The 115,343-nt window shown below is 53.0% G+C and carries 101 protein-coding genes, 8 tRNA genes and 1 pseudogene (1 of these 110 running past the window's edge); 46 read left to right on the top strand and 64 right to left on the bottom strand.

The window, feature by feature from the left end:
• Positions 1–331 precede the first annotated feature (331 nt).
• The 9 genes from napF (at position 332) to plsB (ending at position 9,737) form a co-directional block, all read left to right on the top strand.
• Positions 332–865, top strand: a complete 534-nt coding sequence (gene napF, locus ACNRUY_RS01030; protein ID WP_488109780.1) for a ferredoxin-type protein NapF — start codon at positions 332–334, stop codon at positions 863–865.
• Positions 853–1,197, top strand: coding sequence for a chaperone NapD (locus ACNRUY_RS01035; RefSeq protein ID WP_488109781.1), 345 nt, complete (start codon positions 853–855; stop codon positions 1,195–1,197). The genes napF and ACNRUY_RS01035 overlap by 13 nt, the downstream gene beginning before the upstream one ends.
• Positions 1,190–3,694 (top strand): nitrate reductase catalytic subunit NapA, encoded by a 2,505-nt coding sequence (gene napA, locus ACNRUY_RS01040; RefSeq protein ID WP_488109782.1) that lies wholly within the window; start codon positions 1,190–1,192, stop codon positions 3,692–3,694. The genes ACNRUY_RS01035 and napA overlap by 8 nt, the downstream gene beginning before the upstream one ends.
• On the top strand, positions 3,691–4,221 hold the full coding sequence (locus tag ACNRUY_RS01045; RefSeq protein ID WP_488109783.1) for a nitrate reductase cytochrome c-type subunit: 531 nt from the start codon (positions 3,691–3,693) through the stop codon (positions 4,219–4,221). The genes napA and ACNRUY_RS01045 overlap by 4 nt, the downstream gene beginning before the upstream one ends.
• A complete protein-coding gene (locus ACNRUY_RS01050) occupies positions 4,218–4,808 on the top strand; it encodes a NapC/NirT family cytochrome c (RefSeq protein WP_488109784.1) in 591 nt (196 codons plus the stop codon). Before ACNRUY_RS01045 ends, ACNRUY_RS01050 begins: the two co-directional genes overlap by 4 nt.
• A 62-nt stretch (positions 4,809–4,870) precedes the next feature.
• Positions 4,871–5,017: a TIGR02808 family protein gene (locus ACNRUY_RS01055; RefSeq protein WP_488109785.1), complete on the top strand. Its 147-nt coding sequence runs from the start codon at positions 4,871–4,873 to the stop codon at positions 5,015–5,017.
• A gap of 239 nt (positions 5,018–5,256) precedes the next feature.
• On the top strand, positions 5,257–6,426 hold the full coding sequence (gene dapE / locus ACNRUY_RS01060) for a succinyl-diaminopimelate desuccinylase (protein WP_488109786.1): 1,170 nt from the start codon (positions 5,257–5,259) through the stop codon (positions 6,424–6,426).
• A 186-nt stretch (positions 6,427–6,612) separates the two neighbouring features.
• Positions 6,613–6,999, top strand: a complete 387-nt coding sequence (locus ACNRUY_RS01065) for a hypothetical protein (protein ID WP_488109787.1) — start codon at positions 6,613–6,615, stop codon at positions 6,997–6,999.
• Positions 7,000–7,214: 215 nt separating this feature from the next.
• Positions 7,215–9,737 (top strand): glycerol-3-phosphate 1-O-acyltransferase PlsB, encoded by a 2,523-nt coding sequence (gene plsB, locus ACNRUY_RS01070; RefSeq protein WP_488109788.1) that lies wholly within the window; start codon positions 7,215–7,217, stop codon positions 9,735–9,737.
• Between the two features lie 115 nt (positions 9,738–9,852).
• Here plsB and ACNRUY_RS01075 read toward each other — a convergent pair whose 3' ends face one another.
• Positions 9,853–10,638 carry a class I SAM-dependent methyltransferase gene (locus tag ACNRUY_RS01075; protein ID WP_488109789.1) on the bottom strand — a complete coding sequence of 262 codons (786 nt, stop codon included), beginning with the start codon at positions 10,636–10,638 and terminating at the stop codon, positions 9,853–9,855.
• A gap of 324 nt (positions 10,639–10,962) precedes the next feature.
• On the opposite strand from ACNRUY_RS01075, the gene ACNRUY_RS01080 reads away from it, so the two are divergent.
• Positions 10,963–12,297 carry a uracil-xanthine permease family protein gene (locus ACNRUY_RS01080; RefSeq protein ID WP_488109790.1) on the top strand — a complete coding sequence of 445 codons (1,335 nt, stop codon included), beginning with the start codon at positions 10,963–10,965 and terminating at the stop codon, positions 12,295–12,297.
• Positions 12,298–12,324: 27 nt separating this feature from the next.
• On the opposite strand, the gene ACNRUY_RS01085 is transcribed toward ACNRUY_RS01080, so the two are convergent.
• The 12 genes from ACNRUY_RS01085 to ppc form a co-directional block, all read right to left on the bottom strand.
• Positions 12,325–13,131 (bottom strand): undecaprenyl-diphosphate phosphatase, encoded by an 807-nt coding sequence (locus ACNRUY_RS01085; protein WP_488109791.1) that lies wholly within the window; start codon positions 13,129–13,131, stop codon positions 12,325–12,327.
• Positions 13,132–13,243: 112 nt separating this feature from the next.
• Positions 13,244–13,915 carry a tRNA (adenosine(37)-N6)-threonylcarbamoyltransferase complex dimerization subunit type 1 TsaB gene (gene tsaB, locus ACNRUY_RS01090; protein WP_488109792.1) on the bottom strand — a complete coding sequence of 224 codons (672 nt, stop codon included), beginning with the start codon at positions 13,913–13,915 and terminating at the stop codon, positions 13,244–13,246.
• Positions 13,916–13,994: 79 nt separating this feature from the next.
• On the bottom strand, positions 13,995–14,645 hold the full coding sequence (adk, locus tag ACNRUY_RS01095) for an adenylate kinase (protein WP_488109793.1): 651 nt from the start codon (positions 14,643–14,645) through the stop codon (positions 13,995–13,997).
• Between the two features lie 491 nt (positions 14,646–15,136).
• Positions 15,137–16,258 (bottom strand): beta-ketoacyl-ACP synthase III, encoded by a 1,122-nt coding sequence (locus ACNRUY_RS01100; RefSeq protein ID WP_488109794.1) that lies wholly within the window; start codon positions 16,256–16,258, stop codon positions 15,137–15,139.
• A 110-nt stretch (positions 16,259–16,368) separates the two neighbouring features.
• Positions 16,369–17,601 (bottom strand): ABC transporter permease, encoded by a 1,233-nt coding sequence (locus ACNRUY_RS01105; protein ID WP_488109795.1) that lies wholly within the window; start codon positions 17,599–17,601, stop codon positions 16,369–16,371.
• On the bottom strand, positions 17,598–18,305 hold the full coding sequence (locus ACNRUY_RS01110) for an ABC transporter ATP-binding protein (RefSeq protein ID WP_488109796.1): 708 nt from the start codon (positions 18,303–18,305) through the stop codon (positions 17,598–17,600). The genes ACNRUY_RS01105 and ACNRUY_RS01110 overlap by 4 nt, the downstream gene beginning before the upstream one ends.
• Positions 18,305–19,714 carry an efflux RND transporter periplasmic adaptor subunit gene (locus tag ACNRUY_RS01115; protein WP_488109797.1) on the bottom strand — a complete coding sequence of 470 codons (1,410 nt, stop codon included), beginning with the start codon at positions 19,712–19,714 and terminating at the stop codon, positions 18,305–18,307. Before ACNRUY_RS01115 ends, ACNRUY_RS01110 begins: the two co-directional genes overlap by 1 nt.
• Positions 19,715–19,841: 127 nt before the next feature.
• Positions 19,842–20,672 (bottom strand): substrate-binding periplasmic protein, encoded by an 831-nt coding sequence (locus ACNRUY_RS01120; protein ID WP_488109798.1) that lies wholly within the window; start codon positions 20,670–20,672, stop codon positions 19,842–19,844.
• Positions 20,673–20,852: 180 nt separating this feature from the next.
• On the bottom strand, positions 20,853–22,244 hold the full coding sequence (locus ACNRUY_RS01125; protein ID WP_488109799.1) for a protein kinase family protein: 1,392 nt from the start codon (positions 22,242–22,244) through the stop codon (positions 20,853–20,855).
• Positions 22,245–22,302: 58 nt separating this feature from the next.
• Entirely contained in the window at positions 22,303–22,527 is a 225-nt protein-coding gene (locus ACNRUY_RS01130) for a tautomerase family protein (protein WP_488109800.1), read from the bottom strand.
• Between the two features lie 117 nt (positions 22,528–22,644).
• A complete protein-coding gene (locus tag ACNRUY_RS01135) occupies positions 22,645–24,129 on the bottom strand; it encodes an oligopeptide:H+ symporter (protein WP_488109801.1) in 1,485 nt (494 codons plus the stop codon).
• A gap of 341 nt (positions 24,130–24,470) precedes the next feature.
• Entirely contained in the window at positions 24,471–27,110 is a 2,640-nt protein-coding gene (gene ppc / locus ACNRUY_RS01140) for a phosphoenolpyruvate carboxylase (RefSeq protein ID WP_488109802.1), read from the bottom strand.
• A 382-nt stretch (positions 27,111–27,492) separates the two neighbouring features.
• Between ppc and ACNRUY_RS01145 the strand changes: the two genes are divergently transcribed.
• The 5 genes from ACNRUY_RS01145 (at position 27,493) to ACNRUY_RS01165 (ending at position 31,359) form a co-directional block, all read left to right on the top strand.
• Entirely contained in the window at positions 27,493–28,197 is a 705-nt protein-coding gene (locus ACNRUY_RS01145) for a nucleoside recognition domain-containing protein (RefSeq protein ID WP_488109803.1), read from the top strand.
• Positions 28,198–28,199: 2 nt separating this feature from the next.
• Positions 28,200–28,673, top strand: a complete 474-nt coding sequence (locus ACNRUY_RS01150; protein WP_488109804.1) for a YjiG family protein — start codon at positions 28,200–28,202, stop codon at positions 28,671–28,673.
• Positions 28,674–28,771: 98 nt separating this feature from the next.
• Entirely contained in the window at positions 28,772–29,047 is a 276-nt protein-coding gene (locus ACNRUY_RS01155; protein WP_488109805.1) for a DUF406 family protein, read from the top strand.
• 165 nt (positions 29,048–29,212) lie between these two features.
• A complete protein-coding gene (locus tag ACNRUY_RS01160; RefSeq protein WP_488109806.1) occupies positions 29,213–29,827 on the top strand; it encodes a tRNA-uridine aminocarboxypropyltransferase in 615 nt (204 codons plus the stop codon).
• Positions 29,828–29,868: 41 nt separating this feature from the next.
• Positions 29,869–31,359 (top strand): ArnT family glycosyltransferase, encoded by a 1,491-nt coding sequence (locus ACNRUY_RS01165; RefSeq protein WP_488109807.1) that lies wholly within the window; start codon positions 29,869–29,871, stop codon positions 31,357–31,359.
• Here ACNRUY_RS01165 and ACNRUY_RS01170 read toward each other — a convergent pair.
• Positions 31,356–31,898 (bottom strand): thioredoxin family protein, encoded by a 543-nt coding sequence (locus ACNRUY_RS01170; protein ID WP_488109808.1) that lies wholly within the window; start codon positions 31,896–31,898, stop codon positions 31,356–31,358. The two genes, ACNRUY_RS01165 and ACNRUY_RS01170, sit on opposite strands and share 4 nt — an antisense overlap.
• A gap of 176 nt (positions 31,899–32,074) precedes the next feature.
• On the opposite strand from ACNRUY_RS01170, the gene ACNRUY_RS01175 reads away from it, so the two are divergent.
• The 4 genes from ACNRUY_RS01175 to ACNRUY_RS01190 all read left to right on the top strand — a co-directional run bounded on the left by ACNRUY_RS01175 (position 32,075) and on the right by ACNRUY_RS01190 (position 35,749).
• Positions 32,075–32,716, top strand: a complete 642-nt coding sequence (locus ACNRUY_RS01175) for a TetR/AcrR family transcriptional regulator (protein WP_488109809.1) — start codon at positions 32,075–32,077, stop codon at positions 32,714–32,716.
• Positions 32,691–33,614 carry a phosphatase PAP2 family protein gene (locus tag ACNRUY_RS01180; protein ID WP_488109810.1) on the top strand — a complete coding sequence of 308 codons (924 nt, stop codon included), beginning with the start codon at positions 32,691–32,693 and terminating at the stop codon, positions 33,612–33,614. Before ACNRUY_RS01175 ends, ACNRUY_RS01180 begins: the two co-directional genes overlap by 26 nt.
• A gap of 78 nt (positions 33,615–33,692) precedes the next feature.
• The gene (locus ACNRUY_RS01185; protein ID WP_488109811.1) at positions 33,693–34,703 is read left to right on the top strand and encodes a nucleoid-associated protein; all 1,011 of its coding nucleotides are present in this window, start codon (positions 33,693–33,695) and stop codon (positions 34,701–34,703) included.
• A gap of 263 nt (positions 34,704–34,966) precedes the next feature.
• The gene (locus ACNRUY_RS01190; RefSeq protein WP_488109812.1) at positions 34,967–35,749 is read left to right on the top strand and encodes a hypothetical protein; all 783 of its coding nucleotides are present in this window, start codon (positions 34,967–34,969) and stop codon (positions 35,747–35,749) included.
• A gap of 93 nt (positions 35,750–35,842) precedes the next feature.
• Here the strand turns inward: ACNRUY_RS01190 and ACNRUY_RS01195 are convergent, their stop codons facing one another.
• Both ACNRUY_RS01195 and ACNRUY_RS01200 read right to left on the bottom strand, forming a co-directional pair.
• Positions 35,843–36,085 carry a type II toxin-antitoxin system Phd/YefM family antitoxin gene (locus ACNRUY_RS01195; RefSeq protein WP_488109813.1) on the bottom strand — a complete coding sequence of 81 codons (243 nt, stop codon included), beginning with the start codon at positions 36,083–36,085 and terminating at the stop codon, positions 35,843–35,845.
• A 39-nt stretch (positions 36,086–36,124) separates the two neighbouring features.
• A complete protein-coding gene (locus tag ACNRUY_RS01200) occupies positions 36,125–36,850 on the bottom strand; it encodes an rRNA adenine N-6-methyltransferase family protein (protein WP_488109814.1) in 726 nt (241 codons plus the stop codon).
• Positions 36,851–36,923: 73 nt separating this feature from the next.
• Between ACNRUY_RS01200 and ACNRUY_RS01205 the strand changes: the two genes are divergently transcribed.
• The 3 genes from ACNRUY_RS01205 to ACNRUY_RS01215 all read left to right on the top strand — a co-directional run bounded on the left by ACNRUY_RS01205 (position 36,924) and on the right by ACNRUY_RS01215 (position 39,590).
• Positions 36,924–37,841: an aspartyl/asparaginyl beta-hydroxylase domain-containing protein gene (locus tag ACNRUY_RS01205; protein WP_488109815.1), complete on the top strand. Its 918-nt coding sequence runs from the start codon at positions 36,924–36,926 to the stop codon at positions 37,839–37,841.
• A gap of 105 nt (positions 37,842–37,946) precedes the next feature.
• Entirely contained in the window at positions 37,947–38,189 is a 243-nt protein-coding gene (locus ACNRUY_RS01210) for a DUF3094 family protein (RefSeq protein ID WP_488109816.1), read from the top strand.
• A gap of 66 nt (positions 38,190–38,255) precedes the next feature.
• A complete protein-coding gene (locus ACNRUY_RS01215; protein WP_488109817.1) occupies positions 38,256–39,590 on the top strand; it encodes an NAD(P)/FAD-dependent oxidoreductase in 1,335 nt (444 codons plus the stop codon).
• A 49-nt stretch (positions 39,591–39,639) separates the two neighbouring features.
• On the opposite strand, the gene ACNRUY_RS01220 is transcribed toward ACNRUY_RS01215, so the two are convergent.
• The 8 genes from ACNRUY_RS01220 to ACNRUY_RS01255 all read right to left on the bottom strand — a co-directional run bounded on the left by ACNRUY_RS01220 (position 39,640) and on the right by ACNRUY_RS01255 (position 41,225).
• A tRNA-Lys gene (locus ACNRUY_RS01220) sits at positions 39,640–39,715 on the bottom strand.
• A gap of 34 nt (positions 39,716–39,749) precedes the next feature.
• Positions 39,750–39,825: transfer RNA gene (locus ACNRUY_RS01225), tRNA-Asn, on the bottom strand.
• 37 nt (positions 39,826–39,862) lie between these two features.
• Positions 39,863–39,938 (bottom strand) — tRNA-Lys (locus tag ACNRUY_RS01230).
• A gap of 34 nt (positions 39,939–39,972) precedes the next feature.
• Positions 39,973–40,048 (bottom strand) — tRNA-Asn (locus ACNRUY_RS01235).
• A gap of 37 nt (positions 40,049–40,085) precedes the next feature.
• Positions 40,086–40,161: transfer RNA gene (locus ACNRUY_RS01240), tRNA-Lys, on the bottom strand.
• Positions 40,162–40,260: 99 nt separating this feature from the next.
• Positions 40,261–40,336, bottom strand: a tRNA-Lys gene (locus tag ACNRUY_RS01245).
• Between the two features lie 36 nt (positions 40,337–40,372).
• Positions 40,373–40,448 (bottom strand) — tRNA-Asn (locus tag ACNRUY_RS01250).
• 174 nt (positions 40,449–40,622) lie between these two features.
• Entirely contained in the window at positions 40,623–41,225 is a 603-nt protein-coding gene (locus ACNRUY_RS01255; RefSeq protein ID WP_488109818.1) for a peroxiredoxin, read from the bottom strand.
• 399 nt (positions 41,226–41,624) lie between these two features.
• On the opposite strand from ACNRUY_RS01255, the pseudogene bfr reads away from it, so the two are divergent.
• Positions 41,625–42,097 (top strand): annotated as a pseudogene (gene bfr / locus ACNRUY_RS01260) (bacterioferritin).
• Positions 42,098–42,113: 16 nt separating this feature from the next.
• Here the strand turns inward: bfr and grxD are convergent.
• Positions 42,114–42,452, bottom strand: coding sequence for a Grx4 family monothiol glutaredoxin (gene grxD, locus ACNRUY_RS01265; RefSeq protein WP_488109819.1), 339 nt, complete (start codon positions 42,450–42,452; stop codon positions 42,114–42,116).
• Between the two features lie 272 nt (positions 42,453–42,724).
• Between grxD and ACNRUY_RS01270 the strand changes: the two genes are divergently transcribed.
• The 7 genes from ACNRUY_RS01270 to ACNRUY_RS01300 all read left to right on the top strand — a co-directional run bounded on the left by ACNRUY_RS01270 (position 42,725) and on the right by ACNRUY_RS01300 (position 50,061).
• Entirely contained in the window at positions 42,725–44,620 is a 1,896-nt protein-coding gene (locus ACNRUY_RS01270; RefSeq protein ID WP_488109820.1) for a hypothetical protein, read from the top strand.
• Between the two features lie 264 nt (positions 44,621–44,884).
• Positions 44,885–45,466 (top strand): carboxymuconolactone decarboxylase family protein, encoded by a 582-nt coding sequence (locus ACNRUY_RS01275; protein WP_488109821.1) that lies wholly within the window; start codon positions 44,885–44,887, stop codon positions 45,464–45,466.
• Positions 45,463–46,170, top strand: coding sequence for a TVP38/TMEM64 family protein (locus ACNRUY_RS01280; protein ID WP_488109822.1), 708 nt, complete (start codon positions 45,463–45,465; stop codon positions 46,168–46,170). Before ACNRUY_RS01275 ends, ACNRUY_RS01280 begins: the two co-directional genes overlap by 4 nt.
• Before the next feature lie 11 nt (positions 46,171–46,181).
• Positions 46,182–47,078 carry a sulfurtransferase gene (locus ACNRUY_RS01285; protein WP_488109823.1) on the top strand — a complete coding sequence of 299 codons (897 nt, stop codon included), beginning with the start codon at positions 46,182–46,184 and terminating at the stop codon, positions 47,076–47,078.
• A gap of 428 nt (positions 47,079–47,506) precedes the next feature.
• Positions 47,507–48,856: a rhodanese-like domain-containing protein gene (locus ACNRUY_RS01290; RefSeq protein ID WP_488109824.1), complete on the top strand. Its 1,350-nt coding sequence runs from the start codon at positions 47,507–47,509 to the stop codon at positions 48,854–48,856.
• Positions 48,857–48,989: 133 nt separating this feature from the next.
• Positions 48,990–49,436 carry a MauE/DoxX family redox-associated membrane protein gene (locus ACNRUY_RS01295; protein ID WP_488109825.1) on the top strand — a complete coding sequence of 149 codons (447 nt, stop codon included), beginning with the start codon at positions 48,990–48,992 and terminating at the stop codon, positions 49,434–49,436.
• A 61-nt stretch (positions 49,437–49,497) separates the two neighbouring features.
• Positions 49,498–50,061, top strand: a complete 564-nt coding sequence (locus ACNRUY_RS01300) for a rhodanese-like domain-containing protein (RefSeq protein WP_488109826.1) — start codon at positions 49,498–49,500, stop codon at positions 50,059–50,061.
• Between the two features lie 127 nt (positions 50,062–50,188).
• Here the strand turns inward: ACNRUY_RS01300 and ACNRUY_RS01305 are convergent, their stop codons facing one another.
• Complete coding sequence (locus ACNRUY_RS01305) at positions 50,189–51,160, bottom strand: hypothetical protein (protein ID WP_488109827.1); 972 nt, start codon at positions 51,158–51,160, stop codon at positions 50,189–50,191.
• 405 nt (positions 51,161–51,565) lie between these two features.
• On the opposite strand from ACNRUY_RS01305, the gene ACNRUY_RS01310 reads away from it, so the two are divergent.
• From ACNRUY_RS01310 to ACNRUY_RS01345, 8 genes are all read left to right on the top strand, one after another.
• Positions 51,566–54,601, top strand: a complete 3,036-nt coding sequence (locus tag ACNRUY_RS01310; RefSeq protein ID WP_488109828.1) for a beta-galactosidase — start codon at positions 51,566–51,568, stop codon at positions 54,599–54,601.
• 344 nt (positions 54,602–54,945) lie between these two features.
• On the top strand, positions 54,946–56,343 hold the full coding sequence (gene melB / locus ACNRUY_RS01315) for a melibiose:sodium transporter MelB (RefSeq protein ID WP_488109829.1): 1,398 nt from the start codon (positions 54,946–54,948) through the stop codon (positions 56,341–56,343).
• Positions 56,344–56,375: 32 nt separating this feature from the next.
• Positions 56,376–57,770, top strand: a complete 1,395-nt coding sequence (locus ACNRUY_RS01320; protein WP_488109830.1) for an alkaline phosphatase — start codon at positions 56,376–56,378, stop codon at positions 57,768–57,770.
• Between the two features lie 210 nt (positions 57,771–57,980).
• Complete coding sequence (locus ACNRUY_RS01325; RefSeq protein WP_488109831.1) at positions 57,981–59,105, top strand: YibE/F family protein; 1,125 nt, start codon at positions 57,981–57,983, stop codon at positions 59,103–59,105.
• A 201-nt stretch (positions 59,106–59,306) separates the two neighbouring features.
• Positions 59,307–60,134 (top strand): transcriptional repressor AgaR, encoded by an 828-nt coding sequence (agaR, locus tag ACNRUY_RS01330; protein ID WP_488109832.1) that lies wholly within the window; start codon positions 59,307–59,309, stop codon positions 60,132–60,134.
• A gap of 85 nt (positions 60,135–60,219) precedes the next feature.
• Entirely contained in the window at positions 60,220–61,335 is a 1,116-nt protein-coding gene (locus ACNRUY_RS01335; RefSeq protein ID WP_488109833.1) for an SIS domain-containing protein, read from the top strand.
• A 289-nt stretch (positions 61,336–61,624) separates the two neighbouring features.
• Positions 61,625–61,750, top strand: a complete 126-nt coding sequence (locus ACNRUY_RS01340; RefSeq protein ID WP_488109834.1) for a hypothetical protein — start codon at positions 61,625–61,627, stop codon at positions 61,748–61,750.
• Positions 61,751–61,771: 21 nt separating this feature from the next.
• A complete protein-coding gene (locus tag ACNRUY_RS01345; protein ID WP_488109901.1) occupies positions 61,772–61,990 on the top strand; it encodes an ROK family protein in 219 nt (72 codons plus the stop codon).
• 111 nt (positions 61,991–62,101) lie between these two features.
• On the opposite strand, the gene ACNRUY_RS01350 is transcribed toward ACNRUY_RS01345, so the two are convergent.
• The 19 genes from ACNRUY_RS01350 to ACNRUY_RS01440 all read right to left on the bottom strand — a co-directional run bounded on the left by ACNRUY_RS01350 (position 62,102) and on the right by ACNRUY_RS01440 (position 84,171).
• Entirely contained in the window at positions 62,102–62,992 is an 891-nt protein-coding gene (locus tag ACNRUY_RS01350; protein ID WP_488109835.1) for a PTS system mannose/fructose/sorbose family transporter subunit IID, read from the bottom strand.
• Complete coding sequence (gene agaW, locus ACNRUY_RS01355; RefSeq protein WP_488109836.1) at positions 62,982–63,752, bottom strand: PTS N-acetylgalactosamine transporter subunit IIC; 771 nt, start codon at positions 63,750–63,752, stop codon at positions 62,982–62,984. Before agaW ends, ACNRUY_RS01350 begins: the two co-directional genes overlap by 11 nt.
• Before the next feature lie 91 nt (positions 63,753–63,843).
• Positions 63,844–64,698, bottom strand: coding sequence for a tagatose bisphosphate family class II aldolase (locus ACNRUY_RS01360; RefSeq protein WP_488109837.1), 855 nt, complete (start codon positions 64,696–64,698; stop codon positions 63,844–63,846).
• 289 nt (positions 64,699–64,987) lie between these two features.
• Positions 64,988–66,184, bottom strand: a complete 1,197-nt coding sequence (gene nagA, locus ACNRUY_RS01365) for an N-acetylglucosamine-6-phosphate deacetylase (protein WP_488109838.1) — start codon at positions 66,182–66,184, stop codon at positions 64,988–64,990.
• 2 nt (positions 66,185–66,186) lie between these two features.
• On the bottom strand, positions 66,187–66,630 hold the full coding sequence (gene agaF, locus ACNRUY_RS01370) for a PTS galactosamine/N-acetylgalactosamine transporter subunit IIA (protein WP_488109839.1): 444 nt from the start codon (positions 66,628–66,630) through the stop codon (positions 66,187–66,189).
• Between the two features lie 98 nt (positions 66,631–66,728).
• A complete protein-coding gene (gene agaV / locus ACNRUY_RS01375; protein ID WP_488109840.1) occupies positions 66,729–67,208 on the bottom strand; it encodes a PTS N-acetylgalactosamine transporter subunit IIB in 480 nt (159 codons plus the stop codon).
• Positions 67,209–67,481: 273 nt separating this feature from the next.
• Entirely contained in the window at positions 67,482–67,694 is a 213-nt protein-coding gene (locus tag ACNRUY_RS01380; protein ID WP_488109841.1) for a hypothetical protein, read from the bottom strand.
• Between the two features lie 202 nt (positions 67,695–67,896).
• Entirely contained in the window at positions 67,897–68,895 is a 999-nt protein-coding gene (locus ACNRUY_RS01385) for an SEL1-like repeat protein (RefSeq protein WP_488109842.1), read from the bottom strand.
• Positions 68,896–69,027: 132 nt separating this feature from the next.
• Positions 69,028–70,026 carry a tetratricopeptide repeat protein gene (locus ACNRUY_RS01390; RefSeq protein WP_488109843.1) on the bottom strand — a complete coding sequence of 333 codons (999 nt, stop codon included), beginning with the start codon at positions 70,024–70,026 and terminating at the stop codon, positions 69,028–69,030.
• Between the two features lie 77 nt (positions 70,027–70,103).
• A complete protein-coding gene (locus ACNRUY_RS01395) occupies positions 70,104–71,141 on the bottom strand; it encodes a hypothetical protein (RefSeq protein ID WP_488109844.1) in 1,038 nt (345 codons plus the stop codon).
• Positions 71,138–74,671: a LysM peptidoglycan-binding domain-containing protein gene (locus tag ACNRUY_RS01400; protein ID WP_488109845.1), complete on the bottom strand. Its 3,534-nt coding sequence runs from the start codon at positions 74,669–74,671 to the stop codon at positions 71,138–71,140. Before ACNRUY_RS01400 ends, ACNRUY_RS01395 begins: the two co-directional genes overlap by 4 nt.
• Positions 74,668–75,285, bottom strand: a complete 618-nt coding sequence (locus ACNRUY_RS01405) for a DUF4123 domain-containing protein (RefSeq protein ID WP_488109846.1) — start codon at positions 75,283–75,285, stop codon at positions 74,668–74,670. The genes ACNRUY_RS01400 and ACNRUY_RS01405 overlap by 4 nt, the downstream gene beginning before the upstream one ends.
• On the bottom strand, positions 75,282–77,435 hold the full coding sequence (locus ACNRUY_RS01410) for a type VI secretion system Vgr family protein (protein ID WP_488109847.1): 2,154 nt from the start codon (positions 77,433–77,435) through the stop codon (positions 75,282–75,284). The genes ACNRUY_RS01405 and ACNRUY_RS01410 overlap by 4 nt, the downstream gene beginning before the upstream one ends.
• 614 nt (positions 77,436–78,049) lie before the next feature.
• A complete protein-coding gene (gene selD / locus ACNRUY_RS01415) occupies positions 78,050–79,138 on the bottom strand; it encodes a selenide, water dikinase SelD (RefSeq protein ID WP_488109848.1) in 1,089 nt (362 codons plus the stop codon).
• Positions 79,128–79,538, bottom strand: a complete 411-nt coding sequence (locus ACNRUY_RS01420; RefSeq protein WP_488109849.1) for a GrdX family protein — start codon at positions 79,536–79,538, stop codon at positions 79,128–79,130. The genes selD and ACNRUY_RS01420 overlap by 11 nt, the downstream gene beginning before the upstream one ends.
• Before the next feature lie 63 nt (positions 79,539–79,601).
• A complete protein-coding gene (gene selB, locus ACNRUY_RS01425; protein WP_488109850.1) occupies positions 79,602–81,449 on the bottom strand; it encodes a selenocysteine-specific translation elongation factor in 1,848 nt (615 codons plus the stop codon).
• The gene (gene selA, locus ACNRUY_RS01430; protein ID WP_488109851.1) at positions 81,446–82,933 is read right to left on the bottom strand and encodes an L-seryl-tRNA(Sec) selenium transferase; all 1,488 of its coding nucleotides are present in this window, start codon (positions 82,931–82,933) and stop codon (positions 81,446–81,448) included. The genes selB and selA overlap by 4 nt, the downstream gene beginning before the upstream one ends.
• Positions 82,934–83,055: 122 nt before the next feature.
• Positions 83,056–83,147 (bottom strand) — tRNA-Sec (locus ACNRUY_RS01435).
• A 127-nt stretch (positions 83,148–83,274) separates the two neighbouring features.
• On the bottom strand, positions 83,275–84,171 hold the full coding sequence (locus ACNRUY_RS01440) for a LysR family transcriptional regulator ArgP (protein ID WP_488109852.1): 897 nt from the start codon (positions 84,169–84,171) through the stop codon (positions 83,275–83,277).
• 407 nt (positions 84,172–84,578) lie between these two features.
• Here ACNRUY_RS01440 and ACNRUY_RS01445 point away from each other — a divergent pair, with 407 nt between their 5' ends.
• The 5 genes from ACNRUY_RS01445 (at position 84,579) to ACNRUY_RS01465 (ending at position 90,655) form a co-directional block, all read left to right on the top strand.
• Positions 84,579–85,214, top strand: coding sequence for a LysE/ArgO family amino acid transporter (locus ACNRUY_RS01445; RefSeq protein ID WP_488109853.1), 636 nt, complete (start codon positions 84,579–84,581; stop codon positions 85,212–85,214).
• Positions 85,215–85,917: 703 nt separating this feature from the next.
• On the top strand, positions 85,918–87,252 hold the full coding sequence (locus tag ACNRUY_RS01450; RefSeq protein ID WP_488109854.1) for a glycine/sarcosine/betaine reductase component B subunit: 1,335 nt from the start codon (positions 85,918–85,920) through the stop codon (positions 87,250–87,252).
• A gap of 32 nt (positions 87,253–87,284) precedes the next feature.
• Entirely contained in the window at positions 87,285–88,598 is a 1,314-nt protein-coding gene (locus ACNRUY_RS01455; protein ID WP_488109855.1) for a glycine/betaine/sarcosine/D-proline family reductase selenoprotein B, read from the top strand.
• Positions 88,599–88,703: 105 nt separating this feature from the next.
• Positions 88,704–90,302, top strand: coding sequence for a BCCT family transporter (locus tag ACNRUY_RS01460; RefSeq protein WP_488109856.1), 1,599 nt, complete (start codon positions 88,704–88,706; stop codon positions 90,300–90,302).
• Between the two features lie 122 nt (positions 90,303–90,424).
• Entirely contained in the window at positions 90,425–90,655 is a 231-nt protein-coding gene (locus ACNRUY_RS01465; RefSeq protein WP_488109857.1) for a hypothetical protein, read from the top strand.
• A gap of 96 nt (positions 90,656–90,751) precedes the next feature.
• Here ACNRUY_RS01465 and ACNRUY_RS01470 read toward each other — a convergent pair whose 3' ends face one another.
• From ACNRUY_RS01470 to ACNRUY_RS01495, 6 genes are all read right to left on the bottom strand, one after another.
• The gene (locus tag ACNRUY_RS01470) at positions 90,752–92,122 is read right to left on the bottom strand and encodes an alanine/glycine:cation symporter family protein (protein ID WP_488109858.1); all 1,371 of its coding nucleotides are present in this window, start codon (positions 92,120–92,122) and stop codon (positions 90,752–90,754) included.
• A 215-nt stretch (positions 92,123–92,337) separates the two neighbouring features.
• The gene (locus ACNRUY_RS01475) at positions 92,338–93,054 is read right to left on the bottom strand and encodes a hypothetical protein (RefSeq protein ID WP_488109859.1); all 717 of its coding nucleotides are present in this window, start codon (positions 93,052–93,054) and stop codon (positions 92,338–92,340) included.
• 184 nt (positions 93,055–93,238) lie between these two features.
• Positions 93,239–93,754, bottom strand: a complete 516-nt coding sequence (locus tag ACNRUY_RS01480; protein WP_488109860.1) for a hypothetical protein — start codon at positions 93,752–93,754, stop codon at positions 93,239–93,241.
• Between the two features lie 692 nt (positions 93,755–94,446).
• Positions 94,447–95,934 (bottom strand): MBL fold metallo-hydrolase, encoded by a 1,488-nt coding sequence (locus ACNRUY_RS01485; RefSeq protein WP_488109861.1) that lies wholly within the window; start codon positions 95,932–95,934, stop codon positions 94,447–94,449.
• A gap of 21 nt (positions 95,935–95,955) precedes the next feature.
• Complete coding sequence (locus ACNRUY_RS01490) at positions 95,956–97,026, bottom strand: NAD-dependent epimerase/dehydratase family protein (protein ID WP_488109862.1); 1,071 nt, start codon at positions 97,024–97,026, stop codon at positions 95,956–95,958.
• A complete protein-coding gene (locus tag ACNRUY_RS01495; protein WP_488109863.1) occupies positions 97,023–97,613 on the bottom strand; it encodes a nuclear transport factor 2 family protein in 591 nt (196 codons plus the stop codon). Before ACNRUY_RS01495 ends, ACNRUY_RS01490 begins: the two co-directional genes overlap by 4 nt.
• Before the next feature lie 229 nt (positions 97,614–97,842).
• Here ACNRUY_RS01495 and ACNRUY_RS01500 point away from each other — a divergent pair, with 229 nt between their 5' ends.
• Positions 97,843–98,364: a MarR family winged helix-turn-helix transcriptional regulator gene (locus ACNRUY_RS01500; RefSeq protein WP_488109864.1), complete on the top strand. Its 522-nt coding sequence runs from the start codon at positions 97,843–97,845 to the stop codon at positions 98,362–98,364.
• A gap of 203 nt (positions 98,365–98,567) precedes the next feature.
• Here ACNRUY_RS01500 and ACNRUY_RS01505 read toward each other — a convergent pair whose 3' ends face one another.
• Entirely contained in the window at positions 98,568–99,479 is a 912-nt protein-coding gene (locus ACNRUY_RS01505) for a DMT family transporter (protein WP_488109902.1), read from the bottom strand.
• 106 nt (positions 99,480–99,585) lie between these two features.
• On the opposite strand from ACNRUY_RS01505, the gene ACNRUY_RS01510 reads away from it, so the two are divergent.
• Entirely contained in the window at positions 99,586–100,506 is a 921-nt protein-coding gene (locus tag ACNRUY_RS01510) for a LysR family transcriptional regulator (RefSeq protein ID WP_488109865.1), read from the top strand.
• A gap of 69 nt (positions 100,507–100,575) precedes the next feature.
• Here the strand turns inward: ACNRUY_RS01510 and grdB are convergent, their stop codons facing one another.
• From grdB to ACNRUY_RS01545, 7 genes are all read right to left on the bottom strand, one after another.
• On the bottom strand, positions 100,576–101,874 hold the full coding sequence (grdB, locus tag ACNRUY_RS01515) for a glycine reductase complex selenoprotein B (protein ID WP_488109866.1): 1,299 nt from the start codon (positions 101,872–101,874) through the stop codon (positions 100,576–100,578).
• Positions 101,875–101,926: 52 nt separating this feature from the next.
• Entirely contained in the window at positions 101,927–103,219 is a 1,293-nt protein-coding gene (locus tag ACNRUY_RS01520; protein WP_488109867.1) for a glycine/sarcosine/betaine reductase component B subunit, read from the bottom strand.
• Between the two features lie 33 nt (positions 103,220–103,252).
• A complete protein-coding gene (gene grdD / locus ACNRUY_RS01525) occupies positions 103,253–104,422 on the bottom strand; it encodes a glycine/sarcosine/betaine reductase complex component C subunit alpha (protein WP_488109868.1) in 1,170 nt (389 codons plus the stop codon).
• A gap of 5 nt (positions 104,423–104,427) precedes the next feature.
• Positions 104,428–105,963 carry a glycine/sarcosine/betaine reductase complex component C subunit beta gene (gene grdC, locus ACNRUY_RS01530; protein WP_488109869.1) on the bottom strand — a complete coding sequence of 512 codons (1,536 nt, stop codon included), beginning with the start codon at positions 105,961–105,963 and terminating at the stop codon, positions 104,428–104,430.
• 232 nt (positions 105,964–106,195) lie between these two features.
• Positions 106,196–106,666 carry a glycine/sarcosine/betaine reductase complex selenoprotein A gene (gene grdA / locus ACNRUY_RS01535; RefSeq protein ID WP_488109870.1) on the bottom strand — a complete coding sequence of 157 codons (471 nt, stop codon included), beginning with the start codon at positions 106,664–106,666 and terminating at the stop codon, positions 106,196–106,198.
• 188 nt (positions 106,667–106,854) lie between these two features.
• On the bottom strand, positions 106,855–107,172 hold the full coding sequence (gene trxA / locus ACNRUY_RS01540) for a thioredoxin TrxA (RefSeq protein ID WP_488109871.1): 318 nt from the start codon (positions 107,170–107,172) through the stop codon (positions 106,855–106,857).
• Between the two features lie 43 nt (positions 107,173–107,215).
• Complete coding sequence (locus tag ACNRUY_RS01545) at positions 107,216–108,421, bottom strand: FAD-dependent oxidoreductase (protein ID WP_488109872.1); 1,206 nt, start codon at positions 108,419–108,421, stop codon at positions 107,216–107,218.
• A 366-nt stretch (positions 108,422–108,787) separates the two neighbouring features.
• Here ACNRUY_RS01545 and ACNRUY_RS01550 point away from each other — a divergent pair, with 366 nt between their 5' ends.
• The gene (locus tag ACNRUY_RS01550; protein ID WP_488109873.1) at positions 108,788–109,045 is read left to right on the top strand and encodes a hypothetical protein; all 258 of its coding nucleotides are present in this window, start codon (positions 108,788–108,790) and stop codon (positions 109,043–109,045) included.
• A gap of 9 nt (positions 109,046–109,054) precedes the next feature.
• Here ACNRUY_RS01550 and ACNRUY_RS01555 read toward each other — a convergent pair whose 3' ends face one another.
• The 5 genes from ACNRUY_RS01555 to metE all read right to left on the bottom strand — a co-directional run.
• Positions 109,055–109,345, bottom strand: coding sequence for an antibiotic biosynthesis monooxygenase family protein (locus tag ACNRUY_RS01555; RefSeq protein WP_488109874.1), 291 nt, complete (start codon positions 109,343–109,345; stop codon positions 109,055–109,057).
• A 121-nt stretch (positions 109,346–109,466) separates the two neighbouring features.
• The gene (locus ACNRUY_RS01560) at positions 109,467–110,222 is read right to left on the bottom strand and encodes a M48 family metallopeptidase (RefSeq protein WP_488109875.1); all 756 of its coding nucleotides are present in this window, start codon (positions 110,220–110,222) and stop codon (positions 109,467–109,469) included.
• Positions 110,223–110,359: 137 nt separating this feature from the next.
• Positions 110,360–111,631 carry a pyridoxal phosphate-dependent aminotransferase gene (locus tag ACNRUY_RS01565; protein ID WP_488109876.1) on the bottom strand — a complete coding sequence of 424 codons (1,272 nt, stop codon included), beginning with the start codon at positions 111,629–111,631 and terminating at the stop codon, positions 110,360–110,362.
• Positions 111,632–111,775: 144 nt separating this feature from the next.
• Positions 111,776–113,818 carry a PhoX family protein gene (locus ACNRUY_RS01570; RefSeq protein WP_488109877.1) on the bottom strand — a complete coding sequence of 681 codons (2,043 nt, stop codon included), beginning with the start codon at positions 113,816–113,818 and terminating at the stop codon, positions 111,776–111,778.
• Between the two features lie 239 nt (positions 113,819–114,057).
• Positions 114,058–115,343, bottom strand: the 3' portion of a protein-coding gene (gene metE, locus ACNRUY_RS01575) for a 5-methyltetrahydropteroyltriglutamate--homocysteine S-methyltransferase (protein WP_488109878.1). The gene runs 1,072 nt beyond the window's last position; only the last 1,286 of its 2,358 coding nucleotides appear in the window; the start codon falls outside the window, past its right edge; its stop codon occupies positions 114,058–114,060.

The following is a 115,343-nucleotide window of genomic DNA, read 5'->3' on the forward strand; positions in this document are numbered from 1 at the left end:
AAGAACGCCAATGGAAACTCTGATAGATGGCAAAGAGATCTGGAAGGAAAAATTTGTAGCCTGAATTTGACCTGACAGACACCCTCTGAAAAATCGGTGACTGTCAGATCAGGTCTGAACTACTACAGATTATGAAATCTAAGTCATAGCATTCAACCAGGCCACGGAAGGCTTCCCCCCTTACAAGCGGCCACTTGTGCTCAACAAAGACGCTCAAAGCCAGCCTTCCCCCACCAGCAAATAGCACTGATCAAAAAGCAATATATCCAACACAACCGCCAAACCTATCTATACTGTCAGGCAATCAACCTTCAGCCAGTCAAATGGCACCATGAACACCAACGCCATTAACCATAGCCGTAGAGACCTTTTCACAGGAAAGGTGGGGGCTCCTCCACCTCTTCGTCCCCCCTGGTCTTTGTCCGAAGAGCGATTTATCTCTCTTTGTTCCCGCTGCTCGAAGTGCATTAACGTCTGTCCCCAGAGTGTTCTGGTGAAAGGGGAAGGAGGCTTTCCTTCGGTCAGTTTCAAAGAGGGAGAGTGCACATTTTGTTCTGACTGCGCTGAAGCCTGCCCGACGGGAGCCATTCACTTTCCAGCAGGTAAACAGCCATGGTCTATTAAAGCAGCCATTGATCCCCAGAAGTGCCTGACGGCACATAACACCAGCTGCTTCAGTTGCGGGGATGAGTGCGCTTCCAGAGCCATCCTTTTCCACCATGGTAAAGAGGCCGTTCCTCACCCTGAAATAGACCTGTCCAAATGCACCGGCTGTGGCGGCTGCTTCAGAGTATGCCCCGTAACGGCCATTTACTTTCCTGATGCTTCAGCGATTGCTGATAACCCTACTTTATGCCCCCAATGAACAGTGACGATCATAACCCTATTGCCTGCTATGAAGTGTGCAGCCTCGTGGTACTCGCACGGCCGGAACACTATCAAGAGGTAGCAGAGCACCTATTGAAGATTCCCGGCGTCGATATTCATGGTCAAGACCCTTCCGGAAGATTTGCTCTGACGGTCGAAACTGTCACCCCTTCCTGCTCCATTATTGAGACTGTCGAAGCCATCCGAAGCATCCCCGGTGTTATTGATACAGCACTCACTTTTTGTCAAAGCGACCTTCTGGATTCTGAAAACCTGGCCCAATCAGCATTAACCTCTTCCGCGACCGCCTCTGGAACACTCCATGAATGAGAACAGGCGACAGTTTATCAAGCTATCAGCAGCTACTGCAGCACTCAGCGCTGCGGGCCTGGGCACCACGGCGCAAGCTGCCAACATTATTGCATCCAGCAAAAAAAACCGGATTCGCTGGGATAAAGCTCCCTGCCGGTTTTGTGGTACTGGCTGCAGTGTTCTTGTTGGCGTCAAAGACAAACAGGTCGTTGCCACTCAAGCGGATCCCGATGCCCCCGTCAACCGGGGACTGAATTGCATTAAAGGGTACTTTCTCTCCAAAGTGTTATACGGCTCTGACCGTCTGACAACACCGCTGCTCAGAATGCGCAATGGCCAGTACGCAAAAGACGGACAGTTTACCCCCATCAGCTGGGACCGGGCCTTTCAGGAAATGGCCAGGCAATTCACCGGCACTATCAAGAAAAAAGGGCCTGAAGCGGTGGGCATGTTTGGTTCCGGACAATGGACCGTGTGGGAAGGGTATGCGGCATCAAAATTAATGAAAGGGGGCTTCAGATCCAACAACATTGATCCCAATGCCCGGCATTGCATGGCTTCTGCCGTGGTTGGCTTTATCCGGACCTTTGGCATTGATGAGCCCATGGGCTGCTACGACGATTTTGAAAATGCCGATCTCTTTGTGCTCTGGGGCTCCAATATGGCTGAAAACCACCCCGTGCTCTGGAGCCGGATTGCCGCCCGGGTTCTGGCCTACGACCATGTTCGGGTGGCTGTATTATCCACCTTCCGTCACCGCTCCTGCGACCTGGCTCACCATCCCATCATTTTCAAACCCCAGACCGACCTGGCCATCGGTAATTTTATCTGCCACTACATTATTTCCACAGGCCGGGTGAACAAGGCGTTTATCAAGAAACACACCCGTTTTCGACAAGGAGTGACGGATATTGGTTACGGGCTCAGGCCTGAGTCTCCACTGCAGAAACAAGCCAGGAATCCCGACAGTGGCGATTCCTCCGAAATTGACTTTGATACCTTCGCCCGGTTTGTCAGTGACTACACCCTTGAGAAAACCATGGAGCTCTCTGGTGTTCCCGAACGCGCCCTGAAAGAGCTGGCTGAGGGCTATGCCAACCCGGAGACCCGCGTGATGTCTCTCTGGACCATGGGTGTTAACCAGCACACCCGGGGCGTCTGGATGAATAATATTATTTATAACATCCACCTGCTGACCGGAAAAATAGCCCAGCCCGGCAACAGCCCCTTCTCTCTGACCGGACAACCCTCTGCCTGTGGCACTGCCCGGGAGGTGGGTACCTTCGCCCACCGGTTGCCCGCAGATATGCTGGTGGCCAATCCAGAGCATCGAAAAAAAGCGGAAAAGATCTGGAAACTGCCAGCAGGCACTATCCCTTCCAAAGTCGGCTATCACGCCGTGCTTCAGGACAGAATGCTGAAAGACGGAAAACTCAACGCCTACTGGGTGATGTGCAACAACAACCTTCAGACAGCCCCGAACCTGGACCAGGAAACCTTTCCCGGCTATCGCAACCCGGACAACTTTATTGTGGTATCTGATGCCTACCCCACTGTCACCACCCAGGGGGCCGACCTTATTCTCCCCACGGCCATGTGGGTGGAAAAAGAAGGGGCCTATGGCAATGCCGAAAGGCGTACCCAGTTCTGGTACCAGCAGGTAACAGCCCCCGGCGATGCCAAGAGCGATTTATGGCAACTGATGGAGTTTTCCAAATATTTAAAAGTCGATGACATCTGGCCTGAACCTTTGCTGGCCAAAGCCCCTCGATTTCGGGGAAAGAGACTCTATGACGTGCTCTACGCCAATGGCCAGGTCAACCGTTTTCCTCTGTCGCAGACGAACCCTGACCGCGAAAATGATGAGTCCCGGCATTTTGGCTTTTATGTCCAGAAGGGATTGTTTGAAGAGTACGCTCACTTCGGCCGGGGGAAAGCCCATGATCTGGCCCCATTCGAGATGTATCACAAAGCACGGGGACTTCGCTGGCCAGTAGTCAATGGTGAAGAAACCCGCTGGCGCTTTAATGAAGAGTATGACCCTTATGTGAAGGAGGGCAAAGACTTTGAGTTCTATGGCAAACCGGACGGCAAGGCCTGGATCTTTGCCCTGCCCTATGAACCGCCTCCGGAGCAACCGGACCAGGAATACGATCTCTGGCTGGCCACCGGGCGCGTTCTCGAACACTGGCATTCCGGAAGCATGACCCAGAGAGTGCCTGAGCTTTACAAGGCTTTCCCCGACGCCGTCCTGTTTATGAACCCGGACGATGCCGCGGAAAGAGGCCTGAGGCGGGGAACGGAGGTTCGAGTCATTTCCAGGCGGGGCGATATTCGAACCCGGGTTGAAACCCGGGGAAGAGATGCCATGCCCCGGGGCTATACCTTTATTCCCTTTTTTGATGCCAGTGAACTGGCCAACAAACTGATTCTTGACGCCACAGACCCTCTCTCCAAGCAAACCGATTTCAAAAAATGCGCCGTCCGGGTCGAAAAAATTCAGGCATCGTCATGAAGCAATCCACGGAAAGACCGGGTTCCGGCCGGTCACACTATCTCCGGTCACACCGTTTTCTACCTCTCACCTCCTTACTGATCGCGCTGACCACCATGATCACCAGTGTCAACGTGCTTTATGGCACCGAGAAAGAAAAAAAGGAGCAGAAACCGGTCAAGGTTCAGTCGCTGCGTGGCCCAACTCCGATTCCTGAGGATCCCACTCCACCCTCACTGACTAAGTACCCAAAAGAGAGAGTCCGGCCTGTTCTGCAATACATTGGCCAGCCACCCCTGATCCCCCACTCGATTCGTGGTTATGAGATCAACATCAACGGCAACAAATGTCTCATGTGCCACAGCTGGGAGAATGCCGTGAAAATGAAGGCCACCCGCATCAGCCCTACTCACTTTATCGATCGAAACGGCAACGTTCTGGCCGATGTGGCTCCGGGCCGATATTTCTGTAATCAGTGTCATGTGCCCCAGGCCAATGCCAAACCCCTGATCCAGAATATTTTCGAGCCCGTTGAGAGCCTGAAATGAAACTGCCTGCCTTTATCCGCCGTTACTGGCAGATACTCACCCGGCCTGCCGCCATCGCTTTATGGGTCATTCTCGCATTTGGCTTCACGGCCGGCATTGTCTTCTGGGGCGGCTTCAATACCTTTATGGAAGTCAGCAATACAGAAGCCTTCTGCACCAGCTGCCACGAAATGCACGACAATGTCTTCCAGGAGCTGAAAACCACCATTCACTACAGCAATCGCTCCGGCGTTCGCGCCAGCTGTCCCGACTGCCATGTCCCCCATGAATGGACCCATAAAATCGTAAGAAAAGTGCAGGCCAGCAAAGAACTCTGGGGCAAAATCACCGGCAAGATCAACACCCCCTACAAGTTTGAACAACACCGGCTGGAAATGGCGACCCGTGAGTGGCAGCGTTTAAAGGAAAACGACTCAAGAGAGTGTCGCAACTGCCACCACTTCCAGTATATGGATTTTTCCGTTCAAGCCCGAAGGGCGGCTGCGCTGCACAGCACGGCCCTGGCTTCCGGAGAAAACACCTGCATAGACTGCCATAAGGGCATTGCCCACAAACTGCCCGATATGTCAGGCGTTGAAGGATGGTAACTGCATCAACGGTTCAGGCAGTCTCACTGTTATACCCTCAACATGCCTGGAGGCGACACCCCATGAGCACCCTGGAATACGTGATATGGCATATCCTTGGCTACTCCGTCATGCCCATGATCTTTCTGGGAGGGTTCCTGGCCACAGCCCTGGTTGCCTGCTTTATTATTGACCGTTTTGTGTCACCGGAAAGCAGTACCCCAGAGTGAAGGACTCCCGCTGTTCCACCTAAAGAGGGCTACCTTCTTCCCCCTCTCCCCCTGGGAGAGGGCCGGGGTGAGGGGTATACCCACAACCAGACAACTGCCAGACTGCAAAAATAATCCGGCCATTGACCAGCAAATCAATCTGAACAATTGAAAAACAACATCCCTGTTTGAATGATACAATGATGTACAGAACCTCCCTCAAACAAAACAATCGCCTGTCGCAAAGGAAAATAAAATAAATGCCTGTAGCGAAGGACAACCGACAAAAAAAGCCTATGACATCAAACACCCTTGACCTGGCCATTGAATTGATTCGCCGCCCCTCCGTCACCCCCGCCGATGAGGGCTGCCAGGAATTAATGATCAGCCGCCTGGAACCTCTGGGCTTCAAAGTAGAGCGGCTCCGCTTTGGTGAGGTTGAGAATATCTGGTTGAGAAAAGGCGACACCGGGCCTGTACTTGCCTTTGCCGGCCATACCGATGTGGTCCCTTCCGGACCGGAAGAGCAATGGCAGAACCCTCCCTTCCAGCCAGCCATCATTGATGGCATGCTCCACGGCAGAGGCTCAGCGGATATGAAAGGCAGCCTTGCCGCCATGGTTACGGCCTGTGAAGGGTTTCTCAGTGAACACCCGAACCACAAGGGTTCTATCGCCTTTCTGATCACCAGTGATGAAGAAGGCCCCGCCCGAAATGGCACTGTAAAAGTCATCGAACATCTGGAAGCCCGTAACGAAAAAATAGACTGGTGCCTGATAGGGGAACCGTCCAGCACCCGAACCGTAGGCGATGTTGTGAAAAATGGTCGCCGGGGTTCCTTGCACGGGCACCTGACCATTAAAGGGATTCAGGGGCATGTTGCTTATCCTCAGCTGGCACGAAACCCGGTCCATCAGGCGGGTCCGGTCATTGCCGACCTGACCCGGGAAATATGGGATGAAGGCAATGAATTCTTCCCCCCCACCAGCTTCCAGATCTGGCAAATCCAGGCTGGCGATGGTGCCAGTAATGTCATTCCCGGAGAGTGCCGGATCAACTTCAACTTCCGCTTTTCTTCTGAAGTGACCGATGAAGACCTCAAGCGCCGGGTTCTGGAAATACTCGACAGCAATAAGCTCGAATACGACATTGACTGGCACCTGAGTGGCCAGCCTTTTCTGACCCGACCTGGGGAGCTGGTGGAGGCAGCCCAGAAAGCCATCCTTGAAGTCACGGGGCAGACCACAGAGCTGTCCACCTCTGGCGGCACATCCGATGGGCGTTTCATCGCCCCGACAGGCGCCCAGGTGGTGGAACTGGGGCCGGTCAATGCCACGATTCATAAAGTCAATGAGTGTGTTAACGCCAGAGATCTTGATACACTGCAGGGCATTTACCAGAGCGTTCTGACCCACCTGCTGACTGAATAAGCTCTTGGGAGCCTGTCGGACTTACGACAATTTCGGCCTAAAATGCAGAAAGAGCGGCCAAATTAGTCGATAAGTTCGATTAAATAGGTCAGCTATTTGCACGAACTTATCGACTAATTTGTCTCGCTCTACTGAATTTTATGCTCGAAAGCATAAGCCCAGCAGGCTCCTGACACTGAAAATGTAATGAACACCATTGATGACATTGAGATCTACGCCAAAAACCTTTCCCTTGAAGCCATTACCCAATGGCTTCAAGACTGCTTTGAACAGGTCAACACCATTAACCGGGGCAAGGCCGTCCATGATCTGGAGGTGATGGTCAGCCAGAAGCCCATCCCGGTCATGATCATGGAAGGAGCCGTAGGCAAAGCCTGGACCAGTATCTGGTTCAAAACCTCAGGCACTCCCTGGAAGGATGACACGGAATGTGCCCGAAGCCTTCATGCCCATAGCCCCTGCCAGGTTCGATGCAACTCAGGACCATGGCAGGAAGGTGCCGATATGGATGAATGGTGGCAGCTCAATGAACAGGGAGAGGAAAGCCTGATCAAATGGCCTAATGCTGGCTAAGACTTACTCAACCATTCTTAGTTGGGAAATCCTCTTTGCGCCGCCAGTGCCAAACAGGCTAAAATGCCTTCCGTTTCAACGGGTACCGTTACGGGGCGCAACACTACCCCAAGCCATTCGCCAGAAGGCTACCCTGGAAGGCCTCCCGGAAGGACAGGCCTCTGATCCGCCTTTCTCTATTCAATCAATACGGATGCAGGCCAAGAGCCAGTTCCATGCTAAAGCCCATTACCCTTAATCGCTATACGTTTCACAGCCTGAGAAAACTGCTTTCAACCTGGGTTCGTACCACTGTACACAATAACAGCGCTGAAGCCCTGAACCTGCAACCGGACAAACCCGTCTGCTATGTATTGAATCACCGCTCACTGACTGACCTGATGGTGCTGGAGCGGGAGTGCATCAAAGCCGGACTGCCCCGCCCCTACCACCCCATAGAGATCCCTTCTATTGAAGAGGGTAAAGGGTCCAGCAACAAAGCCCATTTTTTTCTGAGCCAGTACGATGGCCTGATCCTTCAGCGGGAACGACCGGAGCCTCCGGAGCTCCTTGAACAACTGGTGGCCGGGTTTCAAAAAAACAATCAGGATGTCCAACTGGTTCCGGTCACCATTCTCTGGGGAAGATCACCGGACAAAGAACATTCAGCCTTCAAGCTGCTGTTTGACTGGAACTTCAGCCTGGGTGGGCGTTTCCGGAAATTTCTTGCAACCCTGCTCCACGGCCGGCAAACCATGGTTCATTTCAGCCCGGCCATGTCCCTCAAAGAGATGATAGGAACCAGCGAGGATCACTCCCGCAGTGTCCGCAAAGTCAACCGGATCCTCCGGGTTCACCTGCGCCGTCACAAAGCTTCGGTGATTGGCCCAGATCTTTCTCACCGCCGGACCCTGGTCAATGGGCTGATCCATACCCAGCGTATTCAGAAAGCCATTGCCGCAGAAGCGTCTGCCCAGGAAATCACCCTGGTGGAAGCCGAAGCCAAGGCCCGCAAGTACGCCAATGAAATCGCCTCGGACTACTCCATGCCCGTCCTGCGTTTTCTGGATATTGTCCTGACCTGGTTCTGGAACAAGCTCTACAGCGGTGTCAAAATCAACCATATTGAGCCTCTGAAGGAGCTGGCCCAGAGCCATACTCTGGTCTATGTCCCCTGCCACAGAAGCCATATAGACTATCTTTTACTGTCGTATGTCCTGTATTACGAAGGCCTTGCTCCTCCCCACATTGCCGCGGGCATCAATCTGAATATGCCCGTTGTGGGTACCATTCTGCGCAAGGGCGGCGCTTTTTTCATGCGCCGGACCTTCCGGGGTAACCCCCTGTACAGTTCTGTGTTCCACGAATACATGTACACCCTTACCAGCAAAGGTTTTGCCACGGAGTACTTCATTGAAGGGGGGCGCTCAAGAACCGGACGCACCCTGTCGCCTAAAACCGGTATGCTGTCCATCACCCTGAGAAGCTTCCTGAGGGACAACCGCAAGCCACTGGCCTTTGTTCCGGTTTATATTGGTTATGAAAAACTGCTGGAAATGAACAGCTACCTGGGCGAGCTTCGGGGCAAGACCAAGAAAAAAGAGTCTCCCCTGGACATTGTCCGAACGCTTTCAGCCCTTCGGAAAGAGTTTGGTAAAGCCTGGATTACCTTCGGGGAACCCGTGGATCTTGATCAGTTTCTGGACACCCACGTCCCCCAGTGGAAAGAAGATACCGGAGAAGCCAGCAAACCCGAGTGGCTGAAAAAAACCACCAACCAGCTGGCGGGCGCCATTACCGGAAACATCAACTCTGCTGCGGTGATCAACCCGGTCAACCTGGTAGCCATCTCCCTGCTCTCCTCACCGCGGCATGCCCTTGGGGAAGAAGAGCTGATCCGCCAGCTTGAAGGCTATACCCGGTTGTTGTCTGCTGTCCCCTACAGCAGCAAAACGGTTATGACCGAGCTGGATGCCAGGAGCATCATTCACTATGTGGAAAACCTCCAGCTGATTCAGAGGCAGAGTGATGCCCTGGGCGATATCATCACCATGGATGAGAAAACCGCCATCACCATGACCTACTATCGCAACAATGTGCTACACATCTTTGCGATCCCTTCTTTGATCAGCTGTTTCTTTGTCAACAATGCCCGCATATCACGCCGGGAAATTCTGCGTATCTGCGCCATTCTCTACCCTTATCTGAAGGCGGAACTGTTTCTTCAGTGGGACAAACACGAAGCCCTTGAAATAGCCCAGAAATGGCTGGATGGACTGGTGAAAGAAGGATTGATCACCCAGGGTAAGGATGACAACGAAGAGACCTTCTATTGCCAGCCGGAACCTTCGTCGTCCGAATACATCATGCTGAGCGTGCTGTCCCGTTCGATCATTCAGACACTGGAACGCTTTTATATGGTGGTCAGCCTGTTGCTGCGTAATGAAAGCGGCAATATTGAGCAGGAGGCCCTGGAGCACCAGAGCCAGGTTCTGGCTCAGCGCCTCTCCATCATACATGGCCTGAATGCACCGGAGTTCTTCGATAAATCCCTGTTCAGGAAATTTATTGAAGAAATGCGTGCCAACGGCGTTCTGGAAATCACCCTGACCAATAAGCTGGTCTTTGGTGAGGATATCCAGAAAGTAGCTGACCAGGCGCACTTGCTGTTAACCACAGAGATTCGTCACAGCATTCACCAGACCAGCCGTTACGGTATTGCTGGAGAAAAGGTCAGCGAAACGCCGGTTACGGCATAATCGCTCCCCCCTCTGTCTGAAGAGGGGGAACTAAACCAAAAGCCGTTTGAACACCGGATATTTGTATCCTGTGCATTCAGATTTTCTGTTGCGCTTCACTTCGTTCAGCAGCAACCTACGAAAAGCGCTTGAGGGCGTGAATATCATAGCGGCACGCTTTCCCTTCCAACCGATAGGTGGGCTCCTGCTGATTCAGGTCTGGAGCCAGCCTTGGCCGCTTGACCACCACCCGGTATTCCGCCAGTTTTAATGCCGGTTCCAGCAGTCCATCGGCATCCTGATCCTCTCCCAGCAGATCCTGAAAAAGCCGCATTTCCTTTTTCACCAGGGCTGATTTTTCCCGGTGGGGAAACATCGGATCCAAATAAACGACATCCGTTATCTGGCTGTCCTGCACCATGGAATCCATGACGTCAACGGCATCCCCTTTAATCAGGGACATCCTCTGAACCACCCCAGCCACTTCAGCATTAAGGCTGGCCCGGTAAAGGCCATCTTCAAGCAAAGCGGCAATCACCGGTGAACGCTCAATCAGCGTCACCTGGCACCCAAGACTGGCCAGCACAAAGGCATCCTGACCAAGCCCTCCGGTGGCATCCACCACAGAAGGTTTTACCCCCTTATTCAGCCCAACGGCCTTGGCAATATCCTGCCCTTTCCCTCCACCAAACTTACGACGATGACCTGCTTTTCCGCCGACAAAATCCACCAGCACCGGCTTTTCCTTTGACCCGGCCCGTTGCAGGCACAGACCGTCATAAGAGTAGCGGATAACCAATGAGCCCGGTTCCAGGGACTGATGATCAGAACAAAGGGTAAACCCGGTATCCGCTGCTAACGTTTCCAGACAAATCGGATGATGACCACCTGACGAATGAACAATAAAGAAACCGGGAGACATAAAGTGAGCTCTGTAAAAAATGGAGATCGGTATCAGAAACCCCCTCTTCCATGAAAAACATTCCTGGCCAAAACCTAACCAAAATAAAGTGGCCAGAAAAAAGACAATCCTTCATCCGCCTCTGAACGCTGAATCTTCAATATTATAAACAGTTGATTTGTATCAAGAAACAATAACGACAAGGGTTTATAAATAGCCCAAAGCACATCTAATACATAATCGATACCGTTTTCCGCAACGCAAGACGTTTGACCTTTTTCAAACCCGATAATCATAACCGCGCAATTTAAAGACGCCCTGTCCGGCGCTTTAAAGGAGGAAACAATGGATCTTTATTACCAGCTGAATGACCGCCCTCCCCTGGCAAAATGCCTGGTCCTGGGGCTTCAGCATCTTCTGGCCGCCCTCCCCGGCATCATTGGCGCCCCGCTGGTGATTGCCTCGGTCCTTGGTTTTTCCATTCAGGAAACGGTGATTCTTGTTAATGCCTCACTGCTTATGTCAGGTATAGGGAGTATCGTTCAGGCATCAGGACTTGGGCCTTACCCTCTGGGAGCCAGGTTACCCGTTATTCAGGGAACCAGCTTTGCCTTTGTTGGGGTGGCCATATCCATTGGCTTTCAATATGGCTATGCCGCGGTGATTGGCGCAACCATTGCCGGAGGCCTGGTTGAAATCCTTCTGAGCTTTATCATGCCCCAGGTCAGGAAGCTATTCCCTCCGGTGGTGACCGGTACCGTTGTCTGCCTGATCGGCATGACCATTTTCCCCGTCGCGGTCGACTGGCTGGGGGGCGGCCAGGGCGCAGAAGACTATGGCAGCCTGATCAACCTTGGTGTAGGCATGGCTGTCCTGGTGACCGTTGTCTTCCTGAACCAGTGGTTTAAAGGGTTTATTTCAGCTGCGGCCATCATAATCGGACTGCTGGTGGGCTATATCCTCTGGTTTCTGTTGGGAAGGCTGGAACTTTCCAGTTTCATGGAGGCCTCTCTCATCGCCATCCCCAACCCACTGCATTTTGGAGTGGAGTTCCACCTTGGTGCCATCATCGCCATGAGCATTGCCTATATGGTCTCCATGGTTGAATCTACCGGCGACTATCTGGCCCTTGCCAATTACTGCGACACTGAGCTGGACAGCAAACGACTGAGTGCCGGCATTCGCTGGGAAGGGGTAAACAGTATTATTGCCGGGTTCTTTAACTGTACTGCTACGACGTCCTTCAGTCAGAACATCGGAGTGGTGGGTGTGACAAGGGTAGCCAGTCGCTTTGTGGTGATCGCTGCCGGAGGCATTCTGGTGGCAGCCGGGCTACTGCCAAAACTGGGGGCACTGATCGCCAGTGTTCCACAACCCGTCATTGGCGGCGCCGGGCTGATCATGTTCGGTATGATCCTTTCCGGGGGAATCGGGATTATCAAGTCCATTGAGTTCTCCCGGAGAAACAGCATGGTGTTGACCCTGGGAGTGGCTACCGGACTGGCCGTCACCTACCGGCCCGAGCTGGTTACCCAGTTGCCTTCCGCATTGCAGACCGTTGCAGGCAATGGCATTGCCATGGGAGCCATTGTCACGGTTCTGGCCAACCTTATCCTGCCCGAAGAGCTCAAGTCCGAGGAAAAAGAAGTGACACCTGAAGCGGTTGAAACCAGCCACTAACGCCAACGGGGAGCAGTAATGCTCCCCTTACTGAGCAAGCACAAACCCAAGAAGAACAACACCCAGCACCATCCGGTAAATCACAAAGGGCATCAAACCGATGCGGTTGATAAACGACAGGAAGCAATGAACACAGACCCAGGCGCTGATACCGGAAATCGCTGCACCCAGGGTCAATACACCCCAGTCAACAGGCACCGGGCTTTTCAGCAAGTCTACCGTAAGCAGGCTGCCCGCACCGACAATAACCGGTATCGATAAAAGAAAGGAAAAACGGGCGGCGGCATCACGGGTCATTCCCAGCATCAAACCTGCCGTCATGGTGATTCCGGACCTTGAGGTTCCGGGAATCAATGCCAGAGCCTGGGCAAAGCCAATTAAGAGTGCCTGGGGAAAAGTCATCTGTTCCAGGGGCTGAATGCGCTTTCCCCGGAGGTCGGCCCATCCCAGCAAAGCACCGAAAATCAGGGTGGTACCGCAGATAACGGCCATGGTTCTCATGGCTTCATCAAAACCTGTCTTTTTCAGCACCAGGCCCAGTACAACCGCTGGAAGAGTAGCGAAAATCAGATACCAGCCCAGGCGACTGTTAAAGGTAGCCCCTTTTCCAACCAGGGCTCCCAACCAGTCACGGGCGATGGCCATCAGGTCTTTCCAGAAATAGGCGACCACTGCAGCCAGGGTACCCATATGAACGGCTACATCAAAAGCCAGCCCTTGATCTTCCCAGCCAAACAATTGAGCAGGCAATATCAAATGACCTGAACTGGAGATGGGAAGAAACTCAGTGATGCCCTGAATCAAGGCCAGAATAATGAGCTGTAAAGTGTCCAATCAAAGCACTCCCTTAATCCTTTTATGAAATCCTTAACACTGTTCCAGAGGCCTTCAGGACTTACGACAGGCTCCTGAAGTGAACTGCAGGATGTAATCAATCTTAAATAGATTAACGCTCTGATTTTTTCAGTGCCACTTTATCGCGCAGATAAACCGGCATGGCCTGTTCGGCGGGTAGCAAGCGACCTTCTTTAAAGTCAGCCGCGGCCAGTACAGCGATATCCCAGGCATGGGGCCAGGCTTCGACAACACTGTCGATCACGTCGGCATTCAACTGATCCTTGAAGGTCCATCCAGTACCCATACCAAACCAGGATGCCTTTACAGGAGGCACAGAAACAAGCTCAGGCGCCACCACGATTTCATCCATCAAGGGCGACATCACCCCATCGGTTGCAGCAAACGCACCCCAGTAGACCTCCCCCATCCGGGCATCAATCGCCGAAAGCACATGAATGACCCCCTTTTCCCTGTACCCTTGCTGAGCCAGAGCGGCCAGGGTCGATACCGGAATAACGGGAAGATCCACCGCAAAAGCCAACCCCTGAACCATGGCGGTCGCCACCCGCAGCCCGGTAAAAGCCCCGGGCCCCCTGCCAAAGGCCAGGGCATCCAGTTCAGCCAGCCTGAGACCCGCCTCTGCCAGCAGACCATCCACCATGGGCAGCAGCTCACGGCTGTGACGACGAGGCATGATTTCAAAGCGCTCCAGCACTTCACCATCCACATTCAAGGCGACCGAGCAGGCTTCAGTGGCCGTATCCAGGGCAAGGAGTTTCATGGTTAATACTCAAACCGTTCATTAGAACGCAATTCGGGACGCCTGAGCGTCCCGATGGTTGATTGACTGAAAAAGTGGTTCAGGCAGTCACAGGTTTCAACGCTGTCAATACATGTGCCTTGATGCTATCAACAGAACCTACACCCTCAATCCGGCTATAGCGGGTGTCCCCATCCAGCTTCTGGTAAAAGTCCACCAGAGGGGCGGTCTGCTCATGATACACGCCCAGGCGCTTGCGAACGGTGGTTTCTTCGTCATCAGCACGCTGTACCAGAGGTTCACCGGTTACATCATCCTTGCCCTCTTCTGCCGGTGGGTTGAAGACCACATGGTAGGTACGACCACTTTCCGGATGAACCCGGCGACCGCTCATACGCTTGACGATCTCTTCGTCATCAACCGCAATTTCCACCACGTGGTCAATATCGACACCGGCTTCCCGCAGAGCTTCCGCCTGGGGAATGGTACGGGGGAAACCATCAAACAGAAAACCGTTGGCACAGTCATTCTCTGCGATACGCTCCTTAACCAGGGCAATAATGATGTCATCGGATACCAGGGCACCGGAGTCCATGACCGCCTTGACTTTTTTGCCCAGCTCAGTCCCGTTTTTAATGGCCGCACGCAGCATATCCCCGGTGGAGATCTGGGGTATACCGTATTCTTCCATGATGAATTGGGCCTGAGTCCCCTTTCCAGCACCCGGGGCGCCCAGCAGAATCACACGCATGAAAAGCTCCTGTTGTCAGCCTTGACCCCTTGGCAGCCCTGGCCCGGATCCAGATGATCGATCGGGCCATCCTGGCAGCTATGATTGAGGCGCCGCAAATAGGGCGTGGCTTATATTACGCTTTGGAAAAACCGACAAGGATATACAGGCGGAACGCTGGTGACAAGTTCGTACAAAGTTAACTGACCTCCGGCAAAACCGCAGGCTTATCAGGTGACGCCCTCAAAGGGCTTTTATTGCCCCCGGGGCGCGGACCAAAACCTTGGTTCCTGGAAAAAAGCGCTTGGGGGGAGTTGGCTGGCTTTTGCCCTCTCCCAAAGAGAGAGGGCCTAAAAAGTTTGCACCAGAAATCCCCCTCTTCCTCTGGGAGAGGGCTGGGGTGAGGGAAAGGATGCAGGGTTCATGGCAGAGATATTGAGATCAACTACCGAAGCCCTGGTATACCCTAGGGGAGTCCCCCCGGCATAGCCAGGGGCTTACCTGACGATTCACTAAAGTCTCTCAACCACTACACTGCCGATGGAGTAACCGGCACCAAAGGAACAAATCACCCCTTTCTGACCGGTGGAAAGGTCATGGGAATGTTTATGAAACGCAATAATGGAACCCGCAGAGCTGGTATTGGCGTATTCATTCAGGATCACCGGTGCTTCGCCTTCCCCGGGATCTCTCCCCAGAAGCTTTCTGGCCACCAGCTGATTCATGTTCAGGTTCGCCTGATGCAGCCACAGCCTGCTCAGATCCCCCGTGGTCAACTGCAATGAATCCAGATGTCCGGCGATGTGCCGCACCACTTGAGGGCAAACTTCCTTAAACACTTTTCGCCCGTTCTGAACAAACAGCTTGTCCAGTGAACCGATCCCTTTTTCATCCCCCCGGTTGAGAAAACCGAAGTTATTGCGGATATGGTTTGAGAAATGAGTCCAGAGCTGGCAGCCCAACACTTTATAGCCGTTTTTACGACGGGCCACAGCAGCGTCTTCCAGCAATACTGCCGTACAGGCATCCCCAAAAATAAAGTGGCTGTCCCGATCCCTGAAATTAAGGTGGCCTGAACAGATTTCAGGATTGACCATCAGTACCCTGCGGGCACTGCCGCTTCGAATGGCATCGGTTGCCGCCTTGATGCCAAAAGTGGCTGAGGAGCAGGCCACATTCATATCGTACCCATAGCCCTCACTACCAAGATACTGCTGTATTTCGATGGCCATGGCCGGATAGGGCCGCTGCATATTGGAACAGGCGACAATGATCATATCCACCTGGGCAGGATCTACCTGAGCCTGAGCCAGAGCCCCTCGGGCGGCATGTAGTGACATTTCACATTGAACCGAAAGATCTTCATTATCCCGTTCCGGAATCACCGGAACCATACGATCCGGGTCAAGCACCCCTTCACGGTTAATCACGTAACGGCTGTGAATGCCGGAGGCCTTTTCGATAAACTCACTGCTGCTTCTGGCTAAAGGCTCTTTTTCTCCAGCTGCGATTGCCTCTGCGTTTTTCTCATTTTCCCGGTCTACCCAGGTGTTGAATGCTTCGACCAGCTCATCGTTACTGATGGCGTCTGGAGGGGTGTACAACCCGGTACCACTGATGACTACGTCCGTCACAATCTCTCCATCGCATTTCTTGCTTTGTTGTTATCGGTATGTTACCGAATCTTATAGCAGTGTTAACGACAAAGAAACCATAAGTTGCCACCTGTCGTTTTTCCCGGAAATCAATCGTATCGAAGCGCATCCACCGGATTTAACCGGGACGCCTTGCGGGCCGGGTAAAAACCAAAGAACAGTCCGATCAGGGCCGAAAAGAGGGCACTGACCACAGACACCCAGGGCTGGATATAAACCGGTAATCCCGTCAGGTACTCAGCCCCGGTCAATCCCGCCAGAGCCAGCAAAATACCCAGAACACCACCAATGCCGCACAATACAACCGCTTCAATCAAAAACTGCAGCAGCACATCTTTTCTCCGTGCTCCCAGAGCCAGCCTGACACCAATCTCACGGGTTCTCTCTGTCACTGAAACCAGCATGATATTCATAATGCCGATCCCCCCCACCAGCAGCGAGACACAGGCAACCCCCGCCAGCAGGCTGTTGAAAATCTGGCTGGTCTCCGCCCTCATGGTCATTCTCTCGGTTAAATTGGTGACCCTGAAAGCACTTTCCTGGCCGGGTTTGAGTTTATGCCGCTGAGCCAGTAGCGAACGAATCTGCCCACTTACCGCCTCCATATCCTGAAGATCGGCTACCTGTACGGCAATCATATTCACCCGGTCCGGAGCAGACTTGTTCACCCCCAGAATCCGCTTTCGGGCAGTGGCCATGGGCACCAGCATAAAATCATCCTGATCATTTCCCATCATGTTCTCACCCTTGGGTTTAAGCACACCACTGACAATGAAAGGCACCTTATTGATGCGAATCGGCTGCCCAAGGGGATTTTCTGTGTCAAACAACTCTCTGGCCACGGTTGCTCCAAGCAGCACTTCTTTGCTGCTGCCACGCCAACTCCTGACATCCGGTTCATAGCCCTGGGCCAGCTGCCAGTTATGAACCTTCAGGTAGTCCGGTGTCACACCCTGCAGACTGGTGGACCAGTTGGTATTTCCCCGAACCACCTGAACCTTTCCAAACAGCTGGGGAGCAACATAGCGAACACCGGAAACCTCATCCGCTATGGCACGGGCATCGCTGTTTTGAAGGCGGGGCACCACACCGGCCCCCATGCTGATCCCACCCCCATGCCGGGCACCACTGCGGATCACCAGCATATTCGTGCCCATGGCATCAATCTGGGCTTCCACTTCTTTCTGGGCACCACCGCCCAGCCCCATCATCACCACCACCGAGGAGACCCCGATAATAATCCCCAGCATGGTGAGAAAACTGCGCAATTTGTGAGCCGCCAGCGCGGACAGGGCGGTCATCAATGTCTCAACCAGTTTCATAGAACATCCGACTCCCTGGCAGCCCGGGAAGCTGAATCGGACACCAGCTCCCCATCCCTGAACAACAACTGACGTTTGGCATAACGGGCAATTTCCGGTTCATGGGTCACGACGATCAGAGTGATGCCCTGGCGGTTAAGTTCAGTAAACAGGCTCATGATCTCTTCACCGGTCCGGGTATCCAGAGCCCCCGTGGGCTCATCGGCCAGAATCAACCGGGGCTGGTTAACGATCGCCCGGGCAATGGCAACCCGCTGCTGCTGACCTCCAGAAAGTTCAGAGGGCCGATGACTGGATCGCTCAGCCAGCCCCACCGCACTGAGACACTCCATGGCTCTTTCCCTGGCCTGGGCACGATGCTTCCCGGCGTAGAGCAGGGGCAGAGCCACATTATCCAGGGCCGTCAGCCGTGGCAGGAGGTTGAACTGCTGGAAAACAAAACCGATGGTGTCCCGGCGAATACAGGCAAAGTCATCGGCACTGCAATGAGACAGTTGCCGTCCATCCAGGACGATATCGCCACTGCTGGGCTGATCCAGGCAACCCAGCTGGTTCATCAGGGTGGATTTGCCAGACCCGGAAGGCCCCATCAAAGCCACAAACTCTCCCTGATGGATGGTCAACGATACATTTTTCAGCACATCCAGCCGCTGCCGACCAACCGGGTAAGAGCGACACACCCGGGAAAGGGTTATCAACGACATTACCCCTGCTCCTTCCTGGCCGACAGAATCAGGGTATCCCCCGGCTGAACCGGTCCTGACATCACCTCAGTAAACTGTTGATCCGCCAGGCCGGTTTTCAACCGGACCAGAGTGGGCTTACCTTCCCTGAGCAACCAGACTTTGGACACCCTGCCAGCACTGCCAGCGGGGTTGGCAGACTTTTCCCGCATATACTGCAGAATCAACCTGGCCCGCTCTTCTCCAACCAGAGCCACCAGTTCAGAGCGTGGGCTCTGTCTGGCCGGGTTGACCCCCTCACTCCCCTTCTCCCGGCTCTGCCTCAAGGAGAGAAACAACTGCTGAACGTCCTGTTTCTGCTTCTGTGAACTGAACAGATTGTCTGGCAATGGGTTCCTGGCAACAGGAGCCGTATCAAGCCAGGACTTGGGAGCTGAAAACCGGAGGGCACTGTTGGGGATCCGCAGGCTATTGGCTCTTTCCCCAGTGATAATATCTACGTTGCTGGTCATTCCGGGATACAGGCTGAGATCGGAGTTATCCACAGAGATGATCACGGTATAGGTCACCACGGACGACTCAATGGTTGCCGCAAGGCGAACCTGCTCAACAAGCCCCTGATAAACCCGGTCCGGGTAGGCATCGACAGTGAACCGGGCTGCCTGCCCCTCCTGAACCTGGCCTATGTCCGCTTCGTCCACATCGGTCTTGATCTGCATACGCTGAAGATCCTCGGCAAGGATAAACAGCTCCGGAGTGTTCTGGTTGGCGTTGACGGTCTGCCCCTGCTCAATCTTGCGCTCAAGGACAATGCCATCCACCGGGGAATAGATCCGCGTCCGTTCTACGTCCAGCCGCGCCTCTTCAAGGGCCGCCTGTTTCTTCTCAAGGTCTGCCTGAGTTCGGCTGATCTCCGCTTCAGCAATGGCAATCTGTGCCCTGGCCATTTTCTGTTCCGACAGCGCTTTTTCCAGTTCGCTTTCGGTGGCATGCCCCTTCCGAGTCAGATCCCTGATGCGGTGATACTCGCTGGTTTGAAAGGCAAAGCGGGCCTTGACCTCCTGAAGGGAAGCTTCACTTTTCAACAGGGCCGCTTCTGCCAGGGCCAGGTCAGCCCTTGCCTGCTGCTCTACGGAGCGGGGGGAGCGATCATCAATGCGGGTCAGTAGCTCTCCCTTCTGGACCCGGCTGTTATAGTCCGCATAGAGCGTTTCAATCCGTCCGGAAATCTCAGCCCCCACCGTCACCGTTGCCACCGCTTCCAGGGTGCCAGAGGTGGAAACCATCGCTTCAATACGCCCCTGGTCAACGACGGTGGTTTGATAAGACCAGTCCGGCTGGCTGTGCAGTGGTGAAAAAAGGAAGAAAGCACCGGCCAGGGCCAGGGCAAAAAACAGGGCAAAAAACAGGGCAAGAATCCACTTCTTCATGAGGGTGTGCACGTCCTGACAATACAATAGGAAACCGTTTCAGACTCCAGGGCGGGGCTGCCACAAGAGCCTGGAAAGCATACCCTCATTTTTTGTCAGAGTTAGCCCAAATTGTCTCAGAAGTGTATCAGCGGGGCTGGGCCGGACTCTTCTCAGCCAGTTGCGTCAGTGGCGCAGGAATATCCACTTCCCACTTCTCATAAAGCGCTGACAGTTTCCCTTTTCTGGCCAGTTCTTCAATCCGGGCGTCAAAAATATCGGCCAAGGGTTTACCTCTGAAGCCATCCCCATAGGTCATGTAGTAGTAGTCCCCCGTCTCAAACTCAGCAATTTCAAATTGCCCCAGGTCCACTCCCTCCCTATTAGCCACCGCTTCAATTTCAGCCAGTTCATCCACCAGAACATCAATGATACCGGCCTCCAGAAGTGCCATGCCCTTTTCCATGTTAATGAATTCTTTCAGCTTGAACTGCCCGTACCGCTCCCCTTCGGGAATCAGGTTATAGCCTTCACGCATTCCCACCACCTTGCCCGTCAAATCCGGGAATTGATCAAAGGGCTTTACGACACCTTTTTCATAGGCAATGGCAAGGTATTCTGGCTCCAGAGGGTATTTGCTGAACGTCAGGCTGTTATAGTCCGAGTCCAGGCCTTCACCGGGAACGCCATCAATGGTCCGGTATTCAGTCATCAGTTTCATGCTGCGGTTCCAGGGCATGTTTTTAAGCCGGACTTTAAATCCAAGAGGCGTATACACTTCCTTGAGAATCTCCCAGTAAAGACCTGAACCATCTTTATGGGTATAGCCTTCCCACATGGGAGCGGCAAAAATCAGCGTTTTTCGTTTGAGGGTTGCTGCCACCTCTTCCGCAGTCGCACCGGCAAAAACCGGCCCACTCCCCGGCAGAAATACAGCAGAAAGAAACAGGGTACAAAAGACAGATGTCCACCACTTCATGAGCATTTCCTGTTGTTTTTATTGATCACTCATCAGGAATAATGAAGCAGTGAGGCTGCCAATAGCAAGCAAAAAGGCCTGATCAGGCCTCCTGAACTGTAAAAAACAACACACAATAAGATGATTGACGGTTTAATAAACTATACGACAGAGTATTGATTAAACCCCGAACAGAACAAATTAGCCTTCTCCATCTGGAGAGTTTTTTTCTGAAGAGGAACCATATCCACTTTCCTGGCTGATATCCCTTGACTCTTCAAAGTGTTCGCCCACATTAATGCTCTCCAGAATACGTTGCAGGCCAGAACTGAGCTCATCAAGGCCCGGCCTCTTGTGCCAACCAATCTCAAGGCAGGGCTTAAGAAGCTCAATCAACTGATTCACAAAAGGTTTCTCCGAGTCAGGGAACCGCATCAGGATATTACCCTCAGCCTCTGGGTTCGCAGAAAAAAAATCCTCCATAATCCCTGTCTCAGCATTTTTTCTCCAGGCAGGTACCTTTGCCTCCCTCATCAGCAGAGCCAGGCCAATTTGGGCAAGACCAAAAATATCCGAGGCATTATTGGATACCCCGTTGGCAAAGTGCATAGACTCCGGGGCAAGGTAAGAAGTGGTCTGATCAGGAGGAACTTCCAGAGGAGGGGAGTGAATGGTTGAGTCATCGGTCACCTTTGGAAAGCCATTGACATCTACTTCTATCATCTGATTATTGTTTGAATCCTCATGGCTGACCCGATATACCAGTTTGGAACTCTCTGTGGCCACCCCAAAATCCGCCAGAACCGGCTGACCCTCCTCATCCAGCAAAACATTCCCCACATGAAGGTCATAATGGGTAATCCCACACAGATGAATATGACGGACAGCAGCCGCAATACCTGAAAGCAGGGAAATAATTTCCTTTATCGTACGTTGTTTTTGAATACTGTCTGCCAGGGAACCACCAGAACAACCTTTAAGGAACAACCGGACTTCCTGTCCCGTCTTTTTGATCCCAAGACATTTTACAATCCCTGGGTGCTCCTTTTTTTCTGTCAGTTTTTCAAGCACCTCCCATTCATTCATTAAAGTCGGTGTCTTGGCACCCCTGGCAACCTTCACATACACATTTTCAGGAAAGCCCTTATCCTGACGGTCACTTACTTCTGAAACCGGAGATGAGTCAATCAGAAAGCCTTCAGAACAACCTCCACTGGAATGGCCTACAGGCTCCCTTTTTTTATCAACCCATTCGAGCTTTTTGGCAGATACCCCAGGGGACACAAGAAATTGCTCATCACCAGCCACAGTGGAAGTTTTATCCGACAGTAGAGTGGATTTCAACTCACTCTTTTTTTGACTTTTTTCTTCCCGGAGGCCTTCAGGCTTCACCTCATTCCAAACAGCACTCCTTCTTTTACCTAAAGGCTGGTTAACCGTCAGATTAATAAATGAGGGTTTCTTCGGTAAACGCCTTTCAGGGGCTGCGGGTTTTGAGAAAGCGGGCTGATCGGCCTCTTTCTCATTCTCCGCTTTCTGATCCGGTTGCATCGTGCTGCCAGGCAACTGGGAATGTCCGATCCTTGAATCCATGTTGTTGTGCAGGTTGGCTGAGTGGTATCTATTACTATAGCCTTGCCTTCATTCCTGGTTAGCCAACCCGCTTCTGCCTGGAAGCATGCAATTCCGGGCTCTCCCCTCCCAGAAACCAGTTGCCTGGTTCCTGCTCTTCAATCACCACCCAGACAGCCTCTTGAAAACCTTGCTCCCCTCCAGCAGCCACCTTAACCAGTACCTCCGCTACCCCCTCCAGAACCTCCTGCTTCTGAATCTCATTCAGAAGCCCCTTGACCGTTTTCACCGTCACAAATGGCATACCCACTCCTCATCGACAAATCCTTCAGGCTCAAAAGATCAATAAAATTGATCGTACCGCTGAAGAATGTAGTCCAGTTTTCAAAGGGGAAACCGAAAAAGACTATGGTTTTATAAATCAGGCAGCCACTGCCACCCCTTCAGAACCGTCCTCAGAAGCCATCATCCGGTTCAGCAGAGGCGATGTAAGAAACATCAGGGCAGCCATCCCCACCGCAATCAACCCCATGGTTTCAAAAAAGTGGCTGTAAACCGGCAGCGTATCAAGAGCGCTTGCAGTGCTTCCTGCATCCACAGAAGTCAGGCCCGCCACATAACCCGCAATCACAGAAGCTGCGGAGGTGGTCAGGAACCAGGCGCCCATGATAAATCCATGGAGACGGGCCGGTACCAGCTGGGCCACCATTGATAACCCAAGGCCACTGATCAGCAGCTCCCCGATGGACTGGAAGAAGTAGCTCAGGACAATCCAGCCCGGAGAAACCAGTCCAAGACCACTGGCAAATTTAGCTGCCAGGGGCAGAACCATGAAGCTGGCCGATGTGCACAGCATCCCGAAAGCAAACTTGACCGGCATGCTCATCCCTTTCCCCTGGCTGCCTGAGCGGTTATAGAGATAGGCAAGCACCGGGCTGGCCAGCATAATCCAGAAGGGATTCAGGGACTGGAAGGTCACCGGATTGATGGTAAAACCAAGAACATCATGCTCAACATTATTGATGGCAAAGAAATTCAACGACGTGGGCATCTGCATGTACATCACAAAGAACACAATGGCTTCCAGCATCAGTACCAGGGCCACGACCATCCGACGCTGCTCACTGCCCCGGGCAGCGGCAATTTCTTTCAGGAAAAACAGCACCACACCGGCACCCACCAGACTCAGCAGGACATTGGCAACCACCAGATGGTTAAGAATCCAGGCACTGGCAAAACAGGAAGCAAGCACTCCGGCCAGAACAACCGCTACGGTTTTTACCGGCACTGGCTTGAAATCAGGCTCAGAGCCCACATCGGCGACCCAGTGCCGAATCACAAAATAGTTCACCAGGGCCAGTAGCAGGCCAATAGCGCTGCAGAGAAAACCCACACTCCAGCCGAAATGGTCCGCGATATAGGGCACCCCGATCATAGACAGGAAAGAGCCAATATTGATGGCCATGTAATACATGGTAAACGCACCGTCCAGACGGCTGTCACCTTCCTGATAACATTTAGCCAGCAGACTGGACGGATTTGCCTTGAACAGACCGTTACCCACAGCGATTGACCCAAGTGCCAGGTAAACCAGGGCCCTGTCACTGCCAGCCATGGCCATCATCAGGTAGCCGGCGGTCAACACCACAGCCCCAAGCACCATGGTTCTCTTGGTGCCCAGAATCTTATCCCCCAGAAAACCACCAATGGCCACCAGGCCGTAAACCAGAGCACTGAAGGCGCCAAAAGTCACAAAGGATTCCGAGTCACTCATGCCCAGTTCACGGACAAAATAGACTGCGAGAAGGGCCTGCAGCCCGTAGTAACCAAACCGCTCCCAGAGCTCTATAAAGAACACCAGATAAAACGGTCTCGGCTGATGAAGAACATTAAACGACTGCGACATATTGGCTCCATGTTCATGGCGATCAACCCCCATTAACGCTTAAAACCCTGGATAGCAACACTGTCAGATATCACAGCCGATCAAGTAATAATCACCACCCACCGCCAGAAACCCGCAAAAACCCACCTTTTCAAATCGAACTCACCGAGACAAACAACCGCTTTCCGAAACAAAAACAGGAAAACCTGAAAATCCAAAACCAACCTATCGAAAAAAAAGGCAAACCAAGCGCCTAATAATAGAGAAATAAACCAGAAAAAAGCAGCAAAAAAGAAAAAACCCGAACTCCAGAAATTTGAGGTTCGGGTTTACTATTGATCAGAAAGCCAGCCGGTAAAAGGCTACCCGGTATTACGCATTCCGGCTGCGATACCAGCAATAGTGATCATCAAAGCCTGTTCTAACTGCTGGCCTTCACAGGAATCACCTTGCTGGCGAACCCGTTGCAGCAGCTCCGCCTGAAGGAAGTTCAGTGGGTCCGTATAGGGATTTCGCAGTGAAATCGCCTCCTTGATCCTGGGGTGTGACGACATCAGCTCATCCCCCCCCTTCAAATCAATCAGCACCTGAACCGCTGAGGCCAGCATTGCTCTCAGGCGTTCACCCAAGTGCTTGAGCTCTTGAGGAACCAGCTGATCCTCGTAATACTTGGCCAGCTGGGGATCGGTTTTCATAAAGACCATCTCCAGCATCTCCAGCCGGGCCTTGAAAAAGGGCCACTGCTCAATCATTTCCTGCAGCACTTCCTGGTTCCCTGCCTCCACGGCCCGGGACAAAGCTTCACCACAACCCAGCCAGGTAGGCAGTACTAAACGGATTTGTGTCCAGGCAAAAATCCAGGGAATAGCTCGCAGGCTTTCTACTCCACCATCCGGTTTGCGCTTTGCCGGTCTGGAGCCAAGGGGCAGCTTGCCCAGCTCAAGCTCCGGCGTCACCGCCCGGAAATAGGGCACAAAGTCCGGTTCGTCACGGACAATGCCCCGATAGGTTTTGACAGAATCCGCCGCCAGTTGATCCATCACATCCCGCCACTTCTGCTCCGGAACCGGCGGCGGCAACAGTGTCGCCTCCAAAGTGGCGCTGGCATACAGCATCAAGCTTTGCACGGCCACCATGGGGAAACCAAACTTGAAACGGATCATTTCCCCCTGCTCCGTCACCCGCAGCTTATTGTTCACCGAACCCGGGGGCTGGGAAAGAATCGCCGCATGGGCTGGGCCACCGCCCCGGCCAATGGTGCCACCACGACCATGGAACAGGGTCAGCTTGACCTCTGCATTCTTACAAACCCGGGTCACCGCCTCCATGGCCCGGTATTGAGCCCAGGCCGCCGCCATCCAGCCTGCATCCTTGGCAGAGTCTGAATAACCGATCATGACCATCTGACCACCGTGACAATAACCCCGGTACCAGGGCAGAGTCAGCAGGTGCTGAATACAGTCCGCCGCATGATCAAGATCATCCAGCGTCTCAAACAGCGGCGCTATTGGCATATCAAAGTCAACACCACACTCCTTGAGCAACAAAGCAACGGCCAGTACATCCGATGGCTGAGTCGCCATGGAAATCACATAGCAGTTCAAAGCCCTTTCACCTTCCTGGGCAATGACACGACAGGTATCAATCACTTCCTGAACATCCGCAGAAGGCCACCACTTATGGGGCAGCAGCGGTCTCGGATTCTGCAGTTCCCTCAGTAGAAACGTCTGCCGCTCTGACTCCTCCCAGTGGCCATAATCTCCCAGGCCAAGGGCTTTCGTCAGCTCACTCAACACCTGGGTATGACGCTCTGACTCCTGCCGGATATCCAGCTTGATCAAGGTCAGACCAAAACAGTGAGCCCTTCTTAACATATCCAGCAGCGGGCCATCAGCAATCACCCCAAGACCACACTCATGGAGAGAGTCATAACAGAGGCGAAGAGGCTTCAGCAGTTCTTCATTGTCCATCAGAACATCGGAAGCATTCTGGTGTTCCGCCAGGGCATGCTCACACCAGTTCCGGGTCTGCCTCAGCCGCTCCCGGAGCTTTTTAAGAACGGCCCGGTATGGCTCCCGGCAATCCCCCACGGCCTTGCGCATTCCTTCACTGCACTCACTCATGGACAGTTCGCCAATCAGGGGCTTCAAATCTCTCAGGTAAAGGTCCGCCGCCATCCATCGGCTGAGCAGAAGCACTTCACGGGTAACACGGGCAGTAACAAAAGGATTGCCATCCCGGTCTCCCCCCATCCAGGAAGAAAAACGCACAGGCACGGCATCAATCGCCAGGCGCTCTCCGGTATGCTCCTGCAGTCGTTCATCCAGGGAGCGGACAAACTGGGGCACTGCATGCCAGAGGGAGTGCTCAATGGTGGCAAATCCACCCTTCGCCTCGTCTACCGGTGTTGGCCTCTGGCTGCGAAATTCATAGGTATGCCAGGCCTGGGTAATCAACTCACGAACCCGCTCCTGGAGCCGTTTTCTGTCCCTGTCCTTCAGCCCTTCATTTTCAAGGTCACTGAGGCACTTGAACACCTGCTCATACTTCTGGATCAGGGTTCGCCGGGTCACCTCGGTGGGGTGCGCTGTCAGCACCACTTCAATATCCAGTTCAGAAGCACTCTCTGCAATCTGCTGCGGGCTGAAACCACGACTTTTTAATGTTTTCAGCAGCTCGCCAAAATGATCAGGAACACAGTAATATTCCTCACAGTCCCGGGAGACCGTATTAAACTGCTCGGCAATATTGGACAGATTGAGAAAATGACTGAACGCCCTGACCACCGGTACCAGCTCATCGTCCTTCAGGCCATGGAGAAGGTTCAGCAATGACTGCCGGTCCTGACTGCCCTGATCCTCATTCCGGGCAGCCTTGGACAGCTGGCGGATGGTCTCAATTTTATTGAAAAACGCTTCACCCTTGTGATCGCGAATGGCATCACCCAGCAGGGTTCCCAGCATATTGACGTTACGACGCAGCGACGACGGATTCTCTGACATAATTGACTGCCTGTGGATGAACTTACGGCTCACTCTGCTTCTTTACACACCCTTGAAAAACTGCGGGCGGCTCAGGGAGCCTATACCAGAAACCACTAAGAAAAAAGGGAAAACACCTACCCACTCAGAAAACCAGAACCTCCCACAACCCAACAGATATTACCTTCCTGTACAGGGGCGATTCACCAAATGCTGACAGATTGTCCTGAGGCACACTGTAACTTGTCTATACAAGTACAAGAAAAGTGCGATTCGTAATTTGCACAAAAAACATGCGACTCCCACGAATTCCCCCCTCTCTCTCCGACCTATACCCTCCGTATTGAACGATAGTACTGATTTCGCTTACTCAATTGATTTGAAATGACTCTCAGGGGGCTCCATGACTGATAGCAGCCATGACCATGTCGGTGACCAAAACCGTGTCACAATAGGCAACTACCTGGCTCTGGCCTTTGCCGCTGTATTTTTCTCCGGCGCTCTAAAGTCCGCAGAGTGGTATGGCATTTTTGACTTCACTACCCTCAACGGCAGCTTCGGCACCCTGATCAAGGATGCGGCCGGGGGCGCAACCAATTACCGCGGTGCAGGCGGCAGCGGCGCACGGGATGGCTTTCTGTTTGCCCTGAGCCTGGTACCTACCGCCATGTTTGCCCTGGGCATGATCAGTGTTCTGGAGCATTTTGGCGCTCTGCGGGCAGCCCGGAAGCTGCTTACCCCTTTACTGCGTCCTCTGATGGGTATTCCCGGCACCACTGGCCTGGCCCTGATTGGCAGCCTCCAGTCCACAGACGCTGGTGCAGGCATGACCAAGGGACTGGTGGATGAAGGTGAACTGAATGAGACTGAAAAGGACATATTCACCACCTTCCAATTCTCCGGCGGTGCTGCCATTGTCAACTTCTTTGGCTCTGGCGCCATTCTCTTTACCCTGACCGATACCAGCGGAGCCTCTGTGCCCGGCTCTATCGGCATAGCACTGAGCGTCATCTTCCTGTTCAAGATCGTTGGCGCCAACCTGATGCGGCTTTACTTGAAAGTAGCGGCAAAAAAACAAGATTCAGCTAAAACTGCGGAGGCCATCTGATCATGTCCAGCAAAGCAACTGCACCCAGCAAAAAAATGATCACTGACGTCTTCGTTGAAGGCGCCCGCAAGGGTTGGAACATCGGGATCGGCAGCATTATCCCCAATGTCATGATGGCCTTCATCATCATCAAGGCCCTCAAGCTGACCGGATTCCTGGACATTCTCTCCATGGTGTTCGGACCATTGATGAGCCTGTTTGGCGTCCCCGGGGAAGCGGCCGCTGTCCTGATGAGTGCAATCATGTCCATGGGAGGCGCTGTGGGCGTCACCGCAGGTCTGGCTTCTGAAGGTATTCTTCAGGCCCGTGACATTGCCATTCTGGCACCTGCCATCTACCTGATGGGGTCCACCATTCAATATGCAGGCCGGATTCTTGGTGTTGTCGAAACCGATGGTCGCCGCTACCCGATCATGTTCGCTATCTGCATCATCAATGCGCTGCTCTCCATGTGGGTCATGAATATTCTGGTATGAATCCCATATCAGGGGTATGATCCCGCTTGCATAACAAAAAAAACCGAAGGTTCTCCTTCGGTTTTTTTATACCCCATAAGCTGTTTGAGGTCCCAGCCATGAATGAAAAAGACCAGTACGAGAGCCTTGCCTGCAACTGTGTTGAAGTGGGCACCATCATCCGTGAAGACGACACTCTGCTGACCCTGGATCTGACCGGACCTGATGCCCAGCCCCGCTTTGAACAGCTGAAGGCCGATGCCGCCAAAGTAGGAGCGGGCAACTGCAAAATCAGCTCCGAAGCGCTGTCCCAGGATGGCCAGGCTGTGATCCGGGCCAGTTTTGATTTTGACTGCACTGCGGAAAAACTGATTTTCCAGATGAAGCACGCCTGATCTCTCTCCTCACTATATTGATAAGCAGGGGAAAGAGAAAAGCTCTGCAAATGGCGCAATCGTGCCATTTGCTCTTGATTAAACCCGGAACAATAAAAAAAACGTTTTCCGACACCTTCCCCCAGAAAACCGGGAAGCGAAATGTTGTTCACCGAAAAAAGATAAATGCCGAGAGTTGAATGCCCGCGCTGCCGGCGCCCCGAAAATTATTGTTACTGTCACACTCTGCCAACGGAAACCGCCGGGGTGGATCTGGTGATTCTTCAGCACCCGAAAGAAGCCCATCACCCCATGAACACCGCGCGAATCGTCAAACTGGGCATCAGTAACTGCCAGCTATGGATCGGTGAAGATTTCTCCAGCCATACCGCTTTATTGGAACTGATTTCCCAGCGAAATTGTGCTCTGCTCTTTCCTGGCCCACAGGCAGTCAACAGTAAAGAATACCTGTCCAAATCAAAGCCAGACGTCATCATTCTGATCGATGGCACCTGGCGGAAGGCAAAAAAAATCGTTTACAGCAACCCCCAGCTGCAAACCCTGCCCTTCCTGTCACTGCAACCCCGAACCGCCTCCACCTATCGTATTCGAAAAACACCCGGTGAAGGCGCCCTGTCTACCGTAGAGGCTACTGTCCTTCTGCTGAGAGAAGCCAGTGGCAACCACCAGGCCCACCAGGCGTTACTGGACACCTTTGATCACATGATTGATCAACAAATCCAGGCCATGGGTGAAAAAACCTGGGAGCGAAACTATTCTCATCGCCTGAAGTCAAAATAACAGTCCCTCAGAGCTCCTCTGAAAAAACCTGAAGTTTGACCATGGCAAAAAATACCCCTATTACCCCGTGGCAGCTGGCCCGCACCATTATCATCAGCGCCCTGGCGATCCGGCTCATCTCCCTGGGCTTGTACCCGCTTCAGGACACCACAGAAGCCCGGTATGGAGAAATGGTGCGACTGATGGTGGAAACCAATGACTGGGTAACCCCCTGGTTTGACTACAACATCCCCTTCTGGGGGAAACCACCGCTGTTTATCTGGCTGCCCGCATTGTCGGTCAAGCTGCTCGGTCTTCACGAGTTTACCGCCCGCCTGCCCTCTCTTCTGATCAGCCTGGGCGTTATGGGGCTCTGCTGGAAAATGGTTTTATTCCAGATGGGACGGAACACCGCCCGGCTCAGCCTGCTGATACTGACTACAACTGCCGTCTTTATTCTGCTCTCCGGTGCCCTGATGGCGGAGCCCATAACCCTGCTGGCCATCATGACCGTCCATGCCGGTTTCTGGATTGGCTGGCACTCTGAAGACGCTTCCCAGGCCAGACGATGGCAATACCTGTTCTTTGTGGGCTCAGCACTCTGTCTTCTGGCAAAGGGCCTCGCCGCTCTGGTTCTGGCGGGCCTTCCTGTATTCTTCTGGTGCCTTCCTGAGCGCCGGCTGATACGACTCTGGAAAACCTTTCCCTGGATCAGCGGCACCCTCCTGACCCTGGCGCTGACCTTGCCCTGGTACATCGCTGCAGAGCTGAAAACACCCGGTTTTTTAAACTACTTTTTTATCGGGGAACACTTCTCCCGCTACCTGGAAAGTGGCTGGCAAGGAGATCAATATGGCAATGCCCATCGGTACCCCATTGGCACCATCTGGGTTAACTGGCTGGAAGGGGGCTTTCCCTGGTCCCCCATTATGATCGCTGTTGCCCTGAAGACGCTTTGGGAGCGATACAGGAAAACCGGAGCCAATGACCCTTCCGGGGAAAAAGCCCTTAGCCATAAAAAAGCGATCTCCTGGAGCGCATTTCTCTGGCTTTGCCTGCTCTGCCCCCTGATGTTTTTTACCTTCGCCCGCAACATTCTCTGGACGTACGCTCTGCCAGCTGCCCCCGCCATGGCAATGCTGCTGGCCAGCCACTGGCAGGCAGACCAGCCATCCCCCCTCTCCTCCCGATTCATTCTGGGCACCGCTCTGGTCACCCCGATTCTATTGGTTGGCGTTATCTTCGCTCTGGCCGTTGGTAAGGGGCAGCCCTCCCAGAAAGCACTGCAACTGGCCATAAAAAACACAGACGTTCAGGCGCCCGGACAGATCATATACTGGTACAACCGGCCGTTTTCCGGGCGCTTTTACAGCAATGGCAAAGCGCTGGAAATCAAGGATCTTGCTAAGCTGGTGGATACCCTGGACAACGGTCGGCAAAACTTTCTGATCACCCGGGATGACAGCCTCTCATCCCTTCCGGAAACCATTAAAAACCGCTTTGAACCAAAGCAGCACTATCGGGACTGGGTTTACTGGCTGCAGAAATTCTAACGCCACTTAATATTGCAGCCCATGCTGGGCTTCTGATTGTCACTGACAGGCTCGCCTTTCAACAGGGCCGTCATGGCCGCTCTCAGATCTTCACCGGTCACAGCCTTATTATTCCCCGGACGTGAACCATCAAACTGGCCCCGGTAAACGCACTTCAAATCCCCGTCGAACAGAAAGAAATCCGGGGTACAGGCCGCCTGATAGGCCTTGGCCACTTCCTGGCTTTCATCGTACAGATAGGGGAATGGATAAGCCTTGTCAGCCATCAACTCCGGACGATCCTCAGGGTATTCAGAGGCATCATTGGCACTGATTGCAACAATGCCCAGGTCCGTTCCATGGTACTCCTTCCCCAGGGCCACCAGCGCCTCTTCAATATGAATCACATAAGGGCAGTGGTTACAGATAAACATCACCAGCAGACCTTTCTGACCCGCCACGTCCCCAATGGACTTTTCCGTTTCACTGAATACGTCACGAAGGGTAAATTCCGGTGCGGTAAATCCCAGCTCAATCATGGTGGAGGGAGTCAGTGCCATAAGGGGGCTCCTGTTATTGATTCTGTCATTGGTGCAAAGCCGACAAAGATAGAAAGGCGTTTTCTGCACATTAGCACACCCCGGGAAACAGGCTCCATAAGGATTAAATTTCAGGCACCCCCTTCCTGGTTCCCACCACTGAAAAATCTGCTACATTGGTCTGACAACAATCAAATATGAGCCTTATGGGACGACACTCTTCCTTCAACCGACAACAGGTTCTAGCCGATGCACTCTGCCTTTTCTGGTCAAGAGGCTTTTCTGCGACCTCTCTCAAGCAGCTGGAAGAGGTAACCGAGATGCACCCGGGCAGTCTCTATTATCATTTCCGAAACAAAGAGCAGCTCTACCTTGCCGTCCTGGAGTATTACCTCCAATGGCACCTTCAACCCAGAATCCACAAACACCTGGTTTATGGCTCCGGCCTGACCGGGCTTCGACGTTTTTTTACGTCAGGGTATCGACACAACCAGGAACTGGCTTTCCAGAATTGCTGCTTTCTGGTCAGCACCAGCACAGAGCTCCACCTTCTCCCCACAGAAGCCTCATCCATGGTCAGAACCGGTATTCAACAACTCAGGGAAGGCTTTCTTGAGCACCTGAAAAAAACCTCACAACAAGAAAAAGCGCTGGATACAGAAGACCTGGAAAAAACCGTCAGTGAACTCACCAACCTTTATCTCAGCCTGCAATTAATGGCCAGGGTCGACCCCAATCAACGTCGGCTGGACAAACAGGTCAATAATTGCCTCAAAAACCTCAGCGACCATCACAAGAAAAGCGACAAAAAAGATGACCAGCGTACAGTTTATTGCTGAACTGCAACGCCTGTTAGCCCCGGCTGACCCATGGCTGCGCTGGCTATCCCTTCATGCCTATTCCACCCATTACCTGGCAATCGCCGCGCTGCTTTACTGGACCGGCTTTTTCGCAATCGGTGCGCGGCTGGCCTGCGGCGTGCTGTTCAGCACGCTTATCTTTGGCTCGGGTCGTCAGCTGTTTGCTTCCCCCCGCCCCTATTACGAACACCCCCAACTGTTCAACGGCCTCCATGAAAACCCCTGGGGTATGCCTTCCGGACACAGCCAGAATGCAGTGGTTTTCTGGGGGCTGACATCCTGGGTCATCCCGTCACTGGAATACCGGCTTCTGGCTCTGTTCATGGTGCTGATGATCGCCCTTTCCCGACTCTACCTGGGAGTTCATTACCCCAGCCAGATCCTTGCAGGCCTTGGCATAGGCCTGTTACTTCTGCTGCTCTGGATTCAATATGAACCCTTTTTTTTAACCCGGTTACGCTCATTAAACCTGACCGGCCAACTTTTGCTCGTTCTGGGCATTTCCAGCCTGCCAATGATCACCTGTCTTATTCTTCACAGCGGTCTGGGGATAGGGCCCGGCGGCAGCGGTTTACTGCCCTACAAACGCCTGTTGTTTTATACCGGGCTGTTGAGCGGCATAGCCTGCTCACTGATACTGGTTTATTCCCATACAGCCCTGACAGAGCTCTCCCCCTCATGGAAGCTGTTCTTTACCCGCGCCCTTCCCGGGCTTATAAGCCTGGTTTTGCTCTGGCCACTGAGATTCTGGCAACCTTCCGGAATTGAAATGCCGCTGCTACTCTATCTGATCTTCTGGTTACAGGGGGCTTTTGCCGGACTATGGAGCATCCTTATCTGGCCACTTCTGCATCAACTACTGTGTCAAAGGTTATGAAATCATAAGACGCTCAATGTACCATAAGGCCATTCCATGGATGACTCTCCATACCCCTGAACTTCTTACACCTGAATCATGACCATCAAACAGATTATTGTTCATAAGCTGGAGCGTGCTCCAGAAGCCGAAAACCTTCATGCCATTCCGGCCAGGGCTGGACTCACTTCCTCCCCCTCCCTGGAGCTGGTACTGGATGACCTGCTACAAACCTATAACAAAAAACAGGACAAATGTTATGGCCAGTTCTCCGACCTGGCAGAAAACAGTTTTCCTTCCCGCCTGTCAAACTACCTGAAGCAGGAGTCGGAAACCCAGGCTACAGACTTTATCCAACTGACCTCAGAGCTCCTGGAGGAACTGGGGAAAGGACTGGATGAAGCAGGAGCCCTGGGGGGCGGCTATGTTCTCTTTGCGGACTACCAGCAGGGGCTTACCCGTTACCTGATGCTCTGCATGCTGAGCAGCCAGAGCAGCGTCACCATCACCGATGAACTGACCATTGAAGACACCTCCTATCTGGATACTGCCCGAATGTCCCTGGCCTGCCGGGTGAACCTCACTGACTGGCAGAATAACCCTGAAACGGGCCGCTACCTTTCCTTCCTGCGCCCCAAGGGGGGAAAACGACTCAGCAATGTATTCCAGGAGGTCATAGGCTGCAGCGAAACCAGCAGCAGCAAAGAAGAGGCAGACACTCTGGTGAAGGCAGTCACGGAATATTGTAAAGAAGAGCCCTCTGAAGAAAACCGAACCATTGTCAAACGACAGGTCTATGATTACTGCCAGAGCAAGCTGGATGAAGGAGACAGTCTCTCCATGACGGAGCTGACCGGCCACCTCAGTGAAGCAGGCCCGGATGACTTTGCCCGTTTCGTCAATACCCGGGACTACGATATGAGCGCTCCGATGATGCCGGAACGCAGAACCCTCACCCGCCTGGTCCGATACACCGGCCGTAGTAAAGGACTGAGTCTGTCCTTTGATGCCGAGCTATTGGGCGGGCAGGTTCGTTATGACGAAAGCACTGACCAGCTGATCATTACCGGCGTGCCCGATAAGCTCAAGGAACAGCTCAAGCAGTCGTAAAACAACGCGCCCTATCCCAGACCTTACTCCCGGCACCCATGAGCATAAAAAACAGCCAGAGCCCTCTGCCCTGGCTGTTTATACCTGAACAAATTTGATACAAATAAAGCATGTCTGACTTCCAGGGAAGGGAGTATCTGCTTGCTCTGTGATTTTCCTTATCACCTGCCTAATCTATGCAGGTTATCCAAAAGCGCCCACTCTGTAGAAAAAGAGTACCGGGCCGATAAACACCAGGATACCACCCCGTCCTGGAAGCCATCATGATCGTCCGTCCAGTCATAGCAGCTCTGTTATTGCCGCTGATACTGTCCACAGTATCCGAGGCGAGCCCTCGCCATGGCGGTATCTATCCTGAAACGATTTTGCAACAGGAAATCGTCCTGAACGAGCTGATCAGCAACCTTCACCGACTGCAAATTGACTTTCAGGATCACGAAGCCCGTGACCAGCTTCAGGAAAACCGGGTAGAACTGAGCAACTTCATTGATGACCTGCCAAAACGCACCAACGATAAGGAAAGCTCCCAGTTACTGGCCACCATTATCTCTCTCTGGCCAGTGATCAGCCGACATGCCAACTGGCTGGCCAGCCTGCCTGCAAGATCCACCCCTCCTGAAGCAACGGCTCTGTTAAGAGCGCTGGCCAAACTGGATCGCCAGCTGTTACTGCTCAGACAGACAACTCTGGTCAATAAGCCCGGATTTACCCGCCAGCTCCGGTTTCTGGAACAGGCATTGATGATGCAGAGAATGACCCGGGAATACCTGAACCTGGTAGTTTCTTCAAAAATAGGCAACCCGACCGTCAGCAGTGAAATGCAGCTGAAAACCCTGGCCGTTAAATTCAGCCAGCGCCTGGAGGACTTTAAAAAAGAACTGGGCAACCACCCCCACGCCAGCAAGCCTTTGAGGCAGTCCCACGCCGCATGGGCTTATATTCAGAAAAGTTTTGACCGGTATCCGGACAAACAGGTGCCGTCATTGATTGTTCGTTACGGCAACCGGATCGTCAACAAACTCACTTCAGTGCACAGAATGTTTTGATACCGGGCATTAACAGAACAACTTAAAGTGTAAGGCAGTAATCAAACAGGGCTTTTTGAATGCTTTGCTTTTGATGCAGGATATTACTCACTCTCAATCTAACTTATTTTTTAAGCGATCAAGCAATTCCTTACGGGTCATGACCTCTTTTTCAAGAATATCCTTTTCCGCAAACGAAAGCAGCTTCAGCAAAGCAATCGCTTCATCCCTCTTCTGCCGGGCTTCATCGCTCCCCACAACATACTTGAGCTTACCATTCTGGATAATCACCAAAGGCCCCTCCAAATCCAGGTCCGCAGCATGCAGCCTCAGATAACTGGCGGTTTCAATTCGCAAAACATGCTCCTCCTGCAAGTTAGTCTGTATATAGTCATCCTACAAACCAAAAACAGCACGCCCAACAGAAATCGATGAATAAGCCGTGAGCATCTGCACATACACCTCCGCCTCTCCCCACTCAAACGGCACTGAGAATTGATCCAGCAATTGAAACGATCCTGAACAGCCGGAAGTCTCAAGATAGGGCTGCAACGGATAGCTGACCGTAATGATTCTTATCCCGGCACCCAGCTCAAAAAGCCTGACGGCCAGTTCAGTGATGGTTGCTTCATCCAGGTTTGATGCGTACAGGTAGATCACACTGGCCCCCTCTAATGAGGTTTTCAGGTAATCGCCGCAAATCACTTTAATACCCGTCAACCGAAAACGACGCACCAGCCTTTCCAGTCGCCAGCAGAACAAGGGGGTCTGCTCAACAGCGGTTACTTGGCAATTCTGCACGGTATTCAGCCAAAGGCTGGTAAAGCCACTGCCGGCACCCAGTTCAAAAACACAATCCTTATCAGAAATCCCTACCCTGGTAGCAATCTTATTCAGGGTCGTTAACGGGGTTTCCCCATACAGATAAATATCAGACGCTCCTGTTTTCCGGTAATAGCGACGACTGATGGCGAAAGGCCCATCCAGCAAATAACTCAACTTCAGCCATAACCAGGGCAGTACAAACCGTCGTTTCAGACCAAAAGCCACCAGAACAGCCGCTCCCTCACGCCACCGGTGAAACAGCTGAATAAAGGCAAGCCGGATAACCCCTTTCTCCATTGATTCCTCCCTCTGCCTCACCACAAAACCCCAACACAATCTATAGTTAGCCAGCATAACCCGGAGGTGCCCCATGATCCTGGATTTACTGACCCCCAAGCTGCTCCTTCTTTACTATTGCATCGGCGCAGCCCTTTACACCCATCAACGGGGGAAAGTGAAACACCGCCCTTTCCGGCAGCTCAGCGACCACTCCACCTTTATGGCTCCAGTCAACGCCATTATGTACCTGTTCTCAAAGGTACCCCGCACCCCTTTTATTAATACCAGCCACTTCCCGGAACTCAAACCCCTCAGGGACAACTGGAAGACCATTCGCTTCGAGGCCGCGGCCCTTCATAAGCAAAGCCATATCAAAGCCTCAGACCGACTGGACGATATTGGCTTCAACTCCTTTTTTAAAACCGGATGGAAGCGTTTCTATCTGAAATGGTACGGAGATGACCTTCCTTCCGCCCAGACCCTTTGCCCGGAAACCGTGGCCATGCTGCAGAAAATTCCCAGCGTCAAAGCCGCCATGTTTGCCATGCTGGGCCCTGACAGCCGCTTGGTTCGGCACCGGGACCCATTCGCCGGCTCCCTGCGTTATCATCTCGGCCTGATCACCCCCAACTCAGACCAGTGTTTTATTAACGTGGATGGAGAGACCTACGCCTGGCGTGACGGTGAGGATGTTCTGTTTGATGAAACCTATATCCACTATGCCGAGAACACCACCGACCAGAATCGCATTATCCTGTTCTGTGATGTTGAGAGACCCATGAGCAACCCTCTAGCTCGGGGTTTTAACCGGCTCTTCTCACGTTGGGTGATGGCGGCCAGCGCCACCCGGAATATGGAGGGAGACCGGGTAGGGGGATTGAATAAAGCATTTCTCTACCTCTACCAGATCCGCCTTCTGGGTAAGCGCATAAAGGCGTGGAACCGAACCGTATACTATCTGATCAAATGGATGCTATTTCTTGGCATACTCTATGCCGTCTTCGGTTGAAGATATCCACCCAGCCCTCACTCATCCGGGAAAAATCGAGAGGTAGCTTTCCGGCAATGGCAGAATGTACTATGTTTCTGCAGAAGCATAAGAAAGGGAACCGCCATGAGCCAGTTAAAAGCCATGAGCCAGGCTGAATCCATGGGTGAAACCAGGGAAACCGAGCATCATAAAACCCGGTTATACCCTGAAGATCAGCAGCGAGTCGACGAGTTTCTTAAAGAGGGCGTCAACACCGTTGAACGATCCCCCTTCAGGCCCATTCGCCTGATGCTCTGGCTGACCCTGGTGATCATTGTTCTGGGAGGGTTAAGCAGAATGATAGGACTCTTCGTGCTGCCCACCTGAGCAGCCACCTAACATGTAGACACACTGATAACCTAACTACAAGAAAACAGAAAACGGATCTCTTTAATGACAGCAGCTGCCCCGATCGCCCCTACCCAACCTGAAAAGATTGTTATTGTCGGCGGTGGTGCCGGGGGGCTGGAGCTGGCCACCCGCCTGGGCAAAAAGCTGGGAAAAAAGCAACTGGCCGAAATCACCCTGGTGGATGCTCAACACACCCATTTCTGGAAGCCCCTGCTCCATGAAGTTGCGGCCGGTTCCCTGAACGCCTTTGAAGATGAGCTCAGTTACCTGGCCCAGGCCAAATGGAATCACTTTCATTTTGTACCAGGTAAAATGCAAAGCCTGGATCGGAGTAGCCGCCTGATCGGGCTGGCTCCAATCCTGGACGACAAAGGAAATGAGGTCGTCCCCGCCAGGGAACTTCAGTACGACAAGCTGGTCATTGCTGTGGGCAGCACCGCCAATGACTTCAATACCCCAGGCGCCAGGGAACACTGCCTGTTCCTGGATAACCGCCAACAGGCGGAACGCATTCACAGCACACTGATCAATCACTACCTCCATGCCCAGGCCTGCCAGGATGAAGAAGCCAGGCTTAACATCGCCATTATTGGCGCGGGAGCCACTGGAGTGGAGTTGGCCGCAGAGCTTCATTTCGCGGCCATCGAACTGGACCGGTATGGTCTGAATGCGATCAAACCGGAAAACCTTCAGGTTACGATTGTGGAGGGAGGAGAGCGAATCCTGCCCGCCTTGCCGGCACGAATCAGCAGCAGCGTCCATAAACAGCTGGTAAAAATGGGCATTCGGGTAATGACCCGCCAGCTGGTCAACGAGATCCGCCCTGACGGCCTGGCTACCCGTGACGGTGAGTTCATCACCTCCGATTTTCGCATCTGGGCAGCAGGCATCAAGGCCCCGGGCTTTCTTACCCAGCTGGACGGCCTGGAAGCCAACCGGATCAATCAACTGGTGGTCAAAGCCACATTACAAACCACAGAAGACGAACGGATTTACGCCATGGGGGACTGCGCCAGCTGCACTTTAACCGACAGCAATGGCATTACCGTGACCATTCCTCCCAGAGCCCAGGCAGCCCATCAGCAGGCATCACTGCTGGCTAAAAGCCTTATTGCCCAAGTAGATGGAAGTGAACCCCTGGCATTCAATTACCGGGATTACGGCTCATTGATCTCCCTGAGCCGTTTCAGTGCCGTGGGCAATCTGATGGGCGCCATCACCGGGGATATGATGATCGAAGGGACCCTGGCCAAGTGGTTTTATATCAGCCTCTACCGCATGCACCAGATGGCTCTGTTCGGGAAGCTGAAAACAGCAACGCTGATCCTGAAAGACCTGATCAGCAAAACCACCCGACCTCAGTTGAAGTTGCACTGATTAAATAAAAAAAAAGCCGCGGGTCATGGCGACCAGCGGCTATAGGAAGTGGTGGGTCGTGTAGGATTCGAACCTACGACCAATTGGTTAAAAGCCAACTGCTCTACCAACTGAGCTAACGACCCTCAACTGATGATACGCAATCATTCAGCTGTAAATTGGCTCCCCGAGCTGGACTCGAACCAGCGACCCAATGATTAACAGTCATTTGCTCTACCAACTGAGCTATCAGGGAACTGCACGACAATTTTAAGGCATTGCCTGGCACTGTTTGGTGGGTCGTGTAGGATTCGAACCTACGACCAATTGGTTAAAAGCCAACTGCTCTACCAACTGAGCTAACGACCCTCAGCTGATGATACGCAATCATTCAGCTGTAAAATGGCTCCCCGAGCTGGACTCGAACCAGCGACCCAATGATTAACAGTCATTTGCTCTACCAACTGAGCTATCAGGGAACTGCGCGACAATTTTAAGGCATTGTCCGGCACTGTCTGGTGGGTCGTGTAGGATTCGAACCTACGACCAATTGGTTAAAAGCCAACTGCTCTACCAACTGAGCTAACGACCCGCTGTCTGTTTACCCGCTCAAGGCTACTTTATCCAAGCGTTCAGAACACATCGCTGCAAGGATAAAAAAACCGCCTCATGCACAGGCGGCTTTTGAAAATGGTGGGTCGTGTAGGATTCGAACCTACGACCAATTGGTTAAAAGCCAACTGCTCTACCAACTGAGCTAACGACCCACAAACCGATGATACGCAATCATACGGCTTTAAAACTGGCTCCCCGAGCTGGACTCGAACCAGCGACCCAATGATTAACAGTCATTTGCTCTACCAACTGAGCTATCGGGGAACGGTGCGTAAAGCATCCCGATTTCCAGGAAGCTGAACACTGCTGGAGACAACCTGTCGTCGACATCCAACGGCAGCGAATGATAAGGTTATTTCGCTGTGAGTCAAGTATTCCAGTACAAAAAGTTCTTAAAAAAAAAGCTGCCGAAGCAGCTTTTTCAGATCAGGCTATGCCTTAGAGGCCATCAGCGCTCTCAGACAGGTACTTGGCCACACCATCAGGAGAAGCGTCCATACCCTTGTCACCCTTGTTCCAGCCTGCAGGGCAAACTTCACCGTGCTCTTCATGGAACTGCAGAGCGTCGACCAGACGAATCAGTTCATCCATGTTACGGCCCAGTGGCAGATCATTAACGATCTGGGAACGAACGACACCGTCCTTATCGATCAGGAAGGCACCGCGGAAGGCAACCCCACCTTCGGATTCAACATCGTAAGACTTGCAGATGTCATGGGTCATATCAGCGGCCAGGGTGTATTTCACTGGACCGATACCGCCCTTATCAACAGGGGTGTTACGCCAGGCGTTATGGCTGAAGTGGGAGTCAATGGAAACACCAATCACCTCAACACCACGCTCCTTGAAAGCATCCATCCGGTGATCCAGAGCAATCAGCTCAGAAGGGCAGACAAAGGTGAAATCCAGAGGATAGAAGAACACCAGGCCGTATTTACCGCGGATGGCTTCAGACAGGGTAAAGGCATCAACAATAGAACCATCGCCCAGTACAGCGGGAACGGTAAAATCAGGTGCTTTCTTGCCGACCAAAACGCCCATGAGTCAATTCTCCAGTGTTTAACAAAGCGGGTTGAACAGTGTTTAGCGCCGCTGCATGATGCCATCGAACCATCAAACAAGGTAAGTAAGACACCCTGCATTGTACGCATCACAGAATATATAACCGGGACAATAATACACGCGCCTGCGGTTTTCGCCTACCAGCGAGCTCATAAATCACCATGAATTTTATCTTTCATTACATAGAAAAAGACTATCAAACAACCGGAAAGCAATAATAAGGATATAACCAGTGTCGCCTTTCTCTCTGCCGGCAAACCGAAACAATAAAGATTTGTATTATTTTTCAATAAGTTGAAATTTGACACTGCGGTACGACCAACCATACTTGCGGCTGTTTCAGGTCATTCCTGTTTACAACTCGCCGGAGTACAGCGTATGGAAGGGAACTGTAAGATCATTGAACACCTTAACCGGGTTCTGGCCAATGAGCTCACCGCCATCAACCAGTACTTTCTCCACGCCAAAATGCTGAAAAGCTGGGGAATCAACCGCCTGGCTGATTTCATCTATAAAGAATCCATCGACGAAATGTGGCACGCCGACTGGCTGATTGAGCGGATTCTGTTTCTGGAAGGCATGCCCGATTTCCAGTACATGGAAAAACCGATCATTTCAGACAATGTAAGGGGCATTCTGGAAGCGGATTTTGAGCAGGAAAAAAGGCCATTCCCGCCTTCAGGGAGGCCATCCTTTGCTGTGAACAGGGGAAAGACTTTATCTCCCGGGAACTGCTGGAGAAAATCCTCCACTCAGAAGAAGAGCATCTGGATGCCCTGGAGATTCACCTGCGCCAGATCGATACCCTTGGAATGCAGAACTACCTGCTGGCCCAGAGCGGAGGGGGGTAAGCCCCCACAACCGTCATTACTCTGCAGCGTTCTCTTCGTTTTTACCCACCGCCTCTGCAATCAGCTTCTGGAGGTCGCCGCTGTTGTACATATCAATAATGATATCGCTGCCACCTACCAGTTCACCCTTTACCCAGAGCTGAGGAAAGGTAGGCCAGTTGGCGTATTTTGGCAGGTTTGCACGGATGTCCGGGTTCGCCAGCACATCCACAAAGGCAAATTGCTCACCACAGGCCATCAGCACCTGGGCAGCCTTGGAGGAGAAACCGCACTGAGGCAGCTTGGGGGAACCTTTCATGTACAGCAGAATGGTGTGGGTCTCAACCTGCTCTTTTATTTGCTCCATAACGTCCATGAGACAACCTCTTCAATGTTGGAATCGTTAACTTGGGCATTCTAATGAAAATACCCGAGTACCACCATAGGTTATGCCTCTATCCTTCCAGCAGACAGTGAAAAAGTTCACTGGAAGGGCGGGGCAATAATCAAAAGCAGAATGCCATGTTTTTTTAATTGCGAAAAAGTCAGTAGCCAGAACACAGTACCGATGGTGTGCAATGCTATGCTTCGGCGAGACGACAAAATTGGGTATTCGATCAAAGAAACCGTTTTGAGAGGAGCCTGGTTATGGCTGACCCAGACTTTCGTATTTTCACCCGCTGGCGGCACCCTTTATATGGGACAGAGGCCTTAATTCGCCAGTTGCTCTCTATTTTACCAGTAACAATAATGCTGTCTCTTTCAATGGGGTCAAACATTAGTGCCAACCCCATTCTGACCACCTATCCGGAAGTATGGAATTCTCTATACAGCCTTCCGGGGACGAGCGAAGGCAATTATCAAGCCCCTTTGATCATTGGAGACATGATGGCCAGTGATCAACATCTGATTTACACGGATGAACGAAAGCTTTTTGTGATTCCTGACCCTGTTGCAGGAAAGCACTACATACCTTTCGAGCGAGCACTGCCAGCCAAAGCGGTCTGGCAGCCAGCCCTTTCAATGAATAAATATGGAACCCTCATCCTGAACGGTTGGGATATGCTTTCCTACTACAATCCACAAGATGATAAAGCAGAGGTTATAACCATTGCTGAAACAACAGCCTGGAACTCCACTTCACCGGTTATCAATGAAGAACTGGAAAGCATCTTTTTTATTCAGGGCGACCAAATGAAAATCGTCCCCTACAGCAAGGACGGCCCTTTAGCGCAGTACATCTCACCTGTCCCCTTGTTTGATGATAAAGGGATCAACGATAGAATAAAGAACCTGAAGAGGAAGCCTACCATCGCTGGTTTCGGCAAAACCGTTGTTGCCTCAGTGTCCGAAGGCAACTATGAAGGTGATGACATTCTCCACGTGTCAGCCACTCATATATATTCAACAGCCCCTGTTAACAGCGACGTTAGTCTCCAGCGTTTGTGGGAAAAGCAGCTGAACTTCGGGAAGTCCGTTCATGCAACATGGTACTACAAACCTCAGCTCGCACTTTCTGACAGCGCTCTTTATGTTTTGGGTAACCGCTGCATCACCGTGCTTGATATATCCGATGGAAGCATTCTTTTTCAAAAGACGTATGAGAAAAACATTCTCCGCGGAGCAGTGGTTGATAGTACAGGCGACCTGTATACAGCGGATAACACCGGCGTTTATGCCATCGTAAAAAATGAAACTGGACGTTTTTCTGAAACGTTTTATCCTTTCAGCACCGATGGTAGAGAATCTCATCCCGCCAACAACCTTCTTATTACGGAATCCGGGCACCTGATGGTTGCAAGCGTAGTCAACGACGCGCAACCCGAAGACGGCTCATCCTGCAACTGCTTTAGCCCGATCAATCAATCACCTGGGTTTCCCTCTTTGCCAGAACCTTTCCCCCTTTACTCTCCCACAAAAGGGTTTCCACAGCAGGGGAGGTTTTCATTCCACCCTCAAATGGAAGAGGTCTATTCTCGATACATCTCCTTCTATGAACCTGACAGGACGGCAAGCTATGCCTCAATCGCTCGATTTCGCTTCTATGCAATAAAGGGAAAAAGGCTGATTCTGGACAAACAATTTGACCACCCCCTTTTATTCCCTGTAGCCCAGAGGCCGCATGCTATGGAGGTAACAACTCAAACAAGACAGGAAGATATAACCATTACCCCTCTCCCCCCAGCTAAAACAGCTGTAGAAACAACAGCAACTACGACCATTCCAACTCCCCCCGGTCAGCCACCCGATGAGACAGTCGATAATGTGTTCTGGTATCTTTTGAATCCCGTTATAAGCAGTGACGGAACAATAAGCCTGGCTTTTGTGGGTAGCCGGGGTATACGAAATGAAGATGATACCGATTTCATAAGCATCCAGCCGGGCAGCATCAACGGAATCCTTTCATTTAAAACCACCTATGGGGGCCTTTCCAGAACAGCATTCTGGCCAAAATCCGGATTTGACTCCAGAAACCGCAATTGGCGACCAGGAAAGCTGCCAGAGCCTGAACCGTTAAGCAGACCGCCTGTTACCAACCAATAATCCTTGCCTTTCAAGGGAGAGAGACAGGCGCCCCTCCCCCTACAGATTTAAAAGACCACTTACGTGTATCTGCCGAGTCCTTTCGGCTGCAACCCATTTATTGCCCTGTTTCTGAATAAAAAGCCAGTATTTTGCCCAGGGTCATAACTTCGTTGATGAAAAAGGCGTCAAATGTTTCTCCCTCTCCCACGGGCTCCCTACTTTTCGGGCTGGAGATATCCCTTTACTATTTTCATAACACCTGACTGACCATTGGTACCCATCATGCACGTTCCGGAAAAACCGCTGAAACACTACCCCTGGTGGCTAAAACCTTTTTTCTGGAGCCAGAAGCGGCGGTACGGCAAAGTGCTCAAGCCGGGTCTCCTCTGGGCCAGGGTTCCACGCCTGTTTGCAGCCGTTGCCGCCCTGTATGGAGTTCTGGATCGCAAAAGCTCCCCTCTCTCCCCCCTGCTGCGCTCCCTGGTAACCGTCCGGGTCTCCCAGATTAACTGGTGCGAATTCTGCGTGGACGTTAACTCAATGACTCTGGCCACCAGAGCGGGCGGAACGGACAAAGTGGATGCTCTGGACCACTGGCGCGACAGCGACCTGTTTGACGAAAAGGAACGGGTTGCCCTGGAATACACCGAAGCCGTTACCTACAGCGACCGCCATGTCACCCCCGAGCTGATGGAACAGGTCAAACATCACTTTGACGGTGATGCCCTGGTGGAGTTGACCGGGCTCATTGCCTTTCAGAACCTCTCCAGCAAGTTCAATGCAGCCCTTGACGTTCCTGCCGAAGGCTTCTGCAAAATCCCACCTCGGGGCAATAAAACTCCGGCAGAGCAAGACCCCTCATGACCAAAAACACACGTACAACGCTAATCCGGGTCGGACTTGTGAGCAGCCTGGCCCTGGCCATCGCAACCATCCCTCCCCTGCGTCAGCTGACTATAGATATGCTGCACACCCTGGCACAGGTGGATATCGACAGCGCCAGGGAGTACATCCTGGGCTTTGGCGTCTGGGCACCACTGGTGTCAGCCCTGATGATGATCCTTCAGGCCATAGCCGCCCCTCTGCCGGCCTTCATTATTACCTTTGCCAATGCCGCCATCTTTGGCTGGTGGCAGGGCGCCCTGCTGTCCTGGACCAGCTCAATGGTAGCAGCGGCACTTTGCTTTCTTCTGGCGCGATGGTTTGGTCGAGGCCTGGCAGAGCGCCTGACCAGTCGCTTTGCCCTGCAGCAGGTGGATGCCTTCTTTGCCCGCCACGGACAATACACAATCCTGATCGCCCGTCTGCTGCCCTTTGTCTCTTTTGATGTGGTCAGTTACGCCGCAGGGCTCACACCGATGAAAGTGCGACATTTTCTGATCGCCACCGGCATCGGGCAGTTACCCGCCACCCTGATCTACTCCTATGTTGGCGGCATGCTCACCGGAGGTGCCCGGTTGTTTGTGACAGGGTTACTGACACTGTTTGCCGTCAGTGTTCTGGTGTTCTTTTTAAAAAGCATTTATCCAAATGCCCATAGCGACAGAAAAACCGTTTCAGAGGTATAGGAAGCTCAGCCATGCGACGCCCGCTCAAAGCAACGCTCACCCTGTTTTTCATTATTTGCCTGCTGCCTTTTTCAGCCGCCAGGCTCCAGGCGGCTCCTGCCGACTATTTTATCGATGCACAAGAGGTCAGCCAGAACCTGGACAGCCTGAAGATCATTGATGCAAGGGGTTATAAAGCCTATCTGAAAGGCCATATTCCTGGTGCCATTGTCACTGACTGGCAGTCCCTGTCCGACATGACCGGCGACCCCGGCACCGAACACTGGGGAACACTGCTCCCTTCTTCGGAACTGGAAGCAAGCATCCGCAAGCTTGGCCTGAAAAAAGACGACAAAATTGTTGTTTATGCCGACACACCTCAGGGCTGGGGTGAGGATGGGCGGGTTGCCTGGAGCCTCCTCTCTGCGGGATTAACCAATGTCAGAATACTGGACGGCGGCTACCCCCTATGGAAGCAAAAAAAGTATAAGACCAGCCTGCTTCCCAAGCTGTTTACTTCAGCCAGTGAGTTCAGCATCCAGAGCAAAGATGACAGCCTGACCACAGGCACCCCGGCCCTTCTGGAGCACTACAGCAAGGTAAAAATTATCGATACCCGCTCACAGAAAGAGTTTGACGGTGCCACCGACTACGGCGAAGCCAGAGGCGGACACCTGCCGGCAGCCATCAACCTGCCCTACGACCAGCTTCTGGATTCTCAGGGCAAGCTGAAACCCCTTAAGGAGGTTGACGCCATGATGGCCAGCCTGGGCATTAGCAAAGAGAGCCAGATCATCACTTATTGCACCGCTGGTATCCGATCCGCCCATATGGCCATCGCCCTGAAAGCCGCAGGGTATTCAAACGTCAGAAACTACGACCCATCCTTTTATCGCTGGGCCGCCCTGCCTTATACCCGGACCGAGTAATCAGCCTGAACAGCGCTCCATTCAATGCAGCGCTGTTTTTTTGATCTGCGTTCAAGAAAAAGCCACTGGGTACTGATAAGATAAAAACATATCGCGACTATTGAACTCGCAACTGAAGGAATAACACATTGTTTTTATCACCTCTCTCCCGGGGGCTCTCTTTCTGTCGGCCCCAGCTTGAAACCTCCCCCCCCTGCTCTGAAAAAGGGACGCCTGGGATAACAACCCTTTCCCGTCAAACAGAGCATTTATAACACGAACCAGGTCAGCCCCCGGTCTTACACCGGTAAACCAGGCTGCCCGAACTATCACTTTGCTTTGTAGTGAAACCTGTTTTGCTTCCCGTTTTTCACCGGTTCGGGTGGCACAAAACTTCGTTCTTTTGCTGCGGGCATATGTTGCTATTGAACCAACAGGAGTGAACCACCATGACCCCCCTGCTCAAAACCGTGAGCGGAATCGCTCTGTCCGCCTTGCTGCTCTCAGGCTGCCAGTATTCTGCAAAAGACCATCCAGAATACAAAGTCCAGGACATGACGGTCACCGAGCTAAAACAACACAGAACTGAAAACCAGCCACTTGTGGTGGTTGATATTCGCAAAGACGCGTTTTTCAATGGCTGGCCCGTCCGGGAAAACATCAAGGCAGGACATATTAAAGGTGCCATTAACTTTCAACCCGACTGGCTGACTCTGGCCGGCAATGAAAAAGAACAGCTGGAACTGTTAACGGAAAAGGGTATCACCTCTGACAAGACCATTGTTGTTTATTGCAATACCGGCCGACAGAGCAAGGCCTTTTACCAGACCCTGAGGCAGCTGGGTTACGATAAGGTCTACAACCTGAAGGGTGGCATCAAAGCCTGGGGAGAAGCTGGCAACGACACGGAGCTATTAACCAATTATCAAGCCCTGGTTTACCCCCAGTGGCTTCACGGACTTATTGAGGATAATTCCTCTTCAAACCTCAAGAGTAACAAGCACGTTTTGCTTGAAGTTGGCTACGATGAAAAACGTCAGTATGTGAGCGGCCATATTCCCGGAGCCATTTATCTGGATACCCGCAAAATTGAATGGAACCCCAACAACTCCCCTTCCTGGAATTACGTTCCTGACAATAAGCTTGCCCAGCTTCTGACCCATAACGGTATCGATGCCAATACCACCGTCATTCTTTATTCTGACAAGCTGCCCATGGCTGCCTATCGCACAGCAGTGGCGATGCTCTATGCCGGCGTAAAGGATGTCCGCGTTCTCAATGGCGGCAAGCAGGCGTGGAAAAGACAAGGGTTCGCACTGGAACAAGGCAACAACTTATCTGCCCCTCTTGATAAAACCGGTTATTCACTCACGATGAATGAAGAGCTGGTGATCAACACTCCCGAAGCCAAAGCCCTGCTGGCCAACCCGGACGGCATTCTGGCCAGTGTCATGACCCCCGATGAGTTCTACGGAGAAAAATCCGGTTACAGCTATTACGACAAAGCAGGGCATATTCCTGGCTCGATCCTTCTGGACAGCGGGGAAACCGCTTACGACATGCTCAACTATGAAGATATCGATGGCACCCTGAGAGCCTATACCGAAATCGAAGCGCTGTGGAAAGAGCAGGGCATCACTCCGGAAAAATCGGTCAGCTTTTACTGCGGTACCGGCTGGCGAGCCAGCGAAGCTTTCTTTGCCGCCTACCTGATGGGATGGGAAAACATCAGCGTCTTTGATGACGGCTGGGTGGGCTGGAGTATGGATCCAGACAATCCGGTTGCGACAAAAAGCTGAAGTACCTGCCTCAAAAACAACGGAGGCTGGCGGGCTGACAAAGCAGGCCTGAATAACTCATGCCTGCGGCTAACCGCCCGCTGACAGCAGCCCGTTTTCAATGGGGATTGGAACCCTTCTGGATATAAACCTTATGAAAAAGCATCCTAACCTCCAGCCCATCTTTACCTGCCTGGTAATGCTGACAACGGCAGCGCTTGCCTATGAAAGCTATTTCATCCCGGAACAAACCGCCCTGCTGCTCCGGGATACCGGCGTTGCCCCACCGCCACTCATTACCCCTCTTTCCCTGATTGCCCCTGCTGCCTTAACCCTCTGTGCGTTGCTGGCTTTAACTTCACTAACCTCTATAACACCTGCAGTCTGTTGCCTGGCTGCTTATACAGGCTTATCAGGCCTTGCTCTTGCACGGGGACTGAATCTGGACTGCGGATGCTACCTGCCCGGTTCACTTGAATCGCAAGTCTACCCCCGGCTCAAGTCACAGTTCATTACCCAGGCTTTTATCACTGGAATAACAAGCGTTTTCTGTGTCTTCAACCTGTTTTTTTTGATACCGGACAAAACCCCTGCAACCTGAGAACCGCCCGTATTTTTTAAACCCAGATGATGGGGAATCCCTTACTTAACAGGAGAAAAACATGACCATCGGCACTTTTCGAATTCCTGCCCCCAAAAAAAACGCCCTGCTTACGGCCTTTCTGTTAACCACCAGTTTGACTGGCTTATCCCTGACAGCAAATGCCAGTCTGTTTGAGGACAAATTTGAAACGGAAGTTAAAACGGAAAAGGTGGCCATTAAACTTCACAATGACACCCTTGCAGGCGGTTATCGACTGATGGACACCCAGGCCGTAAACAACCTGGTAAGCAGCGGTAAAGATGCGCTGATCATTGATGCGATGCCCTACAAAGACAGCTATAAAAAAGCCCATATCCCTTCCGCCGTTCAGTTTGAGTTCCCCATTGACAACATGCCTGAATGGAACAGCCGGGAAACAGGGGGTAAATCTCTGGAAGCCTTTACCCAGTTACTGGGTAACAATAAAAATAAGACCCTGGTTTTCTATTGCGGGTTTGTTAAATGTGGTCGAAGCCACAACGCTGCAGCCTGGGCCGTAAAACTGGGCTACAACAATGTATATCGCTACCCGGGCGGCATTTATGCCTGGAAAGGTGCAGGCCTGGACACCGCCAGTGAGTAAATGACCGTTCAGTGTTAAACGCCCAGGAAGTTCACAAAAACTTCCTGGTGGAGCGGAATGCAACTGAAACCACTAAAAGCAGGCAGCCATAAAGGCTCACCTGCTTTCCTGCTGTTGCAACCGCCCCTTAATCAAGGGAGGTCAACATGGGTCCAAGCTCACGAACCAGGCTCAGGATCTCATCCTTTCTCTCTTTGTCACACTTGATCCAGCGGGTAAGAATCAGACCACTGCCGCCTTCCTTGCGCATAACAGATTTCCAGGCCTTGATCACATCAGGGTCAGTACCGGGGGCTACCCATACGGGGAATCCAAGATCAACGTAAGGCTCAAGAATTCCCTTCTTGGCAACGTCGTAATCCCACACCATATGCACAACATCCCGGGGAATATCCGGTGCCGCAGCAAAGATCTTTTCACCAAACACCTGGGCATGGGAGCGACGGTTAAGGTAGCTGCCATCATTCCAGATCACTGTTTCAATTCCCTTGTCGCCAAGGTATTCCCGATACTCAACGATATCCTCCACAAACTGGGGCACTGAACGCCAGTGATCTTCATCCATACCAATATGGAAACGCTTCACCGGGCCGACGTTTTCCAGCACCTCATCAATAATCTCCTTGGTCACTTTCAGATAATTTTTTCGATCCGCCACAAAGTTACCAAAGGGATCAATATTGGGGATCAGCCAGTGATCGTGCCGGGTACGGCCGCTCTTGGAAAAATTCAGCTTGGGAATAAAATCAATTCCCAGTCGCCTGGCTTCCTGGGCAACAGCCACAACATCGGACATTGGCACACTGTAATGCCGGGTCATTTCAGGATGCGAGTCATAAATAACACCGTCTTCGATATCCACAATCAGCGTGTTCATGCCGACTTCATGCATCGCCCTTACAATCTCGATCGCCCCTTCACGATCAAAAGGTTTTTCATCCGGCTTATTGTTGATCCACTTCGGGTCATAGTGGGTAACATGCATTAAAAGACCACTGACAAACGGCTCTGTCTTTGCCTCAGCAGACTGGCCGAGCCCAACCAGCACCGCCAATAAGACAAAGAGCGCCCCCTTTTTCAGCGCAGCAAAAAAGCACATAGTGTTCTCTCCTGTTGGTTTCAGGCACAGGGCCGAATCACTCAGAGCACTCACCCCGCACCCTTGGAACTGACTTATTGTTATCGCCGCGCCATCTTATTATTTCACAACCTTTTTTTATTGACATAAATCAACACAAGCCCTTTCGACAATCTTTCATTTTAAAAACATCCTCCGACAGGATATCTGCGGAATCGCTCCCAGCCTCTGGCGAATAAATACCCGACAAAATGCCTTAAAAGTATCCATTTAAAGCAGAAACCCTGAAAAAAAACAGTCGCACCATCTCGAAGAAAACCTTTTATTGACAAACATCATCTTTTTTTATCAAAAAACCCAGATAATGCTTCGAAAGCATATGAAAGACAGATCGAAACAAATCATACAATACCAACCGAGGTCAACATGCTTAGCCTCCAGCGCCGTGACTGGGAAAGCCCAGAGGTCACCTCTATTAACCGGAAGAAAGCCCACACCCCACTGTCCAGCTGGCGAAACCTGGCAGACGCCATCAATAACAACCCAAGTCCATCCCTGCTCAAACTGGATGGCGAGTGGGAGTTTGAGCTGTTTGAATCCCCGGAAGCAGTCCCGGAGCACTGGCTGGAAATCCCGCTGAAGCAGGTCATCAACGTTCCAGGTAACTGGCAACTCCAGGGGTTTGATCACCCAATCTACACCAACGTCAAATACCCCTTCCCGGTCAACCCGCCAGAAGTTCCAGAGCACAATCCCACCGGTTGCTATTGCCGCCGCTTCACTCTGCCCAGCCACTGGCCCGAAGATGAAACAACCACTCTTATTTTCAACGGTGTCAACAGCGCCTTTTATCTCTGGTGCAACGGTCAATGGGTAGGCTATTCCCAGGACAGCCGGCTACCCGCGGAATTTGACCTGACTCCCTACCTTCAACCCGGGGAAAACCGCCTTGGGGTCATGGTCATGCGCTGGTCCGATGGCAGCTACCTCGAAGATCAGGATATGTGGTGGTTAAGCGGCATCTATCGCTCGGTTTACCTACTCAGCAAGCCCCTGGCCCACCTCCGTGATGTCAGGGTCACACCGGTACTGGACAGTGAGTACCGCCATGGTCAGCTGAGTATTACCGTGGATGCCCAGGCACCTGAAAAAACACCCGTTAAAGCATCCCTCTATTTCGCCGGAGAAGAAATCGCAAGCCAGACTGTGTCCATGGGCACAGACCCCATTGATGAAGGAGGAGGCTACCCCGATCGCTGCCACGTAAAGCTCAACGTCCCTCACCCGAAACTCTGGAGCGCTGAGCAGCCCGACCTCTACCGCCTGACCGTCAGCTTATTGTCTGACCAGACTACCGAAATGGAAACCGAGGCATACGACGTTGGTTTTCGAACAGTAGAAATCACCGACGGCTGCCTGAAACTCAATGGCAAGCCTCTGCTGATCCGTGGGGTCAATAAACACGAACACCACCCGGCCACCGGACATTTTGAAAGCCTGGAGGACGTCGAACAGCATCTGAAACTGATGAAACAGAACAATTTCAATGCCGTCCGCTGCTCTCACTACCCACACCAGCCAGGCTTCTACCAGTTGTGCGACAGGCTTGGTCTTTATGTGATCGATGAAGCCAATATCGAAACCCACGGCATGCAGCCCATGAACCGGCTGGCGGATGATCCCCGCTGGGCCGGGGCCTTCCTGGAAAGAATGACCCGCATGGTCGCCCGGGATTTCAACCACCCATCCATTATTATCTGGTCCCTGGGCAACGAGTCCGGCTACGGCAGGGCGCATGATGCCATGTACCAGTGGACCAGAACCTGTGACCCATCAAGACCCGTTCAGTATGAGGGAGGCGGTGCAGACACCCCGGTGACCGATATCATCTGCCCCATGTATGCCCGCACCGATCAGAACCAGAAACAGTGGCATACAGACACCCCAAAATGGTCCCTGAAACAGTGGCTCGGCCGCCCCGATGAAAACCGCCCCATTATTCTCTGCGAATACGCCCATGCCATGGGCAATAGCCTGGGTGGTTTTGCTGAATACTGGCAGGCGTTCCGGGAACACCCCAGACTTCAGGGCGGCTTTATCTGGGACTGGGTCGACCAGGGACTTGACCGGTTTACCCCGGACAACACCCATTACTGGGCCTACGGCGGCGACTTTGGCGACGAAATCAATGACCGCCAGTTCTGCATCAATGGCCTGGTATTCCCGGACAAAACGCCCCACCCCACGCTTTTTGAAGCCAAAAGGGCCCAACAACCTTTTGTTATTGAATTACTCAGCCCGGCACCTCTGACCATTAAAGTCACCAGTGAATACCTGTTCATCAGTACCGATAGCCACCAGCTTTCCTGGTCACTATCTGACGACGATCGTCGCATTGACCAGGGCGTGACACCTCTGAACCTGAAGCCACAGGAAAGCCGGATACTGGCCATTGAGAGCCCTGAAGCAGGCAAAGCCACTTATCTGACAGTGGCCATACATTTAACAGAGGCCACCCAATGGTCGGAAGCAGGCCATGAACTGGCCCGGCAGCAGTTACCTTTAACCGCAGCTCTCCCCCTGCGCTCCTTTGAGAAGTCACCTGAACCTCCTGCCGTTATCCGGGAAACCCAAGATGATTACCAGGTAGAAACCGCCACCAGCTCCTGGCGACTGGACAAAGCCACGGGCCGGATTGAAAGCTGGATCAAGTCCGGGCAGGAACAGCTTCTGGATTCCCTGCAGGATCATTTTTTCCGGGCACCACTGGATAACGACAACGGTGTCAGCCAGGTCGATTTTCCTGACCCCAACGCCTGGGCAGAACAATGGCGACAGGCAGGCCTGCCCCACCTTGAACACAAGCGGGAGCACATTCAATTCGACCCGGAACGGGGGAGCATCCACTCCCTGCACAGTTATTACCACAATGGCCAGCGGGTACTGCTAACTCAATGGCAACACCGGTTCCATCAAAACGGCCGCCTGGCCGTCAAGGTCCAGGTGAGGATTGCTGCATCCATCCCCCGACTGCCCAGAATTGGCGCCTGGTTCAGAATCACTTCAAGACCGGAAACGGTCTCCTGGCAGGGGCGTGGCCCCCATGAAAACTACCCGGACCGCAAGTTATCCGCCGATTACGGAAACTGGGTTCTTCCCACGGAACAACTGCACACGCCGTATATCTTCCCCACCGACAACGGCCTGAGGTGCGACACCCGCAAACTGGAACTGGACAATCTGAAGGTACAGGGAGATTTCTGCTTCAGTGTCAGCCCGTTCGGACAAGAGCAACTGGCCCAGTCCAGGCACACCTGTGAACTGGTCGAACAGGATGGACTGTATGTCTACATCGATGGCTTCCATATGGGTGTGGGAGGCGATGACTCCTGGACACCCAGCGTCAGGCCTGAATACCTGCTGACTCGAAAGGACTATCAATGGCAGTTTTCTCTGGAATAAAACCCTGAGAAACACGACAGCAGAAAAAGAACGATCAAAACCGATTCAAGAAACAGCCGGGGAGAAGAGAGACGCTTTTTATAAACCCCAGGAGCCTGACCGAGAATAGCGCCCGTCGCGAGAAAGGCAGAAAATTGAAGATAAAAATGTGATTTTGCGAGGCGAATAGCGAGCTATTTAACGAGCGAAAGCACATTTTCAGATCAATTTGCTGCCTTCGCAGCAGGGCAGTCTATTCTCGGACAGGCTCCCAGGATCAGGTTGTTTATAAAGAGCACTTCTCCCCTCCATCCATTAACAAGGGCATAGCGACCATTCCAATAATGGAATGCAGGAGGCTGAACATGTCTGATGGCCATTTATCCATAAGAACCAAATTTTCATTTGGCATGGGAGCACTGGGTAAAGATTTTGCCTGCGCCCCCATTTATATCTTTCTGATGTATTACTTTACCGATGTTGCGGGTATTTCAGCCGCTTTTGTCGGTACGGTATTTTTTGCAGCGCGCATTATTGATGCAGTCACCGACCCGATGATGGGCATGATTGTGGATAACACCCAGTCCCGATTCGGCAAATTCCGGCCCTGGCTGTTTATTGGCACCCTGGTCAATTCCCTGACGCTCATCGGCCTGTTTTACACCCATACTTTTGAAGGCACCGCCCTCTACGTTTATGGTGCCGTCATTTATATCCTCTGGGGCATTACCTACACCATTCTGGACGTCCCCTTCTGGTCAATGATTCCGGCCCTGTCCCGGCTCCGGGAACAGCGGGAAAAGCTTATTGTCTGGCCCCGGCTATTCGCCAGCTTTGCCTGGTTTATCACCGGCACCTATGGACTGGTTATCGTCAACAAGCTGGGCAGCGGTGACCAGGGCAGCGGCTTTTTCAATGCCGCCATTGCCATTGTGGTCATCTTTATCTTCACCAACCTGATCAACATAAAATACGTCAAGGAAACCGTCGTTGTTAAAAACCCGGAACGCTTCTCCTTCAGGGACGCCTGGCAGGTGATCAAATCCAACGACCAGCTCAAGGTGCTGATCTGCACCCTGCTGGCCAGCAATATGACAATGATGGGTGTCTCCGGTTTCGCCATCTATTACTTCACCTACTCCCTCGGAGATGCCGGTTTATTCGCCCAGTTCATGCTGGCGGCAGGAGCTGCAGAAATTCTTGGCATTTTTGTGTTCCCCAGAATCAGCGAGCTTCTACCCCGCCGCTACACCTGGCTCATTGGCTGCAGCTTCCCGATCATTTCATCACTGATCCTGATCATCGGATACCTGGCCGACCCTACCAACGTCCTTCTGATTGCCTGCGCGGGCGCTGCCCTGAAGTTCGGTAATGGCGTTCTGTCTCCCCTGGTTTCCGTGATGCTGGCCGATGTAGTGGATTATGGCGAACACATCACCACACGACGCAGTGAGAGCATTATTTTCTCCGTTCAGACCATGCTGACCAAGTTTGCCGGAGCCTTCAGCGCTTTCATTATCGGTGTCGGCCTTTCCCTGGTGGGTTACGTGGCCAATCAGCCCCAGAGCGAAACCACCATCATGGGCATCAACTTCCTGATGATCGGCTTCCCATCCCTGATGATTGTGTTAAGCGCCTGGATTTACCAGCGCTTCTACAAACTCCAGGAAGGCTTTAATCCCGACGAGTTCGAAGCTGGCACGGTCACCATCGGTAGCCCGGATAAAGAAAAATGCCAGACAGAACCCGTTTATCAGAGATAACCCGAAAACCAACTCCATCAAAGGAGCATGCAATGAAAAAGACAGTGCTGGCCGCTGCAATGGCCTTTATCAGCCTGAACGCTGCAGCAGAAACACCGAAATACGTTTTCTACTTCATCGGTGACGGCATGGCCTCGTCACAACGGCAGGTCAGCGAATATTACCTGAAGGAGAAAACCGGCAACCCTGAAGCCAAGCTGGTCATGAACGACATGCCCATTGCCGGTATCACCACCACCCATTCAGCCAACTCCATCATTACCGACTCGGCCGCGTCCGCCACAGCACTGGCCTCTGGCGTAAAAACCAACAGCGGCACCATTGGCATGGATACCAAGGGAACCCCGGTGAGAACCCTCCTTGAAGGAGCCGCAGAAAAAGGCATGAAAACCGGAGTCATCACCACCACCCGGCTCACCCATGCCACCCCGGCCTCGTTCGTGGCCAAGAATGAAAGCAGAAACAATGAAGCCGATATTGCAGTGGATATGGTGAACGCTCCGGTCAATTTTTACGCCGGTGGTGGCTACAGTTATTTCGTCGGGTCCGGTGAACAGGGATCAAAACGAACCGACGACAGAAACCTGGTTTCCGAACTCAAGGGCAAAGGCTTCACCACATTTATCGGCAAAGAGTCTGTGAATGCATTCAACAGCTTCCAGCCAGCGGGGGGATCAAAAGTATTTGCATCTTTCACCCGCTCACATCTGCCCTATGAAATAGACCGTCAGCGGACCATGGACACCCCCTCACTGTCAGAAATCACCTATAAGGGCATCAAGACTCTGAGCCAGTCCGACAAAGGCTTCTTCATGATGGTAGAAGGGGGTCGTATTGACATGGCTTCCCACGCCCAGGATGTAACAGGCACGGTGCTTGACACCCTGGAGTTTGACAGCGCCATCGCAAAAGCCATGGACTTCTATAAAAAACACCCCGACGACACTTTGATCGTCGTGGTAGGAGACCATGAGACCGGGGGCCTGGGAATTGGCTTCGGCAAAAACTACTTTATCAGTCCGGAAAAAATCCCCAATGCCCACATGTCCATCGAAGACAGCCTGCAAAATGTCTACACCGGCGACCGCAAGGCGTTCTACCGTGAAATAGCCCAGAGCTTTGCCATGGGAGACCTGACCGAAGCGGAACGGGGGCAGATTGAAACCGCCATGGATGTCGCCGATAAAAAGAACCGCAGTGATAAGGACGTCATTGCCGTTTACGGTGGCTACGATCCGGTTGCGGTCACCGTTGCCCAGATCCAGTCCAGACGGGCCGGTGTTTACTGGACATCCTACGCCCATACCGCCAACCAGGTTCCCCTTTCCGCCATCGGCAAAGGCTCGGAACAGCTGGCCGGGTTTAAGGACAATGTCCAGGTGGCCCAGGCTATTGCCAATATCATGAAAGTCAATATTGGTTCCTGAGCATTAGGATCCTGAAACCAGTGCAGACCGGGGTTTATACCCAAAGGATTTCAAGTTGCTACGAGGCGGCAAAAGAATGAGGCCCCAGGAGCTTAGACACACTAAGTGACTGGGGCGAGTGATTGCAGCCAACAAAGTAGCAACTTGGAAGGCGACGGGTATACCCCGGAGCCCCGGTCTGCCCCTGACACAATGGCAGGATAACCGGACATGAACCGAGGCCTTTTCCTCAGCCTGGCAGTATTGCTGGTCTGCTTATTTTCAGCCACAGAAACGCTTCTGTGGAGCAGCCCCGACGAGGTGATTGCCAAAGTGGTCACTGTCGACAACAGCCGTCTGTATACCGTTGGCACGGCAAAGCTCGGGGAACAGCGAATGACCATCAAGGTCCTTCATGGCGAACACCGAGCCAGGACGGTCAATGCCCGGAATCACCTTGCCGGAGCCATGGAGTTTGATGAAATCTATCAGCCTGGTGACCTGATCCTGGCTGCCCTTCAACCTTCCGGCGCAACCCTGACAGCCAGAGTGGTTGCCCACTTCCGCCTGCCCATTCTGGTGGCGCTCTTTGTGGTATTTGCCGCCCTGCTGATCGCCTATTCCCGGACAACAGGAATAAAGTCTCTGCTGTCCTTCGTTGGCAGTATCCTGGTGATCTGGAAACTGCTGGTTCCCAATCTGCTGCAGGGAGGCTCCCCCATTCTCTGGTGCTGGATCACACTGATTACCCTTTCTGCCCTGATCATTTTCACCGTAGCGGGTTGCAACCGGGTTGCCATTGCCGCCTTTCTCGGAACCCTGGCCGGACTCACCATCGCCTCTACCGCATCCATCCTGCTCGGGGAACTGCTCCACCTGAACGGGATGACCCAGCCCATGGCCCAACCCCTGCTGTTTGAAACCGGCATGAGCCTCAATATGCTGCACATTCTGTATGCCGCCATCATTCTGGGAGCCAGTGGCGCAGCCATGGATATAGCCATGGATATGGCCGCCACCATGCTGGAAGTACAGAAAAATCACCCGGGCATCAGCCGGAAAAAACTGGTCCGGGCCGGCTTTAATGTGGGCAATGTAGTCATCGGTACCATGACCACTACCCTGCTGCTGGCTTATTCCGGAGGCTATCTGACCCTGCTGATGCTGTTTGTCAGCCGGGATACCAGTCTGCTCCAGATCCTGAACATGAAACTGGTGGCGGTGGAAATCACCCGCACAGTTATCGGCTCCATCGCACTGGTGATTGTTGCTCCATTGACGGCCTATATCAGCGGCTGGCTGTATTGCACGTCCACCGGCCGCGCTTCTTTGAAAGACAGGATCAAGACGGCATAAACATCGCCTGCAATAGATTAACCGGATTAACCATTTTCAAGTGGTTTATAAAACGACCACGGTAGTGATACTCTATGCCACGACAAAACGCTTTCAAATACTGATGACAGTCAGACAATACGAGAGACACTCATTAGAAAAGAAGCATTTGAAATAAGATAACCCTTGATTTAAATCAATTTCGAAAGATTGTGAAAGATTATGAAAAGCAAATATAATACTCCCACTGTCACACCTTCTTCATCGGCAGCCACCAGCCGGAAAACGCTGTCCAGGCGTGAAGAAATCATTCAACTGGTGTCAGATGAAGGCAAAGTGGAGGTTGAGGAGCTGGCAGATCGTTTTTCGGTATCCACCGTCACAATCCGTAACGACCTGAACCACCTGAACCAGAAAAAACTGCTGATTCGTTCCCGGGGCGGCGCCATTGCCTGCAAGTCCAGCCCTATTGAACGGTCACTCCAGGAAAAGTCGACACAGAATCACGCCGTGAAAAGCCTGCTGGGCAGAGCGGCAGCACAATTGATTGAGGATGGCGACAGCATCATCCTGGATTCCGGCACCACCACCCAGGAAGTGGCCAGAAGACTGGGGGGATTGAACGACCTGGTGGTGCTGACCAATGGCCTTAACGTCGCAATGGAGCTGGCGGCCTTTAACAACATTCAGCTGATCATGACCGGAGGGCGGTTCCGGCAGAAATCCATGTCATTTTACGGCAGGCAGGCGGAAGAGTGCCTGCAGCAGTTCCGCTTCGACAAACTCTTTCTGGGGGTGGATGGCTATGATTTGCAGTCGGGCGTGACCACACACTTTGACCACGAAGCCGACCTTAACCGGCTGATGTGTCAGGTCGCCCGAAAGATCATTGCCGTAGCGGACTCCAGCAAGTTTGAAAAGAGGGGTTATCAGGTCATCGTGCCCTTTGACGGCATCGACACCCTGGTGACTGACACGGGAATCCCGGAAAACTATCGAACCGAGCTAACCCGCAAGGGTGTTGAGGTCATCACTGTTGATGTTCCCTGAATCCTGATCAAAGGCCTGCATCAACAGAACCGAGCTTGCCGGGTCCGTATTCTGACTTCTGTTACGATGCAAGGGGGAAATCACATTGAACCACTATCTCGGACTCAGCCAGCAATGGCTGGAACAGGCAGGTTCCGTCCACACGGCAATGGAAATATCCCGGCAACCGGCACTGTGGCGGCAGACCTGCGCCCTTATTGAACGTCAACGCAAGTCTATAGACGCCTTTATCAAACCACTGCTTGACCAAAGTGACCTTCGAATCATGTTAACCGGTGCCGGCACTTCCGCCTTTGCCGGTGAGGCCCTTGCTCCCTGGCTCCAGCAGATCACCGGACGGCCTTTTGAGGCGCTGAGCACCACCGACATTGTGGGAGCCCCCGCCCAGTATTTCAGCGATCCCCGCCCGGTCCTGATGGTCTCCTTTGCCCGTTCCGGCAACAGCCCGGAAAGCGTTGCCGCCATCGATATCGCCACACAGAGACTGTCAGAGTGTCACCACCTGATTCTCACCTGCAATCCCGATGGCGCCCTTGCCAACCAGGTTTTCAGCAGGAATGCTGGCCTGACCCTGGTTATGCCCGAGGAAACTAACGACAAAGGTCTTGCAATGACCAGCAGTTTTTCCTCAATGCTGGTGGCAGCCATGATGATTTTTGGTACACCTGCTGAGCAACTTGACCAGGCGGCAGACCTTACTGAGGGCCTGCTGGCTTCCATGGCTGCAGAAACCGCCGAACTGGCCAGGCTCAACTACCAGCGGCTGGTCTATCTCGGTACCGGGGGATTAAAAGGCATTGCCCGTGAAGCCGCCCTGAAAACCCTGGAGCTGACAGCAGGCCAGGTCCTCAGCTTCCATGACTCTACCCTGGGCTTCCGTCACGGACCCAAGTCCGTCATCAATGACCAGACACTGGTCGTATTACTGATGTCCAACGACCCACTGGCCCGCCGTTACGATCAGGATCTACTGAACGAGCTGAGGAAAGAAAACAACGCCGCCAGAATCGTAGTGCTGGATGCCAGAAAGCTTGTCCACCCGGCACAGGAACTGGGCGACCCTGCACTGTCGCTGCCCTTTCTGGTGTTTGCCCAGGCCCTGGCCTTTTACCGCGCTCTGGGTCTGCAACTGTCCGTTGACAACCCCTGCCCCTCCGGGGAATACAACCGGGTTGTCCAGGGTGTCACTATTTATCACTAGGAGCCTGTCGGGCTTATGCTTTCGAGCATAAAATTCAGTAGAACGAGTCAAATCTTTCGATGGATTCGTGCAAATACCCATAGGACCCAAAGGGCCTAAAGGCACAAGTAGCCGGTCTATTTAATCGAATTCATTGACAGATTAGGCCGTTCTTTCTGGATTTTAGGCCGAAATTGTCGTAAGTCCGACAGGCTTCTGGCCATTGTTTTGCGCTTCACTTTGTTTAGCCGCAGCCTGCGTAAAATGTCAGCCTTGAAGCTTCCACAAAATACTTCTGGATTGCCGTAGGTTGCTGCTGAGCTCAGCGAAGCGCAACAGAATCCCGACAGGAGTCCCCATGCATTACGGACTGGATATCGGTGGTACTAAAATAGAGATCGCCCTGTATCGCAGTGGCGACACTCAGGCCCGTTAGTCCTACGAGTGCTTCACGGATATCACGGCCTCCGCTTTTGCCAACCTGGTGCTGACCTTCAATCCTGATGTCATCGTACTGGGCGGAGGTATCTCAAAGGTGGAGGAAAACTACCACCAGATCCCCAAACGCATGTCCGGGCACTTATTCCGGGGAGTGCCTCTCCCAGAAGTGCTTCCCCCACGATATGGTGATGCCAGTGGCGTCCGGGGAGCGGCAATACTGGGCAGTCAGCTATAGCTGACTGTCTCTTGCCACAGGCCTACGAAGATAAAACCGATTATACAGATAACATTAAGCCCCCCAGGCTGAAGCCTGAGGGGCTTTTTTTTCACTGGGAAAACAGCTTTCCTACAACATCCCGAAATAAGAACCGACCAACCCCAGCACCACAATGCCTCCAATAATTTTCAGTGGCGATACCCCTTTCCGGATAAAGGAGAACACCACCAGGGTGAACACCAGGGGCAGCAGCTTTGGCATAATCGGGTCAAACAAGTCCTCCTGGAGACTGATACTGGCCTTGCCGACTTCCACCACCGCGGTCATCTGCAGCCGGACAAAAGTAGCAATCAGTCCCCCCACCACGGTCAGCCCGATAATAGTGGCCGCATGGGACAGCTTCTGGGTATGCTCTTTCAAGGCGCTGATGGCACGGGAACCGGCCCGGTAACCATAATGAGCCAGGCCAAAGCGAAGCCCGAAGTGGACAATATTAAACAGCACCAGGAACAGCAGTGGCCCGGCGATGCTACCCTCCATGGCCAACGAAACCCCAAGGGCTGCACAGATCGGCAGCAGGGTCAGCCAGAACAGGGCGTCGCCGATTCCCCCCAAAGGTCCCATGGTGGCCACCTTAATGGCCCGGATCACCGACAGCCTCTCCTTGGTGCGCTCCATGGCCAGAACCACACCCATCACAAAAGTAACCAGGAAGGGATGGGTGTTGAAAAACTCCATATGAAGTTTCATGGAACGACTGAAGTCGTCCGGTTTCCGGTGAATTTTCCGCAGTGACGGAATCAGGCCATAGAGCCAGCCGGAGGCCTGCATCCGCTCGTAATTAAACGACGCCTGAAGAGCCAGGGACCGCCAGGCCATGCGGGTGATGTCTTTGCGGGTCAGCTCCGCCGCAGGCGCCTGATCTTCATACTCATCACTGTCCAGTTTGCTGGTTTCCTGGGCCCGGGCCAGCATCCGCTCAGCCTTGGCATTCATTTCCAGGGATTGATCATATGCCATCGTTCATACCTCCGCTGTGCTGTGGTGCCTGGGCGGCCAGCCGGTTATTCTGGAAATAATCCGCCAGGGCTATGGCTACACCTACCAGGGCAATGGCGATCACCGGCAACTCCAGATAAGCCGCCGCCAGAAACCCGACGATGAAATAAGGGATATAACTCTGCTTGAACATAATCTTCATCAACATGGAGAAACCAATGGCAGGCATCAGTCCTCCGGCCACACCCAGCCCGTGCATCAGCCACGGAGGTGCCACTTCAACCACGGTTTTGGCCTGCTCCGCTCCGAAATAAACCGGCAGGAAGGCCAGGACAAAATAGAAGCAGAACAGAAAGCCCATCCCCAGGTAGTTCACCGCCTCGATGCCCTTCCAGTTCTGTTTTTCCACCATGGCATCACAGCGGTGCATTACCGGTGAGAACAGGGTGAATAACAGAGTAATCAGCCCCTGCACCGCCACCGCAAAAGGAACCGCAATGCCGATGGCCGCCTGAGGCTCCGACTGGGTCAGGATGGCGAACGCCACCCCGATAATGCCCCCGATCACCACATTAGGCGGCTGGGCCCCGGCCAGTGGCGCCATTCCCATCCACACCAGTTCCAGCGAAGCGCCGGTAATCAGGCCCGTCTGAACATCCCCCAGAATCAGCCCGACAATAGGCCCAGTGACCAGCGGGCGGTGTATATGTGTCAAACCGTTAAACAGATCAACACCGGCGATGCCCGCCAGTATTGCAATCATCAATGCTTCAAATAGCATGACTCCCCCCTCCCCAGTTGAACAAAGTCGTAATCCGGTTTTTTATCTATCAACCATTATCTGTCGTGTAGTTCACCGTTGGCGGCCGCCGTCAAACCCGGTTGGCGCTCCGGCACATATCTATTTTTTCCGCCACCAGCTCTCCCATGGCTTTTTTCCCCGGCTCCATATATTTCCTGGGGTCATTGGCCTGGGGGTGCTCCCGGAAAAACCGCTTCACCTGATCGGCAAAGGCAATTTTCAATTCCGTGGCAATATTGACCTTGGTAATCCCCAGCTCGATGCCACGGTGTACTGCCTGATTGGGAATGCCGGAAGCCCCATGGAGCACCAGCGGAATCGACGTTTTCTGCCTTATATCTGCCAGCCGTTCAAAATCCAGGCGAGGCTCGGATTGATAAAGGCCATGGGCCGTGCCAATGGCCACTGCCAGAGAATCAATGCCGGTGCGCTCCACAAACTCTGCAGCCTGGTCCGGATGGGTATAAAGCGCGTCCTTCTCATCCACCACCAGATCATCCTCCTGCCCCCCCAGCCGTCCGAGTTCAGCTTCCACGGTGACATCCCGGGCGTGGGCATAGTCCACCACCTCCCGAACCAGCCGGATGTTGGTTTCAAAATCATGATGGGAGCCGTCAATCATCACCGACTTCACCCCCAGGTCGATCAGGGGCCGGATCGCATCAAACGATTCATGGTGATCCAGGTGCAGGGCCACCGGAATATCATGGGTGCGGGCCGCCGCTTCGGCGATATCCACCAGATAGGGCGCCCCGGCATAGGCGATGGTGCCAGGAGTTCCGGCAAGGATGATCGGAGAGCGCATTGCGGCCGCCGTCTCCACGGCCACCCTGACGGTTTCCAGGTTGTGGATATTGAAGGCAGGAACCGCGTATTGATCCCGCTGGGCATCCAGCAGCATTTGTCGGGTAGACACCAGAGTCATTGTTATCCTTCCTTATTACGATGAAAATGCAGCTATTCAGGTTCTGTCGTTATTAATCATCAGGTAACCCCACGGGTATGCCGGGACTTCGGTAGCTGGTCTTGATGTCTTCGCCATGAGCCATTCACCTTTGCCCTCTCCCCAGCCCTCTCCCAGAGGGAGAGGGGGTTTAGCAGTGCAAACATTTACAGCCTTTACCCTCACGGAAAGAGTTTGGCGGTTCAATCGTTTAAAGCCCTCTCCCTCCGGGAGAGGGTTTGGGTGAGGGCACAAGCCAGTAAACTCTCCCTCAAGACAGCCTGGAGAACACCGGCCGCCCCCTGATCAAGGTCAGCTCTATATTGAAATCATCATCTGCAACTGTGAGGCTGGCCTCCATACCCGCGGCGATACGGCCAAGCCGGTGACCGGCTCCAGCCAGCATAGCTGGCACCTCCGATGCCATCGTCACGGCCTCCCACTCCGACACTCCCACCCACTGCACTGTATTACGAACCGCCTGGTTCAACGTCAGGGTGCTACCCGCCAGAGACCCATTACCCATTCGAGCTACCCCACCTGCCACTTCAACCTTTTGCCCACCCAGGGCATAAACGCCATCCCCAAGCCCCCCGGCACTGATACCATCGGTTATCAGAAGCCTTTGCCGGACAGGCAGGCAACGGCAGGCCAACTTCAGGGCACCGGGATGCACATGCACCCCATCGGCAATCAGCTCCGCAACCACCTGGTCACTGGTAAGAATAGCTCCGGCACAGCCGGGCTCACGATGGTGAAAGCCACTCATGCCATTGAAAAGATGAACGGCAATGGTCGCTCCTCCATCAATACAGGCCTTTGCTTCTTCATAAGTCGCTGTCGTATGCCCCATCGCCACTCTCACTCCAGAACGGTTCAGCATACGAGTCGCCTCAACAGCCCCGTCGGTTTCAGGAGCGAGCGCCACCACTTTCAGGGAATGCCCGGCCACCTCAAGAAGCCCTGCCAAACCCTCCAGACGGGGTGGCAAAAACCAGGCTTCACAATGCGCCCCCTTGTGCCCGGGAGTGAAGAAAGGCCCCTCAAGGTAGCTGCCCAGCAGCTCCGCTGATGAGCACTCTCCCACCGATGCAGTCATACACTGTCTGACATTGGCCAGCGCCTTATAAATGCGATCCATGGGAGCCGTCACAGTCGCCGCGAGAAAACCCACCACTCCGTAAGTGGGCAGGCTGGCTGCAATGGTTGCCATGGCTTCCGGAGTGGCATCCATGGTGTCGCATCCGGCATGGCCATGGAGATGCACATCAATCAGCCCCGGCAGCAATTTCCGTTGGCCAAGGTTCACCACCGGATAACCTGGTTGCGCGTTGTCCTCTATGGAGCTGATTCGTCCCCCATCAATATGGACAAAACTACCCGGCTGGACACCCTGGTCAGTAAACACCTCTGCCGCCGTCAGGCAGTATCGCTCAGGTAATCCCTCGGGCAGGAGCCGGGCAGACATGACTAAATACCACCGGCCGGTGTACTGGCCGCCGGACGTCTGTTCATGGAATAAGACTGCATCCGATGGCTTTTGATATTCTGGAGCCCGGTCCTGAGCACATGTTTCACCAGCGCATCCATATCCCTCTGCTCCCGTTCCATAAAGGCTTCAGCCGCCATCACCAGGTTAGTGCCGCAGATCACATCCGCACAGGCCAGATCCTCTGCCACCCGCACGGCCTGCTGATAAGGTGAGCCTCCCAGCAGGTCCGACAGAAACAGCACCCCGTCACCGGTATCCACGCGATCAGCCGCAGCACGCAAACTCTGCTCCAGCTCCTGGGTGGACATGGACTCCAGAAAATCCACATACTCAACCTGTCGTTCATCACCGGAAATCGCCTGTAAAGCGGATTGCAGGCCGCTGGCAAAATTCAGGTGTCCGGTAACAATCACCCCAATCATGGTCATTCTCCGAAATAGTGAGCATTGACGGACCCGGCTGATCAATCACCCGCCAGGTCCATTGAAAGACAAAAGCCGTATTTTTATAGAAAAGCAGGCTAAAGGACCGACTGAATATCCACCGCCTCTTCCTGGGGAACCCGCTGGATGGTGCATTGAATCCCCATCTCATGAAGATCCCGGAAGGCGGAAACATCCGACTGGTCCACGGATACGGTTTTATGAATCTGGGTTTTGCCTTCATGGAAATGCATATTGCCCACATTCACCCGGGTAAAAGGCACGCCCCCCCGAGCCAGACGCAACACATCCTGAGGCGTCTCCACCACCAGTACGATTTTCTGTGCCGGGCTGGCACGATGAATCACATCAATGGTTTTCTGGATGGAGAAATAACGGGTAGCCATTTCCGGAGGAGCGGCCATATCCATCAGACTCTGCCGGACGCCATCCTCAGCAACAGCGTCGTTGGCCACCAGGATCAGGTTTCCCCCCGCGTGGTGGCTCCAGGTCACGGCAATCTGACCATGAATCAGCCGGTTGTCGATGCGTACCAGAGCAATATTCGGTGAACTCATGCTGACCCCACTTCTTCTGATTATGTGGCTATTCCCTCGTTCAGGGACATCAGGCCCTGTCAGGAACCAGCCTTGGTCTCAGGATGATCACTAATCATCCCTTGTCGTTTATAAGCGGGATTCATTGTAGTCACAGGCAAAACTTAAAATGTTGAGCTGGAGCAATAAAAGGTTTTGAAAGCATAAATGTTTCGAAAACAACTACAAAAAAGCATCAATGAAAAGTTTCGACAGAAAGCACCCGACAGAACAGCCTCTACTTTTTCCTCAGCCTCAGAAACACCGGGTGATTCCGGGAGCCTCCCGTTCAGTCGCTCTATCAGGTCCGCAATCTTCCGGCGAGTGCAGTGTAGCCAGACGATCAAAATCGTTTTTCGGGTATTTACAGGGAAGAGGTTTCAATGTCTGGCAGGGCCAGAGGGTGATCAAGTAAGGATTTACCTGATCCTGGAAGCCCGCAGGGGTTAGTTGTTTTCCGTTGCCCATAAAGCTCGCCCTGTGACCAATAGAAGCTAAAAGCACAGAAATGTGGGTTTCGGTGTTCTACTGCAATCTCAAGGGTTAGGGAACAAGACAAGCTGTATAGAGAACAGCCATTTCAGTTTTGCCATTACTTCACTCAGACTCATCTATTCCAGCTACCACCTAATGTCGGCTGCTCCGTGGCAACCGACCTTGTGAGATTGACTTAAAAATCCAGGGGGTGGCCGAAGGCTCGTTTTGGATACTTTTTAACCCACTCTTCCGCTTGCTGATCTGCACAGGCGACTTCCTCTGAAGACAACCGAGACTGCAGCAGCTCAAGACGATTCTTGCGATTTTCTTTAGCATCCATGAACGATCTTGAGGTTATCGGATAGTAATAGTCAGTCACCTTATAAAATTTATAGGCATTAAAATCCGATGGCTTCGCTCCCACACCTTTTTCATAATATTCACTTAACAATGCAGAGGCACCACCTAGTTTTGCGGATTTTGTTGCCCATTCAAATACTCCATCACCACCTAACTCTTCTTTAAAGCTATAAAGAAGTTCTCGTATGGCTGGATCATAATTGCGATTAGCCGCAATTTTTAAGTACCTTTGTATTTCGTTACGCTCACCTTCGGAGGCATTTTTGTCCAAATTATTGGCAAGTACGGAAGCCCCTCTATCGTAACCGGATAATATAGACTCTTTGATTCCCTTATCATTTAAATAACCATTCAAGAAAGGTATCCACTTTTCCCATCCTAGATCATAGTTTGCCAGATAATAAATAGCATCCGCTTTACCTTGTTCAGCCTGCTCTCTCCATTCTGAAATGGCCTTTTTCCGCCACTGATTCTTGTCCTTACAAGGCCACCCAAAAAAAGCACACTGGTTTGAGCTACCACCCTGATCAGAAAGCCGCCACATCGCATAAGGATTGCCATTCTCAGCAGACTTCAGCAGAAGCTGGCCAGACTGATGCCGATCCTCAAATGAGTGACCTGATACTCGAACTAAGGATAAAGCCAGAAAATACTGAGCTACCGCATCACCTTTATCTGCATAAGGTTTAAGCAGAGAAACCGCTTCTTGAAAGTGCCCAAAATAATAGGTCTCGATTGCCGTGTCCAAATCCGCTTTACTCTCGGCATAAGCAAAGCCTGCTATGACCAGAACAAACAGGAGGATCAGAATCTTTGCCAACTTCTCTTTCACATTCTTTCAGCCTTAACCTGATCGGAAAGTAAGCGCCCGCACTCTTTAATCAAAATTTCATCAAGATGAACGGCAACAATAAAAGCCTCCCTCCTACCAGAGGGAGAACATTGATCCAAGCCATAATACTGATTAAAAACTCAATTCATGCTCAAAATAATTGGGAGTTCGCCCCTCAAGCCACTCTTCCGCCTCTTTTTGTGCCCGAGCTTTATCAGCATCTGACAGCTGATCATATAGCATTTTTGCCTCACCTTTATTCCTCTCCTCATCAGACATAAGGTGAGCTGTTTTGTCCTCTACCCAGCCATACCAGTTCTCGCCCCACTTCTTTGCTATTACTCCCCACTTATATGACTCATAGGCTTTCTTTTCCCTTCCATAATAAAATGACAAATTACCGGTAATCCCTGGCCAGTTATGTTCTGCTGCTTGCACAAACCAGTCAAGAGCAACATCTTCACCAATAACCTCCCCTTGGTCGGCTAGCTTTGACATTGCTGGTGCATAGCCACGTTTAGCTGCTATTTCCAAATAGTGAACAACCTCTTTTCGGTCATCAATGGAAGTGGATTGGTCAAGTTTATTTGCGTAAACTGTGGCTCCCCTGTCATATCCAGATAATACTGACTCTTTAACCCCTCTATCATTTAAATAACTGTTCAAAAAAGGAACCCACTTTTTCCAGCCAAGATCATAGTTTGCCAGATAATAAATAGCATCCCCTTTACCTTGTTCAGCCTGCTCTCTCCATTTTGCAATGGCTTTTTTCCTCCATAGGCTCTTATCCTTACAGGGCCAACCAAAAAAAGCGCACTGGTTTGAGCTCCCACCCTGATCAGAAAGCCGCCACATAGCATAGGGGTTGCCATTGTTTGCCGATTCCATCAACCACTTTCCAGAGTCTCTTCGAGACTGAAAGGTCTGCCCACCAGGAATTCTAAGCAGGGTCAATGCCAGATAATATTGAGCTTCTGGATTTCCCTTCTCTGCAAGAGGCTGAAAAGCCTCTCTTGCCTGTTTGAACTGGTGGGCATTGTACAGAGTCATGGCTTCCTGGTAGGTTGCGGCCCACCCTGTGATTGAGAACAAGGTAAGCTGTATAAAGAACAGCCATTTCAGTTTTGCCATTACGTCACTCAGATTCATCGATTGCAGCTACCACCTAATGTCGGCTGCCCCGTGGCAACCGATCTTGTGAGATTGACTTAAAAATCCAGAGGGTGGCCAAAGGCTCTTCGTGGGTTATTTTCTACCCACTTAGTTGCTTCAGCATCTGCCCGCACAATTTCATCATCAGTTAACCGAGACTTCAGTAGCTCAATACGCTCTTCCCGTCTTTTAATATCCATTTTCGCCATTTTTCCTGTTACCGGATAGTAGAGGTTAGAAATAGTATTAAACTTGTAAGCCAGATAGTCCGACTGCTCTGTACCTACCCCTTTTTCGTAAAATTCACTGGCTGCACTGGCTCCTCCAAGCTTGGCAGATTTCATAGCCCATTTGAATGCATCTTTATCCGTTATATTATCTTGATCCGTCCAATTAAAAAGGTAGATAAGCTTTGCGATTGCAGGAACATAACCACCGTTTGCAGCAACCTCCAAATCTTTAATAATATCTTTTTTAATCGCATCAGACTTTGCTCTTTTGAGTGCTACCGCTCTGACCATTGCAGGATAATAAAAACCAGAATTGATCGCATTTCTGGCTGCCTCCCTGTATTTATGGAGCCCATACAACGTCAAGCCATATGTTTTATCATAATAAGGCAAATAACCTAGTACTCCTCCCCCCTTAATGACTGAGTAGTACACTGCATCAGGTTTACCTTCTCCAGCCAACTCCCTCCAGCGAGCAATTGCTTTATCTTTCCACTGACTTTTATCTCCACAAGGCCAGCCGAAAAATGCACACTGGTTTGAGCTCCCACCCTGATCAGAAAGCCGCCACATAGCATAGGGGTTCCCACCTTCTGCAGACTTAAGAAGAAGTTCACCTGACTCCCTTCTATCATTCAGGCTATGCCCAAAAACCCCAACCAAAGACAGTGCCAGAAAATACTGGGCCTCTGCATTGCCTTGTTGAGAAAGGGGTCGCAGTAACTTTTGCGCCAGCTCAAAATCCCCTAAGTAATATCGCTGAGTAGCTTTATCCAAGGCCAATGCATCATTGGCTTGTAAAGAGGCTGATACCATTAGCCAAACAGCACCAAAAAGTATGTTTTTTAAACTTTTCATATTCACAGTTTTTTAGCTTCCTGGGGAATCCCCGCTATACGCATTCTTTCTTCAATTGATAACTCGGGTTCAATCGGACCCATATAGATTGCTTCTCTTATAATTTTGGCTGGAACAGCAGCATTAGAGCTTACCTTCTGCCATTCGTACCCCTGAAATAACTGATTAACAAATTTACCCAGATGGCTGTGATAGCCTCGTAATCTCTCTGTCAAAATAGTTCCGGGTTTAACAAGATCCCCCTCCATAAAGTCAAGCTCATTCAGGCTATAGAAGAACTGGTCAAGCTGCTTCCAACTTTGCAAATAAGCCTGTTTGGCATCAAATTTACTCTCAGGCTTTGTGCCACCAACCTGAGCTTGACGCGTTAACATCTCTTCATACTGGCGACAAGCTGCTTCATCTGACTCTTGGGTTGTCCACGCTAATAGCTGAAGGATCGCTGCACGCTGAGCAATATTGGCTGCATTGACCCTTGCGTTCTCTGTTTCCCAGTTCCAAGGCGCCGTTGAAACTTGAGACCACTCCTGCTTCTCCAACAACACCCCAAGCACCCGCCCCTTACTTTCCGGCAGCAGATTTCTAAACCATTTTTCCGGCTCATTTTCACTGTTGATATACTCGGCGACAGTGGGCGCATTTTCTTTTTTCAAGCTGGTTTCCAGCAGTTTTCTCAGCTCCTCCAAGGGCAACAGGATCAGCTGGGTCAGCTTCAGGCCAGTGACCAACCTGGCGGTGAGCAGGTCGTTAAGGGCAGCAAAGGCGTCCTGGTCCTCCGGGTAGCCGTTCTGGCGGCTGTTGATAAACAACACCCGTCGGAAACCGGTCTGGGCCACCATCTGCAGCAGCATGTCTACAAACTCTTCCACCACAAAGGGATCCACCTCAAACCCGAAGGTGCCTTTTACCCCAGGTCCCCAGACCACCCGGCCATTGACCTCACAGGCCAGCCGACCGTTGCGCAGGGAGACGCAAAAGCTGCCGCTGTAGCCCACGCCATAGGCCACGGCGCCGCCGATATTGCCCCGGGCCAGGGTTTTCCAGGGCACCGGGGTTTGCAGCACCGTACCACTGACCGGCAGTCGTCGCACATCATCCACCGGAGCCTCCCCCGGTTTCAGCCAGCGCAGCTCTCCCTGGAGCTGCCCCCCCACTTCCAGCCCGGCAAACAGCTCTACCTTGCCTTCAATACCCGGGCCTCTGGCCTCAGTAGTGGATTCCCCCGGCACCGAAGCGGTGGGCTTTGACAGCAGCGATTCATCGGCAAACCCGGTGTTGACCTGCGCTACACCACGCACCCCCAGCCCCTGCTGGTTTGCGGAGGAACCGGCCGCCGGTGCCAGACAGAGCTCCCGGGAGAGTTTGGCGCTGAACCCGGCAAAGCCATAGAACATCAGGCTGCCGTTCAGCTGCAGATAACCAGCGTCGTGTTTTACCGGCTCCTCCTGGCCCGCCAGCACATAAAAGAACTCCAGCTTGTGGCCCCGGGCCGACGGCCACTGGAAAGAACAGGCCATTTTTCCTTCCGCCAGGCTCAGAGCGGCACTGGTCTCCATTTGTCCCAGTCGCAGCTGTTCGGCGTTGCTGGCCTGATCAGCGTTCACCGAAGCTCCAGCGGTAAAGCGCATGTACTGGGCCTCCATGGAGGCGTTGTACACCGTGGTGTTATTGACTATGGCCTCAGGGTTGAGCACCGAGGCGTAATCAATTTTCCGGCCCCAGGTCTGATCCACCTTGCCCAGGTCGTGGCTGATTTTGACAGTGGCGGTGGCCCTGCCCGTCTGTTGCTGCAACTGGTTGACCATTTCCCCCAGAGCGGGCTTCCACTCCTCACCGGTGGGCCGTGCCCCCAGGGGACTGCCGTCTATGGTATAGGGCTTGAGCGCCCGAAGATGTTGCCGTGATTCCAGCTCAGAAGTGAGCCAGCTGTCCCGGATAAACCGGGGGCGGTCCGGCTCACTGGCCAGGAAGCACTCCACCATACGGGCTCCGGTGTCGTTCCAGCCCTGCTTCCGGCTGCTCATCAGGGGCGCCTGCAGCGGCTGGTAGGCCGACGCATCCCAGAGCAGGATAAACGACGCAGGTTCCTGATCAAACACCGGCAGCATCCGCAGCCCCTGGCGGGCAGAGGCTCGGTCCCGGGCCAGGGCTTGCAGCCGGTCCAGCCGGGCCTGGACAGCCATGGCCAGATCCAGGAGCTGGCTGAGTATTTCCTTCACGGAAGCCTCTCCGCCCAGCAGCTCTTTCAGCTCGGCAATTTTCCGGGGAATCAGGCGGTCAAGGTCGTTTTTCAGCCGTTCACAGGGCAGCAGTCCCAGGTTATGGCACAGGGAAGGGGAAATTTTCTCGAGTTCCTCCAGGGTCAGGTCTTTGCGATGCTCAAGACACTCGACGTCCGCCGTATAAAACAGCTCGTTATCGTCCAGGCATTGCTCCCTGGCCAGAAATCCGTTGAGGTTCAGCGCTGGCATCAGGTTGAGAAACCGAACCGCGAAGTCCAGCCCCCGGGGTCCAATCTCCCGGGCCACATGGGGGTCACCAGGGTGGTCCGCCCGTTTCTGCCAGTAGTCCAGCAATTGCTGCCAGTGGCTGACCTCCTGTTTCAGGGTCCGGATCACCTCACTCCGGGCGCCCCTTGCACTCACCAGCCAGTCGTTCACTTTGGCCTGCTCCGGGGTGTTGAAACCGTCAATAGACGGGTCCCAGGTAAAGCCTTTCTCCCAGGCCCTGTCCTCAATGACCTTGAACAGCCGGGAGTGCGTCGCCTCCTGCTCGGCCAGCAGCTCCCGGATCTGCTGCTCCCAGCTGTCCATAAACGCCTCGCTGCGGCCGTTATAGGTCATCACCCGGGACATGGTTTGCCAGGGTTCGTCCCGCTCCGGCTTTAATTCTTCCCGCCATTGGGCCTGACGCTTTGCCAGGGCCTTCTGGTCCGAAATGGGCAGGGTATTGGCCTGGTGTCGCCGGTAACGCTCCAGAAATCCCTGATAAATCGCTTTGCTGGCCACCGCCTCCTTGTAAGCCTTCACATCGTCGTCGTTTTCCAGGAAGACCTCCATCCCCGCCCCCTTAAAAGGCTCCAGCACACCCAGCTGGTTCAGGGCTTTCAGGGACGATGCCACCGCTTCCTCATGTTGCTCCGGGGTTTTGTCGCCGCCACTGGCCAGGGGCTCTATGGCCCGGTCCAGATTACCGGCTTCCTCCTGATAGGCGACCCGTGCCGTTTCTGTCAGCAGGAACCAGGCGGGCTTGCCGGTTTCCGGCAACCGGGGAAAGTAGGCCAGCTCCACAAACTCCGGCGGTGAACAGGCCTTATCGGTGACGCAGGAAGGGGGAGCAGGCAGGGACGTACCTCCGGCCTCTCCCAGCTCCAGGGCTTTGGGCAATACCAGGGGCTGGCCCACATAAATGCGGTCCGGGTCGGTAATTTCCTCCGGATTCAATTCCAGAATCACGTCAACGGTGGTGCCCAGTTTTTCAGCCAGCCTGCTCAGGCAGTCCCCCGGAGCCACGGTGTATTGCTCGGTACCACTCATGCGGGCGTCTCCTCAGCCAGTCGGTGTATTTGTTCTATGTCCTGTTCTTTCAGAAGCAGCCAGGGGCTGTTCCGGGACACCGGTTCTGCGGGGGTGTGGGACAGCCGCCACCAGTGCCAGGTTTCCGGATCATCCACGGGATCCTCCGGGAAGTGCCAGCCGATCTGGTGCACCGGCCCCAGCAACTGCTCCAGGGTATCCGGGTCCGCCCCGGGCACCCAGGCGCTGAGCAACCTTGGCGAGTAGAAGCGGAACAGTACCGGGGATGACCCGCGGTACACCCAGAGCAGACTGCGGATGTGAGCCACTACCTCCTCAAAGGCGGTGGATTCCGGCCAGGTGAGCAGACAACCGCTGGAGGCCCAGAGCCGGTTGTCCCGCCAGAGCTCCAGCAACGGCGAGGCCGGTTCAACGGCCACCAGCACCGGGCTCAGCTGTTTCAGGGACTGGTAGCGGGTGTGGTCGTAAAGCCGCTCCCACCGGGGATTCTCGTCAAGGCGGTAAAGGGTTTCCATCAGGTGATCCAGCCGGGCAGCATCAAGCAGCAGGGCGGCTTTTTCTTTACCGGGCCACTGGAGGTTGTAGTTTTCCGAGGGTTCCGGATGGTGAATCATGACGCCTCCTGGGCCTTGCAGGGACAATCCTCCAAAAGGCAGCTGTCGTCCGGCTGGCGCTGACAGTCGGCCAGCCAGGGGCTGTCCTGAAGAGCGGCGTTTTGAATAATCGGTGCCTGCATCGCCACGACTTCCTTAAGCACAGGGGAGACCACTCCCACTTCTGCCACCCGGGGTTCCGGCACCGCTCCGGTCCGGTCCTGATCCGCCTCCGCCGGGAGCATGGGCATCTGCGGTGCAGCTCCGGAACCGGAGCCCGGAGAGCCTCCGGAGTTCATCTTGATGCCCGCCCCCACCAGGCTGACACCGGAGGGATCAATTTTCACAAAGCTGCCCCCGGCGGCAACGGTGATCTCACTGCCCGCCTCGAGCACCACTTTTTTGCCCGCCTTGATGTGCACTTCCTGACCACTGTCACTGAGCAGAGCCGTACCGGACTGGAGATGGAGAGAGCCTTCAATGGTCAGGGACAGATCCCGGCCCACATACTGCCGTTGCTCACCCTCTGTCGTTTGATGCCGACTGGCACCCACCTGCTGGTATGCGTTAGCGGCAACCTGGGAGTGGCTGTTGCTGTCCACCTGCTGGCGCAGGTCGTTTTTGATCCGCAGGTCCATATCTTTCTGGGCGTGGATAAAGATCTGTTCCTGTTCCGCCCGGTCCTCAATACGGAGTTCGTTATACCCCTCCCCCCCGGGGCTACTGTTGCTTTTCAGTACCGTGCGGGTTTTGTGTTCCGGCAATTCGTAGGCCAGCCCGTTCTGGCTGTTGTAGCCACAGCCCACCACCATGGGCTGGTCCACATCGCCATTGATAAAGCTGACCAGCACTTCCATCCCCACCCGGGGCAGGGTAAAGCTGCCGTAACCATTGCCAGCCCAGTTCTGGGCAACCCGGACCCAGCAGCTGGTCTGACCATCAGCCAGGCCTTCCCGGTCCCAGTGGAACTGGATTTTGACCCGCCCATATTCATCGGTGTGGATTTCCTCCCCTTCCGGACCGGTCACCACGGCGCTCTGCAGACCGGTGATCACCGGTTTTGGCCATCGTGCCGGCCGCCAGAAAACATCCCAGGGGGTAGCGGTTAACTGGTTCCGATAGTCGCTGTGGCCATCCGCCACTTCTTCCAGCACCTGGGGCTGCTGGCCTTCGTGGGTAAGGGCAGTGGTCAGCCAGAGCTGGTTCCAGTCATGGCAGCTGTGCTCCACCAGTTGAAAATAATGTCCGGGGCAGAGCCGGGTAACCTGGCCGGTGCCCGAGGCTTGTCGGGTGTTAATGCGCTGCTGCTCCAACCGGAGACCCGCCTGCTGATTTCCATCGTCGTCTGTTTGCCCGCCATCGGCCTGAAAGGATCCCGGGAACTGGTAATCCACCAGAGCACTGTCGCCCTGGTGATCGAGGGGGATCGGTTTTCTGCTTTGCTGCAGCGGGCGGCTGGCACGGGTAAAGTTATAGTCCCTGAGACCCAGCTGGCCGATACCCACCTGGTGCCGGACCCCGAAGGACTGGATCGTATCCAACAGGGCATTCATGCCATTGCCACTGTGGTATACCGTCTGCTCCCCTTCCGATGGCGCCATAAAACCGTCCTGACCATCGGCCAGCACCAGAAGGTGTTTTTCCGGATCATGGCGGAAATGAAAATGAATGCCCTCCTCCGCCAGAATCCTCTGGATAAACACCAGCTCCGATTCGCCATACTGAACACAGTAATTCCGTGGGGTATAAGTGTTGTTCAGTTGCAGCTGGTAGCGGTCCGACAGTATGCCCGCTTCTTCCAGCAGCCGGCTGACAATCTCCGGCACGGACTGATTCTGAAAGACCCGGTGATTCCGTCGGTAATCCAGCAGCTTCAGAGAAGGCTCGATCACCAGGGTATAGCGGGTCAGGCGACGACCGGTGTCCTGCTGTTGAGCGGCGGTCACCTGGCCATGGACATAACGATCCCGCCCCTTGCCACACAGGGTAAGCAGAGCGGTCTGGTGCAACAGGGCGTTAAGGTCCAGGGCTGGATTTTCACAGACCACCTGCACCTGAAAGTAGTAACACTGGTGAATGGCTTCGGAGCCCCGGAACGATTCGACCTGGAGCAACTCATCCAGACCGGCGACCTGGATCAGAAAACGGGCTTGATTGGCAGCAGCTGTCATAAACGACTCTGGATGGATATTAAAACGGGCATTATCAACAATAAAAAACACCCCGATCACTGAGATATCTCAATAAACGGGGTAAAACTCTGACGATTCCGGCAGCTCGGGAGTGATACCGCCAGGGTTCGGTGACAAAGCCACCATTTCGCAGAGGTTGCGCCCGGAGGTCACAGAGAATTCCGGGAATTATTTGCAATACATGGAACGTGCCAATCTGAAGAAAGCCGCCATTTATAAGGGCTTCAGAAAAATCAGGCGTGATCAGAGAGTCATCAGGGCGTTAAAAATGTCAAAATCTCAAACAGAATGTCTGGAAATTTGACATTTTTCAGATAGTTGCTGTTTAAACCAGCAACCGTTCAGGAAAATAAACGCTGTCTTTTATTGATCCACTGGAAGCGGGCAGAAATAAGCAACCAAACCTTGATCAATATCAATTTTCAAAAAAGGGAAATACACAGAGGCGGGGGAATGAACGGCCGATTTGGCCAGAAACCACTCAATGTTGATTTTTCAACCGCTTCACTGTTTGAATTTTTGACACCTGAATGGCTTTCAAACAGTCGGAGCATACTCCCGGTGCTCTTACGGAAAGCCACCGGGGTATCGCGCTAACAAAACCGGATGCGAGGCCCTTCATCCGGAGAGATCAGTTCACCAAAAGCCTTCAGTTCCAATCCCTGTTCCCTGGCCGTCGCCAGAAACGCCTGCTCTGCTTCCGGGCGGACAGACACCAGCAGGCCGCCACTGGTCTGGGGATCCAGGAAAATCTGGATATCCCGCTTCGACATGACGTCCAGGTGCTGGCCATAGCTGTCGTAGTTCCGCTGACTGCCTCCAGGAGCACATCCCAGATCCAGGTAGTGCTCAACTCCATCCAGCAGAGGCACACGACCACGGTCTACCAAGGCGTGAACCTCGCTGCCCTCGCACATTTCCAGCAGGTGCCCCAGCAACCCGAAACCGGTCACGTCGGTCATGGCGGTCACGCCTTCAAGCCGGGCAAAAGCAGCACCCGGCCGGTTCAGCCGGCACATGGTGTCCGTCACCAGTTTTTGATGAGCCTCAGTGCAATGCCCTTTTTTAATCGCCGTAGTGAGCACCCCGATCCCCAGGGGTTTGGTCAGGAACAACCGGTCACCGGCACGGGCACCACTGTTCCTACGGACACGGTGGGTGGCCACCCGACCATTGACCGATAACCCGAAGATCGGCTCCGGAGCATCAATGCTGTGCCCCCCTGCCATGGGCATTCCCGCTTCCCGGCAGGCATCCTGTCCACCCCGCAACACCTCCCGTGCCACCTCAGGGGCCAGCAGGTTTACAGGCCACGCCAGTATCGCCAGAGCCATCATTGGCTCACCGCCCATGGCGTAGACGTCGCTGATGGCGTTGGCCGCAGCAATACGTCCAAAGTCGTAGGGATCATCGACAATGGGCATGAAAAAGTCTGTGGTGCTGATGATCGCCTCACCGTTACCCAAATCATAAACCGCAGCATCGTCTGCAGTGTCGTTGCCTACCAGCAACCCAGGGTGATCCTGATGATCGGATAACCCTGTCAGTATCGTACCCAGGACCCTGGGTGAAATTTTGCAGCCTCAGCCACCGCCGTGGGAGTAACGGGTCAGGCGGACCTGTTCGATGGTTTCATCCGGCCGATCCTGGCTCTGAGGACTGATGGCGTGTTTACCGCTCATAGTTTGCTCTTCCTCCTGAAGTACTGAGAATCGACTCCAGCCCCGTCAACAGCAGGTTGTAATCAATCAATTGAAAATCCTCAAGCGTCGCCGGAGTGTACTCCTTCTGGGAAGGATGTGCAGTCATGATTCGAAACCGGTCCAGGGCGGACTCGATAATCTCCAATGAACGCATATCCAGCTCATCATCCCCGTCCCGGATGGCCACTGACCGATAAGGACTCTCTCCAGGCTTTACGCTGCCCGCCAGAGGGTGGGTCAACAGGCTGGCACCGGAGTGAATTTTATCCCTTACCCGACAAAGTACCTGTTCATAGGTGTCGCAGGCCTCCCGCTCAAAAGCCTGGAGTTTTTCAGCCACCCTGGGGTTGTTGCTGATAATAATGACGTCTTTATTCATGTGTTCAATCTGACATTCAGTAGGGCGCTGTCCTGTACAGCGCCGGTATCCCAATCAATGGCATCAGGCAGCTATGGCCTCCGCTTCAGGCACTTTCAGGACAATCCGCTCATTGTCATCCCGCCGAACCCAGCCATCCAGCTCCATACGGTTCAGCAGGGGAATCATGTATTTCCGGCTCAGCCCGGTACGGTCTTTCATTTCAGGAATGCCAAGCCGGGCGCCAATCTCAGCCTCTTCAAGGATGTCCCTCACCAGGGCTTGGTAAAGCTCCGTCGTATAATAAAGCTTGCCTTCAAAGGCAGTGATAAAGCCCAATCGGACCAGATTCCTGAGGGCTTTCTGAGCTCCGGGTACTTTTGTTTTCCCCGCTTCAAAGCCTGCTTTTCCGGACTGGCGGATCAGCTCCAGCAGATCCCGGGCTTCACTGCCCAGATCATCCTCAGAGGCACCGCCGCCCATCATCCAGGCATTCTGGCTCATACGCACCCGGTTTTCCGCTTTCAACTCCTGAAGCAGAGGCTCAAGTATTTCCCCATGAACCGACAGCCGCGTGCTCATTTCGGCCAGGGTCATGGCCGAACTCTCCCCTTCCTGTTCCAGCAGTTCCAGAATGGTCTGATGAATCCCGTCATGAAAGGCTTTGGTGAGAATCCAGCCATCCATTGTGTGATAGTCGTTGCTCCAGGTTTCTTCCTTCAATCCCTGAATGGATGCATAGCCGTACAGATCCAGATTCAGGCGCATCCGGGTCTGGGGTTCAAGAGTTTCCGGCAGAGTATCCAGCAGAGCATGAAGCCGCTTGCGCAAATGCGGGGCAATATCACCCGCCCAGACCACCTGCCCACTGTGGATCAACTCACTGCCCCCATGGCGGATCATGGCCAGGGACTGCCCCCAGAAAAACGGAGCAGGGGATTCCAGCTTCAGCCGCGCCAGTCTTGTCCCCCGGATATTAACCAGCCGTGCCAGGCCATGCCAGGTGCCAATGGCCACTTCCACCTCTCGGTTCTTCCGGGGTTCCCCCACCGCTTCAGGTGGCAAATCTAGCCGGACAAACAGCTGGTCGACGACATCACAGCGGGCACCGGAGGATGTCAGGCAGTGCCCCCGTTCCAGCTCCTTACGACTGACGCCTTTGAGCCCGACCGCCACCCTGGACACGGGCTGGGCCTCGTTCAGGTTCTGGTGGTAAGACTGGAGCGTACGAACCTGGACGTCTTTTCCCGCAGGATGCAGAGTCAGCCGGTCTCCCACTTTCAGGCTGCCGTCCGCCAGGGAGCCCGTCACCACAGTTCCAATACCATTGACGGTAAATACCCGGTCAATATAAAGGTGGCTGCCAAAACCCAGGAGTTTTCGCTCAAAGCCTTTCAGCTGGTTGCTGATCATCGTGCGCAAGGCATCAATGTTTTTCCCGGTCAGGGCCGAAACACAGATGGATTCCGGAACCTCTCCGGTAATCTCCATGCAGTTTTCCAGGGCCTCCTCTTCCACCAGCGCCAGGGTTTCGTCATCCACCGTATCGCATTTGTTGATGCAGACAATCAGGTTACGGATGCCCATGGCATGGGCCACCTTCAGATGGTCGGTGGACATGGGCATCCAGCCCTCGTCGGCGGCTATGACCAGCAGCACCAGGTCCAGGCTCCACACCCCGGCCACCATATTGCGGATGAAACGCTCATGGCCGGGTACATCAATCACCCCGATGGTGTTGCCATTGGCGTCATCAAAATGGGCAAAGCCCAGATCAAGGGTCATGCCACAGGCCTGCTCATGGGCCCGGGCGGTGGTGATGCCCGTCAAAGCCTTGATCAGGGCAGTTTTACCATGGTCCACATGACCTGCCGTGCCAATAATGGAATGGGTCGTTGTGACATTATCAATCATCGGGTTTCCACTCATCATTGCTGCACCTGCCCCGAAGCCTGAGTTTCCAGCGGTGCCGGGGGCATAACCGGGAACTCCCGGCTGTTGTTTTCTGTTGTGTACGGAACGGACTCTCCCTGGTCAGGCTTCTGGAACCAGGTCTGGAGCTGCTGCAGAAGCCGGTCTTCGTCCCGGGGTAAAACCGAAGCCATGTTCAGCTGGACTTTCTGGTTCCGGATAATTCCAATCACCGGCAGTGGCCAGCCTCTCATCTCTGCCAGTACCTGGTCAGCGGGTTGATCGGTATTCAGCTCCAGGGACCAGGAGGGGAAAAATTCATCGGGGAGGTTTCCCCCACCCACCACCATCTGGGACTGAACCAGACGCACATGGTCACCCAGTTCATGGGCCAGCCTGCGGGCACGGGCTTCAATAGCGTCCAGGTGTCCGGCGGCCTGTTCCGCAATCCCCTGACCTTCAGGAACCCGGTTCAACTTTCGCACCAGCAGCTCTTCCAGCAGGGAATAAACAATACGACTGGGGCGGAAAGCCCGCATAAGGGGATTTTTTTCCAGGGTTTTCACCAGGTCACGGCGACCACAAACAATCCCCGCCTGGGGACCACCCAGAATCTTGTCTCCGGAAAAGCAGACCAGGTCAGCCCCTGCTTTTATATAGGAAGCCACCGGAGTCTCTTCCGCAGCAAACCGTTCGGTGGTCAGCCCTGAGCCCTGATCCACCGCCAGCACCACATGGTCTGGCAGCTGCCGGGCCACAGCCCGGATATCCGGGGACTCGGTAAACCCTCGAATGGCGAAGTTGGAGCAATGAACCATCAACACCATGGCGGTATTTTCCGTGATGGCCTCAATATAATCGTCCGCTGTCGTGATATTGGTGGTACCCACTTCCACCAGCTTTGCACCGGAGAGCGCCAGAATATCTGGGATCCGGAAACCACCACCGATCTGGATCTGCTCACCCCGGGAGACAATCACCTCTTTCCCCCGGGCCAGTTCATTAAGCATCAGGTAAATAGAAGAGGCATTGTTGTTGACCACCAGGGCATCTTCCGCTCCGGTCAATTTGGCCAGTAAAGGGTTCACCAGCCCTTTTCTCTGCCCCCGGCGACCATCGGACAACTTGATTTCCAGGTTGCACTGCCCGGTGTTGACCGCACTGACCGCCTCCCAGATAGCCGGATCAATGGGGGAACGCCCAAGGTTGGTGTGAACCACAGTCCCCGTGGCATTAATGACTTGCTGATGCCGCTGCTGTAACAGGAACTGGCAACGGCTCCGGATTTCCTGATCAATGGTCTGGTGAATCGAGGCCCGGTGCTGCTCCGGTGACTGGTCACTGACTTTAAGCAGGCCACTGCGACGAACGGCAGCCAGAGCTTCACGCACGACATCGGTGACCAGAGGCCGACTGAGTTGTTGGATATAGGGGATCAGTTCAGCTTTCTGAAGCAGCTGTTCAACCTGGGGCAGGCGGACGATTCCTTTCGGGCTTGCACTCATGGCAGTTAACCCCGCTTGTTCTGTGAAAACGCCGCCAGTGTGAAATGATTGCCATTGCCATGATTCGGTTTAAGGCGGCATGTCCGGCCCACGGCAGCTCAGGCGTAAGGAAAAGAAAAGATTGGCGGAAGAGGCAGGAATCGAACCTGCCAAAGCCTTCTCGGCTTACATCGGTTTTGAAGACCGAGGGGGCCACCAGACCCCATCTGCTTCCGAAGAACGTGATCGATTATTACTGTCACCCAGCCGCCTGCCTATAACGGTTTGCCGAAATAAGCGGAGAAAACTGGTAAATATTGCGTCAGGTCAAAAAACGAACGCGCTTTCTCTGTCGTATAAATTCAGACCGATTGTGGCAGCGCCTTTCTGGCATAGTCCGTCACATGCCTGGACAGCTGTTTCATCCTTGAGGTTTCCAGCACCCAGTGATGCCAGTAAAGTGAGCGGGTGTCCTGAAGATCTGGCAGGAGGTTAATCAGCTCCCCCTTTTCCAGCTCTTGCTGAATCTGCAACTGGGCAATCATGCAATAAGCAACCCCTGCCCTGGCCATGGACACAAAGGCCTCCGATGAAGGTACGGTATGACTGATGGCAACCTCTGGCAGATCAAAATGTTTCTGCAGGAAGTCATGGTGCCTGTCCCCCATGGGATCATAAGCAATGGTCGGGGCCCGGGACAGGGCCTCCCGGTTCACACCATCAGGGAAATACCGGCGGGCAAAAGAAGGGCTGCAAACACACAAATAGCGGACATCTCCAAGATAATCAGACTGGCAGCCTGGCAAGGGCTGAGGATTCAGGCTGATGGCAGCGGCGGCCTCCCCCCGGCGCATCCGGTCCAGGGAACGGGTTTCATCGTCTACCAGCAGGCTGAGTTGAATCTGTTCATCCTTCAGCAGGGGCTCCAGGGCTGGCAGCAGCCAGGTAGCAACGGAGTCCGCATTAACGGCCAGGGTCACCGGGGCGGCCTGAACGTTCCGGTAGCCAACACTGTCCAGAAGGTCCTGTTCCAGCTGCATCACTCTCTGGTAGTGCCCCAGCAGTTGCTGACCCGCACTGGTGATCCCCGGAGGCTGGGTACGAACCAGCAGAGGCTGCGCCAGCATCTGCTCAAGCTGCTTGATGCGCTGGGATACCGCAGACTGGGTAATACACAGCTTGTCGGCAGCCCGCTCAAAACTGCCCTGGCTCACCACCGCAGCCAGGGCTTCCACCCATTTGTAGTCCAGTCGCTTCACAATTTCCCCTTAATCTCTGCCTGAATCAGTCTTCAACCTGTATTAATAAGTTTTACTTATAGTTTATTAATTTTATTAGATTTACTGAATTATAAATGAATTTATACTGTATTCCAGTTTTTCTTCCCCACTCCTACTCAGGGGGTGACCGGAGATGAAAAACCTTCTCAAAATGCGTGCCCGTTATTCGGGCTACCAGCGTTTTGTAAACCGAACCTGAAGTGGAAAACAAAACGGCACTCCCCCTTTGCAGGGAGAGCATCGCTGTGCGCCCATTCAACTTTCAGGACAATTGAACTTTAACAGCGACCAGGTCTCTTTTTAATAAAGAAGAGGCCTCACCCGGAACAGAATGGCAAAAAGAGCATCATCGGGAGGCTGTTTTATAGCTAAGAGTTGAGTTTAAGATGTACTTGCTCCCATTTATTCAAGGCCTGGGCATTGGCCTGGGAATGATTATTCCCATTGGTGCCCAGAATGCCTATTTAATCAACCAGGGCATGCGTCGTCATTTTCATTTGCTGGCGGCTATTTCCTGCCTGGTTTGCGATGTTCTGTTAATCAGCCTTGGTATTTTCGGGGCCGGTGAATTGCTGGCCCAGAATGACCAGGCGCTTCTGGCCATTACCCTGGCTGGCATCGCCTTTCTGACTTTTTACGGCCTTGGTTCATTTAAACGGGTGGTCTCTTCCCAGACAGCATCACCGTCGGATATGAGCAGTAAAAACACCGGAAGACTGGGGCGTGGGAAACGCGGTGTATTACTGGGAGCCCTGGCGGTAACCCTGCTGAATCCCCACGCCTACCTGGATACCATGGTGATTCTTGGCAGCATTGGCAGCCAGATGGATGAAGAATTAAGACTGGCCTTTGCCTTTGGTACATTTACCGCCTCAACCCTGTGGTTCTTTTCATTGTCCACTGCGGCTGCCAAGCTCTCTCCCTGGCTGTCGAAGCCAAAGGTCCAGAGAACCATTGACGCTATCGTCACCCTGGTGATGTGGGGCATTGCCGCCTCTCTGGCCATCAACCTGGTCAGCTGAGTTCTGGGGGAAGTTTTGCCAAAAACAATGCAGCTGATTTCATGCAACGAAGCGAGCTGCATTTTCAAAACCTACAGCCCCGTGCATTCACTGATCGTTTTTTGATTCAAGACAATAAAAAAAGCCTGAAAGGGCTTTACCATTCCAACTCTCTGATCACAGTCACTTAATGAGAGCAACCATGAGCTTCATTAATCGCGGTCCCAGTGGTTTTTCCTGAGCCGGTTTACCTGCCAAGGCGGTCGCCTTTCTCTGCCGTTTCTGCCGAAGCCTTCTCTGCAGACCAATAGCGACCTGTTCAACCTCCCGTTCAAATACTCCTGTTCACTGCACATCTCATAGCAAAGTGCCTGTACCCTGTGCTGTATTGAAAGCCCCCTGTTTTATTGCTTCCCTGATAGCCCGTTACTGCTTTCACAGTTACCTCCTTGATAAAATTGTTCTGCAATCAAAAGCATACCGTCCTTCCCCGGTTCGTTACCGATCAAAAAGTATTATTTATATTCTGACCTGGTGGATTGGTGCCCCCATAGGCCATTAATCATTAAACGACACCCTTAAAACGCTTACAGATACTCCTTACGCATTTTTTTAGTTGCCAGGAGCACGGCGTACTATTGCCCTGAAAAAAGGTTTGACGCCATTGACACCGTTTCTGGCTGAATTTAATCGATTCACAGACCAAAACGATGAGAGGTCATTTATGAAACTGGAAATAGGTCATTTCCATGTTCAGGATGTCACTTTTGGTGACCGTACAGCATTTGCCGACGGTACGCTGACCATTAACAAAAGTGAAGCCCTGGCCGTTGTCCGCGAAGACGAGCACATCACGGAAGCGGATATCGTTATTGCCCGCCCGGGAGAAGAAAAGCGGATCGTTCCGGTCAAGGAAGCGGTTGAACCCCGCTGCCGGATTGACAGCAAACACGATCACTACTTCCCTGGAGTCACCGGTTCAGACCTGTACCCCGTGGGTGAAGGTCGTGTTCATGCCCTGAAGGGGTGCAGTGTCCTGGCGGTGGGGCAGCACTGGGGCAGCTTTGGCGACGGCCTGATTGATATGACTGGGGAAGGCGCCAACTACAGCTACTTCTCCTCTCTGGTGAATATCTGCCTGGTGGCGGATACCGACGAAGCGTTCGAACGCCATGAACAGCAGAAGAAGAACCACGCACTGCGCTGGGCTGCCCACCGTCTGGCAGAATATCTGGGTAAAGCCGTTCATGATCATGAACCCCAGACACTGGAAAGCTTCGAACTGCCCCCGGTCACCCAGAGGGGCGAAGCCGTCAACAAACTGCCTTCTGTTGTCTATGTCATCCAGACCATGACCCAGATGGAAGAAGAAGGCTACAACGACCTCGCCTATGGCTGGGATCTGAACAAGTCAATCCCCACCTTTATGCACCCCAATGAAGTTCTGGACGGCTCACTGATCGGCGGCTCCTTTATGCCCTGCTCTTCCAAGTGGTCCACTTATGACTACCAGAACTGCCCCACTATTCAGTCCCTGTATCGTGAGCATGGCAAGACCCTGAACTTCCTGGGTGTCATTACCTCCAACCTCAATGTCTCCCTGGAACAGAAAGAGCGTTCCGCTCTTTATGTGGCCCAGATCGCCCGTTCACTGGGTGCTGACGGAGCTCTGCTGGCCGAACAGGGCTATGGCAACCCCGACGCGGACTTCACCGCCTGTTATGTGGCCCTGGAAAATGCCGGAGTGAAAACCGTTGGTATCACCAATGAGTGCACCGGCCGGGACGGTCGCTCGCAGCCCCTGGTGTCCATGGATGAGAAAACCGATGCCATCGTCTCCTGCGGCAACGTCTCTGAACTGATAGATCTGCCCCCAATGAAAGAAGTGATCGGTGAACTGGCAGCATTGGGCCGCGACGGCATGTCCGGAGGCTGGGACGGCGATGAGAAGCTGGGTCCCTCTGTTCGCGAAGACGGCTCCATCATCATGGAAAACAATGCCATGTTCTGTGGTGACCAGGTGATTGGCTGGGCCCGCAAGACCGTTAGAGAATTTTAGGATCCTGTCACGTTTTTTTTGAGAACCGATTTATGAAAAAGGCAATCTGCTACATCAACCAGTTCTTTGCCGGTATAGGCGGCGAAGACAAGGCCGACCATCAACCGGAAATCCGTGAAGGGTCTGCGGGCTCAACCATGGCTCTGGCGGCCGCCCTGAAAGACATTGAGATCACCCACACCATTATCTGTGGTGATAACTTCATGGGCAGCCATCGGGACGATGCGATCGCCATGATTATGGAGTTCCTGGAAGGCAAGACATTCGACCTGTTCCTGGCAGGCCCGGCATTCCGTGCCGGCCGTTACGGGGTAGCCTGCGGTGCTATCTGCCAGGCCATCCAGGAAAAATTCAATGTGCCCGCCCTGACCTCCATGAACGAGGAAAACCCCGGGGTTGAAATGTTCCGCAAGGAGATGATCATCTTCCAGGGGGGCAAGAGTGCTGCCGCCATGAGGGACGATGCCGGCAAGATGGCGGAATACGCCAACCGGCTGCTGGCCGGGGAAGCCATTTCCTACGCCGCCAAAGAGGGGTATTTCGGCCAGGGCAAACGTCACCAGTTGTTTGATAGTGAACTGAAGCCTGCGGCCGATCGGGCGGTGGATATGCTGATCAGCAAACTCAGTGGCCAGCCTTTCACCACCGAACTGCCTATTCCCAAAGTGGATCGGGTGGCTATAGCCCCGGCCATCAAGGGTCTTTCCAAGGCCACCATTGCCGTGGTCACCAGTGGCGGCATCGTGCCAGTGGACAACCCGGACCGGATCCAGTCTGCCTCTGCCACCCGCTGGGGACGCTACGACGTCAGCCAGATGGAACGGCTTGAAGCAGGCGTCTTCAAAACCATCCACGCCGGTTATGACCCCATGATGGCAGACAACAACCCGAACGTCTGTGTGCCCCTGGATGCCCTGCGCGCCATGGAGAAGGAAGGAAAGATCGGCAAGCTGCACGAGTTTTTCTACTCAACCGTCGGCACCGGCACCACCCAGAAAGAAGCAGCCCGAATGGCCAGGGAGATGATACCGCCCATACAGGAGGCCAATGTGGACGGGGTTCTTCTCGTCTCCACCTGAGGCACTTGTACTCGTTGCGGTGCAACGATCGTCAAGGAAATCGAAAAAACCGGCCTGCCTGTTGTTCAACTGGCCAACCTGGTCCCCGTCGCTACCACCACTGGCTCTAACCGGATCGTACCCGGATTTGCCATCCCCTACCCACTGGGGAATCCGGAGTTGACAGAAGAAGCCCAATACCGGATGCGATATCACCGGGTTGAAGTGGCCCTGGAGGCTCTCGCTACCCCCATAGAGGAGCAGACGGTCTTTAAAGTAAAACTCTGAGTTGATCGACCATAAGAGGAGGGGCAACCCTCCTCTTTTATAACGGTTCTTCAGGGCTTCATAAGAATTTCTTTGACCACAACACCTCCTGACAGGAGGGGACCTATGACTACTCAAACTTCCCTCAACCAGAAACACCCGCCCACTGATCAACAGGGGCACTCTGCTCCTCCTGGCAATCCGCCAGGTATTGATAACGATAAAACCGTGTTTATTGTCGGGCTGGCCTGTGTGCTGGCCATTGTCGTTATGGGGATTGTTGCCCCGCAGACACTCAGCACCGTCGGCAGCACCCTGATGGGCCAGGTGACCGGCAACTTTGGCTGGCTCTATAACATCAGTACGTTTGTCTTTGTCCTGTTCTGCCTCTGGATTGCCTTCAGCCGCTTTGGCACCATCCGCCTGGGTGACGAAGCCCCTGAATACAGCCGGGGCACCTGGTTTGCCATGCTGTTCTCCGCGGGTATGGGCATTGGCCTGGTGTTCTGGGGGGTAGCAGAACCCCTGAACCACTTCCTCAGTCCGGTCAGCAGCGTTGAACCAGGTTCGGTGGAAGCCGCACAATTCGCCATGCGCAAATCCTTCCTGCACTGGGGTCTGCAACCCTGGGCTGGATACAGCGTACTGGGCCTGACCCTGGCTTATATTCAGTTCAGCAAGAAAAAGCCGGGGCTGATCAGTAATCTGCTACTGCCGTTTATGGGGGATAACTGTTCTCGGAGTGGCTGGGGCAGACTGATTAATGTTCTGGCGCTGTTTGCCACCACCGCCGGTATTGCCACTTCTCTGGGCCTTGGTGCCCAGCAGATTAACAGTGGTCTGTCTTATGTATTCGGTGTGCCCAATACCGCCATGGTCAAAATCATTCTGGTCTCCTGCATCACCCTGGTGGTGATTGCATCGACGCTGTCCGGAATGCAGAAAGGGGTCAAGTACCTCTCCAACATCAATATTGTTATCGCCCTGGCCATTGTGCTGCTGGCTTTCTTCATTGGCCCTACCGTGGATACCCTGAATACCTTTACCAACACTCTGGGTCATTACCTGCAGGACTGGCTGTCTGACAGCCTGGCCATTGGTGACTTCCAGGAAGAGAGCTGGTACAGCAGCTGGACCATTTTCTACTGGGCCTGGTGGATTGCCTGGACTCCGTTTGTAGCGCCTTTCGTGGCCCGGATTTCCCGGGGCAGAACCATTCGTGAATTTGTTCTGGGTGTACTGATCGCCCCTTCCATTGCCTCGTTCTTCTGGTTCGCAGTGTTCGGCACCATGGGCCTGCACGCCGAGCTTGGCGTTATTAGGGAAGCGGTGCAGTCCACGTCCACGGCCCTGTTCCTGATCATGGGTCAGTACCCCATGGGCAGCATCGTATCGGTTCTGGTTATCCTGGTATTGTTTACCTTCTTTATCACTTCCGCCAACGGCGCCACTTATGTACTGGGCACCCTGTCCACCAATGGCATGGCAGAACCACCGGCCCATATGAAGGTGACCTGGGCCGTACTGCAGTCCGCCCTGGCCCTGGTGTTAATGCTGGGCAGTGCAAATGGATTGACTTTGCTTCAGACCATCTCTCTGGCCGCAGCGTTTCCCTTTATCTTTGTTCTTTACCTGAGCATGGCCGCGTTGTTACGGTTTGTCCGGGAAGAACGGCCGGTAAAAGAGTCCTCAGTTATTGCGGAACCCAAAGCCGCCAATGCCTGACCTTCTGACTGGCTACCCTCACAAAGCCCCGACCTGAGTTGGGGCTTTTTGCTTTTCTCCCTGAACATTCCTGTTATATTCGCTGGTGGAAAACCCATAATTCTAAAGAAAAGGAAAAGTTCGTGATTGGCGTGTATGAACATCGACGTTTTTTTCGTTGTCGTTATGAAGTGGCTTTTGAAATGGATCAATACCAGAAAGAGCAACTTGCTCTGAACCTGGATTACTTCAAGCAGATGGAGAGTGAAATCAAACTAAAAAGGCAATCTTTATCAATACCAAACTGGCTCTATCTGGTTATGGCCATAGGTATGGTGTTTTCTTTTTTGCTGTTCGCCCTGGCAAAAGCCTGAAAGCCAAAAAGGCAACCCGCATCTTGTAGCAAAGGTTGCCTTTCTGGCCATGTTTTTTTTCGTTATAAGCATTGAACGACAAGCGTTTAAAGCCCGTTATGAAATAGACTTTTCAGGCGCCTCTACCACCTTCTGTTCTTTCTGCTCATACTCATTCAATCGCTGGCTGACAATACGGGCCAGAATCAACAGTCCCACCAGGTTAGGCAATACCATCAGGCCATTGAACATGTCCGCCAGTTCCCACACCAGCCCCACTTTCAGTGCACAGCCAATGATAATACAAATCATCACCAACCAGCTATACAGGCGAACGGCCTTGTCGCTGCGGAACAGATAACGGATATTGGCCTCCCCAAAGAAGTACCAGCCAATAATAGTGGAAAAGGCAAAGAACAGCAGGGCAATGGCAATAAAGATATTACCAAATGACCCCATGCTGGCCTGGAAAGCCCCCTGGGTTAAGGCAATCCCTGTCACGGTTCCATCAATAGGCACCGTCAAAATCACCAGCGCCGTAATGGTCAGAATAATAAAGGTATCAAAGAAGACCCCGAACATGGCAACGGCACCCTGTTCCACCGGGTGGTTTACCTTGGCCACCGCATGGGCATGAGGAGTGGATCCCATTCCCGCCTCATTGGAAAATAGGCCTCGAGCCACACCATAACGAACCGCTTCCTTGATGGTGGCACCCAGAACCCCACCGGTAGCCGCCATGGGATCAAAGGCTCCCACCACAATCATCTTCAAACCGGCGCCAATGGCCGAAAAGTTCGTTACCAGAATCCACAGGCTTCCTGCGATATAAAGCAGCGCCATAATGGGCACAACACGGCTGGTAAAAGCGGCAATACTGCGAACGCCACCCCGGAATATCAGACCGGCAAGGCAGGCCAGAACAATACCGATCACCAGCGGATTGGTACCAAAGGCATTGTCAAAGGCATGGCCGATGGAGTTGGCCTGCACCATGTTGCCGATGAAGCCCAGTGCAATAATAATGCTGACCGCAAAAAAAGCGGCCAGTGCTTTGCTGCCTACCCCTTTGCTCAGATAAAAAGCCGGACCGCCCCGAACCTGGCCATTGATGTCTTCTTTGTATTCCTGGGCCAGCACCGCCTCGGCAAAGATAGTACCCATGCCAAAGAATGCCGTAATCCACATCCAGAAAATAGCGCCTGGGCCACCGGCGGCAATGGCCGTTGCCGCCCCGGCCAGGTTTCCCGTGCCCACCTGGGCTGCAATGGCGGTAGACAGGGACTGAAAAGAGCTCATGCCAGAGCCATCGGCCTTACCACCGCGCTTTCCCCCCAAAGCCAGGCGGATCGACTCCCGAAACCGGCGCACCTGGACAAATCGCAATCGAACCGTAAAGTAAATGCCGGTACCCGCCAGCAGAAAGATCAGCAAATTCCCCCAAAGCAGGTTATTCACCCATGTGACGGTGGACAGCAGTGTATCCATGATTCACTCCCCCATGACGCTGTGTTTTAAAATTGTGTCTTGTTAATAATCATGAGCTAAGGGTAAGTGATTTAAGATTTAAAAATATGATTATTGTCAACGCATCGATATAAATTTAAAAGATACTGACTCCGGGCCTGTTTTTTTTAAGCTGCAATATTTGCCATCAAATTTTCATGAGAATAAAACCAGGTGATACTGCGTATCAATCCATATCACAATTCATCTCTCCTGCTCCATAAAGATAAGATAGGCTGAGTCAAATACAGAGCCAAAGGGCACTCACTCTGAATCCTTCCATAAAAACAATGACCTGAATCATCACTTGAAACAGTTCTCAATCCATTTTGTTCCGCCATAAAAAAGCAATAATCAATGGGTTGACGAATGTAATAACTTCCCCCCGCCCATAAACAATGCCCAGGGCTATTCAAAAACTTCGACCACGGAGCCGTCGTTTTCACAGGTCCAAGGGCATGAACGGAATGGCAACCATTTACATCATCGGCACCAATGACCAACACACCAGAAACATCATCATAGTGCAAATGTAAAAACCGGTTCGGAGTTTTTATTCTTTCAACCAGACCGGAAACCGCACGTTCAAGAAATCGTTTGAAAACCCTGGCCTTCTTTCCTTTATTTTCAGGCAATGGACAAATTTCAAAAGCACTCATTATCTCTGCACTTGAAAGATAATAACTGCTCAAATTTACAAAATGAGTGTTAAGCCGATGGATAACTTGCTCATCTTTGCCTTTAATCCAGACAAATTGGCTACTTATTTCCTGCCCTGAAAGCTCAGACTTACGACCAAGACAAAATACACTGCCTTTTTTTCCCTGGGGCAACGTCCAGTCATAGACGACTATCCCATCAAAATGATCCGTAAAGCACAAGCCTGCTGGCTCACTGCCTGGAGTATTCATCATTCCAACGTACTCCAAGCAAGGAGCGCCAGTGTTACCTTCCTCCCCAGTGAGCACTGGTAATTCTGAAGAAGAAATACTTAAAGCGTTCAGGGTCAAGACGTAAAAGACGACAACCCTGGAAGAACACTTCAGAAAAGCCACTACAACTAAATTCGCAAGATTACAAGGTATTCATCAATAATGATCAATCCCCTAATGCGCTATCCTGGTGCGCTATTGTACCCTCTTGAAACCAGAGGGTATTTATACCGCTATCACAGTTTCCCATATTAAATGAAGAGCTATACGCACAATTGCCCTTAGTATCTGTGGATACAAAACTCACTTTTGCATGCTTTGCTCCATCTATACAAACCGAGGCATCCCCCGTCTGATGGCTGTTTCCAGCCCAGCCACAAATACTGGTCGCTGGATACCACCTAACCTCTGGAGACCTTTCCTTCTTTTCTGGCGTCTGAAATACATACAACTGATAAATATTACCATTTGTTCTATGACTTAAAATTCGAATCAAATTCCCCTGTTCGGAAATATCCATCTTAATACTCCTGCCACTGCTGGCCTGCTTTATTCTATCCAGCAACACTCTTTCTTTTTCCCGGCTTTCTGAGGCTTCACAAACAGGAAGCTTTTGCAGAAAATCAGCCGTTTCAAGGGTAAAGGCCTCACCAGCCACAGCCTCCACCCCTGCTTGTTTCATAACAAACTCTCCCTGAGTGTTAACAGGTCCTTTGATTCTGAAAAACTCCGTGGCCTGTTGATGATCACCTCCACTCTCTTCCTCATGGACATCGACACAAACCGTTTGCCCCTGGCTACCCGGCATTCCCGCAATCGCTACATGCCCTTCAAACTCTTCCGTAAAACAGAAAAGAGAGCGCTCCTCCCTGCTGTCATCCACTGAAGTGCTGTGTTCAAGACAGTGGGTCTCTGCCCGTTCCTCCTGGGCAAACTGGACCGTCAATGGAGCCTCGACTGGTTTAGGGGCAGCCCCGGCCATCGAAGACAAAAAACCACTGGCCAGAAGGCAGGCCGACATCATGGAACCCTTCATTTCCAATCTCACTGTGATCGCTGATACCAGTGACAGATATAGATCAGAAAATCAGGAAAGCAACTCTAGGAGCCTGTCAGACTTATGCTTCCGAGCATAAAATTCAGTAGAACGAGTCAAATTTTTCGATGGATTCGTGCGAATACCCATAGGGCATAAATAGCTGACCTATTTAATCGAATTCATCGGAAAATTTGGCCGTTCTTTCTGGATTTTAGGCCGGAATTGTCGTATGTCCGACAGACTCCTAGCCATGAGCAGCCATGCCTATCTGGATAAATACCCTCAATACAGGGAACACGGGTTCTGTAAACATTTCTCGCACCATCCTTCCGCTGTCAGAACTGCTCTGCAGTCAGTTGCTTCTGTCTGGCTCGAACCATTTGATCGATATAGGCCAGCATCTCCGGATTATTGGTTGCCGGATCGGAAACCCGGGCCTTATAAACATCAATTGTCAGCTGCTGGACCTCAGGATGATCCGCATCGGCCATCCAGGCCCAGTCCGCCAGGTGGCTGGCCATAACAATGTCACTCTGGATTAATTCCCGCGCCCGCTGAACCAGAGGCTCAATACCTCCAGCCAGCTGGACTATCTCCGCACCACGGACGGCCCAGGGCGCTGGAGCCCAATGGGAAGGAATATCATCCCACCAGCCGGTGTATTGCTTCACCAGCATTCTGGAAATATCCTTGGCGCTCACATATTTCACCTCAAGGGAAGGGTGATCTGCCAACGCTTTCGGCAGTTCCACGCGGTCAACCACCAGATCCTTACGCAGCCCCTTGTTCAATCCGGCAAAGGTCTGATCAGCAATGGATTCCAGCGCTCTGGCCAGAACAATAAAATTTTCCTGAATGGTCGCTTTGGATATCAATCCCTTGCCATGGGAAGGCAACAGAAATTCAGGCTCCAGAGCGGCCATTTCCCGCATGGTTTGAGCCCACTCTTCCACAAACCGCTGGGATCGCTTGCCATTACCCACGTTGGGCAGAAAGCCCTGATAAAAATCCCCCACAGCGATGGCTTTTCTTCCCGGAAGCCAGACATAGAGGTGGTCGTCCGTCTCACCTTTCCGATGCTGGAGCACAAAGCGCTCTCCACCAATCATCAGTTCCAGCCGGTCACGGAAAGTACGGGTTGGCCAGACCAGATCTTCCTTTCTGGCAGGCAACTCCTCCACCGGCTGGCTCATATAGTTGGCCAGCGACCCCCGCAGTTTTATGTACCGCTCAAACCGGGGAATAATGTTCTCATGGGCAATAATCTGCGCATTGGGACTGTCTTCAATCAATGCATCAGTGCCATAGGCATGATCCGCATGACCGTGAGTCAGAATAATGGTATGGATCGGTTGATCGCTGACACTGCGAATGGCTTTGACCAGGGCGGGACCAGCCGGCGCCATACCAGTATCAATCACCACCAGCCCCTCGTCAGTTTCCAGAAGAATCGAGTTAACAATGGGCAGATGGATGATCCACATACGCTCCCCCACCTTCGAAAGGGAGGTTAACTCCAGAGCATCGTCAATAGCCGGCTGGAAGTCTTTTCCGAAGATATGCTGACCAATGTTTTTCGAAAAACTGCCGCCAAAGCTCCCCCCCTGCATGACCCTTTTGATTAATTCCGGGTTTTCGATCAGCACCCGCTCGAGAGTATCACTGCTCACCTTATCAGCCACTGTCGTCAGTGCCTGTTGTTTGACCTGGACAGCTTGCCGGCGAACCTGCTCCCCCAGATCGGTCTTATTAAGTAGAACCCCAACACCGGTAAACACCAATGCCACGGTTATATATCCAGCCAGGCTTTTTATTATTCTCATATCCTATCCACGCCCTGTGTTTTAACGTTTATTGGGGTTCAACGCATCATCGGTAAGACCAAAAACAGTCTTGATATCTTCCCACAGCGTTTCCCCGGGCCTGACGGAAGGAGTCCCCAGGTACGGAGAGTCTTTGGCTGGGCGAACCAGGTTCAGTGCTCTTAATACCGGGCTGATCCACCGCAGCAACCGGAGTTTTTTCCGGATTCGGCCAACAAAGTCTTCATAGCTGTGATTCTGAAAACCCAGCAGCATCTGGGCCTCCCGGGTATCCATCCAGTTTTCGTAATACCACCCCTGGTCGTTTGTCACTGCACTGGAGGGCCGGTAAGCTTTGGTCTCCACGGGAAAACCCGCCGCCCCCAGAAAATCCCGGCGTATGTCCTCTGCCACTTTGCACCAACTGTCATCCCCTCCGATCATCAATATCCGGTTATCCGGTAACACTTCTACGGCCCGGACCAGGGCAGAGGCCACATCCTGAACATCGACACCGTGCTCACGCTGCAACAGGGGGACCATAAAACCAAAGGGTTTGAAGGTGGGGTGGGCAGGGAATAACGCGTCGGCATCAAATACTGCACCGATTCTCAAAATGGTCCAGGTTCTGGCCAGCTGTTGAACCATCCCCTCACAGAGGACTTTCTGATGACCGTAATCATCCCCAGGGTTTAAAGGGGTATTACTGCTCCAGCGTTCACCCCCTGGCGCACAGGGCCCATGAACGGTATAGCTGGAACAAAACACAAAGTGACTCTCAAGCCCTTTTTCCTGAATGGCTTCCAGCAAATACCGGGTGGCATCCACATTCACTTTGCAGGCCAGCTCAGTGTTGGCATAGGAAATCGGCGCAACAATGGCCGCGGTGTGCAGAACCACATGGGGTTTTGCCTGCTCGACAATGGCTTCAACCGCCTGGCGATCGGTCAGGTCCGACTGGAAGTAATGAATATTTTTATGGCCACGGAAGCTGGCAGGCGCTTCCTTCAGGTCTGTGGCAAATACCATGGCACCCTGATCAGCCAGCCTGGGAGCCACATACCTTGCCACCTTGCCTGCGGCACCGGTCAGGAGGATACGACGTGTACTCATGCAAACAACCCTTCCCTGATGCCGGTAGCCATGGCTTGAGACAGTGTTTTACTGGCTGAAGGCGCCAGCCGCTTTAAGACACCTGTCTTCTGTAAAAGCAGAACCAGTCGCATGACCAGCCCACTGGGGCGAAACCAGGCTGCAGGCGTGATATCAACCCGCGTCCGATGAAGCCGCATATGCCGAATAAACCACTGACCATTGATTTTCTGGTAGCGCTCTTCGTAGTAACCCGCCCCTTCCAGGACATAGCCCGGATTTGCGACCCGGTCATCCATGGCCCAAAGCGCCATCACTTCGCCATTATCCTGAAAGCGAAATTCCGCCGGATGAACCCTGTGGGTTGTTACAGCGTCTTTCAATTGCGTTTGCAGCAACCGGGCAATATTTTCCCGGCCGGTCACCGCCCCGTCTTCCAGACTGGGGCCAAACTGCAGGCAGCCATCGGAGGTAAAAACACGGGCAAATTGATCCCACTGACGACAGTCCAGAAAACGACAATACCGAGCTTTCACCTCAGCAATGTCAACACGAACCTGAAGCTGTTCCTGCTCATTCCAGACAGCTATATCTTCATTGGAAGACACCGTTTTCTCCTTTTTTCTTTTTCTTATTAGACAGTTGGCGTTTAAGAAGCGGCATTGACGCTGGCTTGCTTGACTTCTTTTACAGTAAGGCCAACATCAGGCTACTTTGAAAACACCTTTGCAAAGGCCTCTAGAAAGCTTTCTGGAAAGCTTTTTTTTGAGTAAGTTTTTACTCTTTGATAAGCTCCCTGTCAATAAAAAGCCTGCCAGAGTTACCAGGATCTCTCCTATGAAGGACTTCCAGAAAAGCACGTCCTCAGCCAGCCATTTTGCCCAGCGCATTGAAGGCCTTTACAAGAGCCGGTTCCCGGACTGTGACCCGAAAGCCATCCCGGTGTTTACTCTGGCCCATACCCTGTCGGTACTGCTGGAGCAATTTCACAGCCGGTCTTTCAAATCTCTGGGCCACACCCATTCAACGGTTGCCATCATTACCATGCTCAGCATCGTGCCCGATGAAGACCAGATGACGCCGGCACAACTGGGGGAGATCCTGGGTCAGACGTCAGGGGGAATGAACAAAACGCTGAAGAAACTGGATGAGATGGGGTTCATTGAACGAAGGCCCAACCCCACGGATAAGCGTTCGGTGATGATCAAACTGACCCCGTCAGGGGTTCGTGAGGCGGACCGTATATGCCCGGTGATCGCCCGGAATCATTTGCGAAAATTAAGCAGTATGAGTTCTGAAGAGATGAAGCAGGTGGTATCTGCTCTGGAAATTCTCATCAGGACCCTGGGAGAGTTCTGATATTATCAGCGCCCTTTTATGTTGCGCTTCACTTCGTTCAGCAGCAACCTACGCAGAATGACAAACTGGGGTATACTTCTGCACCCCCGTAGGTTGCTGCTGAGCACAGCGAAGCGCAACAAACCAGAGCCCCCCCCCCGTAATACGGCCCCAACGTTGTACATGTCAGCTCTTAAAGCACATGTAGCCGTTTATTGATGGATTCAGGCCAGTTTTTCTTCTCTAAGCGCTTTCTCTCTTTGCTCCTTCCCGGGCACAGCAATCAACTTGCAGCTTAAAAAGACCCCAAGACTGACAAGAACGACACCTGACAGCTGCAGCAAAGACGGGAGGTATCCCAGGCACAAACTGATCAACAGTGTAAAAACAGGCATCAGGTTAAAACAGGCCATTATATTCGCTGGGCCCAGTGTAACGGCTCCAATCATCCAATACCGGTAGGCGATGACCGTGGAAAAAAGCCCCATATACAGAAGCAGCAATAAATCAATGGACGATTGTGTTGCTAACTGCTCAAGAGGCTGCTCATAAACAGCAGCCAGCAAAATCAGCAATAGACTACCTGAAACAATCGACCAGCGAGACGTCTGGGTAACCGGAATATCTGAAGCCCACTTCTTCGACAAGATGGTAAATAACGCCCCACACAGCATACCCAGAAAGATATAAATATCCCCTGATGCGAACTGAACGCCTTGCCAATCACCATTCGTTATCACCAGAGATACACCCGCCAGGCTCAGTAATACCCCTGCAATCTGGCCTGAGTTGATTTTTGTGCCCAACAGCAGGGATGAGAAGATCATTGCAGCAACAGGCGATGTGCATACGATCAAAGCGCCATTAAAAGCCGATGTCGATTTCATTCCGATAAAAAGCGCAAGATTCTGACCAAAAATCCCGATTAGCCCCAAAAGCAGTAACTGACACTTTTGCCTCATTGACAAGCAGGACTCAGCCTTCCTTCGATACCCACGCATCACCAATAGAATCACAGCGGCGACTCCAAATCTGACCGCAGAGCCGGTCATGGGTGAGATGGATAAAAACGCCATAATATTGAAGTTACTTCCCCATGTGAAAACAGAGAAAATAACAGACAGCCAAACGAACATACGGGTATTTTTCACAGGTGCATCCTACAACCACACTACTTTTGTCGTATGCTACGCTTTCCATATTTAGCATTTAAGCACCTAAATGAAAGGTTAAATTCCAAAAATGGAAGATTACTCGCTGGATGATCTTAAGCTTTTTGTTAAAGCCGCCAGGTACAGTAGCCTGACTCAGGCCTCAGACGCACTTGATGTCCCACTGGCAACATTGAGCCGCCGGATAAAAAATCTGGAAAACTGCATCAATGGTCGACTGTTAGAACGAAGTGCGCACAAATATGCCTTGACCAAACTTGGGGAAAATTACTTTTCTGCATGCCTCCCGATCATTGCCAGCCTGGAAAATGTGCAGACACAGCTCCGGTCTGAGCAGCAGGGGTTATGTGGAAGTATAAAAATAACGGCCCCAACCAATATGACACAGTTATGGCTGAAGCAATGTCTCTTTGATTTCAGTAAATGTTATCCGGATATAAACCTTGAGCTGGCATTGAGCAACACACTGGAAGACCTTTCTGCAAAACAGTATGACATTGCATTCCGGGTGGGGGATCTGGGGAGCAGTCAATGGATTGCCCGCTCACTGTGGCAGATCAAGTTTGTGTTAGTCGCCTCGCCACACTATCTCCATCGACACCCACCTATTGATCATCCCGGCCAACTGGCAGATCACAGGTTGATTACCGTAGCACCCAGAAAGCAGTGGGGGTTGGTCAATGAGGTCAACAATGAATGCTTTCAAGTTGAACCCTGCCCGGCTCTCCACACCAATGATATATTGACCGCACAAAGCGCCGCAGCAGAGGGACTTGGTATCACAATGATCCCCAGCTACTACGCGCAATTTCATTCGGACCCGAACCAGGGGTTAAAACAGGTGCTTCCGGAATGGCGCGGTGATCAGAATAAAGTTTGGTTAATGTACCGGGACCGCACTCGCCGGGCAGCCCGTTTATCCGCATTTATAGAGCATGTACTGAGCTGGCAGCCTGGCCAACATAGCGAAATAATCAGCCCCTTTTCATAAGATGAGTTACAAAAAAAACGCCCATCGTAAAATGGGCGTTTATTGCTTGAAAAACAGTCTGACTCCAGCCTAGAACACCGTCTGGTCGTCCACTTCCGTGGTCAATGCCGCCAGGGCTTTTTCCACCAGACCTCTTCTCAGCTGCTTCTCTTCAGCCCGATCCATTTTGGGGTTACCCAGAGGATGGGGAATCGCAACAGCCGGAACGATCCGGTTGGCTCCAACAGTCATGGAGATAGGCACCACAGTGGCAATATGTACGACAGGCATCACCTTTTCGATTTCCTTGACGAGCGTTGCACCGCAACGCGTACAGGTTCCTCAGGTGGAGGTAAGAATGGCGGCGGATACCCCGGCATTCTTCAGGTGCATGGCGATTTCAGCACCGTATGCCTTGGAGTTGGCAACGGAGGTACCATTACCCACAGTGGCATAGAACTTATTATGAAGCTTGCCGATTTTACCTTCTTTCTCCAGCTCCCGGAGCACATCCACGGGCAGTACCCGGTTTGGATCCTGATTACAGGCTACCGGGTCATAACCACCGTGGGCGGTCTCATGGCTGGCTTCGCACAGGCAGTCCAGACCTTCAAGGCTGTACTCACCGTACTTGGAAGCACTGGAAGACTCGATGTGATCCGGATTGGTCTTGGGCACAACACCACCGGAAGTCACCAGGGCAATGGTGGCAGTGCTCAAATCCTTAACTGCAGGCTGAGGAGGCACACGGTCAAACACCGGCATGGGATACTCGGTCTTGAACGCCTCGCCTTCCAGCTTGGCCACCAGCATATCCACAGCACGCTTGGCGCCCCGTTCTTCCGCAAAGAAGTTCACCCGCAGACCCCGAGGCATGTAGCCCTCTTCTTCCGGGCTGCCCAGTTTCCCTTCTTTCTCAATGTAGGAAGTGATCAGCTGCACCATGGAAGGAATGGCTTTACGCATACCCGCCGCACTGTTGCTGGTCTCAACCATGTAGGAGAAGTTCCGGTACAGTTCATAGCCGGGGTTTTCCGGATACATGCCGGTAATGGTAGTGATACCCAGTTCCTGGGCCACTTCACCCACCTTGCCACAGGCCATGCCGTAACGGCCGGCGTTAAAGGCCGGGCCAGCCACCAGCAGGTCTGGCTTGATTTCCTGAAGAATTTCGCGGATGCCCATGCAGGCAACGCCTTCATTCTCGTTGAAGTAAGAGTCGCCACAGATAATGGTGTTGACGATCTCAGCCTTGCCAGCGAGCGCACCGGCAATGGCACCACCGGGCCCTACGGGGCCGTCCACCAGTTCGATGGGCAGGTTGGCAGCTTCTTCGCCGCCCTTCTGTCCAAAGAACTGGTTAATGTAATGAACAATCCTGATGGTCATGATTGGTTCTCTCGTTGATTCCTTAAAGCGTTCCCGTTAATTAACCGGTCTATCAGCCCGCCATGGCCGTCAGGTTGTGATAACCCAGCTCATTGGTGGCGCCGGTAATGGCCTGAATTTCCGTGGTAATGGAACCGTCTTTGGCCAGGCTGCCAGCAGTACCACCGGCAATCATGTCGGCATAGACATCATGGCCGATCACCTTGTCCATGGCTGGCAGAGTCACTACCTGATTGGCATTACCGTTGGTCACCACTGCGTCACCCTTGGGGGTAGAATCCGCCAGGGACTGACTTTCACCCTGCTGGCCGGCGTACTCATCGGTCAGCAGCACGGTCTTGATCCCGGCAGCCTCAAGCTTGTTACAGTTCATCACCAGGTCAGCATCCGGGTTACCGAAGCCTTCTTCACTGACGATGACCGCATCCAGCCCCATCTGTACGGCCAGCTTGGCTACGTAGTTGGAGGAACGCTCTTTGTCCGCCAGGGTGACGTTCTCATTGGTAACGATCACGCCCATAAAGTTGTATTTGGTGCCATGATGCTCATACAGCTCATGAATCACCGGGCTGTTCTGGTGCACAATGCTGGGGTTCTTGTCACAGGCGGAAACACAGTTACCGCTCATCACTGCCCCGTCCATCACCTCAGTGGGGTACATCAGAGTAGGCAGGATATTCTTGACGTCGACACCGTACACATAAGTGTCGTGCAGCAGGCCCTGGCTCTGCAGCATGTAGATATAACCCACCTTTGGCAGGCCCGGATACTGGGCAGCCTGCTCCAGCAGCGGCTTCGTCTCATAAATGCGGCCATCGTCGGTGGTCACATCTTTCGCCAGCTGACCGATCCGGTTAGCGGTTTCAATGCCCACCCGGCGCAGCACAGCCTCATGGTCATACTGATTGCATGTGTCGTCTACTTCACAGGTAATCACCAGGTTCATGGTTTTAGAAAAGGGTGTGTACTCCGCACCGGGACCACTCATATCGATGATGCCTTCCTGGAAGCCAACCACCTTACCGGTGGTGACCACCGCCATTCCCTTCAGCACATGGGTACGACCTTCACCCACCATGGCTTCTTCACCAGGGTTACGGCCGGGGAACATGCTGCCGGCACCCTGGGCTTTCACCCGGGGCTCAATGACATCTTTTACCGGCATGATCCGGGTTTTGTCGCCGGGAAGGGCGATGTCCAGCTTCACTTCGGTAATACGGTGATCCAGCTCACGGATAAATCCCATAAGCGCCTCGCGGTCGATCTGCACCCGACCGCCGGAAAGAGTGGTTTCGTCACCGAACGCCAGCTCCTTCACATGGATGTTGCCAATCTCAAGTTTCATTAACGTCTCCTGAGCCTGAAAAATGCCCTTTGATCAAGCGATAAAGTCTTCTATCTTAAGAATGTCCCTGGCCTGTTCCAGGTCTTCACTGGCCACCATGACGATGGGGCCTGTGCACCCCATTCCGGTGCGTGCAAACACCTTCTGCCGCCACAGTGCGTCCCTGGCCGACTCGATATCCAGAATATCGATGCCGCCAATGTCACTGTCGGTGATTTTTTCCGGGGGCGCGGCCACGGTTTCCGTCGCTTCACTGGCAGCCGCTTTGGGAGCCAGCTCCTGAAGGATCTCATTCAGCCCGGCTTCACGGGCCTGCTTCAGTTCACGACCATAAACGTCGATCAGATCACCGGCTGCAGAGTCCGCCATCAACCTCATGGCCCCGGCAATCACTGGAGCACCGGAGGCACGGGAGATAATTCCCACCAGTCTCCTGGCCTCTTCACCAATGCCCGGTCCATAGCCAAAGCCCTGGGCTTCGTAGCTGCCACCGGTGGTATAGGCTGAGAAAACCTTCATCATCAGGTTGCCGGTCAGGCTGTCCGTGACCATCACATCGGGAATACCCTGAAGCAGGTCATTACCTCTCATCAGGGCACCACCGTCCGCCCGGGCTGACTCGGTGAAGCTCAGCTCGTAACCGTTGTCCATCAGCTTGCGCAGGGCTCTTTCCACCACCGCTGCGCCATCAATATTGAGAATTCCGACGGTGGGCTTTTTGATACCGGACGCCTTGGCCAGCGCGATGCCCGCAATCGTGTTTTTCACCATGGCGGCATTGCGCTGGGTATCACTGGTGCCGGTGGTGGTGGCAATGATCATCTCTTTTCCGGAAGCCGGAGTGATGACTTTGCCCACGGTGCTGACCCCCAGAGGGAAACCGTAATGAAGGGTGACACAGCCATCGATCTTCCCTTCATCCAGCAATGTCTCCATTACCTGGTGACACTCATGCAGCCCGCTCGCCGGGTGCAACTCAAAGGGTGCTTCCGGCAGATCCCCAATCAGTACCGGCTCAATATCACCGTACTGACGGGCAGCCATTTCTGCGGCACGAACCAGCTCCTGCTCTCCATGCTCACTGCCTGTCAGGGTCAGGCCGATACGCAGCTTGCGACCAAACTGACCACTGACCAGCCCGTCGGCCATGTCGGTGAATGCACCGGCTAATGCTTCATTAAGCCCGTTATTAGAAGAGGCCATGATCCTTACTCCTGCTCGCCCTTAGCCATCAGACGCTCGGCCACTGCTTTCATGGCTTCCGCCACCAGCTGGCGGGCTTCATCCTGGTCAAAGCCGGAGGCCGCTTCCTGAATGCCGGGGTTCTTTTCAATCAGGGTACTGATGCCGTCAAACTGATTGGTCATACGGCCCAGGAAGAGACTGCCCTTGCCGACGATCATGAAGTTGTTGATATCACCAGCACGAATCCCGTCACAACCATGACCCAGGAAAGGCACACCGGAAGGAATATGGCCCTGGGTCAGGGCGTAACCTGGCATGCCGTGTTCCTTGACGAAATTCATCAGCTCACTGCGTTCCAGCTGACCTTCTTTTACCGCCAGCGCCGCGATCATTTTGTAGTTGGCTTCCGGCACATTACCGGCGCCCGCAGGCTTGGTGATTTCTGCGTTCTGCATCTCTGTGGAGAACTTGTCCACGTCGGGGATGGTCCGTCCGGCACGCTTGAGAGGAGCCGAAATCAGGCTGGTCATGACCGCCTGTGGAGAAGAACCGGTGGCAATGGTATGGCGTCCGACAATGTCGGTATTGATAATCGGACTAACACCGTCGTTTTCACTGACCAGCACCGCAAACCCGGCCAGGGCGTCTTCCAGAACCGGCAGCTCTTTCTTCACATGGTCCCGGCCATTCATGGCTAGTTTGGCAACGGCGCCGCCAGCAACGACCATGACATTTTTAAACAATCCGCCTTTGACCAGGGCCGCTGCATGAAGCAGGGCATGGGCAGGCGCTGCACAGAAACCACGCAGGTCGCTGCCAGTGGCCTGTTCACATCCGGACAGTTCACCAATGGCCTTGGCAAAGTTACCACCGCCGCGCTGGTTGATATCACCGCAGGCCTCTTCAGAACACTCAATGATGTAATCCACCTTGGCCAGATCCAGCCCCTGCTTCTTCAGATGCAGAGCCGCCAGGATGCCTGAGGCTTTTACGCTGAGGTTTTCCAGAATGATATGGGCACTGAGGTTTTCATCCTCATCGTGGGCCTGCTTGACGCATCCCACCAGCTCACCGTTCATGGTTAATGGTTCTGCGGTATGAGCCTCCAGCAGCGCATGGATATCGGTCGCTGGCAGGCAGTCTTCCGCCTTCAGCTGGATGTCTTTTAACAGAGGGTGTTCGCTTAGACGGGGATTTACCTGCTCAACAAATTCCGGGGTCAGCTTCACCAGGTCAAAAGCATCGGAGTATTTCAGCAGGGCGAAGAATTCGTCCTGGGGCATGATTTCACCATGGTGGCCAAAGCGCTCGGCTTTTACCGGGTTCTCATACCAGGGGGAAGGAATCTGTTCCAGGGCTGCCGGAGTAATATTACCGATGTAACACTGATTGGCAGGGTAGGCCAGAACATCGGAAAATGGACGGATGCGCTGCTTCAGTCCGGACAGATAGGATTCGTCATTCTGCTTCCGGGCTAAAACCTGAGTGGACCCGAAAGGAATAAAATCAGGCGTATGGGCAAGGATATAGCTCGCCCCTTTAATAACGGGGTAGTCCACGGCAGTAACTCCATATGGCCAGCCGCTGGGGAAGTTAATTCCCGACAGGATAATGAACAGAGTTTTAACAGCGGATTGCCTGAACGATTACCAGTACAAAGGCTACCCAGTATTAAAACCACCCAAAATCGATATTGGTTCATCCCGTTATTGCGTTGATTGTATCTATGGCCGGTTTTCAGCCTGAAAACCAGAACCCGGACATTCAATCAACGCAACTCCGGGTTAATGATCAAGCGAGAAACTTACAGAACTTCTCGCGGTACTCCTTGACCTCACCGATGATTTCATCCACCGGCATGACCATTTCCATCATTCCTACCTGCTCTTCATAGACGTCAGCGTTCACTTCTTCCTTGATCTCTGGGTCTACAATATGGTGTACACGAAGTCCCAACTGGACTCCGGCCAATGGTCCTGCAAAAGTCGGGTCGCCGTTAGTCACGGTTTCAGCAGCCAGGCCTGAGGCCTCAGCTTCTGCACCACCAAGAACAACAACAACGTTCTCGGCACCGTGCTTATCGGTTAATTCCTTGACCCGCTTCTGATTTTCAAGATCCATTGCGCCTGCGCTGGTTCAGACGAAACACTCGGTAGTGCTGAAGACGATTTCCGCACCGGCGGTCTTGACACATTCTTCAATGGCCGGACCAGGTACACCGTCTCGATCACCGAGTATTACGACTTTCTTGCCTTCTAGCATGGCTAAGACTCTCTAAATCGTAATAAGCGATTTGGACTTTTGGTTTTGACCGGTTTCTGACGAAACCCTGCAAAACCCCCTCTGCGCTTTCGCGCTATTCAATCGGAAAACCGATGAATTCTTTCATTTGCTGTGGTGTTATTAACAATATCTGTATTAAAAACAACCGGCAGCTTTATCTGTTCTGTTTAAATATACTGCTTGATAGCCGCTTCAATCTGATCAACATCCAACTCTTCACCAGAAAGATGCTCAACTTTTTCGCCGTCCTTATAAAAGACAATGGAGGGCAGCCCCATCACGCCCTGGCCCATAGCCACACGACGATTGCCTTTGATATTCAGTTTGGCGAATTTCATGTTGCCTTCATACTGCTCAGATAACTTGATGACATCAGGCATCAGTTCCATGCAGCGTCCGCAGCTTTCACCCCAGAAATCCACCATGGCAATGCCTTTATGGTCCTTGATTTCTGCGTCAAAATTCTCTTTACCCAGTTCGATCATGATGTTTTCTCCTAAAGCCGTTTGCCCTTGAAAGGCGTTCCCCTCAAAACAGTGAAGCCAGTTCACTGGGTGCCGGAACATTCAGCCGCTTGTGGGGTTCCCCGTCACGGAACCGGATCACCGTAGGAATCTCGCTGACTTCATAGCGGTCGGCAATATTCCGGCTCTTGTAGGTATCAATGGTCACCAGCTTTGCGGCTTTCTCCGCAGCCAGGGTTTCCAGTTCCTTCATGAGTTCCAGGCTGGACTTGTCCAGAGGGTTCCAGAACATCACCAGGCGATCCCCTTCCGCTTCCAGAACCGACTGGCTCCAGTGCTCTTCTTCAGCGATATAGCGTTCAGCCGCTACAGCCGCCACGGCTCCATCACCGGCAGCAGTTACAACCTGGCGCAGCCATTTGTCGTTAACATCACCGGCACTGAAGACCCCGGGCATGCTGGTGGCCATCTTGTCATCCACCGTCACATAACCCCTGTTCAGCTCAACCACCCCTTCCAGGAACTGGGTGTTGGGCACGGTACCCACAAACATGAAGACACCGTCACAGTCGTGCTCGGTAATCTCACCGGTTTTCAGGTTTTTGATGCGGACGCTGTTGACCAGATCATCCCCGCAGATCTCTTCCACGGTGGAGTTCCAGATATAACTGATCTTGTCGTTGGCGTAGGCTTGCTCCTGGGCAGTACGATCGGCATCCATAGTGCCTTCGTCGTGCAGAACAACCATGCGAACGCTGTTAACAAACTTGGTGAGGAATACAGACTCTTCTACAGCGGTGTTGCCACTGCCGACGACGATGATGTCGAGGTCTTCATAAAATTCTGCGTCGCAGGTCGCGCAGTAGGAAACGCCTTTTGCGGTAAACTCCCGCTCTCCCTTGATGCCGAGGATTCTGGGGTTCGCCCCGGTGGCAACAATGACGGACTTGGCCAGATAGCGGGTGCCGTCCTGGGTGGTGACTTCTTTAGTGAAACCGTCACCGGTCATGGTCAGGCCTGTAACGGTGCCACGCTCAAACTGGACACCGAATTTTTCACAGTGCTCCCGGAACTTATCCATCAGCGCCGGTCCGGTAGACTCGACAGTGCCCGGGTAGTTTTCCAGCTCCGATGTTTTGGCACACTGGCCGCCGGTTCTGGCGCTGCTTTCCAGCAACAGGGTATTCATCTTGCCCCGGGCGCAGTAAACCCCGGCTGATAATCCACCGGCTCCACCGCCGATAATCAGGACGTCTAAGATATCCGACATGGCTTTCCTATCCATTGTTTGCCCTGCATTGACAAAAATGAACAACAGGGACAGTTACAGGTATGAACTTGCCGCGGATACAGTCACTCTTTATCAGGCAGAACAATGAACCACCCGGCCCTTGTATAACAGGCGCTAACCACCTGAGGCTCTAGGGATAGAGAGCAGGCTGTGTCCAACTTGGTGGTCATCATGCGCCTGTTGATTTTTTGATTTATTGATCTGAAACAAGGTTTCCAATAGGAAACACACAATAACGCACAAAATACGTACAAGGCGCACCCCCTTGCATACACCACTTACGACCATTGCTTTTCACTCACCCTCAAGAGTGAAAAAGAAGGGCAATTCACATAGTGACTGTCTATGTTTGAAAGGGTTGGTTTTTTATGGATTGTTCAACGATTGAGACTGTTATTGATGACCAATACCACAGAAAAACTGCAGAAACTGGAAACCCGTGTGGCTAATCTTGGAGCCCGTGAGTCATTCCACCGCCATGAAGATGGCCCAGGCTCCTGTCAGGTAGGCGAGGCTCAGGCGCAGCACACCAATGATTTACTGGAGAAGATTCTGGAAAAAAAGAGAGTGTTGAATATCGAGCAATGCAGGTTCTGCCACTGAACCTGCCTGTCAGAAATTGGCGTACTTTTTCAGCACTTCAACGATTTCAACCTGGTAGCTGTTGTACCATTTTTCTCTTCCCATAGCCTGGGCGTGAAGATGGTCAGTGTTCTGCTTCCAGGCCTGAATCTGCTCCAGGCTTTTCCAATAGGAAATGGCCATTTCATGGCACCCCTCAGTACAGGAAGTAAACTCTATACACCCGTACTCCTCCATGGCGGTTTGGCGCAGCTTACCGGCCATTTCCACATACTGATCATCCAGCTGCTTGATTTCTGCCCTGAAAATCACTGCGTACATGGTTGTCTCCGGAGCACATTGAACTCTTTAACATTTTTCTATGGTAACCGCTCCCTGGTGCCCGCCGTTATAAATAACCGATGACGTTTATCTGGAAAATCAGAAAACCATACAATACTGACTACCTGCCCCCAGCCTGTCGATAAAGAGGCTCTACCTTAAACAGGTTGGCCTGCAGACCATGGATCCGCGTATCATTAGCCGGGTGAGTGCTCATAAACTCGGGCACGCTCTGCTGGCTCTGGGCAGCCATTTTCTGCCACAGACTGACGGCCGCTTTCGGGTTATAACCCGCCCGGGCCATCAGCTCCAGACCAATCAGGTCCGCCTCGGCTTCGTTGGTTCGACTGTTGGGAAGGGTTAGCGCATAGTTCACAACCGCATCCCCCAGGTTCATGGCACCGGGGCTTGCCCCCAGCAGAATCCCCAGAGTGTCTCTACCCAGCTGCATGGCATAGGCCTGGGACATCGCTTCCCGACCGTGTTCCCTCAGGGCGTGGGCCATTTCATGGCCCATAATGGCAGCGATTTCATCATCGGTCAGTTTCAGCTGCTCTATGATCCCGGTGTAAAACATAATCTTGCCACCGGGCATACAGTAGGCATTCAGCTGCTTATCGGTCAGAAGGTTCACTTCCCACTGCCAGGCCCTGGCATCCTGCCGGAATACACCCACCTGAGCAACCAGCCGATCCGCAATGGTTCTCAGGCGTCGGACTTCGGCAGGATCCCGGTTAAGCACTTTTTTCTTTTGAGCCTGCTGCTTCACTTCCCTATAAGCCTCAGCCGCCATCTCATTAACCTGTTTTTCCGAAAGCATGGAAAACATTCGCTGCTCACGGTTTACACCAATAGCTCCGCTGCTTGTGGTCGACACGCTCTGACAACCTGCAAGCCCCAGGCAAAGGCTCACCCCAATTACTTTTAACCACTTCATATCGATTACTTAATCATTGTCGTTTTTAGGATGGCCGGCTATTACTCCGCAGCCCGGTGGACGCGGTAACCTCATCACTACAACTGATCCAGCCAGTGTCCAATCCGCTGGCAGGCAGTCACCAGCCTCGGGCAATTCTGCTCCACTAGGAGGCTCCCTGAAACGCCTGATTTTAACGAGGCAAGGGCCTTTTCACCATTAAAATCCACAAAGGCCAGCCGCACATAGAGCTGGTCGGCTGGCAGGCCAAAGTCCGTTCCTGGCAGCAGGGCTACCTCAGTTTCAGACAACAGTACCTGACACAATTGCTCAGAGCTGACGATCCCCCTTTCCGACAGCCCACTCCGGTAATTCTCAAAATTCACCAGCAGATAAAACCCACCAACCGGGTTAACCATTTCCAACCCCAGCCCCCTGAGATGCCCTGTCATATATCCCGCAATATGCCCCAGAACCTCACGACAATGTTCAAGGTATTCCTGGATTTCAGGGTGATCACCAAAAGCAGTACAGGCAGCATACTGTGTTGGGGCGCTGGTGGATGTAAACGTTTCGCTGGCAATGACCGCCATGGCATCCTGCAGACGGGACAATTCCGGAGGAAACAGCATGATCCCCAGCCGCCAGCCGCCAGCGCCACACCACTTGCTCAAGCCACTGCTGATCACGGTCCCTTCCGGATAATAAGCCGCCATGGAAAGGTGTTGGCCATCAAACCGGGTTTCCCCGTAAATTTCATCGGCGACAATAACAATACGCTGTCGTCTCGCCGCCGCAGCCAGCGCCTTCATATGCTCAGGATCATAACTGGCCCCGGTTGGGTTGGAGGGGTAGTTAAGAATCAATACCCGGGTTTCATCTTCAGGCAGTGGTTCCAGTTGATCCAGCTGCTCAGGCAGAATACGCCACTGGTTCTCAGGCTTAGTGGGAAGGTAACGGACATGGCGCCCCAACATCATTGCCTGGGGGGCATAGGAAACCCAGCTGGGAGCAGGCAAAATAAGCTGGGCATTGCAGGCCATCTGCAGATTGAACAGCAACTCTTTAGAACCCGGCCCCACCAGTACTGACTCCGCCGCATATCGCAGGCCATCTCGTCGCTGGTAATAACCGGCAACCGCCTGGCGCAAGGCATAAAGGCCCCGCACTGGCAGATAGTCTTTTTCATGGGCGTGCTGCTGCAGGCTTCTGGTCACTACCTCGGGAACCGGAAAGGGCGACTGCCCCAATCCCAGCTTAATGATATCGCGACCTTCCCGGATCAGCCGGTTGCTGTATTCGTTGATCTGGAGAGTGGCCGAAGGGGCCAGTGAGCAAACCCTGGGGTTTAATTGACTCGAATCGATCATGGCCTTCGCATCCTTGCGTAACGGTTTTTCAGCAGCGCAGCTTTCACGTCCCCTGAAGCTCAAACTGCTCCTGCCCTTTACCGCAGTCTATGACAGAACCTCCTTTTCCTGAATAGCCATGACCCTTTTTTTTGCCCGCTCCCATCACTCGCCAATCTTGCCTCCATCTTCCCGGCGAATAACCACAGTAGAGGCCCGTGGCCTCACAGTCCCAGAGGTCTCCTCTGTGGCATCTATTGAAGAGGGCCAGTTGCCAGGGTGCTGAATATTAACAAAGAAGCTGGTGTGGTCCGCGTTAAAGGCTATCCCCGTTACTTCACAGCCGTTAGGGCCAACGAAAAAACGTCTCAGCTGAGATTGATTACCGGAGTTAATGACAGGTGAAGTGCCCGAGGCCTGATTCAGTTGCGAAGGAATCACCGCCAGCATCTGGTCATTGGTTTTCTCCTCCACTTCATCGGCGCCATTATCCGTCTGAACCCATAGTATTCCCCTGGGGTCAAACGCCAGACCATCGGGACTGGCCAGCTCATTATTCGCATCCAGTCCTGACCGGTTGATGTCACTGCTGCCACTACGGGGTGAGCCAAATAAAAAGAACTCCCAGTTAAAGGACCGGTGATTTGAATCCTCAGTCCAGCGAATAATATGACCAAACTTGTTATTTTCTCTGGGGTTAGCCGCATTCCCCGTCTCCCGACGGGTGTTATTGGTTAAAGCAACGTAAACCGTGCCATCCCCAGGATCCACTGCCGTCCACTCCGGGCGATCCATGGGGGTAGCCCCCATTAAATCGGCGGCCCCCGGCGTATTCAGGATAATGTCTGCCAATGTGCCAAAACCGGGAATATCCCCCAGTCGACGATGGTCGTTAGTAATGCTGTCAGGTGTCAGCGATAACCACTGGCCTTCACCGGCTTCATTGAACCGGGCAACATATAAAGTGCCGGCGTCCATGTATTTGGCACCGGTAGCCAGGCGATCTTCCGGGTTACTGTCGGCTGGGTTCCAAAGCGCATCGGAAACAAATTTATACAGGTATTCAAATCGGCCATCATGACCTGAATAGAAAACAACGGGTTTGCCCGCCTCCACTTTGCCGAAAGTGCAGTCTTCATGCCTGAACCGGCCCAGAGCGGTTCGCTTAATGGCCTTGCTGCTGGCATTGTATGGGTCAATTTCCACAATATAACCGTGACCATTGGCCTCGTTACGAAAATCTTCCCTGGCATTGCTGCCTGAGGGCGTTAGATCAAAACGGGAAAACTCCCCGGTGATCGATTCATCCGACGGAGTCTCCCAACCGTAGCGTGAACCGCCATCACTGATTCCCAGGCGTACCTGATCATCCGTCCACTGACTGGCATTGTCCGTTCGGGTAAAGTAACCGGGCCAGTTTTCTTCGCAGGTCAGGTAAGTGCCCCAGGGGGTATAGCCGTTACCGCAGTTATTATTGGTACCACGGGCAATTTTTGTGTTGCCTCTTTCGGCAGTATACCGGGTAACAAGAAAGTCTTTCGGGCTGTCAGCAATGGGACCAGAAATGTCTATTTCGGTTGCGGAAGTGATACGCCGGTTGTAATCACTGTCTCTTACAACGTCCCATACGCCGTCCACCACTTTAATGTGAATGACCGATACCCCGTGAGCGTTGATCTCTTTACGGACCTCTTCAACTGGACGAATTCCGCCGTTTTCTGTGTCGCCATTGGGGTGAAGGGCTCCCTGGTCAATGTATTCATGATTAATGCAGAGAATCCCTTCACTTAAGCCGTTCCCAAGAGGGAAGAAATGCATGCCGTCGTGGTGCATACCCATGGCATTTAACTGATCGGAGGAAGTGTTGGTTCCATCCTCCTTCCACCCACTGGCCAGCCCGTTGATGGGAGTCCCCCAGGGAGCCAGAATTTCCGCCTTGTAGCCAGGGGGGACAACCACCGCATCCCGTTTTGAGCCAGGAACCGACTCAAACCCCAGAGTCAGTTCAGGTTCCCCAGGTGCATCCGGTGACGTTGTGTCATTACTGCCACATCCTGCCAGACCAGCCCCCGCTAAAGCCGCAAAAGCAGAGACGACGGCGGTCCGTTTCAGCATGCCCCGTCGGCTAAGCTCTATTTCCAGTACTTTTGAAATGGGTCGGTTGCCACTGTGGTTATAGAGGGTGGCATCAAAGGTCTCTTTACTCATGTTGTTGTCACTTCCCGGTTAGTGAGTCGGTTCCAGTCCAGGCGTTATTACAAAACAACAACGTTACAATTTAATGTCCCGCTCTCACTCTCCGGTTTATCCGGGTCAGGGTTCGAGAGGGAAAGGCTGAGGAATGAGGGAGGTGGCTGCCAGGAGCAAGGTGTGGGTATACAAATACTCCGTTGGAATCCTGGCAATGGGAGTCACCCCGGCATAGCCGGGGGAAATTTGATCCTATATTACAGGGCCGAAATATCCGCCTCCCTCAACTTTCTGGCCACCAGCACCATATTTTTCAACGCCGCTTCCACTTCCGGCCAGTCACGGGTTTTCAGGCCACAGTCCGGATTAATCCAGAGCCTTTCTTTGGGTATTTTCCGGGCAGCTCGGGTCATCAGTTCCATCATCCATTGTGTATCCGGGACATTGGGGGAGTGGATGTCGTATACCCCCGGACCAATCTCATTGGGGTATTCAAACCGCTCAAAAGCATCCAGCAGCTCCATATCGGAACGGGAGGTTTCAATGGTGATAACATCCGCATCCATGGCGGCAATGTATTCAATGATGTCATTGAATTCGCTGTAACACATATGGGTATGAATCTGGGTTTCATCCCTGACACCGCTGGCGGCAATGCGAAAACTTTTCACCGCCCACTCCAGATATCCGGGCCAGTCCGCCTTTCTCAGGGGCAGGCCTTCCCGAATGGCCGGTTCGTCAATCTGAATGACCCCAATGCCATGACTCTCCAGGTCCTGCACTTCATCCCTGAGAGCCAGGGCCAGCTGCACACAGGACTCTTTGCGATCCACATCCTCCCGGGGAAAAGACCAGCAAAGAATGGTCACCGGTCCGGTGAGCATGCCTTTTACCGGTTTGCGGGTCTGGGCCTGGGCATAGCAGCTCCAGTTGACCGTCATGGGTTCAGGCCGGCTGATATCGCCGATGATCACCGGAGGTTTGACACAGCGGCTGCCATAACTCTGAACCCAGCCATTCCCCGTGAAGGCAAAACCGTCCAGCAACTGTCCAAAGTACTCGACCATGTCATTGCGCTCTGCCTCACCGTGAACCAGTACATCCAGCCCCAGAGCTTCCTGTTTCTGGATCGTGTTGCAGATTTCCTCCTCCATAGCCTTAACGTAATGCTGCTCATCCAGCTCTCCTTTACGGTACTGAAGCCGTTTACTTCGAATCTCCCGGGTCTGGGGAAAAGAGCCGATGGTGGTGGTGGGGTACAAAGGCAATTTAAGCTTGTCCGACTGGACTTCCGCTCTTCTGGTATAAGGCGATGACCGCTGATCAATGGTTTTATCACCGGCTATGGCTGTCACCCTCTGCTCAACCTCTTTATTATGAATCCGGGGTGATTGCTGGCGGGCCAGTACCACTCGATCCGACTCCGCAACCGCCCTCTTCAACTCAGCCAGCTCCTCCTGGTCAGACTCCAGTGCCGCAAGGCCCCCCGCAGCCAATACCCGGCCAAGCAGTGATACCTCAGAACATTTCTGCCGGGCAAAGG

It is taken from the genome of Endozoicomonas sp. Z74 (assembly GCF_057680865.1).

Excerpts from the sequence above, each read along its gene's own strand:
- napF (WP_488109780.1), top strand. The coding sequence starts at position 332 with ATGAACACCAACGCCATTAACCATAGCCGTAGAGACCTTTTCACAGGA.
- ACNRUY_RS01035 (WP_488109781.1), top strand. The coding sequence starts at position 853 with ATGCCCCCAATGAACAGTGACGATCATAACCCTATTGCCTGCTATGAA.
- napA (WP_488109782.1), top strand. The coding sequence starts at position 1,190 with ATGAATGAGAACAGGCGACAGTTTATCAAGCTATCAGCAGCTACTGCA.
- ACNRUY_RS01045 (WP_488109783.1), top strand. The coding sequence starts at position 3,691 with ATGAAGCAATCCACGGAAAGACCGGGTTCCGGCCGGTCACACTATCTC.
- ACNRUY_RS01050 (WP_488109784.1), top strand. The coding sequence starts at position 4,218 with ATGAAACTGCCTGCCTTTATCCGCCGTTACTGGCAGATACTCACCCGG.
- ACNRUY_RS01055 (WP_488109785.1), top strand. The coding sequence starts at position 4,871 with ATGAGCACCCTGGAATACGTGATATGGCATATCCTTGGCTACTCCGTC.
- dapE (WP_488109786.1), top strand. The coding sequence starts at position 5,257 with ATGCCTGTAGCGAAGGACAACCGACAAAAAAAGCCTATGACATCAAAC.
- ACNRUY_RS01065 (WP_488109787.1), top strand. The coding sequence starts at position 6,613 with ATGAACACCATTGATGACATTGAGATCTACGCCAAAAACCTTTCCCTT.
- plsB (WP_488109788.1), top strand. The coding sequence starts at position 7,215 with ATGCTAAAGCCCATTACCCTTAATCGCTATACGTTTCACAGCCTGAGA.
- ACNRUY_RS01075 (WP_488109789.1), bottom strand. The coding sequence starts at position 10,638 with ATGTCTCCCGGTTTCTTTATTGTTCATTCGTCAGGTGGTCATCATCCG.
- ACNRUY_RS01080 (WP_488109790.1), top strand. The coding sequence starts at position 10,963 with ATGGATCTTTATTACCAGCTGAATGACCGCCCTCCCCTGGCAAAATGC.
- tsaB (WP_488109792.1), bottom strand. The coding sequence starts at position 13,915 with ATGAAACTCCTTGCCCTGGATACGGCCACTGAAGCCTGCTCGGTCGCC.
- adk (WP_488109793.1), bottom strand. The coding sequence starts at position 14,645 with ATGCGTGTGATTCTGCTGGGCGCCCCGGGTGCTGGAAAGGGGACTCAG.
- ACNRUY_RS01105 (WP_488109795.1), bottom strand. The coding sequence starts at position 17,601 with ATGAAACTGGTTGAGACATTGATGACCGCCCTGTCCGCGCTGGCGGCT.
- ACNRUY_RS01110 (WP_488109796.1), bottom strand. The coding sequence starts at position 18,305 with ATGTCGTTGATAACCCTTTCCCGGGTGTGTCGCTCTTACCCGGTTGGT.
- ACNRUY_RS01115 (WP_488109797.1), bottom strand. The coding sequence starts at position 19,714 with ATGAAGAAGTGGATTCTTGCCCTGTTTTTTGCCCTGTTTTTTGCCCTG.
- ACNRUY_RS01120 (WP_488109798.1), bottom strand. The coding sequence starts at position 20,672 with ATGAAGTGGTGGACATCTGTCTTTTGTACCCTGTTTCTTTCTGCTGTA.
- ACNRUY_RS01125 (WP_488109799.1), bottom strand. The coding sequence starts at position 22,244 with ATGGATTCAAGGATCGGACATTCCCAGTTGCCTGGCAGCACGATGCAA.
- ACNRUY_RS01130 (WP_488109800.1), bottom strand. The coding sequence starts at position 22,527 with ATGCCATTTGTGACGGTGAAAACGGTCAAGGGGCTTCTGAATGAGATT.
- ACNRUY_RS01135 (WP_488109801.1), bottom strand. The coding sequence starts at position 24,129 with ATGTCGCAGTCGTTTAATGTTCTTCATCAGCCGAGACCGTTTTATCTG.
- ppc (WP_488109802.1), bottom strand. The coding sequence starts at position 27,110 with ATGTCAGAGAATCCGTCGTCGCTGCGTCGTAACGTCAATATGCTGGGA.
- ACNRUY_RS01145 (WP_488109803.1), top strand. The coding sequence starts at position 27,493 with ATGACTGATAGCAGCCATGACCATGTCGGTGACCAAAACCGTGTCACA.
- ACNRUY_RS01150 (WP_488109804.1), top strand. The coding sequence starts at position 28,200 with ATGTCCAGCAAAGCAACTGCACCCAGCAAAAAAATGATCACTGACGTC.
- ACNRUY_RS01155 (WP_488109805.1), top strand. The coding sequence starts at position 28,772 with ATGAATGAAAAAGACCAGTACGAGAGCCTTGCCTGCAACTGTGTTGAA.
- ACNRUY_RS01160 (WP_488109806.1), top strand. The coding sequence starts at position 29,213 with ATGCCGAGAGTTGAATGCCCGCGCTGCCGGCGCCCCGAAAATTATTGT.
- ACNRUY_RS01165 (WP_488109807.1), top strand. The coding sequence starts at position 29,869 with ATGGCAAAAAATACCCCTATTACCCCGTGGCAGCTGGCCCGCACCATT.
- ACNRUY_RS01170 (WP_488109808.1), bottom strand. The coding sequence starts at position 31,898 with ATGGCACTGACTCCCTCCACCATGATTGAGCTGGGATTTACCGCACCG.
- ACNRUY_RS01175 (WP_488109809.1), top strand. The coding sequence starts at position 32,075 with ATGAGCCTTATGGGACGACACTCTTCCTTCAACCGACAACAGGTTCTA.
- ACNRUY_RS01180 (WP_488109810.1), top strand. The coding sequence starts at position 32,691 with ATGACCAGCGTACAGTTTATTGCTGAACTGCAACGCCTGTTAGCCCCG.
- ACNRUY_RS01185 (WP_488109811.1), top strand. The coding sequence starts at position 33,693 with ATGACCATCAAACAGATTATTGTTCATAAGCTGGAGCGTGCTCCAGAA.
- ACNRUY_RS01190 (WP_488109812.1), top strand. The coding sequence starts at position 34,967 with ATGATCGTCCGTCCAGTCATAGCAGCTCTGTTATTGCCGCTGATACTG.
- ACNRUY_RS01200 (WP_488109814.1), bottom strand. The coding sequence starts at position 36,850 with ATGGAGAAAGGGGTTATCCGGCTTGCCTTTATTCAGCTGTTTCACCGG.
- ACNRUY_RS01205 (WP_488109815.1), top strand. The coding sequence starts at position 36,924 with ATGATCCTGGATTTACTGACCCCCAAGCTGCTCCTTCTTTACTATTGC.
- ACNRUY_RS01210 (WP_488109816.1), top strand. The coding sequence starts at position 37,947 with ATGAGCCAGTTAAAAGCCATGAGCCAGGCTGAATCCATGGGTGAAACC.
- ACNRUY_RS01215 (WP_488109817.1), top strand. The coding sequence starts at position 38,256 with ATGACAGCAGCTGCCCCGATCGCCCCTACCCAACCTGAAAAGATTGTT.
- ACNRUY_RS01255 (WP_488109818.1), bottom strand. The coding sequence starts at position 41,225 with ATGGGCGTTTTGGTCGGCAAGAAAGCACCTGATTTTACCGTTCCCGCT.
- grxD (WP_488109819.1), bottom strand. The coding sequence starts at position 42,452 with ATGGACGTTATGGAGCAAATAAAAGAGCAGGTTGAGACCCACACCATT.
- ACNRUY_RS01270 (WP_488109820.1), top strand. The coding sequence starts at position 42,725 with ATGGCTGACCCAGACTTTCGTATTTTCACCCGCTGGCGGCACCCTTTA.
- ACNRUY_RS01275 (WP_488109821.1), top strand. The coding sequence starts at position 44,885 with ATGCACGTTCCGGAAAAACCGCTGAAACACTACCCCTGGTGGCTAAAA.
- ACNRUY_RS01280 (WP_488109822.1), top strand. The coding sequence starts at position 45,463 with ATGACCAAAAACACACGTACAACGCTAATCCGGGTCGGACTTGTGAGC.
- ACNRUY_RS01285 (WP_488109823.1), top strand. The coding sequence starts at position 46,182 with ATGCGACGCCCGCTCAAAGCAACGCTCACCCTGTTTTTCATTATTTGC.
- ACNRUY_RS01290 (WP_488109824.1), top strand. The coding sequence starts at position 47,507 with ATGACCCCCCTGCTCAAAACCGTGAGCGGAATCGCTCTGTCCGCCTTG.
- ACNRUY_RS01295 (WP_488109825.1), top strand. The coding sequence starts at position 48,990 with ATGAAAAAGCATCCTAACCTCCAGCCCATCTTTACCTGCCTGGTAATG.
- ACNRUY_RS01300 (WP_488109826.1), top strand. The coding sequence starts at position 49,498 with ATGACCATCGGCACTTTTCGAATTCCTGCCCCCAAAAAAAACGCCCTG.
- ACNRUY_RS01305 (WP_488109827.1), bottom strand. The coding sequence starts at position 51,160 with ATGTGCTTTTTTGCTGCGCTGAAAAAGGGGGCGCTCTTTGTCTTATTG.
- ACNRUY_RS01310 (WP_488109828.1), top strand. The coding sequence starts at position 51,566 with ATGCTTAGCCTCCAGCGCCGTGACTGGGAAAGCCCAGAGGTCACCTCT.
- melB (WP_488109829.1), top strand. The coding sequence starts at position 54,946 with ATGTCTGATGGCCATTTATCCATAAGAACCAAATTTTCATTTGGCATG.
- ACNRUY_RS01320 (WP_488109830.1), top strand. The coding sequence starts at position 56,376 with ATGAAAAAGACAGTGCTGGCCGCTGCAATGGCCTTTATCAGCCTGAAC.
- ACNRUY_RS01325 (WP_488109831.1), top strand. The coding sequence starts at position 57,981 with ATGAACCGAGGCCTTTTCCTCAGCCTGGCAGTATTGCTGGTCTGCTTA.
- agaR (WP_488109832.1), top strand. The coding sequence starts at position 59,307 with ATGAAAAGCAAATATAATACTCCCACTGTCACACCTTCTTCATCGGCA.
- ACNRUY_RS01350 (WP_488109835.1), bottom strand. The coding sequence starts at position 62,992 with ATGGCATATGATCAATCCCTGGAAATGAATGCCAAGGCTGAGCGGATG.
- agaW (WP_488109836.1), bottom strand. The coding sequence starts at position 63,752 with ATGCTATTTGAAGCATTGATGATTGCAATACTGGCGGGCATCGCCGGT.
- ACNRUY_RS01360 (WP_488109837.1), bottom strand. The coding sequence starts at position 64,698 with ATGACTCTGGTGTCTACCCGACAAATGCTGCTGGATGCCCAGCGGGAT.
- nagA (WP_488109838.1), bottom strand. The coding sequence starts at position 66,184 with ATGTCTGCCCGGCTCCTGCCCGAGGGATTACCTGAGCGATACTGCCTG.
- agaF (WP_488109839.1), bottom strand. The coding sequence starts at position 66,630 with ATGATTGGGGTGATTGTTACCGGACACCTGAATTTTGCCAGCGGCCTG.
- agaV (WP_488109840.1), bottom strand. The coding sequence starts at position 67,208 with ATGAGTTCACCGAATATTGCTCTGGTACGCATCGACAACCGGCTGATT.
- ACNRUY_RS01380 (WP_488109841.1), bottom strand. The coding sequence starts at position 67,694 with ATGGGCAACGGAAAACAACTAACCCCTGCGGGCTTCCAGGATCAGGTA.
- ACNRUY_RS01390 (WP_488109843.1), bottom strand. The coding sequence starts at position 70,026 with ATGGCAAAACTGAAATGGCTGTTCTTTATACAGCTTACCTTGTTCTCA.
- ACNRUY_RS01400 (WP_488109845.1), bottom strand. The coding sequence starts at position 74,671 with ATGAGTGGTACCGAGCAATACACCGTGGCTCCGGGGGACTGCCTGAGC.
- ACNRUY_RS01405 (WP_488109846.1), bottom strand. The coding sequence starts at position 75,285 with ATGATTCACCATCCGGAACCCTCGGAAAACTACAACCTCCAGTGGCCC.
- ACNRUY_RS01410 (WP_488109847.1), bottom strand. The coding sequence starts at position 77,435 with ATGACAGCTGCTGCCAATCAAGCCCGTTTTCTGATCCAGGTCGCCGGT.
- ACNRUY_RS01420 (WP_488109849.1), bottom strand. The coding sequence starts at position 79,538 with ATGAATAAAGACGTCATTATTATCAGCAACAACCCCAGGGTGGCTGAA.
- selB (WP_488109850.1), bottom strand. The coding sequence starts at position 81,449 with ATGATGAGTGGAAACCCGATGATTGATAATGTCACAACGACCCATTCC.
- selA (WP_488109851.1), bottom strand. The coding sequence starts at position 82,933 with ATGAGTGCAAGCCCGAAAGGAATCGTCCGCCTGCCCCAGGTTGAACAG.
- ACNRUY_RS01445 (WP_488109853.1), top strand. The coding sequence starts at position 84,579 with ATGTACTTGCTCCCATTTATTCAAGGCCTGGGCATTGGCCTGGGAATG.
- ACNRUY_RS01450 (WP_488109854.1), top strand. The coding sequence starts at position 85,918 with ATGAAACTGGAAATAGGTCATTTCCATGTTCAGGATGTCACTTTTGGT.
- ACNRUY_RS01460 (WP_488109856.1), top strand. The coding sequence starts at position 88,704 with ATGACTACTCAAACTTCCCTCAACCAGAAACACCCGCCCACTGATCAA.
- ACNRUY_RS01470 (WP_488109858.1), bottom strand. The coding sequence starts at position 92,122 with ATGGATACACTGCTGTCCACCGTCACATGGGTGAATAACCTGCTTTGG.
- ACNRUY_RS01475 (WP_488109859.1), bottom strand. The coding sequence starts at position 93,054 with ATGATGAATACTCCAGGCAGTGAGCCAGCAGGCTTGTGCTTTACGGAT.
- ACNRUY_RS01480 (WP_488109860.1), bottom strand. The coding sequence starts at position 93,754 with ATGAAACAAGCAGGGGTGGAGGCTGTGGCTGGTGAGGCCTTTACCCTT.
- ACNRUY_RS01485 (WP_488109861.1), bottom strand. The coding sequence starts at position 95,934 with ATGAGAATAATAAAAAGCCTGGCTGGATATATAACCGTGGCATTGGTG.
- ACNRUY_RS01490 (WP_488109862.1), bottom strand. The coding sequence starts at position 97,026 with ATGAGTACACGTCGTATCCTCCTGACCGGTGCCGCAGGCAAGGTGGCA.
- ACNRUY_RS01500 (WP_488109864.1), top strand. The coding sequence starts at position 97,843 with ATGAAGGACTTCCAGAAAAGCACGTCCTCAGCCAGCCATTTTGCCCAG.
- ACNRUY_RS01505 (WP_488109902.1), bottom strand. The coding sequence starts at position 99,479 with ATGTTCGTTTGGCTGTCTGTTATTTTCTCTGTTTTCACATGGGGAAGT.
- ACNRUY_RS01510 (WP_488109865.1), top strand. The coding sequence starts at position 99,586 with ATGGAAGATTACTCGCTGGATGATCTTAAGCTTTTTGTTAAAGCCGCC.
- ACNRUY_RS01520 (WP_488109867.1), bottom strand. The coding sequence starts at position 103,219 with ATGAAACTTGAGATTGGCAACATCCATGTGAAGGAGCTGGCGTTCGGT.
- grdD (WP_488109868.1), bottom strand. The coding sequence starts at position 104,422 with ATGGCCTCTTCTAATAACGGGCTTAATGAAGCATTAGCCGGTGCATTC.
- trxA (WP_488109871.1), bottom strand. The coding sequence starts at position 107,172 with ATGATCGAACTGGGTAAAGAGAATTTTGACGCAGAAATCAAGGACCAT.
- ACNRUY_RS01545 (WP_488109872.1), bottom strand. The coding sequence starts at position 108,421 with ATGTCGGATATCTTAGACGTCCTGATTATCGGCGGTGGAGCCGGTGGA.
- ACNRUY_RS01550 (WP_488109873.1), top strand. The coding sequence starts at position 108,788 with ATGTTTGAAAGGGTTGGTTTTTTATGGATTGTTCAACGATTGAGACTG.
- ACNRUY_RS01555 (WP_488109874.1), bottom strand. The coding sequence starts at position 109,345 with ATGTACGCAGTGATTTTCAGGGCAGAAATCAAGCAGCTGGATGATCAG.
- ACNRUY_RS01565 (WP_488109876.1), bottom strand. The coding sequence starts at position 111,631 with ATGATCGATTCGAGTCAATTAAACCCCAGGGTTTGCTCACTGGCCCCT.
- ACNRUY_RS01570 (WP_488109877.1), bottom strand. The coding sequence starts at position 113,818 with ATGAGTAAAGAGACCTTTGATGCCACCCTCTATAACCACAGTGGCAAC.